Source organism: Bosea sp. NBC_00550, from assembly GCF_026020075.1.
Classification (GTDB): domain Bacteria; phylum Pseudomonadota; class Alphaproteobacteria; order Rhizobiales; family Beijerinckiaceae; genus Allobosea.
Genome location: NZ_CP102772.1, coordinates 3,012,501 through 3,123,543 on the forward strand (window position 1 = coordinate 3,012,501; position 111,043 = coordinate 3,123,543).

The following is a 111,043-nucleotide window of genomic DNA, read 5'->3' on the forward strand; positions in this document are numbered from 1 at the left end:
GAAGCCGAACTCGTCGGCCCCGAGCAGCGCGCCGATGATGACGTCGCGCCCGGTGCGCAGGCCGCCATCGACCTGCAATGCCACGCGCCCGCGCAGATGGTTCAGCACCAGCGTCTGCTGCGTCTCGGCCAGCCCGATCTCCCAGGGCGAGCCGGCATGCTTCAGCGAGGTCAGCGGGCTCGCGCCCGTGCCGCCCTCGAAGCCGGAGATGGTGATGTGGTCGGCGCGCGACTTGGCGACGCCCGCCGCGACCGTGCCGACCCCGATCTCGGAGACGAGCTTCACCGAGACATCGGCCGCCGGGTTGACGTTCTTCAGGTCGAAGATCAGCTGGGCGAGATCCTCGATCGAGTAGATATCGTGATGCGGCGGCGGCGAGATCAGGCCGACCCCCGGCGTCGAATGCCGGGTCCGCGCGATCTTGGCATCGACCTTGTGGCCGGGCAGCTGGCCGCCCTCGCCGGGCTTGGCACCCTGCGCCACCTTGATCTGCATCACGTCGGAATTGACGAGGTACTCGGTCGTCACGCCGAAGCGGCCCGATGCGATCTGCTTGATCGCCGAACGCTTGGAGCGGCCGTCCGGCATCGGCTTGAAGCGGATCGATTCCTCGCCGCCCTCGCCGGTGTTCGACTTGCCGCCGATCTGGTTCATCGCGATGGCGAGCGTCTCATGCGCCTCGCGCGAGATCGAGCCGAAGGACATCGCGCCCGTGGCGAAGCGCTTGACGATGTCGGCAGCCGACTCGACGCTCTCCAGCGGCACGGGCTGGCGCCCGTCATCCTCGGCCATCTTGACCTTGAACAGGCCGCGGATGGTGCTGAGCCGCTGCGCGTCGTCGTTCACCTGCCGGGCGAAATCCTCGTAGCGGTCCTGCGCGTTGAGGCGCACCGCATGCTGCAGCGCGGCGACGACGTCCGGCTTCCAGACATGGTCCTCGCCGCGGATGCGGTAGGCGTATTCGCCGCCGATATCGAGGCTGTTGCGGTAGAGCGGCGAGTCGCCGAAGGCGTCGCGGTGGCGGCGCAGGCTCTCCTCGGCGATCTCGTCGAGGCCGACGCCCTCGATCGCCGTGCCCGTGCCGAAGAAGAACTTCTCGACGAAGCTGGTCCGGAGGCCGACCGCGTCGAAGATCTGCGCGCCGCAATAGGACTGGTAGGTCGAGATGCCCATCTTGGACATCACCTTCAGCACGCCCTTGCCGACGGACTTGATGTAGCGCTTCACCACCTCGTCGGCGTCGACCTCCTCGGGGAAGGCGCCCTGCGCGTGCTGGTCGAGCAGGGTGTCAAAGGCGAGATAGGGATTGATCGCCTCGGCGCCGTAGCCGGCGAGGCAGCAGAAATGATGGATCTCGCGCGGCTCGCCGCTCTCGACGACGAGGCCGACCGAGGTGCGCAGGCCCTTGCGGATCAGGTGATGGTGCACCGCCGCCGTCGCCAGCAGCGCCGGGATCGGGATGCGGTCGGAGCCGACCTGCCGGTCGGACAGGATGATGATGTTGTAGCCGCCATGGACCGCCGATTCGGCGCGCTCGCAGAGCCGCTCCAGCGCGCCTTCCATGCCGGCGGCGCCTTCGCGCGCCGGATAGGTGAAGTCGATCGTCTTGGTGTCGAACCGGTCCTCGTAATGGCCGATGCAGCGGATCTTCTCGAGATCGTCATTGGTTAGGATCGGCGTGCGCACTTCCAGCCGCTTGCGCCGCGACGTGCCTTCGAGGTCGAGGATATTCGGCCGCGGCCCGATGAAGGAGAGCAGGCTCATCACCAGCTCCTCGCGGATCGGATCGATCGGCGGGTTCGTAACCTGCGCGAAGTTCTGCTTGAAATAGGTGTAGAGCAGCTTCGACTTGAGCGAGAGCGCCGAGATCGGCGTGTCCGTGCCCATCGAGCCCACGGCTTCCTGCCCGGTCACCGCCATCGGCGCCATCAGCAGGCGGACATCCTCGGTGGTGTAGCCGAAGGCCTGCTGGCGATCGAGCAGCGGCACGTCGGTGCGCGAGGCCCGCGCCTCGACCGGCGGCAGATCCTCCAGCACGATCTGGGTGCGCTTCAGCCAGTCCTTGTAGGGGTTGGCGAGGCACAGGGACGTCTTGATCTCGTCGTCGCCGATGATGCGGCCCTGTTCGAGGTCGATCAGCAGCATCTTGCCGGGCTGGAGGCGCCACTTCTCGACGATCTTCTCCTCCGGGATCGGCAGAACGCCGAATTCGGAGGCCAGCACCACGAGCCCGTCATCGGTGACGAGGTAGCGCGCGGGACGCAGGCCGTTGCGGTCCAGCGTCGCGCCGATCTGGCGCCCGTCGGTGAAGGCGATGGCGGCCGGCCCGTCCCAGGGCTCCATCAGCGCGGCGTGGTATTCGTAGAAGGCGCGCCGCTCGTCGTTCATCAGCGGGTTGCCGGCCCAGGCCTCGGGCACGAGCATCATCATGGCATGGGCCAGGGAGTAGCCGCCCTGCACCAGGAATTCGAGCGCGTTGTCGAAGCAGGCCGTGTCCGACTGCCCCTCATAGGAAATCGGCCAGAGCTTCGAGATATCCGAGCCGAACAGGTCGGAATCGACGCTCGCCTGCCGCGCCGCCATCCAGTTGACGTTGCCGCGCAGCGTGTTGATCTCGCCGTTATGCGCCACCATCCGGTAGGGATGGGCGAGCCGCCAGGACGGGAAGGTGTTGGTGGCGAAGCGCTGGTGGACGAGGGCGAGCGAGCTCTCGAAACGCGCGTCCTGCAGGTCCTTGAAGTAGGAACCGAGCTGGTTCACCAGCACCATGCCCTTGTAGACGATGGTGCGGCAGGACATCGAGACGGGGTAGTATTCCGCCGTCTTGCGCTCCTGATGCTTGTAGACCTTGTTCGAGACCGACTTTCTGAGGACATAGACCTGCCGCTCGAACTCGTCCTCGTCGGTGATGTCGCCGGGGCGGCCGACGAAGAGCTGGCGATGCACCGGCTCGGTCTCCAGCACCGCCTTGCCGAGGTCGGAGTTGTCGACCGGCACGTTGCGCCAGCCGAGGAAGACGAGCCCCTCCTCCTCGACGGTCTGGGAGATGATCTCCTCGCACAGCGCGCGGATCGCCGGATCGCGCGGCATGAAGAACTGGCCGATGGCGTAGTGGCCGGGCTCCGGCAGGTCGATGCCGATCCTGGCGCATTCTTCCTGGAAGAAGCGATGCGGGATTTGGGTGAGGATGCCGCAGCCGTCGCCGAGCTTCGGATCGGCGCCGACAGCGCCGCGATGATCTATATTGTGCAGGATCTGCAGGCCCTGCTGCACGATGGCGTGGCTCTTGCGGTTCTTCATGTCGGCGATGAAGCCGACACCGCAGGAATCCTTCTCGTTGGCCGGGTCGTAGAGGCCCTGATGCGTCGGCATGGCCGGATCGCGCACGGCCGGAAAACGCTCGAAGCTCACTGCGCCGCTCGGCTTGCTGGTCGCGCTCATCGTCAAACCCCGCTTCCCAGAACCCCGCTGGCTCGCCGCCGGCGGGAGACCCGTCAGTCCACAATCCTCTCCGCTGCGGCCTCGATGCCGACTTTGCGTCAGCAGCAAGGATGAGGCCAAGGCGGATCGGCCGTCGTCTTGTCAGAGGCTGGCTTGCGCTTTGTTTCCACCGCGCCCGCGTCCTCCGCAGGCGCCTCGGGCGGCTCTCGCCCGCTCGCGCCTGTCTTCAGGCCGTCGTTTTACGGACGGCGCACGTACGGTTGGCTTTGGCATCAGCAGCCCGGCCCCTCGTCATGCTCCGCTCCATTGCGACGGCGCGACCTCCAGCCTGAAGCGGCTTTCGGTCGGCGCGGTGAAAAATGGGACAGCAACACTGTCCTATTGCGATGAACTTGCCAGAATTCCAATCTACGCACAAGCGCCTATTTCGCACCGCGGCGAAATTTTATTGCAAAATCGAATCCGCACCAGACATTTCCGGCATGAAAGCACGACTCCGGCAGCACGCTTCTTGTTTTTGCGCCTCCTGCCACGTTTCAGCCCGGCGCGCCGCGCAAGCCCCCTTTCCGCACGGTCGCTTGGCAGCACATCGCCAGCCGCCTAACGCTGCGCCATGGATTTCTTCAGCGACAACACCGCCGCCGCCAGCCCCCGCGTCATGGCCGCCCTCGCCGCCGCCAATGCGGGCTCCGCCTCCTCCTACGGCAAGGATGACTGGACCAGTCGCGTCGAGGAGCGCTTTGCCGCGATCTTCGAGCGCGAGGTCGCCGTCTTCCTCGTGCTGACCGGCACGGCCGCGAATGCGCTGGCGCTGGCCAGCATCGTCCGGCCCTGGGGGGCAGTCATCACCCATGAGGAGGCCCATGTCGTCGAGGACGAATGCGGCGCCCCCGAATTCTTCACGGACGGCGCCAAGCTCGTCGACCTGCCCGGCGTGGGCGCCAAGCTGCGGCCGGAGACCGTGACCGAGGCGCTCTCCCATCTGCGCGCCGGCGATTTCCACCAGGTCCAGGCCCAGGCGCTGACGATCACCCAGGCCACCGAATGCGGGACCGTCTACACGCCGGCCGAAGTGCGGGCGTTGAAGGAGGCGATCACGCCGCGCGGCCTCAAGCTGCATATGGATGGCGCCCGCTTCGCCAATGCGCTGGTGACCCTCGGCTGCTCGCCGGCCGAGATCACCTGGAAGGCCGGCGTCGACGTCCTCTCCTTCGGCGGCACCAAGAACGGCGCGTTCGCGGCGGAGGCCGTGATCTTCTTCGACCCGGCCCATGCCGAGGAGATGAAATGGCGCCGCAAGCGCGCCGGGCAGACCCTGTCGAAGGGCCGCTTCCTCGGCGCCCAGTTCGAGGGGCTGCTCGCCGACGACCACTGGCTCGACCTTGCCCGCCATGCCAACGCCCAGGCGAAGCGGCTGGCGGAATCGGTGGCGCAGGGCAGCGAGGCACGCCTCGCCTGGCCCTGCCAGTCGAACGAGGTGTTCCTCGTCCTGCCGCCTGCCGTCCAGGAGCGATTGAAGGCGGCCGGCATCGGCTATTACGACTGGTCGGCCCGTTCGCTGCCGCCGGAGGCGCCTCTGCAGGATGGCGAGATCGTCGGCCGCTTCGTCATGTCCTTCGCGACAGAGCCCGACCATGTCGAACGCCTGATCACCGCAATTGCCGGTTGAAGCGGCGCATTTCAGCCCCGTTTCAAACCCCATGCCCGCCGCAATCCCTAACAAGACTGCCCGCAACCAACGCAGTCGTTAAGGAAGTATGGCATGGCAAATCGTTCGTCCGCACCGGGGCGCATCGCGCTGATGGGCCTGGTCGTGGCCGGCGCTCTGGCCGGCACGGCGGGAGCCGCCGGCGCCCAATACTACTACTATGACGAGGATCCGTACCCGGCCTACGGCTACGGCTATCGCTATGATTACGGGTATGCGCCGCGCCCGCCGAGGGCTGTGCCCCGTGCACCGGCGGCCGTCTCGCCTTACACGGTCAACCGCATCGCCGCGCGCAATTACGGCCTGGTCCGGATCGATCGCTCGATCCGGCGGGACGACACTTATGTCGTCGATGGCATCACCGCCGGCGGCCAGCGCCAGCGCCTGGTACTCGACGCCTATGCCGGCGAGCTGATCCGCCGCATTCCGCTGCGCGGCCAGTCCGTGCCGGCGCCCGATGTCGCCCGCGTCGATCCGCGCGAGGAACATGTGGCGCCGCGTCCGCGCCTCGCCCCCCAGCCGCCCGAACGACCCGCCGAGCTGAAACCGCCGGCCGAGGCGAGCGCTCCCGCCACGGTTTCGCCGCCCTCCCCGGCCGCGCCGCCCGTGCCCGAGCCGGCCAAGCCGGTAGAGCGCCCACCCGCCGAAGCCAGCGCTCCCGCCACCGTTTCGCCGCCCTCCCCGGCCGCGCCTCCCGTGCCCGAGCCGGCCAAGCCGGCGGAGAAACCGCCCGCCGAGGCGAGCGCCCCGGCGACGGTGGCCCCGCCGCCGGTGGTAAGGCCCCCGCAGCCCTCGCCCGGAGCGACCAATCCGGAGACCGGCGCCGACAAGCCCAGGCTGGTCAATCCGAGCGACGTGCGCGGCACCGAGGACGGCGAGCGCAAGCCGCCGCTGTCGACCGCCGCTCCGGCGCCGGAAGCGCTGTCCATGCCGCCCGTGCAGCATGTCGACCCGACTCCGACGACGCCAAAGCCCGAAACGCCGATCGCTCCGGTGGCTCCCTTGAACTGATGGTTCTGCCCCGAAGCTCTCATTTCTGACCAACAAAAAAGGCTCCCGTTTCCGGGAGCCTTTCTCTTTCAGCCCAGCGGGCTTTTCGCGTTACGCCGCCTTGGCGACCTTGGCTTCGAGCACCTTGGCCGAACCGCCGCCGATCGGAATCTGGCGGGGCTTCTTGGCCTCGGGGATCTCGCGCACGAGGTCGATATGCAGCAGGCCGTTCTCGAGGCTGGCCCCGGTCACCTGCACATAATCGGCAAGCTGGAAGCGGCGCTCGAAGGCGCGAGCGGCGATGCCCTGATGCAGGACCTCGCGCTTCTCGGCACCCTCGCCGACCTGCTTCTCGCCCTTGACGGAAAGCGTGTTCTCCTTCGACTCGATGGCGAGGTCGCCCTCACCGAAACCCGCGACCGCGATGGTGATGCGGTAGGCGTTTTCGGCGGTCCGCTCGATATTATAGGGCGGATAGGTCGGCGCCGCGTCGTTGCTCGTCGCCTGGTCGAGCAGAGAGAACAGGCGGTCGAAGCCGACGGTCGAGCGATAGAGCGGGGAAAGATCGAAATGACGCATGGTATGTCCTCCGAGGAAGCGACAATCTGGTCAGCCCGCCTCGTCTGAGCGCGGGCCTGGTTTGAGGTTGCGCAGCCGGTTTCGGCCTGCGCAGAAGTGATCTGGGGTGGCTTTCCGGCTTTTCAAGAGCCCTCGCCCGGAGGCATAAGCGAAGCCCGAGAGCAGTTCGGCGGCTGCGTGAAGCAGCCGCGGCGACGCGGAGTGAGCCGATGGCCGAGGCCGTTCTTTTCGCCCATCCCGGCTACCCCGTGCCGGGCCATGGCAGGGTGTGGTTCGCGACGACGCGGGACGGCGCGAGCTTGCGGTTCGCGAGTTGGCGCCCGACCGTCAAGCCGGTGCGCGGCACCGTCGTGCTTATCCAGGGCCGGGCCGAATTCATCGAGCGCTATAGCGAGGCCGTCGCCGAACTGCGCCGCCGCGGCTTCCATGTCCTCACCTTCGACTGGCGCGGCCAGGGCGGCTCGCAGCGCTTCGTCCGGCGCGAGCGCAAGGGGCACATCGGGCATCTCAAGCACTACGAGGCCGACCTCGCTTTGGCGATGGCCGAAATGCAGGCGAAGTTCCCGCCGCCCTATTTCGTGCTCGCCCATTCGATGGGTGCCGCGATCTGCCTCGATGCCGCCCGCTTCGGGGCCCTGCCGGTATCTCGCATGGTCGCGCTGGCGCCGATGCTCGGGCTCACCATGATCGCGCATCCGGTCCGGGCGAGCCGCCTCGCGAGCCTGCTGTTCTGGCTCGGCTTCGGCCGCGCCTTCATTCCCGGCGGCGGCGACACTGCGATCGCGACGAAGCCCTTCGAAGGCAACCGGCTGACGAGCGACGCCATCCGCTACGCCCGTAACAGCGCGCTCTCGGCCGAGGCGCGCCATCTCAGCATCGGCGACCCGACCATTGCCTGGGTCCGGACCGCATTCCGCCTCATGGCCCGCCTCAACGCGCCTTCGGCCGCGCTGGAGGTCAAAGTGCCCACGCTGATCGTCGCCGCCGGTCAGGACCCGGTGGTCTCGACGCCGGCGATCGAGCGCTTCGCGGCGCGCCTGAAGACCGGCTCGGCATTGGTCCTGCCGACGGCGCGCCATGAGATCCTGATGGAGAACGACGCGATTCGTGCCCAGTTCTGGGCCGCCTTCGACGCCTTCATTCCCGGCGAAGACCAGGCGGCGCCCGCCTCAGCCGGCGAGCCGCGCGAGAGCAGCCTCATGCAGCGCCTTGCTGCCGGCGGCGAGGATGCGCCCGCCACTGGCGGCGCTGCCGCCATCCCATGAGGTGACGATGCCGCCCGCGCCCTCGACGATCGGGATCAGCGCGACGATGTCATAGGGCTTGAGACCGCTCTCGATCACCAGATCGACATGGCCGGCGGCCAGCATGCAATAGGCATAGCAGTCGCAGCCATAGCGAGAGAGCCTGACCCCGCTTTCGACGCGGGCGAAGGCCTTGGCCTCCTCATCCTTGAACAACGCCGGAGAGGTCGTCATCAGCGTCGCGGCGGCGAGATCGGCCACAGGCCGCGTGCGCAGCTTCTTCGGCCCGCCCGGCCCCTCGTAGCGCGCCTCGCGCCCGTCCCCGGAATAGCGCTCGCCCGAGAAGGGCTGGTGCATCATGCCGTAGACCGGGACGCCCGCGCGCGTCAGGCCGATCAACGTGCCCCAGACCGGAATCCCCGAGATGAAGGCGCGCGTCCCGTCGATCGGGTCGAGCACCCAGACATACTCGGCCTCGGTGTTTTCGCTGCCGAACTCCTCGCCGAGCACGCCATGCTCGGGGAACTGCCGCTTGATCAGATGGCGCATCACCGATTCGCCGGCGCGGTCGGCCTCGGTCACCGGGTCGAACACGCCGCCCTGCGACTTGTCCTCGGTCGCGTGATGCGCGCGGAAGAACGGCAGTATGGCCCGCCCCGACTGCGTCGCCAGTTCCGCGACGAAAGCGCCGAAATCGACTGCGCTCATGACAATGTCTCCCGTTTGCTGCCCTGCAGCATCAGTGCCCTGGAATACCGGCTCGTAAATTGTTGAATGACGCGAAAACCCGGAAAACGTCGATAATCTCAAGTTTCGCCATGCGCCATGCGCATGCCATCTCCGATTTTCGTCGATTGCGCTTGCGTTTTGCACCGCACTCTCATATTGTGCACTGCGAAGGGGAGATCACCTCAAACCTTCATTGCCCTCCTTGGGCGTTTCCTCCCTAGACTTGGGCCGCCACGCAAGTGTGCGGCCCTTTTTTCTGGTTTGGCGCCCTTTCCCGTCAGAGATGGCCGGCCTCAAGCCTATTCGGCAGCCTCGCGCCAGTCGTCGAGCCATCCGCTCCAGCGCGCGAAGCAATCGGCCATCGCGCTCGCGATCGCCTGCTCGACTGCGGCGAAGCCGGAATGCGGCTCCAGAGTCGCCTCGTTCATGTAGAGCGACCGGTTCACCTCGATCTGCAGCGCATGAACGCCAGCCGCCGGAGCCCCGTAATGCTCGGTGATGAAGCCGCCGGCATAGGGCCTGTTGCGGGTGACGCTGAAACCGAGCCGGGTGAAGGCCTGCTCGGCGATGTCGATGATGTAGCCGGCGGCGCTGGTGCCGAAGCGATCGCCTAGGATGATGTCGGATTTCGACAGCCCGTCCCGGTCGAGCCCGGCCGAGGGCATCGAATGGGCATCGACGAGGATGCAGGTGCCGAACACGCCCTGCGTGCGCTGGACCAGGCTGCGAAGCCCGGCATGATAGGGCCGGTAGAGCTCGTCGATCCGCGCGAGCCCCTCCTGAATCGGGATCCGCCCGAAATAGATCTCCTGCGCATCGCCGACGATGCGGGGGATGGTGCCGAGCCCACCCGCGACGCGCATCGAGCGCGTATTGGCGAAGGGCGGCAGACGGCCTTCGAACATGCGCGGGTCGAGCTCATAGGGCTCGCGGTTGACGTCGAGATAGGCGCGCGGGAACTCCGCCACCAGCAGCGGCGCGCCCAGCGCCACGCTCTGCCCGAACAGCCGGTCGACGAAGGCATCCTCCGAGCGCCGCAGGCTGCGCAGCGGCAGCCGCGCCGCCTCGACGAAGCTTCGCGGATAGCGGCGCCCCGCATGCGGCACGTCGACCACGACCGGCACGACCTGGAGGGCTGGCTGGTACAGGCTGAACGGCCGCTCGATCTCGGCGACGACATCGTCGGGGCCGGGCGGAAAGGGGGCGGAGGAGAAGCTCATCTCGCGCGACTGAAGCACACAAACCACGCCGTTTGAAGCGGTGTCGTGAACCCATGGAAATCCCGAATTGGATTCACGCGTTGTTTACCACGATGCTGCCTTATACAACGGCATGGTTCCAACTGCGCGGACGGGTGAGTACCCAGCCGTTCCAGACCCGGCGGCCATCCGGGCGCCAGACGCATCGAAACACAGGCCTTAGGGACGGACAGAACAGGCCCATGACGAAGATATTGCTCGCGGAAGACGACAACGACATGCGTCGCTTCCTGGTCAAGGCCCTGCAGAATGCGGGCTACGACGTCGCTTCCTTCGATAACGGCCTCTCGGCCTATAACCGGCTCCGCGAGGAGCCGTTCGAGCTGCTGTTGACCGACATCGTCATGCCCGAGATGGACGGCATCGAGCTGGCACGCCGCGCCACCGAGCTCGACCCCGACATCAAGGTGATGTTCATCACCGGCTTCGCGGCCGTCGCGCTCAACCCCGATTCGCAGACGCCGAAGGATGCGAAGGTGCTCTCCAAGCCGTTCCACCTGCGCGAGCTCGTCAACGAAGTCGAGAAGCTGTTGGCCGCCTGAGAGCCAATTTGAAAATTCGTCAGGGCGTGTCGAGAAAGGGGTTTTTCGAGCATCGGAGCGCAGCGTACGTTTGTACGTGAGCACCGAAACGCAGAAAAACATCGTTCGCAGACCGCCATGACGAATTTGCAAACGGGCTCGGAGAATTTATGCGGCAAACGCCTTGCAAGCCGCGAAGCGAGCCGCTATAGCCCCCCTCACTCGCAGCGTGATCGCGGCCCGCACGGCCCCGGACACGCTTCCGGAAGCTGCTTCTGGCGGCAAACGGGCGCGTAGCTCAGCGGGAGAGCACTACGTTGACATCGTAGGGGTCACAGGTTCGATCCCTGTCGCGCCCACCATTTGATGCCCTTGAAATACAGGGACAGAAGGCCGCCTCACCGGGCGGCCTTTTTGCTTTCCGCAGCACCCGCATCGCGCTTCAGTTCTCCTCGCTCGGCGCCAGCTGTCGTACGAAGCGGCGCAGCAGCGTCTCGAAGGCCGAGAGCGCCGGCGAGACCGAGCGCCCGCTCGGCCGGATCATGACGATGTCCCGGGCGATCGAGGGTTCTGCCAATGGCCGCGCTATGACCGTCGCCGGCGCGACGGCCCTCGCATAGGTCGGGAGCACCGCGATCCCAAGCCCGGCCTCGACGAACGCCAGCGCCGTGGTGATCTGCGCGACCTCATGGGCCGGCTTCAGGGTGATTTCGGCGCTTTCATAGCCGACCTCGACCAGCAGGCGGATGCCGCTGTCTCGAGTCAGCGTGATCAGGGGCTCGTCGGCGAGATCGCGCCAGAGCACCGATTCCCGCTCCGCGAAGCCACTGCCCCGCGCGCAGAACAGCATCAGGCTGTCGCGGGCGAGCGGCGTGCGCTCGATATTATCCTCCAGCGCGGAGAAGGTCCCGACGCCGCAATCCGCCTTCCCGAATCGCACCGCTTCGACGACGAGATCGTTGCGGGCATCGATGATCACGACCTGAAGGCCGGGGTATTTCTCCTGCAGCGCGACGATCGTCGGCGGCATGATCACGGCCGCGAGCAGCGGCGGCACCGCGACCACGATGCGCCCGCGCCGGCGCTCCGCCAGCCCGTTGGCGTTCTGCACGGCCGTGTCGAGGTCCTGCACGATCTTCAGCGCCGCGCCGTGGAATTCGCGCCCGCCCTCGGTCAGCTCGACGCGCCGGGTCGTGCGATCGAGCACGCGGATGCCCAGCTCGCGCTCGAGGTCGCGCACGAGCTGGGAAAGCGCCGGCTGGGCCATGTGCAGCCGTTCCGCCGCCTTGGTAAAGGTGCCTTGCTCGGTCACGGCGAGGAAGGCCTGAATCTGGCGCAGCGTGATCGCCATGCGGTTCCCGGATTTATAAGGACAGGTTCCGAATTCATACGAATGTTATGAGTTGCCGTATACCCCGCCTGTCATGCCATCATCCCTCATCGCCCCAATCGCATACGGGGCGACGCCTGGGCGGGAACGCAAAGGATGGCGGCATGGGGGATGGACGGCGGGGACGCCGCCTCACCGAAGGCCGCCCTCCCGCCCGGATCGTTCCGGAATGCGAGGGTGAGGGTCGATGAAATACGCGAAGAAGGACGCCAAGGCCTATGCCCGCGCCCATATGAAGGGCATCTGGGCGGCCGCGCTCACCCCCTTCACCCCCTCGCTCGCGATCGACGAGGACGGCTTCCGGGAGAACATCCGTCACTGGCTCGACGATCTGAAGATCGACGGGCTGTTCATCGCCGGCAAGCAGGGCGAGTTCTTCTCGATGTCGATCGAGGAGCGCAAGCGCAACTTCGAGCTGGCGGTGGAGGCATCGGCCGGGCGCGGCCAGACCATCATGTCCTGCTCGGACCAGAACATGGACGTGGTGATCGACCTCGCGAAACACGCCCAGAAGGTCGGCGCCGACTACATCGTCGTGCACGCGCCCATCCTGCATTTCTTCAAGGCGCAGGACGAGACGGTCTACGAGTACTACCGGACCATTGCCGAGAAGGTCGATATCGGCATCGCGCTCTGGAGCCATCCGGACTCGGGCTATCTGCTCTCGCCGCAGCTCTGCAATCGCCTCGCCGACATCGAGAACGTCGTCGCGATCAAGTACAGCGTGCCGCGCCCGATGTATGCCGAGCTCACCCGGATGGCCGGCGACCGCATCCTGGTCAGCACCGCCTCCGAGGAGGAATGGCTCGACAACATCCTCGAGCTCGGCTGGCAGCTCTATCTCTGCTCCTCGCCGCCCTACCTGATCCAGACGGCGAACGATTTGCGCATGCGCGAATACACCGATCTCGCCTTCCGCGGCGAGGCCGACAAGGCGCGCGCGCTGCGCGACAGCCTGAACCCGGTGCGCGAGGCGCTGCGCGGCACACGGCCCGCCGAGAAGCCCCATTCCCACCAGAAATACTGGCAGGAGCTGCTCGGCCAGGTCGGCGGGCGGGTCCGGCCGCCGATGCTGGAGCTGACCGAGGCCGAGAAGGCCGCGACGCGCGCCGCCTTCGAAAGCTGCGGCCTGAAGCCCGGCCGCGCCCCGCTCGCCAAGGCCAGCTGAACAAGACCTGAGACGATAACGGGAGAGGTGGAGAAATGGCGACCGAAGGACGGCTGAAGGCCTTCAACTTCAACAAGTGGATCGAGGAGCACAAGCACCTGCTCAAGCCCCCGGTCGGCAACCAGCAGGTCTGGACCGATTCCGACCTGATGGTGACCGTGGTCGGCGGCCCGAACCGGCGCACAGACTATCATGACGACCCGGTCGAAGAGTTCTTCTACCAGCTCAAGGGCGACATGATGCTGAAGGTCGTCGACGACGGGAAGCATTATGACGTGACGATCCGCGAGGGCGAGATCTTCCTGCTGCCGCCGCATGTGCGCCACTCGCCGCAGCGCCCGCAGGAAGGCTCGATCGGCCTCGTCATCGAGCCGAAGCGTCCGGAAGGCTGGCTCGACGCCTTCGAATGGTACTGCTTCGAGTGCCAGGGCCTCGTCCATCGTGTGGAGGTCGACCTCGTCAGCATCGTCGACGACCTGCCGCCGCTCTACCGTGAGTTCTATGGCAACGAGCAGGCCCGTACCTGCCCGCATTGCGGCACCCTGCATCCGGGCAAGGAGCCGCCTGCCGGCTGGGTCTGCCTCTGACGAGCGTCGCGCCGCCCCCGGGCGGCGCGCCTACGGACCGCGCAGGGCGCGGTGACGCAAAGGCGCCGTGCTGGAATGGATCGGCAGGTAGCTTGGAACGACCGGAGTTCGGAATGAAACTGCGCGGAGCGCTGCTCGGCATCGCGTTATCCCTGGTGACCGCCGGCGGTGCCCCAGCGCAAGGCGATGCTGAAGGCGGACTTCGCATCGACCCGCGGCACCTTCAAGTTCGGCGCGAACCAGCATCCGGTGCAGGACTGGTGGGCCATGGTCGTCGACAAGGACGAGGCCGGAAAGCCGAGCCTGCGCACCCGGACCAAGTTGCTGAGCGAACAGGGGGATCCCTTCGCCGCGCAGTGCAAGCTGCGGGTGCCGTGACATGGCCGAGGTGACGCGCCTGCGACTTCCCGAGCTCTCTGCCACGGCTGACCTGCTGAGCATCGGTTCGACCCGAATCTATCGGGTCGCCGACATCGAGGGCATCGGTTGGCCGGCGAAGGCGATGTTCGGCTCGCTGACGCAGGCCGATCTGGCGGCGGCCGCCGCGCGATTGCCCGAAAGCGCCGTCGATGCCGCGAACGCGACTCTCGATCTCAGCTTCAACAGCTATGTGATCGCCCGGCCGGGCCTGACCGTCCTGATCGATGCGGGCATCGGCAATGACAAGGAACGGCCCGATCGCCCGGCATGGCATCGCCGCTCCGGGCGCTTCCTCGACGTCCTGACGGCGCTGGGCTTTCCTCCCGACAGCATCGATCTCGTCGTCAATACCCATCTCCACGCCGATCATGTCGGGTGGAACACGGTCCATGACGGGCAGCGCTGGCGGCCGACATTCGCGAGGGCGCGCTATGTGGCCCCCCGCGCCGAGCTCGATCACTGGTCGGCGCTCCACGACGCCGACCCGTCCGGCGCCACCCTGCACGGAGCCTTCGCGGACAGCGTCCTGCCGCTGGTCGAGGCGGGCGTCCTCACTGCCGTCGAGACGCCGGCGGAGATCGCGCCCGGCTTGTCTCTCGAGCCCGCGCCCGGCCACTCGCCGGGAATGACCATCGTCAGACTGAAGACGGAGGAGAACGATGTTTGTTTTCTGGCCGATCTCATCCATCATCCGATCCAGCTGATCATTTCCGGGCTGAACTCGAATTTCTGCGGAAACCCCTCCGAAGCGCTGTCGATGCGTGACCGCATCCTGCGTCGTTGCGCGGGGGAACATGTGATAGTCGCGCCCTATCATTTTGCTCCGCCGTCCTTCGGCAGGGTCGAAGAGACGGGAAGCGAGGTATCGTTTCGTTACCTTCCGGTATCGCGGGATCAGGTTGTCCTCACCGTGGACAAGCCGGGGAAATTATGAATTCAACGACCAATAAACAGGGGAACCAGACAACCATGCTCAAACACACGAAGACAGGACTGGCCGCCTCGTTCGGCCTGGCATCGCTGCTGCTGGCCTCCACCGCCTTCGCCCAGCAGCCGGTCAAGATCGGCATGATCACCACGCTTTCGGGTCCCGGCGGCTATCTCGGCCAGGACATCCGCGACGCGTTCAAGCTCGCCATCGACATGGAGGGCGGCAAGCTCGGCGGCGTGCCGGTCGAGCTCGTCGTCGAGGATGACGCGCTGAAGCCCGGCCAGGGCAAGCAGATCGCCGAGAAGATGCTGAAGACCGACGGCATCAAGATCATGACCGGCATCGTCTTCTCGAACGTCGCTGGCGCGACCGTGCCCGACATCGTCGATTCCGGCGCGCTCTATGTCAGCCCCAACGCAGCGCCCTCGAACTTCGCCGGCAAGGAGTGCAACGAGAACTACTTCGTCGTCGCCTGGCAGAACGACAGCCTGCATGAGAGCGCCGGGCAATACGCCACCAATCTCGGCTACAAGAAGGCCTTCATCCTCGCCCCGAACTACCAGGCCGGCAAGGATGCGCTCACCGGCTTCAAGCGCCTGTTCAAGGGCGAGGTCGTCGGCGAGGTCTATACCCGCCTCGACCAGACCGACTTCGCACCCGAGATGGCGCAGATCCGTTCGGCCAATCCCGACGTCGTCTTCCAGTTCCATCCGGGCGGCCTCGGCATCGCCTTCCTGCGCCAGTACCAGCAGGCCGGCCTGCTCGGTAAGGTGCCGATGGTGCTGGCCGAGCCCTCGCTCGATGCCACCACGCTGAAGGCCGTCGGCGACGCCGCCGTCGGGCTCAACGTCACCGCCCACTGGAACACCGACTTCGACAACGCGGCGAACAAGAAGTTCGTGGAAGCCTGGACCAAGGCCTACAACCGCGTGCCGACCTATTATGCCAGCCAGGGCTACGACACCGCGCTCGCCATCGCCTCGGCGCTGAAGGCGACGAGCGGCAAGACCGATGTCGCGGCGCTCCGCACTGCCCTCGCCAAGGCCGATTTCCAGTCGGTGCGCGGCGCCTTCAAGTTCGGCAAGAACCAGCATCCGATCCAGAACTGGTACGCGCTTAAGGTCGAGAAGGGTGCGGACGGCACGCCGATCCTGAAGACGGTCGACAAGGTCCTGAGCGACCATGGCGACGTCTACGCCAAAGACTGCAAGCTCTGAGCCACTTTGATCCCCGGGCCGGCAACACCGCCCCGGGCGTTTAATCCAACTGATGTTGATTTGGCTCGGAACCACGCCGTCATTCCGGGGGAGGCCGAAGGCCTGAGCCCGGAACCCAGAACCGATGCCGTGCGTCGGAAGCTGTGCCGATAGCTACCCGTCTTTCGCGGGACGCGTGTCGGTTCTGGGTTCCGGGCTCTTCGCTGACGCGAAGCCCCGGAATGACGGCAGCGTTTCGATCCGCCCCAGAGGATTCTGGCTTCCACCACAATGACGCTCGTTCTCGAACAATTGCTCAACGGCCTGCAGTTCGGCGTGATGCTGTTCCTGCTCGCGGCCGGGCTGACGCTGATCTTCGGCATCATGGGCGTGATCAACCTCGCCCATGGCTCGCTTTACATGGTCGGCGCCTATGCCGCCGCCTTCGCCGCGGCGCAGACCGGCTCGTTCCTGCTCGCGGTGCTGGCCGGCCTCGCCGCCGCTGCGATCATCGGCATGGTGATGGAGGTGGTCGTGCTGCGCCGGCTCTATGCGCGGGACCATCTCGACCAGGTGCTGGCGACATTCGCGCTGATCCTGATCTTCAACCAGAGCGTGACGATCCTGTTCGGCCGCCAGCCGCTCTTCGTCTCGGTGTCCCCGGCGCTCAACGGCTCGGTCCAGCTCCTGCCCGGCCTGATCTATCCGGTCTATCGGCTGGCCATCATCGCGGTCGGCCTCCTCGTCGCGCTCGGGCTCTACCTGCTGATCAACCGCACCCGCGTCGGCATGCTCGTGCGCGCCGGCGCCACTCATCGCGAGATGGTCCGCGCGCTAGGTGTCGATATCCGCCTGCTCTACACCGCCGTCTTCGGGCTCGGCGCCCTGCTCGCCGGCCTCGCCGGGCTGATGGCGGGGCCGATCCTGGCCGTGCAGGTCGGCATGGGCGAGCAGATCCTGATCATGACCTTCGTGGTGGTGGTGATCGGCGGCGTCGGCTCGATCCGCGGCGCCTTCTTCGGCGCGCTGATCGTCGGCCTCGTCGACACCTCGCTGCGCGCTTTCATGCCGGGCCTGCTGCGCCATGTCATGGCCGGCTCGGAAGCCGACGCGCTCGGCGCCGGCCTCGCCTCAATGGGCATCTACCTGCTCATGGCGATCGTGCTGCTCGTGCGGCCCAAGGGACTGTTCCCCGCCCATGTCTGACGACGCCCTCACCCGCGCGCATGCCGCGACGCCCGCACTGGGCCGCATCATCGCGCTGCTCGCGCTCACTGTTGCGCTGATCGCCCTGCCCTTCGTCCTCAAGGCGATCGGCCAGCCGGCGCTGGTGCCGCTGGCGACCCGCGTCCTGATCTACGCCATCGCCGCCGCCAGCCTCAATCTGGCGCTCGGCTTCGGCGGGATGGTGTCCTTCGGCCACGCCGCCTTCTTCGGCATCGGCGGCTATGTCGTCGGCATCCTCTACCGAACGATGACGGACGACGCCCTCTTCCTCGGCTTCATCCCCGGCACGGACCAGCTCCTCATCACGCTGCCCGCCGCGCTCCTCGTCGCCGGCCTGTTCGCCTGCCTCATCGGCGCGCTCAGCTTACGCACCAGCGGCGTGCAGTTCATCATGATCACGCTCGCCTTCGCGCAGATGCTGTTCTTCCTCTTCGTCTCGCTCAAGGCCTATGGCGGCGATGACGGCATGACGATCCGCCGCCGCAATGCGCTCTTCGAACTCAACACCCGCGACGACACGACCTTCTATTTCATCTGCCTCGTCGTCGCCGCCCTGGTCTTCCTGGCGCTCTGGCGCATCGTCGGCTCGCGCTTCGGCATGGTGCTGGCAGGCATCCGCCAGAACGAGCGGCGCATGGCCGCGATCGGCATCGCGCCCTACCGCTACAAGCTCGCGGCCTTCGTCATCTCCGGCATGGGCGCCGGCCTCGCAGGCGCGCTGATGGCGAACTACCTGCGCTTCGTCAGCCCGGACATGCTGCACTGGACCAAATCCGGCGAGCTGATGATCATGGTCATCCTCGGCGGTGTCGGCACGCTGCTCGGGCCTCTGCTGGGCGCCGCCGCCCTCGTCATCCTCGAAACCGTGCTGACGAGCTGGACCGAGCATTGGCAGCTCGTGCTTGGGCCGATCCTGCTCCTCGTCGTGCTCTTCACCCAGGGCGGGCTGACCGGGCTCTTCAACCGCCTCGGCCTCGGCGGCAGGAGCGCGCCATGACCGACATTACCATGACGCGACCGCTCCTCTCGGTACGCGGCCTGCGCAAGCGCTTCGGCGGGCTCGTCGCCACCGACGGCGTCGATCTCGACGTACGCGACGGCGAGATCCATGCGCTGATCGGCCCGAACGGCGCCGGCAAGACCACGCTGATCACCCAGCTCTTCGGCGAATTGACCCAGGACGAGGGCGCGATCCTGCTGGAGGGCGAGGAGATCGGCGCCCTGCCGACGTCGCAGCGCGTCGGGCGCGGCCTCGCCCGCACCTTCCAGATCAACCAGCTCCTGCCCGACTTCACGATGCTCGACAATGTCGCGCTCGCCGTGCAGGCGCATGAGGGGCACAGCTTTCGCTTTTTCGCCAATGCGCGCCGCGACGAGGGCCTGCGCGGCCGCGCCCGCCAGCATCTCGCCACGGCAGGCCTGAGCCATCGCGCCGAGGTCAAGGTCGCCGATCTCTCCCATGGAGAGCAGAAGCAGCTCGAATTCGCCATAGCGCTCGCCTGCGAGCCGCGCCTGCTGCTGCTCGACGAGCCGATGGCCGGCCTCGGCCATGCCGAGAGCGAGCAGATGGTCACGATGCTCTCCGCGCTGAAGGGCCGCGTCACCATGCTCCTGGTCGAGCACGACATGGATGCGGTCTTCGCACTGGCCGACCGCATCTCCGTTCTCGTCTATGGTCGCGTCATCGCGACCGGCACCGCCAACGAGATCCGCGACAACCCGGAAGTGCGCATCGCCTATCTCGGCGAGGGAGACGCCTGATGCTGAGCGTGCGCAGCCTGCAATCCGCCTATGGCCGGAGCCAGGTGCTGTTCGATGTCGGCCTCGACATCGCCGAGGGCGAGGTTGTGACGCTGCTCGGCCGCAACGGCATGGGCAAGACCACCACGGTGCGCTCGATCATGGGCCTGCTCGCGCCGAAGGGCGGCGATATCAGCTTCGAAGGGCGCGCGGTGGCCGGCATCGCGCCGGAGAAGATCGCCCGCTGCGGCATCGGCCTCGTGCCCGAGGGGCGGCAGGTCTTCCCGACGCTGAGCGTGCGCGAAAACCTCGTCGCCACAGCCTCGAACCGGCTGAAACGCTCCTCGCCCTGGACGTTGGAGCGGGTCTACGCCCTCTTCCCTCGCCTGCAGGAACGCGCCAGCCAGTCCGCCCGCACGCTGTCGGGCGGCGAGCAGCAGATGCTCGCGGTCGGCCGCGCGCTGATGACCAACCCGAAGCTCCTGATCCTCGACGAGGCGACCGAGGGGCTGGCGCCGGTGATCCGGGCCGAGATCTGGGGCTGCATCGAAGCGCTGAAGGCGCAGGGCCAGTCGATCCTGCTGATCGACAAGAACATCAATGTGCTCAAGCGCATCGCCGACAGGCACTACATCATCGAGAAGGGCCGCACGGTCTGGTCGGGCTCAAGCAACGACCTCGCCGCCAATGCCGAGCTGGTGCATCGCTATGTCGGAGTCTGAGATCGTCGCCCACAGCGCTGAGGCCGATCCGGTCGAGGCCTTGCGGGACGCGCTGAGCGACATCCTGGCCGGGCTGATCGCCGCAGGCTGCGGCCCGCATCATCTCACCGGGATGATCTGGCAGACCGACTGTCCCGAAGCCTTCCACCTGTCGCGCCACACCATCGAGCTCGCCTGGCGCGAGGTCTTCGCCGGCTTCCGCCCAACGATCCGGCTTCAACCCAAGGCAGAGCCCGGCCTGACCATCCGCGCCCGGCACCTCGCTCCGCAGCCGCTGCCCGAGACGATCGTCGAGGGCTACACGCTGCGCGATCTCGGCCGGCAATACAGCCCGCGCCTGCAGGCCGACATGAAGGCGTTGTTCCGGCAGTGGAGCCGCGACGGCGAGGCCTTCCGCGCCAATCACGAGGGCGTCGACCTCGCCTATGGCCCCGGCCGTTTCGAGACCCTCGACCTCTATCGTCCCGCCGGGACGAGCCCTGCGCCGATCTTCGTCTTCATCCATGGCGGTTACTGGCAGGCCTCGGACAAGGTCCAGCACGCCCAGTTCGCACAGGGGCTGCTCGATGCGGGGTACGCCGTCGCCATGCCGAATTACGGGCTCGCGCCGGACACGCCGCTGGAAGCGAGCATCGCCCAGAGCGTGGCGGCGCTGAACTTCCTCGTTGATGAAGCCGATGCGCTCGGCCTCGATGCCAACAGCCTGCACATCTGCGGCCATTCCGCCGGCGCGCATCTTGCAGCCATGGCGCTTTGCGCGGCTGAAGCCCCGTCGATCGCCTCGGTCCTGCTGCTCTCCGGCCTCTTCGACCTGAAGCCGCTCGGCCGTCTTCCTCTCGGCCGCCTGCTCGGCCTCGACGATGTGGCGCGTGCGACGCGGCTCAGCCCCATCGTCCAGTCTCGCCCGCAAACAGCGCGGATCGCTTTCGCCGTCGGCGAAGGCGAGAGCGACGCCTTCAAGGCGCAATCGGCCGCTCTCGCCAAAACATGGCAGGCGCCGGCACCGCTGATCTGCCCGGGCCACCATTTCAGCATGCTCGAAGGGTTGAACGGCGGCGCGCTGCTCGACCTCGCGCTCCGCACGGCCAAGGGCTCATGACGCACCACCCTCGCAAGCCGCTGCGTTTTGCTTTGATCGGCTGGGGCGCCATCAACCGCCGCATCGTCGAATTGCTGGCGGAACGCGATGGTGGCACCGATTTCGTCGTCGCCGCGATAGGTGTCCGCAACGCCGCTGGAGCTGGTGACGTTCCGGCCGGTGCAATGGTCATCACGACGCCCGACGCACTCGAAGGCCTCGATCTCGATCTCGATCTCGTCGTCGAGGCGGCCGGGCGCGAGTCGGTCGGCATCTGGGGCGAGGCGGCGCTCCGATCCGCGCCCGCCTTCGCCGTCGCATCGACCAGCGCCTTCTGCGATACCGCGCTGCTCGACCGCTTGGTCGCCACGGCGGAGGCCCATGGCAGCCAGATCCTGATCCCGCCCGGCGCCCTCGCGGGCATCGACGCCATCGCCGCCGCCTCCGTGCTGCCGCTCGACGAAGTGGTCCATCGCATCGTCAAGCCGCCATCCGCATGGCGCGGCACACCGGTCGAAAGCCTCGTCGCGCTCGACGAACTGACCGAAGCGACATCCTTCTTCATCGGCACCGCCCGCGAAGCCGCCTCCCGCTTCCCCCAGAACGCCAATGTCGCGGTGATCTCGGCGCTGGCGGGCCTCGGGCTCGATCGCACCCGCGTCGAGCTCGTCGCCGACCCGGCCGCCGGTGGCAACGGCCACCAGCTCAGCGCGCGCGGCGACTTCGGGAAGCTGGAGATCGCCATAGAGAACCGACCGCTGGCCTCGAACCGGAAATCCTCCGAAATGACGGCGCTGGGGCTGGTCAGGCTTATCGAGAATCGCGTGCGACCGCTCGTGCGGTAGACGCACTTGCCGTCATGCCCTCGGCTTGACCCGGGCATCTCGGAAACCAGCGCCTTCTCGTCGTGAGATTCCCGGGTCGAAGCTTTGCTTCGCCCCGGAATGACGCTCGCAGCAAACCCACATTATTCATAATCAGATCAATCTGAATTTATCTGATTTATCCGACTGGATCACAGAATGAGCCCGCACCTATGGTCTCGTTGAGACTAGCGGAAACGACCCCGACAGACCGCTGAACACGCCGCCAGCCGAGGCTTTCATGACGATTTATCCCGACCTCAAGCTCTATATCGGCGGCGCCTGGCGGAAGACGGCCGAGGAGCAGCCGGTTCTGAACCCGGCCGACGAAAGCGTCATCGGTGCGGTCCCCCTCGCCTCCCATGCCGATCTCGACGATGCCCTCGCGGCCGCCGCCGAGGGCTTCAAGGTCTGGAGCCGGATGGCGCCGCGCATCCGCGCCGAGATCATGCTGAAGGCTGCCGCGCTGATGCGCGAGCGTGTCGAGGAGATCGCCTTCGCGATCACGCTGGAGCACGGCAAGCCGCTGGCGCAGGCGCGGCTTGAGGTGGTCCGCGGCTGCGAGTTCTTCGAATGGGATGCGGCCGAGGGTCAGCGCGCCTATGGCCGCGTCATACCGAGCGAGCCCGGCATCCGCTATGTCGTGATGCATCAGCCGGTCGGCACGGTGGCGGCCTTCTCGCCCTGGAACTTCCCGATGAGCCAGCCCTGCCGCAAGATCGCGGGCGCGCTCGCGGCGGGCTGCTCGATCATCATCAAGGCGGCGGAGGAGACGCCGGCCGGCGCCCTCCACATCGCCCGCGCCTTGCACGATGCCGGCGTGCCGCCCGGCGTTTTCAACCTCGTCTTCGGCGTGCCGGCCAAGATCTCGAGCTATCTGATCCCGCAGGCGCAGACCCGCCTCGTCGCCTTCACCGGCTCGACCGCCGTCGGCAAGCACCTCTCGGAGCTGGCCGCGCGCCACATGACGCCCGTGCTGATGGAGCTTGGCGGCCACGCCCCCGTCATCGTCTGCGACGATGTCGACCCCGTCGCCGCCGGCCATCTCTCAGCCACCCGCAAGGTCCGCAATGCCGGCCAGGTCTGCACCTCGCCGACGCGCTTCTTCGTGCAGGAATCGATCTACGAGCGCTTCACCAAGGCCTTCGTCGAGAAGGCGCAGGCGGTGACGGTCGGCAACGGCCTCGACTCGGAGACGCAGATGGGCCCGGTCGCCAACCACCGCCGCATCGAGGCGCTGGAAACCCTCGCCGCCGATGCCCGCGCTCGCGGCGCCCGCGTGCTCACCGGCGGCGAGCGGCTCGGCAATCGCGGCTATTTCTTCCCGCCGACGGTGATCGCCGATCTGCCGGACGATGCCCGTGCCATGCGCGAAGAGCCTTTCGGCCCGATGGCGCTGATCAACCCGGTGCGTTCGGTCGAGGAAGCCCTCGAAAAGGCGAACTCGCTGCCCTTCGGCCTCGCCGCCTACGCCTTCACGCATTCCGCCGCGCGCGCCGACCAGATCGCCGAAGGCATCGAGGCCGGCAACGTCTCGATCAACACGCTGGAAGCCTCCGTCGCGGAGGTGCCCTTCGGCGGCGTCAAGGATAGCGGCTATGGCCGCGAGGGCGGGGCCGAGGGCCTGTCGCACTACATGACGATCAAGACGCTTTCGCATCGCATGGCCATCTAGCTGCAATCTCCGCCCCTTTACTGGCAGGATTGCCATAGGGACGAAATATTGCGCATGGACGGGGTGAAAGGCTGGCGGCCTCGGGTTTTCGCGGCATTGTGGCCGCGATGATTCGCTCCGCAACCCTGCTGATGCTGGCGTTGAGTCTTGGCGCCTGTGCCGTGGGGCCGGACTACACGCCGCCCACGCTCGACATGCCGCAGCGCTGGAGCGCGACGACGAGCGGGCCGAAGGCGCCGAAGCCATCCGAATGGTGGCGCAGCCTCCGCGACCCCACGCTCAATGCGCTGATCGATCAGGCCATCGCCGGCAATCTCGATGTCGCGCAAGCCAAGGCCCGCATCCGCGATGCCCGTGCCGCGCGCGAGCAGGCGGTCGGCGCGCTCTTCCCGCAGGTCGATGGCGGCGCCACCGCCAGCCGCTCGCGCTCGGCTCTCGTGACCCGCAACAGCTTCCGCGCCGGCTTCGACGCGTCTTGGGAGATCGACCTGTTCGGCGCCCGCGACCGCGCCGTCGAGGCCGCGACATACGGCACGGACGCCGCCTTCGACGACTTGGACTCCGTCATGCTGACGCTGATCGGCGATGTCGCCTCGACCTATGTCGAGTCGCGCGGCCTGCAGGCGCGGATCGCGCTCGCCCGCAGCACGGCGCGGACCCAGCGCGAGACCGAGGCGCTCACTCGCACCCGTTTTCGGGCCGGCGACATCTCCGCCATCGACACCTCCCGCGCCACCGCCCAGGCCGCGAGCACGGAATCGCAGATTCCCCTGCTGGAAACCTCGCTCGCCCAGAACCAGCATCGGCTTGCCGTGCTGACGGGCCGCCCGCCGGCCGCGATGGCTCCTTACTTCGCCCGCCCTGCCGCGGTGCCCGCGACGCCGGCACCGCCGCGCGCCGGCATTCCCGCCGATGTGCTGCGCCGCCGCCCGGACGTCCGCTCGGCCGAGCGCCTGCTCGCACAGGCGACCGCGCGCATCGGCCAGGCGGAGGCCAACCGCTACCCGTCGGTCTCGCTGACCGGCAGCATCTCGACCTCGGCGCTGAAGCTCGGCGACCTCGCCAAGAACAGCGCCATCGGCTGGTCGATCGGCCCCAGCCTCAGCGTGCCGATCTTCAACGGCGGCGAGCTGGCGGCGGCGGTCGATGCGGCCAGGGCCCAGCGAGACCGACAGGACGCGGCGTTCAGGCTCGCCGTGCTCACCGCCTTGCAGGATGTCGAGAACGGGCTGGTCGGGCTGCGGCAGGAAAGGCTCCGGCTCGGCAGCCTGTCGGAAGCAGCCCGCGCTTCGGGCGAGGCGGCGCGGTTGTCCCGTGCGCTCTATGCCTCCGGCAATGTCAGCTTCCTCGATGTGCTCGAAGCGCAGCGCTCGGAATATGGCGCCGAGGAATCGCTGATCCAGAGTAGGGTCGCGCTCGTCACCCAGTTCATCGCTCTCAACAAGGCGCTGGGCGGCGGCTGGCTCAGGCCCGTCGCGGTCTCCGTGCCCGCCGTGATCGACGGCGAAACCGGGCCGCGCCCGCGCCTCATTCCCATAGAGGAACCGCAACCATGAGGCTGCGCCGCCTCCTTTTCCCTGCCCTGATCGTCGCGGCCGCCGGCGGCTATTATGTCTGGCAGGCTCGGCAGGCTCGGCAGGCCACGCCGGCCGAGGCCGTCAGCCTCCCGAGCGTCGAGGCGACGATGGGCAATGTCGAGGAAGCCGTGCTCGCCTCCGGCGCGCTCGAGCCGATCCGGCAGGTCAGCGTCGGCGCGCAGGCGACCGGCCGCGTCGTCTCGCTCAAGGTCAAACTCGGGGACAACGTCGCGGCGGGCGATCTGATCGCCGAGATCGACGGCGTCACCCTGCAGAACGCATTGCGCTCGGCCGAGGCCGATCTCGCCGCGCTCAAGGCGCAGCGCACGGAACGCAAGGCCAGCCTCGTCTATGCCCAGGCCGTGCTCGCCCGGCAGAAGCAGATGATCGGCCAGAACGCCGTCTCGCGCGACGCCTACGAGAACGCCGAGATGACGGTCAACACGACCGGCGCCCAGATCGAAGCGCTCGACGCGCAGATCGTCTCGAGCCAGGTCAAGGTCGAGAACGCCCGTGCCAATCTCGGCTATACCCGCATCACCGCGCCGAGCGCCGGCACCGTGCTTGCCGTCGTCGCCCAGGAAGGCCAGACGTTGAATTCCGTCCAGTCGGCGCCGACCATCGTCGTGCTCGGCGACGTCTCGACGATGACGGTGAAGGCCAAGATCTCGGAAGCCGACGTGCTCAGAGTGAAGGCCGGGCAGGAGGTCTATTTCAGCGTGCTCGGCGCGCCGGAACAGCGCTTCCCCGGCAAGATCTCCTTCGTCGAGCCAGCCCCCGACACGCTGAAGACGCAGAACGCCACGAGCTCCTCCGCCGCCAGCAGTTCCTCATCCACGAGCACCAGCGCGGTCTACTACAACGCCCTCTTCGAGGTGCCGAATCCGGACGGGCGCCTGATGACCTCGATGACCGCGCAGGTCACGGTCATCGTCGGCCGGGCGCAGAACGTCGTCACCGTGCCCTCCACGGCCATACGCCGCCGCGGACCCAATACCTTCGTCGATGTCCTCGGCCCGGACGGCAAGCCGGAGCAGCGCAAGGTCACCGTCGGGCTCGACAACAAGATCGTCGCCGAGATCAGCTCGGGGCTGAAGGCGGGCGAGCGCGTCGTCACCACCCGCAGCGCCGGCGGCCCGGACGCCACGCGCCAGACCCGGCGCCCCCGTTCGGCCTTCGGGTTCTGAGATGGGCGTGCCGCTCATCCGTCTCGCAGGCGTGCGGCGCGACTTCGGCAGCGGCGAAGCGACCGTATCCGCGCTCGACGGCGCCGATCTCGTCATCGAAGCGGGCGAGATAGTCGCGATCGTCGGCCAGTCCGGCTCCGGCAAGTCGACGCTGATGAACATCATCGGCTGCCTCGACCGGCCGACCGGCGGCACCTACGAGATCGACGGGCGCCCGACCCGCGACCTCGATCCCGACGAGCTCGCGCGGCTCAGGCGCGAATATTTCGGCTTCGTCTTCCAGCGCTACCACCTGCTCTCGGAACTGACGGCACTGGCCAATGTCGAGGTGCCCGCGATCTATGCCGGCATCACGCCCGGCCCTCGCCAGAAACGCGCCGCCATGCTGCTGGAGCGACTCGGCCTCGCCACCCGTGCGACGCACCGGCCCTCCGAACTCTCGGGCGGCCAGCAGCAGCGCGTCTCGGTCGCACGCGCGCTGATGAACGGCGCCCGCGTCCTCCTTGCCGACGAGCCGACCGGCGCGCTCGACCGCAAGAGCGGCGAGGAGATGCTCGCCTTGATCGAGGAGCTCAACCGCGAGGGCCACACCGTCATTCTCGTCACTCACGACATGAATGTCGCAGCGCGCGCCCATCGCATCATCGAGCTCAGCGACGGCCGGATCGTCGCCGACCGGCGCACGGCGCCTCAGTCCGAAGCCGCGATTCCGCCCTCCCCCGTCCCGCCGCCGGCCGGGCGCCTGCGCGCCGCCTTCGGCCGGCTGAAGGAGGCGTTCGGCATGGCGGTGCGCGCCATGGCCGCCCACAAGCTGCGCACGACCCTGACCATGCTCGGCATCGTCATCGGCATCGCGGCCGTCGTCAGCGTCGTCGCGCTCGGCGAGGGCGCCAAGCGCAACGTGCTGCAGAACATCTCCGGCCTCGGCACCAACACGCTCGAAATCTTCCCCGGCGCCGGCTTCGGCGATTTGCGCTCCGGCCGGGTCCGAACCCTGACCGTGCTCGACGCTCAGGTCCTCGCTGCCCAGCCCTATGCCGCGAGCGTGACGCCGACGGTGACGACCAGCGCGACGATCCGCTTCGGCAATATCGAGGCCACCGCGCAGGTCAACGGCGTCAGCGAACGCTATTTCGACGTGCGCGGCAGCGTCCTGGCGCGCGGCTCCTTCTTCGACGCGTCGGACGTCCGCACGCTCTCGCAGGACGTCGTCATCGACGAGAACGCGCAGGGCGTGCTCTTCCCGCAAGGTCCGGCCGATCCGATCGGCACGGTGATCCTGATCGGCTCCGTGCCCTGCCGCATCGTCGGCGTGATGCGCCAGCAGCAGGGCGGCTTCGGCGGCAGCCAGAACCCGCAGGTCTTCCTGCCCTACACCACCGTCCAGGGTCGCTTCCTCGGCGATCTCTCGCTGCGCAGCATCACCTTGCGCATCGACGACGAGACACCGATGGCGGCGGCGCAGGAGGCCGTGACGGAACTCCTGACCCATCGCCATCGCACCAAGGACTTCTTCATCCTGAACCAGGACGAGATCCGCAACACCATCACCAGCGCCACCGCGACGTTGACGCTGATGATCTCCTCGATCGCAGTGATCTCGCTCCTGGTCGGCGGCATCGGCGTGATGAACATCATGCTGGTCTCGGTCATCGAACGCACCGGCGAGATCGGCCTTCGCATGGCCGTCGGCGCGCGCCGCGGCGACATCCTCCAGCAATTCCTGATCGAGGCGTCGCTGGTCTGCTTCATCGGCGGCGCGCTCGGAATCGGGCTGGCGCTCGCCATCGGCTTTGCGTTCGAGGCGTCGGGTTCTCAGGTGAGCTTCATCTATTCGGGCGAGGCCTTCGCCGTCGCCATCACCTGCTCGACGCTGATCGGCCTGACCTTCGGCTTCCTGCCGGCCCGCAACGCCGCGAGCCTCGACCCGGTGGTCGCGCTGGCGCGGGATTAGGGCCTGCGGCTACCGAGGCATCCGGAAAGCCGTGTTCTCGCGATCAGGCCGGCTGGACGCTCGCTTCGACGACACCAGCCTTGCGCTGCGTGTAGACTCCGACGACTCGCCAAATGATCCAGGCCAGGATCGCGCCCGTATAGCCGTCGACCGCATAGTGCCAGCCGAGGACGACCGAGCCGATCATAATGATCACGGCGAAGATCCACATGAAAACCCCGACGAGCTTCCGGCGTTCGCTGTAATACAGGGCGAACAGGACCGAAGTCGCCACATGGATGGAGGGGAAGGCGCTGATCCCGAGCGCGCCCGGGCGTTCGCCCGTATAGCCTTCCCATAGCATGTCCTGGGTAGACAACGCCCAGATCGGCCAGGTTTTGGATGAGCGCGCCAGCGCATCCATGAGCGGCTTGTAGCGGTCGCCGAGGCCCAGATCCTCGAAGAAGCAGGGTCCGGCGGAAGAGAAGACGGTGGCGATGAAGAACCCCGCGACGAGCCAGATCGCCATGAACGTCATGAGATATTGTTGGCGCAGGGGCGCATCTTCGCGAGCGGCGACGGTGATCAGAATGGTTCCGATCATGATGAAGAACCACAGATTATAGAAGAGATTGACGATGCAAATGCCCACCGGCCATTCGATCAGCCACCAGAAGTATTCATGCGGCAACCGGCCGAAATGCAGCCCGCGATCGATATCGGAGAATGCGACGTCCCATTTGAATGGGTTCAGCAAGGCGATCGCGCCCTTGAGGACGCCGAACCCCGCAACGAAGGCCGTAATGGCCGCCATTCCCACGACAAAATTGGCCATGCGCGGGCCATCCAGGAGGAAGCTCTTGCACGGCTTCAGGAATGTCCTGAGTGGCGAAGGATCGCGCGCGACGAGGGCGAGCCACACCAGCCGATGCGCCGCATAGAGGCTGGCGAGACACCAGATCGCAATTCCAAGATAGCCGGCGAATATCCTGACGCCGTCCATGTCGAGGCTGTTCTTCGTCTCGTCGCTGACGAGCATGGCGATACCGAGCGTGAATATAGCGACGATGATGAGGCCGATGTGGCGGCGCAAACTCTCAGCGAACATCAGCACGACAGGCATCGGTTCCTCCCCCGAATGAACCTCCGTATTCGCTACCACGAAGTTCCTTTCGTGTTTGACAACGGCGGAGCGATATCCGTTCCGAACCACGATGCTTCCGACGTGAGGAGCCTCGCTGAAGATGCGCCTCGCTGGACGCAGAGCATGCGTAGCTAGACCTTCCTGCCGCGCCGCGTCGGCACTGAAGGAAGGAGGCGCCCCGCACCCGACAGGATGCTGGCAGCGAGCGCCCGCGCCGCCTCTTGACGCGATTGTCCGCCGATGACGACGAATTCGATCGTCCCGAGCGTCGGCAGCGCCTCGCGCGGCTCGACCTCGGCCAGTCCCGGCGGAATCAGCCGGGCCGAATGGGCGGTGATGCCGAGCCCCGCCACCGTCGCCGCGCGCAGGCCCGCGAGGCTACCACTGGTGCAGGCAACGCGCCAGGCGCACCCGGCCTGCTCCAGCGTCTCGATCGCATGGACGCGCGTAATGCTCGGCGGCGGATAGAGCACCAGCGGCACCTCGCGCTGCTCGACCAATCTTGCACCCGGCCGCCCGATCCAGACGAGGCGTTCCTGCCAAGCGACTTCCCCGCGCTCGTCGCCCTTGCGGCGCTTGGCGAAGATCAGGTCGAGATCGCCGGCGTCGTATTGCTCGTAGAGCAGGCCGCTGAGGCCGACCGTCAGTTCGAGATCGACGGCATGATGCTGCATGGCGAATTCGGCCAGGATGTCCGGCAGCGCCGTATAGGCGAAGTCTTCGGAGACTCCGAGCCGGAGCCGCCCGCGCAGCGTCGAGCCCTTGAGATAGCGCTCGATCCGGCTGCCGGCCTCCAGAACCTCCCGCGCGAAGGGCAGGATGGCGTCGCCATCCGGCGTCGGGCGCACTACATGGGTGTCGCGCGCCAATAGCCGCCGCCCGACCCTCTTCTCCAGTCGCGCGACATGCTGGCTGACCGAGGACTGGCGGAGACCGAGCTGGCGCGCGGCCTCGGTGAAGCTCAGCGTCTCGCAGACCTTGAGGAAGCTCTGTAACAGGACGGGATCGAGCGGCTTCATGTCATCATGATTCATGATGAGCGATATCATGTCCAGTCCGGATCAAAATAAAGCCAGAAAGGATTAGAAAGCGACACCTCACCTGAAGGACCGCAGATGATCCGCCGCACCCTCGCCCGCTTCGGCATAGACCCTTATCTGATTGCGCTGATGGCGACCGTCGCGGTCGCCGCCATCCTGCCGGCGCGCGGGATCGGTGCCGAGATCTCCAACGATGCCGTCACAGTGGCGGTCGCCCTGCTGTTCTTCCTCTACGGGGCGCGCCTCTCGCCGCTGGCCGTTTGGGAGGGGCTGCTGCACTGGCGGCTGCAATCGCTGGTCTTCGCCAGCACCTATGTGCTCTTCCCGCTGCTCGGCCTCCTGCTGACGCGCCTCTTCGGTGGCTGGCTGCCGTCGGAGCTCGTGGCCGGGCTGATCTTCGTCTGCATCCTGCCCTCGACCGTGCAGTCCTCGATCGCCTTCACCTCGATCGCGCGGGGCAATGTCGCTGCGGCGCTGTGCAGCGCCTCGGTTTCCAACCTCTTCGGCATCGTGCTGACGCCCCTGCTTGTCGTCGCGCTGCTCGACTCGCATGGCAGCGGCTTCAGCACGAAGGCGGTCGAGAGCATCGCGCTGCAGATCCTCCTGCCCTTCGTCGCCGGCCAGCTGCTGCGCCGTTGGGTGGGGCCCTTCCTTCAGCGCCACAAGGCGCCGATCTCTATCGTCGACCGCGGCTCGATCCTTCTCGTCGTCTACGCCGCCTTCAGCGAGGGCATGGTTGCCGGCATCTGGTCGCGGGTCACGCTCGGCGATCTCGGCCTCATCCTCCTGCTCGACATGGTCCTGCTCGCGGTGGTGCTGGCGATCACGACCATCGTCAGCCGTCGCCTCGGCTTCTCGAAGGAAGACGAGATCGCCATCGTCTTCTGCGGCTCGAAGAAGAGCATGGCGAGCGGCATCCCGATGGCCAACATCCTCTTCCCCGGCCAGGCGCTTGGCCTCATCGTGCTGCCGCTGATGCTCTTCCACCAGGCGCAGCTCTTCGCCTGCGCCGTGCTGGCACAGCGCTATGCGCGCCGCCCCGCTCAGCCGAAAGCGGAGCCGTCCGCCGACGCCGCACTGACCCCGGCCAAGGCCTGAGACCTGGCCCCGCCGCCGCTCCTCAATCTGAGGTCGGCGACGGAACAGCGCGCGCCCCATGCCGTTGATCTCCTGCACGGCAGGACCGTTGCACTCCCTGAGGCCAAAATCCCCCGCCGCGCGACGGGGAACGGTCATGGAGACGACCCATGCAGGACGAACAACGCGAGATCAGGAAGATCGCCTACGGCTTGTGGATGAAGGACGGCCAACCCGAAGGCCGCGACCGCGAGCATTGGGAAGCGGCCAAGGAAATATGGGCCTACCGCAGCCACAACCATGTGCTCGACGACGAGAACACATCGTCGCCGTCACGCCAGCAGGCCGCCGAAACGGCGGCAGCAGACGGCAAGGCATCGCAGCAGCACAGAGGCTGACTCGGCGCCGCATTCGAGCGGTGCATTGCGATCAAGCGCCCAAGGCGAAAGGATCATTCCCGGCCGCCGTGGCCTGACTTACGCGATCACGGGCAGAGATATCCGCCTTGGTCGGGCAGGCAACGTGCGCCTGTCGGCAGGATGAGCGCGCCGCCGGGATCGCGCTTGACGTAATCACCGTTGGGCAGTTCGAAGCCGCCGGTCGAGTCCGGGTTCACGCGCGTGCCGTCCGGCAGGATCAGCTGGAAGCTGTCTCGAACGATCCGCTTGGACGAGGCAGCCGGCGCGCCCGAGACCGGTCGCGGCGGGGACGAGACGCAGCCTGCCACGAGGATGGCAACGGCGCTTGCAGCTATCGATATCCTGATCATCCGCCATTGTTGCCGCGCCCGGCGCGGCGGCGCAAGCCCGCGGCGGAAATGCCGCGCCCATGGCGAGGATAGCAGAATCGGTATCCCTCAAGGCTTTGTACTTGAACGCCCCGGGCCGCCCTGCATCGCCTGCAGTCTCATCGACCGTTCTTGCATGGCGATTTGGCTCGCGTGCGATCCTTGATTTGTCGGCCTGACGTCTTCTCAACAGGTGTTTTCAAAGTGCGGGCGCCCGGAAGCGACCACTTTATCAATCCATGCGGCTGGTCGGCGGGCCGTCATCATCGGACGAAAGCGCCTCTCCGCACCGCCTGATCGCCATGGCATCGCGCCCTGGACGCTCCGTCCGGCAAAGATCCAAGGTTGGAATAATCTCGCGAATCATCTGTATTGCGGTCGGGGGTTCGAGCCTGACGGTCGTATTGCGGTCACACGGTCGAAGGTAACGGCGCGTTAACCTGTATTAACCAGTGGTCAAGACATGACGATGCCGAGCAGACATCGACCGGCTCGCCGATGAGTGTTTCGAGGCCGCCTCAGCCCAGGCGATGCCCGGCGCCTAGGCGCATGGCGATATACACAGCAGCAGCCTGCCTGGGTCTGGCTGGAGCCGGCTGCGGCGAGCAGAAGCTCTCCACTTCCGAGCTGATGAGCGCGTCGCGAGCCGTCACCGTCGATGTCGGCAGGGCGCTGGCCCTGCCTCCGCCCGGCAGCCTCCCCGTGACCGGGGTGACGCAGCGCAGCTACGACAACGCCGTTTCGCAGGTGGTTTCCCTGGCGACGCGCGGGCGCACGCCTGGCGAGAACGCGATCCACGTCGCCTTCCTGACCGCCGCCGATCTCCCGGACAGCATGGGTGTCGAGGGCAATCTGCTGAGGGAACCCAGCATCGACGATTTCGCCATCGCACAGGAGATGGAAGAGCGCCTGCCCGGCGTCGCCATGGCCCCGGCAGCCGTCTTCGTCCAGAACAAGTTCGGCCCCTTCGGCTACGCCTTCGGACGTGGAGCGGGCGGCGAGGCCTGCCTCTATGCCTGGCAGCGCATGGCGAACGGAGACAGCATATTCCTGCCGAGATCGGGCGTGATCTCGGTCCGCATCCGCGTCTGCGACCCCGTCGCCACGGAAGCGAGCCTGCTGCGCCTCGCCTACAGCTATTCGATCAACGCCTCGCTGCGGCGGCCGGGCTGGAACCCGATCGGTGACGCGCCTGCGCCCGCGCCGGAGCTCGGAAGGGCCGGCGCACCGATCTATCCGGTGCCGCAGGCCTCCGCCGCGGATGCCTTCGAGCAGCAGCCCGTCGCACGGCCGCGCCCCGCACGGGCGCCGCGCGCCGAGCGCCGCATAGAGGAAGCCCCCGAGCCCATCCCGGACAAGCCTCTCGAAGGATATCCGACCGTTCCACCGCCGCCCGCGCCCTGAGCGTAACCCCAGATTGCCGGACGCCTGATGCGAACAGCCAGCTACGTCATCTTCTGGGCCATCACCGCGATCGTGGTCGTGGTGCTCATCACGCTGCCGATCAGCCTGCAGGCGCATCTGATCGCCGGCGCGATCGTCGTCGCCGCGATGATCATCCTCAAATTCCTGAGGCCTTACGGCGTCTGGCGGCTGATCGCGCTGGGCCTCGGGACCGCCATCGTGCTGCGCTACATCTATTGGCGCACCACCAGCACCCTGCCGCCGGTCAACCAGCTCGAGGATTTCATCCCCGGCCTGATCGTCTATCTCGCCGAGCTCTACAATATCGGCATGCTCTTCCTCAGCCTGTTCGTCGTCGCGATGCCGCTGCCCAAGCGCAAGACGCCGCCGATCGACCCGGAGAACGCGCCGACGGTCGATGTCTTCGTTCCCTCCTACAATGAGGATGCGGAGCTTCTGGCGACGACGCTCTCGGCGGCACTGGCGATGGACTACCCGGCAGGCCGCCTGAAGGTGTTTCTGCTCGACGACGGCGGCACCGACGAGAAATGCAATGCCGACAACTTCGTCGGGGCCAGCGCCGCGCGGGAGCGGCGCGCGACGTTGCAGACGCTGTGCGAAGGCCTCGGCGTCACCTATCTGACGCGCGAGCGCAACATCAGCGCCAAGGCCGGCAATCTCAACAACGGCATCGCCAACTCGCAAGGCGAGCTGATCGTCGTCTTCGACGCCGACCATGCCCCGGCGCGCAGCTTCCTGACCGAGACGGTCGGCTATTTCGGGCAGGACCCGAAGCTCTTCCTCGTCCAGACCCCGCACTTCTTCATCAATCCCGACCCGCTCGAGCGCAATCTCAAGACCTTCAAGATGATGCCCTCCGAGAACGAGATGTTCTACGGCATCATCCAGCGCGGCCTCGACAAATGGGATGCCTCGTTCTTCTGCGGCTCGGCCGCGGTCCTGCGCCGCACCGCGCTGGAGACGACGAACGGCTTCTCCGGGCGCAGCATCACGGAAGATGCCGAGACGGCGATCACCCTGCATGCCACCGGCTGGCACAGCGTCTATGTCGACAAGCCGCTCATCGCGGGGCTTCAGCCGGCGACCTTCACCAGCTTCATCGGCCAGCGCTCGCGCTGGGCCCAGGGCATGATGCAGATCCTGCTGTTCCACCGCCCGATGTTCAAGAGCGGCCTCTCCCTGCCGCAGCGCCTCTGCTACTCGTCTTCGGCCCTGTTCTGGCTGTTCCCCTTCGCGCGGCTGACCTTCCTGATCGCGCCGCTGTTCTATCTGTTCTTCGGCCTGGAGATCTTCACTGCCTCGGGCGCCGAGTTCATCGCCTATGTGCTCAGCTACATGGTGGTGAACCTGATGATGCAGAACTATCTCTACGGCCGCTATCGCTGGCCGTGGATCTCCGAGCTCTACGAGTTCATCCAGTCGGTCTACCTGCTGCCGGCGGTGATCTCGGTGCTGCTGAGGCCGACCAAGCCGACCTTCAAGGTCACGGCGAAGAACGAGTCGCTCGAAAGCAGGCGCGTTTCCGAGCTCGGCAAACCGTTCTTCATCATCTTCGCCGTGCTGTTTCTCGGCGTCATCGCCACCTACTGGCGCACGGTGGCGGAGCCGTACAATGCCGACACGACCCTGGTCGTGGGGCTGTGGAACATCCTCAACCTGCTGATGGCGGGCTGTGCGCTCGGCGTCGTCTCCGAGCGGCCGGAAGGGCGCGCCGCGCGTCGCTTTGCCGTGAAGCGCCGCGGCGAGATCACCATCGACGGCCGCACTGCCCCGGTCGTCACGGAGAACGTCTCGGTCGACGGCATCGCCATCCGCGTGATGTCGAAGGATTTCGACAAGGTGCCGGTCGGCACCGTCGGGCAGGTTTCGTTCGAGACGACGATCGACATGCCGCGCGGCTCGCTGCCCGTACGCGTCATGCGCCTTGCTCCCGACGACAAGGGGCTGATGCTGGGTTGCAGCTACGAGCCGAGCGAACCGCTGCACAGCCGGATCATCGCCGACCTCGCATTCTCCGACGCCGATAACTGGAGCCAGTTCCAGAAGGCGCGGCGCCAGAACATGGGCGTGATCTACGGCACGCTGCGCTTCCTGCGGATGGCGGTCTTCCAGACCAGCCGCGGCCTGTCCTATTTCTTCGGTCTCTACCGGTTTTCCCGTTCTCCCTCGCGGCCGGGAGCGGCGGAATGAAGCGGTTCGGGATACCCCTTCTCGCGGCTGCGATCGCTCCGCTGGCGCTGGGGCTGATCCCGCATCTTTCGGCACAGGAGGCGCCGTCGCCTGCTCCCGCCCCGGCGCCCTTCATGATCGCCCCGCCGAGCCAGCAGCCGGCCGCGCCGCCGCCTGCGGCCCCTGCCCCCGCTCCATCGCGGGAGGCGGCGCCGCCCCCGGCTCCGGCTTTCGCGTTCAAGCCGTTGCTGCCTGCGTCGCGTGTCACGCTCGAAGGCGAAAGCGACACGCGCAGCTGGGCCTTTTACCTGTCTCAGGACGAAGCCGGAACCGATCTGAGCCTCGACGTCGCCTTCCAGAACGCGCTCGTGGTGATGCCGGAGGTTTCGCGGCTAGCCGTTCGCCTCAATGGCGAGCGGATCATCGAGGTGCCCATCGCCTCGTCCGATCGCCTCAAGCATAGCTCCACCGCGGTTCGCAAGGGCCTGCTCCGGCCGGGGCAGAACACGATCAGCTTCGAAGTCCTGCAGCGGCATCGGACGGACTGCACGGTCGCCTCGACCTATGAGTTGTGGACCCGGATCGACGGCGCGGGCACCCGGCTGACGTTCAAGGGCCCGAACGCGCAGCAGTTCCGCCTGCGCGGCATCGACGATCTGCCGGCCATCGGCGCCGACGAGGGCGGCCAGACCACGATCGTCATCGTCGCGCCCGGCGCCTCGCGCGCCATTTCGGCGAACAGCATCTTCGCCGTCGCACAGGCACTCGCCTTGCGCGGCCGCTATGGCCAGGTGGCGGTGAAAGTCTCCGAACAAATGCCGGACCGTGTCCGCCCGGGGACGCTGACCGTCGCACTCGGCACGAACGAAGAGATACGCGCCCTGCTGGGAGCGCTGCCCGCCGAAGCCGGTGGCCGCAGCTTCCTCGGCTTCGTGCCGAGCCCGAAGAAGGGCGCCGACATGTTGCTTGTCACCGGCGAAAGCTGGCCGGATCTCGACGCGATCGTCGGCAAGATCCTGACCGCGCCGGTTTCCCGGCCCGCCAACATCAACCGCAAGACCATGGATACCGCAAGCTGGCACGTGCCCGATGCGCCCTTCATCTCCGACCGGCAGGTGGTGCGGTTCTCCGAGCTCGGCATCGCCACCCAGGAATCGTCCGGGCGCCGCATGCGCGTGCGTGCGGTCGTCGCGATGCCCGGCGACTTCTATGCCAACGCCTATGGCGAGGCGACGCTTTATCTGGATGGTGCCTACTCGAACGAGGTCCTTCCAGGCGACAGCCATATCGAGATCTTCGTCAACGGCAACGTCGCCGCGACCGTGCCGCTCAATGCCGCAACGGGCGGTCTCTTCCAGCAGTTTCCGATCACCGTGCCGCTTCGGCATTTCCGCCCAGGCGTCAACGAAGTCTGGTTCGAGACCGTCACCGTGACGAAATCGGACCTGGCCTGCGGGCCGGGGGCGACACTGCCCGGCAAGAGCCGCTTCGCGCTGTTCGACACGACCGCGCTTGCCATCCCCGACTTCGCCAAGATCGGCGTGAGCCCCAATCTCGCGGCGGTCGCCGGCACCGGCTTCCCCTATTCGGTCGCATCGCGGGTCGCGCTGATCATGGGCCGGCAGGACCCCGCCAATCTCAGCGCCGCGACGACATTGCTGGCGCACATCGCCCAGCGCGCCAGCCGGCCGCTCGCCGTCGATGTGCTGGCGGGCACCGCGGCCGTTGGGGACCGGCCCGTCCTGATCGTCGGCGCCGCCGGACAGCTGCCGGCCGGCCTGCTCCCGCGCGTAGGCATCGCCGACAACGTCCGTGCGACCTGGCCGTTGCGCGCCGATGCCGTGGTGGTGACGCCGGATGCGGAAGGCGCCGCCGTCTTCGATGCGGTGATCAACCGGCTGCAGGGCCGGCAAGCGACGCCGGAAGCGTCCGGCGGCGCGGCACCGACCACGGAAGGCGTCCGCGAGCGCTGGCGCGGTTCGCTGGGCGGCCCGCTCGCACGCTATTTCATCGCCTTCGACCAATGGCTCCAGCGAACCTTCGACCTGTCCTTCGCGCAGCTGCGTACCCCCTCGCGCGCGCCCACGCTCTACGAGCCGGCTGAGGGCACCGATCTCATCGCCGTCCAGGCGGCCGACCCGGATACGAGGCAGGTCTGGACCGCCTTCATCGCCCGCCGCGAGGAGGCGCTGGAAAGCACGGTGGACAGGATCGTCTCGCCCGGTAATTGGGCGGGCATGGCCGGCAAGATCACTGCCTTTCGCGGTGCCCAGGAAGCCCACATCATCTCCGCGGACAGCACCTCCTTCGTCATGACCAGGCCTTTCAGCCTGGCGAATATGCGGCTGGTCTTCGCCAACTGGATGTCGAGCAATATCGGGATCTACGCATTGGCCCTCCTCACGGCCTGCATCGGGCTGGGCATTGGAACCTCGCTCATGCTCGGACGGTTGGGGCGTCGATCATGAAACGTTTTCTCGCCGTGCTGGCCGCAACCTTCTTCGGCTTCCTCTCCAACGCGCAGGCGACCGTGCCTGCCGATGCCTGGGCGCTGTACCGGCAGAAATTCGTCACGGCCGAGGGCCGCGTCATCGACGATGCGAATGGCGGGATCAGCCATAGCGAGAGCCAGGGCTACGGGCTCCTGCTGGCATGCCTGGCGGGGGACCGCAGCACCTTCGCCAGCATCTTCGCCTTCACCCGCACCGAACTCCTCATCCGGGACGACGGGCTTGCGGCGTGGCGCTGGGATCCGAAGGCAACCCCACGCGTCAGCGACATCAACAACGCCAGCGACGGCGATCTGCTGATCGCCCACGCCCTCGCCTGCGCCGGCAGCCGCTGGACCATGCCGGCCTATACCGCCGCCGCGCGCCAGATCGCCCGCTCGCTGGCGAAGGTGGCGCTCATGAAGCGCGGCAGCGATGTCCGGCTGATGCCGGCCGCAGTCGGCTTTTCGGAAAAGGATCGCGCCGACGGCCCCGTGATCAACCCGTCCTATTGGGTGTTCGAGGCCCTCCCGGTCATGGCCCAGCTGACCGGCGAGCCCGTCTGGATGCAGCTCCAGGCAAGCGGGCTCAAGCTGCTCGACGATCTGGCGAAGCGAAAGATGCTGGCGCCCGAATGGCTGTCGATCAGGGCCGAGCCAAAGCCGGCCGAAGGTTTCCCCGCACAGTTCGGCTACAACGCGATCCGCATCCCGCTTTATCTGCTGCGCGCGGGGCTGGGCGAGAAGGCACGCCTCGCGCCGTTCCGGCAGGCCTGGGCCGACGGCACCGCGGTCATCGATGTGCGCAGCGGCAAGCCGGTCGAGCCGCTGGCCGATGCCGGCTATCGCATTCTGGCCGCCGCCATGGCCTGCGCGCTCGACGGCACCCCGATTCCGGAGGAGCTGAAAACCTTCCAGCCGACGCTCTACTATCCGTCGACCCTGCACCTTCTCTCCCTCTCCATGCTGAGCGAGAGGTATCCGCAATGCATGTGAAATCGACCCTGATCCTCGTCGCGGCATCGAGCGTCGCGTTTTATGCCTTCGGTCGCTACGGCCAGGACGTAAAGCCGTCGCAATCCATGATTCGGTCCGCGCAGGCTGAGGGACAGGCGCAATCGGCCACGCCGGGCTCGGAAACAGCTATCGAACTGGCGCAGGCTCCCAGCGTGCCCGGCCGGCCAGCGGCTGCGCCGCCACAGTCCCAGCCGCAACCGCAGAAGGTCGACGAAACCGCGCTGCGCTATTTCGCGGCGCAGGGCGACACCCGCCGCTTCGAAGCCGAGCTCGCCAGGCTGCGCGCGCTCTATCCCGAGTGGAGGCCACCGACCGACCTGACATCGCAGGGCCAGGTCGGAGACCCCGAACTCGAACGGATGTGGAAGCTCTTCGCCGACGGCAAATACGGCGAGGTGCGCGCCGCGATAGCGCAGCGCAGCAGCGCCGATCCGAACTGGCGTGCGCCGGCCGATCTCGTCGCGCAGCTCGATCTGACCGAGGCCCGCCAGCGCCTCGTCAACGCATCGAACGCCCGGCAGTGGGAACAGGTCATCCGCCTCGGCACCGAGACGCCGGCCCTGCTGACCTGCGCCAATGTCGATGCGCTCTGGCGCGTCGGCGAGGCTTTCGTCCAGACCGGCAAGCCGGAACGCGCGCGCGACGCCTACGCCTATGTTCTCGCCAACTGCACCAACCCGGCCGAGCGGATCGGCACGATGCAGAAGGTGATCACCACGCTGCCGGAGAATTTCGTCGACCCGCTCCTCGCACAGGAGCGGCAGAACGAATTCGCGAGCATCCGCGACGAACTCGCGCGACGCCATATCGGCAAGGCGGCCGACGACCCGGCCCAGACCGCAACGCAAGAGGATATCCGCCGCATCGAGGCGCTCGCCAACGCTGCCGCCACGGCGGACGACCCGATACTGCTCGGCTTCTACGCCCTCCACCACAACGACCCGGCCAAGGCCGCGACATGGTTCCAGACCGCGCTCACGCGCAATGGCGGCGCCAAGGCCGCCGAAGGCGCGGTGCTCGCTCTGGGCGCGACGCGGAAATACCAGGAGGCCGAGACGCTCGGCGCGCAATGGCTGGAGGCCGGAGCCGCCAACCGCAAGGCCTATCTCGATGTCGTCACCGCGCTGCTCACTCAGGAGCCGCCGTTGCGGCTCGAGCGCAACGTGATCGAACGCATCGTCAAGACGGTCGGAACGGACCGCTACGCACCCGGAGCGGCGGCACTCGGCTGGTATGCCTACAACTCGGGACAAACCGTGCCGGCCGGCACCTGGTTTGAGACGGCTCTGTCATGGGACCGCGGCTACGAGCCGGCAGCCTATGGACTCGCGCTCGTGCGCCAGCGCCTGCGCGATCAAGGCGGGCTGCGGGCCCTCATGACCGAATGGGGCGGTCGTTCCCAGCGGATCGCCGACATTCTCAATCCCGCGCGCAGAAGGCCCTCGCCCCAGGCGGATCGACCCGTGGCTCCCGATACGCGTCCGGTTTCGCGGATAGAGCCCGCCGTCGAGCCCGTGGAACGCATATCTCGCCCCGTCAGTCCTGCGGAGCGCCCTCGTCGCGCGGTGGCACAAGACGACACGGCGGTCGTGGCGGCGTCCCCCCGACCGAGTGCGGCACGCCCGAGCAGCGGCAGTTGCGGTGCCGGCTCGTCTGGTGCGGCCGCCCTGCAGCGCGGCTGGTGCCTGCTTAACCTCAAGCGCCCGGTTGCGGCGGCGGAGGCCTTCGAGGCGGCGCGGCGCAGCGGCAGTGCCCAGGTCGCCGCCGATGCAGCCGCGGGCCTGGCTTATGCCAAGATCCAGCAGGGATTGACGACGGAGGCCAGCGCGGCGGCAAGCAGCGCAGCGCTGCCAGTCGCGCGACGCAACGAGCTCTCGGCCCTGCTCCTCTCGGAGCGCTTTTACGCGCAATACGATGCCAAGGATTTCAACGGAGCGTTGGTCACGCTTTCGGGCCGCGCGCGCTATGCCCCCGAGACCACCGACCTGATGCTGATGCGCGGGTGGTCCTATTTCAATCTCGGTCGGTTCGATGACGCCGACCAGGTCTTCCAGGCGCTCTACAAGGCGAACAAGTCACCCCAGGCGTTGTCGGGGTTGACCGCGATCCGCGATGTGACCCAGCGCAACAGATACTAGAAGAGCCCGCAGCGCCGTATGGGCATGGCGCTGCGGGCCTTCGCAGATCTTACTCGGCCGGAACCGCCAGCACCTCGCCATCCACCACCAGCGGAGAGTGCCCGCTCAGTGCCGCCTGCAGCTGGTCCTGATCGAGCTCGCCTTCCCAGCGCGCCACCACGATCGTCGCGACGGCGTTGCCGATGAAGTTGGTCACAGCCCGGCATTCCGACATGAAGCGGTCGATGCCGAGGATGAGCGCCATGCCCGCGACCGGGACGGCGGGAACCACCGAGAGCGTCGCCGCCAGCGTGATGAAGCCCGCACCGGTGATGCCGGCCGCGCCCTTCGAGCTGAGCATGGCGACGAGCAGCAGCAGAATCTGGTCGCCGAGCGGCAGATGGATGTCCATCGCCTGCGCGATGAACAGCGCAGCCAGCGTCATGTAGATGTTGGTGCCGTCGAGATTGAAGGAATAGCCGGTCGGGATGACCAGGCCGACGACGGAGCGCTTGCAGCCAGCCGCCTCCATCTTCTCCATCAGGCTCGGCAGAGCGGCTTCGGAGGAGCTGGTGCCGATGACGAGGAGGATCTCCTCCTTGATGTAGCGGATCAGCGCCAGGATCGAAAAGCCGTTGTAGCGGGCGACGGCGCCGAGCACGACAAGCACGAAGATCGCCGCCGTCAGGTAGAAGGTTGCAATCAGCATCGCGAGATTGGCGACGGAGCCGATACCGTAGCGGCCGATGGTGAAGGCCATCGCGCCGAAGGCGCCGAGCGGTGCCGCCTTCATCAGGATCGCGACCAGCTTGAAGATCGGGGTCGAGAGCGCCTGCAGGAAATCGAGCACCGGCTTGCCGCGCTCGCCGACCATCGACAGCGAGAGGCCAAATAGCACCGAGAAGAACAGCACCTGGAGGATATCGCCCGAGGCAAAGGCGCCGACGATGGTGTCGGGAATGATGTTCTGCAGGAAGCCGATGATGCTCGAGTCATGCGCCTTGGCCGCATAGCCCTGCACCGCCTTGGCATCCAGGCTGGCTGCGCCGATATGCAGCCCGGCGCCCGGCTGGACGATATTGCCGACGATGAGGCCGATGATCAGGGCGAGCGTCGAGAACGTCAGGAAATAGATCATCGCCTTACCGGCGACGCGCCCGACCTTCTGCATGTCGCTCATGCCCGCGATCCCGGTCGAGACCGTCAGGAAGATCACCGGTGCGATGATCATCTTCACCAGCTTGATGAAGGCATCGCCGAGCGGCTTCATGGCCGTGCCCTGTTCCGGCCAGAAATGGCCGAGCAGGATGCCCACCGCGATCGCGAACAGGACCTGTACATAGAGCTGCTGGTAGAATTTCTTCGGTCGCGCCGCCGGCTGGGCGTGCGCGAGATCGAGCGTAGTCGCCATGATGTGCTCCTTGGGTCTGCGGTGTTTTGCTCTTGTTCGAAACCGCTGCGCCCCTTGGGCAACCGGCGTGCCAACTGCCGGAAAATGCAAAAAATTCGACAAAACAAGATGTTAGCGGACGAGCGGTCGTTCTTCTTGAAACCATCTGGCGAGAACCCGCACGCACCCCTCTTGATTTGTGCGGAAATCCGCACAACGACAATGCATGAGCCGCCCATTGCTCGATCTGGGGAAAGGCACTGCCAGGCTGTTTTGGCTGGTCTTCGGACTGGCTGCAGCGGCGGTCGCCATCGCGTCGCTGTTCGCCGCCGGCGAGATCGGCCGCAGCCGCGCCATCGCGGGTACGCAGGCCCGCGCCGAGGATGCGGGAACGCTGGCTCTCGCCATCCTGCGCGGCGAACTCGAAAAGCAGCGCGCCCTGCCGGTCATCCTCGCCCGCGATCCGGACGTTAGGCAGGCGCTGGCCGGCGGCAGCCGGCACGGGCTCGACCTCAAGCTGGAGATCATCGCGCGCGAGGCGCGGGCCGCGGTGATCTATCTGCTCGGTCCCGATGGCGTCGCGATCGCGGCCAGCAACTGGAACGAACCGACGAGCTTCGTCGGCAGCGACTACAGTTTCCGCGATTATTTCAGGGGGGCCGTCGCCACCGGAAGCGCAGAGCAGTTCGCGCTCGGCACGGTCAGCCAGCGGCCAGGCCTCTATATCACGCGGCGGATCGAGGAGGCCGGCCAGAGCCTCGGCGTGATCGTCGTCAAGGTCGAGTTCGACCGGGTCGAGGCGGATTGGCGGGCTCTCGGCGGTGAGACCTATGTCGTCGACCGGCGCGGCGTGGTGCTGCTCGCGACGATCGAGGATTGGCGCTTCCGGGTCGAGGCTCCGCTCGACCCAGCGACGGCAGCTGCGATCCGGGATTCGCTTCAGTTCGGCGCAGCGCCGCTGACGCTGCTGCCGCTGCGGCCGCAGGGAGAGCTGGTACAGGGGCTGAGCCCGCTCGCCGGTCGCTATGTCCAGATGCGCCAGCCCGTTCCGACGACGGACTGGGCACTGGAGGTGCTGCTGCCTGTCGATGCGGTGATTACCTCCGGCCGCTCGCAATCGCAGGCGCTGGTCGCGCTCGTGCTGATGCCGGGCGCCGCGCTCGCCGCCTTCGCCCTGCGCCGCCGCCAGCACAATCTGGCACGGCGCGAGGCGGACGCCCGGGCGAAGGCCGAGTTGGAGGAACGCGTCGCCGAACGGACGGCCGAGCTCGCCGGCGCCAATCAACGCCTCGTCGCCGAGATGGCGAAGCGGACCCGGGCGCAGGAGCGCCTGTCAAACGTCAGAGAGGAGTTAGCCAAGGCCAACCGCCTCGCGACACTCGGCCAGATTACCGCCGGCGTTGCCCATGAGGTCAACCAGCCGCTGGCAGCCTTGCGCACCTATGCCGAGAATGCCCGGGCCTTCCTGAAGCGCTCCGACGCCGCCGAGGCCGACGGCGCGCTGGTGCGGATCGTCTCGCTGACGGACCGGATCGGCGCGATCACCGAGGCCCTGCGCGGCTTCGCGCGGCGCGGCAAGGGGCCGCTTGTGCCCGTTCCCGTCGCCAGTGTCATTGAAGGCGCGCTGACCCTGCTGGAAGGCCCGCTGCGTCAGGCCGGCGTGACGCCGGTCGTCACGGCCCCGCCGGAATCGGTCCTCGTCACCGCCCGGCCGATCGAGCTCGAACAGGTGCTGGTCAACCTCCTGCGCAACGCGACCGAGGCCCTGCTCGAAGGCGGCGACCGGGGCGAGCCCGCGCTCGCCATCACCGTCACCCCGCGCGGCGACCGGGTCGAGGTCACGATCACGGATCGCGGCCCCGGCCTGTCGCAGGAAGCGCTGGCGCAGCTCTTCACTCCGTTCAGCACAACGAAGCCGAAGGGGCTCGGACTTGGGCTGGTGATCTCGCAGGACATGGTCACATCGTTTGGCGGCACGCTGACCGCCAGGAGCCGGCCGGGCGACGGCGCGAGCTTCGTCATCGATCTGAAGAGGGCTGCTGCATGACCGATCCCGGCGCTCCCATCGACGCGATCGAGGTCGCCTTCGTCGACGACGATCCCGATCTGCGGGACGCCAATGTGCAGGCGTTGCGCCTGGCCGGGTTCCGGGCGATGGCGCTGCCCTCCGGCCAGGCGGCGCTGCAGCGGATCGGACCCGATTATCCGGGTATCGTCGTCACCGATATCCGCATGCCCGGCATGGATGGGATCGAGCTGTTCCGGCGCTTGCAGGCACTCGACCGTGACATCCCGGTGATCATGATCTCGGGCCATGCCGACATCGAGACGGCGGTCGGCGCGATGAACGAAGGCGCTTACGACTTCATCGCGAAACCCTATGCCGGCGAGCGCCTCGTCGAGAGCCTGCGGCGCGCGGCCGAGAAGCGCGCGCTCATCCTCGAGAACCGCCGCCTGCGGATGCTGGCTGCGCAGGGCGAGGAGGACGGCGCCCTCATCGGCGAAACGGCCGGCATCACCCGCCTGCGCCAGACCATCCGAGAGCTCGCCGATGTCGATGTCGACGTGCTGATCCTCGGCGAGACGGGCACGGGCAAGGAGGTCGTCGCGAGCCTGCTTCACCGTCTCGGCCGGCGGCGCGACAAGCCCTTCGTCGCGCTGAACTGCGGGGCGCTGCCAGACAGCGTCATCGAGAGCGAGCTCTTCGGCTACGAGCCGGGCGCCTTCACCGGCGCGCAGAAACGACGCATCGGCCGCATCGAGCATTCCAGCGGCGGCACGCTTTTCCTCGACGAGCTGGAGAGCATGCCGATCACGGCCCAGGTCAAGCTGCTGCGGGTCCTGGAGATGCGTGAGATCGCGCCGCTCGGCTCGAACGATCTGCGCCGCGTCGATCTGAGGGTCGTGGCCGCGACCAAGGTCGATCTCGGCGACCCCGCGCAACGCGGCGATTTCCGCGAGGATCTGTACTACCGCCTCAACGTGGTGACCCTGCGCATACCGCCGCTGCGCGAGCGCCGCCGCGATATCCCGCTGCTCTTCACCCGCTTCCTGGCGCGGGCCGCGGAAAAATATCGTCGGGAGGTGCCGCCATTGGACCGTGCCGTGGAGCGCCACCTCGTCGAGAACGATTGGCCGGGCAATGTGCGCGAACTCGTCCACTTCGCCGAGCGCGTCGCACTCGGCCTGCCGGACAACCTGCTGCCGGTCCGAAAGCAGGACGAAACCGAAGCGCTGAGCTTGCCCGAACGACTCAACGCCTTTGAGGCGACGCTGATCCGGGAAGCCCTGCAGGAAAACCAGGGCGATGTCCGCGCCGCGCTGGAGAAGCTCCGCATTCCCCGCAAGACGTTCTACGACAAGCTCGCGCGCCACGGCATCGACCGTATCGCCTATGAGCCCGGAACGGTCGGGCGATGAAAGCTCCGCCAATGCCGAGCATTGCGGCGTTTTACAGGCTCTCCGTGACCCCTATCTGAGCTGGCTGTCCTTGCTGCCGCGCCGGTTATAGGCGGATGATGCCGCCGGCCGATCATGGCCCGCCTGGCAATGCACGCAGAGCCGGGCGCCGGGCATGGCGCGGCGGCGCGCTTCGGGGATTTCGTCGCCACATTCCTGGCAATGAATCTCCCCCGGACCGGACGGCAGTTGCGCCCGCGCCAGCCGAACCGCGTCGTTGACGGAATCATCGATCTGATCCTGAACGGCCCCGTCAGGGGCCCAGCCGCTGGCCATCATGCACCTCCTGAGCCAGAGGATATGGGGTCCGTGGCCGAGAATCCAACGCCTGCGCGCCGCCTCCGCCGAAGCTCGTCCCTGCCTAGGAGCCGCTGGCCGCCGCCGCCTTTTCGAGCGCGTTCACGACATCATCGAGGCTCTCCTTCACCCCGAGCAGAAAGTCCTTGCGGAAAGCGATGATCGTGTCCGGTGGCTGGCCCTTGAACGTGTAGACCGCGGCGACCTGATCGGGGTTGACGTAGACGGGCTGGCCGTCCTTCGGCGAGGTGAATTTGCAAAGCTTGGGCATCTGCAGTCTCCATTCGGACCCGCCCGCTGGCGGCATCGGCTTGCCCGGGCAGCGGCGGTTTGTCCGTGGAGATTTCGCTACAAGCTCACGGCGCCTCAGTCCACGGGTGGGCCTGCACAGCCGCAGAAGAAGCATCGTATGCGGTGCGGTATTCAGCGCGTCGAGGTGAGAAACCCCGTGACATCGTCCAGGATCGGCGCCCGCCACTGCAGAAGGCTCGAAATCGCTGCCACTGTTTCGGCGTGGCCGAGCCCGGGATAGATCTTGAGAGAGACCGATCTCGCGCCGGCCCGTTGCAGCGCGACCGCGAGCCGCTCGCTGTTGCGCGGCAGCACGGTGGTATCGTCGGAGCCGGTCACCAGAAGGATCGGCGGAGCGTCGCTGCGCGCAAAGTTGATCGGCTGCGTTTGCGCAAGGTCGCGGGCGTTTCCGAATGCAGCCTTCGTGACCTCGATGTTGAGCGGCAGGAAATCATAAGGGCCCGAAAGCCCGACGGCGGAGCGGATATAACGCGAAGGCAGCCCGGCGGCGGCAAGATAGCGCCTGTCCAGCGTCAGCATCATGGCGTTGTAGGCGCCGGCCGAGTGGCCGATGACGTGAACCTGGCGCGGAGCGCCGCCGTAACGAGCGATGTTGTCACGGACGAAGCGCAGAGCGAGGGCGCCATCCTCGATGAAGACCGGAAAGCGGACCTCGGGAACGAGACGATAATCCGCGATCACGGTGACGAAGCCCCGAGCGGCGAACTCCTCTCCGACGAAGGCGTAGGTCTCCTTGCTGCCATTGGCCCACGAGCCGCCATAGATGAAGAAGACGACCGGCCTGTCGGTACCGCCACCTTGCGGGACATAGATGTCCATGCGCTGCCGGGGATGGCGGCCATAGGCGACATCGCGTGCGCGGTCGGTCAGGCCACCCGGTCGGAGCGTGGAGCAGCCTGGAAGCGCTCCCGCCGCTAGCACAGGAACGATCGCACGGCGGGAGTTTGGGTCGTCATGATCGCCATCGGCTTGAGTGCATTCGGCTTATACGCCCGGCCGGGCCGTTTGGATCCGCGGGGCCGATCATGCGAAAGCGACGCCGCTACTGAACCGGGGCCGCATGCGCGACGTATCTCCATGCACAGCCCCGGAGGTCGTCATGCGCTTCGTCGCCGCCTACATCGCCTTCCTCGTCGCCTTCGGAATCTGCGATGCCATCTGGCTCGGCACGATGACGGCGAGGCTCTATCGGCCGGCCCTCGGCGACCTGATCGTCGAGCAGGTGCGCTACTGGCCCGCGGCACTGTTCTATTTCGGCTTTCCGCTCGGTGTCGTGCACTTCGCGCTCATGCCTGCCCTGCGCGATGGAAGTGCGAGCGCCGCGCTCATCAACGGCGCCCTGATCGGCCTCCTCGCCTATGCGACCTATGACCTGACGAACTACGCCACGCTGCGCCCGTGGACGCTGACGATCACGCTGGCGGACCTCGCCTATGGCACGGTCGTGGTCGGTTTCTGCAGCTGGATCGCCTATGGCGCGGTCCGCCGCGCCATGGAATGGGGCTGGGTTTAGCCCCTGCCCGTCAGGCCGGGCGCAGGCGATAGTGATTGACGCCCCATGACGCCCCGGCCGCATGGCCGAACAGCCCGCTCGTCGCCAGAAAGAACAGGCGCCAGCGCCGACGCCAGAGCGGCGCTTCCGCACCGTAGACCTGGCGTAGAATCGGGTCGATCGTCGGCAGGTTGCGATCGAAATTCGCCAGCCAGTCCTCGGCGGTCGCCCGATAGTGCTCGCCGCTCCAGCGCCACTCCGCCTCGACGGCGAAGAGATCGGGGAACTGATGGGCCAGCGCAGCGCTCGGCATCAGCCCGCCGGTGAAGAAATGCTGCGCGATCCAGTCACCGGTATCGGCGGCATCGAAACGGTAGCAACCCTGCGCATGGGCGAAGACGTGGAAGAACAGCCGCCCGTCCGGCTTCAGCCAGCCATGGATCCGCCCGAGAAGGGCTTGCCAGTTCGCCATATGCTCGAACATCTCCACGGAGACGACGCGGTCGAAGCGCTCCTCCGAGGCGAAATCGTTCATGTCGGCCGTGACCACCCGCAGGTTGACGAGCCGGCGCCGAACGGCCTGCTCCTCGATGAAGGCGCGCTGCGAGGCCGAGTTGGAGACCGAGACGATCCGCGCCTTCGGATAGCGCTCGGCCATCCACAGCGAGAGCGAGCCCCAGCCGCAGCCGAGCTCGAGGATATCCTGCCCATCGGCGAGGTCGGCATGCTCCGCCGTCATCGTCAGCGCCGTCTCTTCCGCAGTCGCCAGGGTATCCCCGGGGTCGGCGTAGTAGCAGCAGGAATACTTCCGCCGCGCTCCGAGAACCTGATCGAAGAAGGCGGCAGGCACCTCGTAATGCTGTGTATTGGCGGTGTCGGTATGAACAGCGATCGGGAACGCCGCCATCCCGCGCGCGAATGCCGCCGCATCGGCGGATTGCGTCGCGAGCGACCGATCCGTGCGCCCGACCAGCGAGGCGATCACCATGCGGCTGACGGCGTCGGGCACGGTCAACCCCTCGCCCCAGTTCGAGAGCCTCTGCATGAAGGTCATGGCATCGCTCCTTTCGGCGGCAGCGGGATCAGCGCGCTGGTTCGGTTCTGGTAGGCCCGATAGGCCGCGCCGTGCTTGGCGAGCATGTGCTCCTCCAATGGCGGGATGCCCGAGATGCGCGTGAGCAGCAGCGTGATGCAGGCCGGCGCCAGCAGAGCGAGCCAGCCCCACGGATAGGACATGCCGGGCGCGATCACCGCGTAGGAGCACCAGAGCAGGCATTCGAAGAAGTAGTTTGGGTGTCGCGACCAGCGCCACAGGCCACGATCGCAGACGCCGCCCCGTCCGGAACGGGCGAAGGCACGCAGCTGCCCGTCCGCGACCGCACCGCCCGCCAGACCGGCGACGAAGACGATGATACCGGCGAGGTCCTGCCATCCCAGCACAGGCGCAGGGCTATGCGCCGCCAGGACGATCCCCAGCGCCAGCGGAATGCTGACCAGCGCCTGAATCTGGAGCAGCCGGACCATCTGCCTAGGGGCATCGTTACCCCAGTCGCGCTTGAGCTTCGCATAGCGCGGGTCCTCGGCGATGCCGCTGGTCCGGCGCGCGATGTGGAGCCCAAGCCGCAGCGCCCAGGCAAGCGCGAGCCCGGCCACCAGCCAGTGCCGCGACATCGGCCCCGCCCCGAACGGCAGCAACGCGCCGGCGATGCCGGTCGCGCCAAGGCCGAAGGTCCAGACCACGTCGATCCAGCCGGAATTGCCGCTGCGGCGTTCGATCAGCGTCGCCAGCGCCATGAACCCCGACATCGCCACGGCCGTGAAAACGACGGCCATGGCGAAGGAGGCGATGGTCACAGCCGCACCAGCGGTTGCAGCAGCCGGCCGAGCCAGCCCTGGAACAGCACGTTTCCGGTCATGGCGACGATGCAGGTGCAGCCCTCGACCGGGTCGACGCGCGGCGTGTGATCATGGTCGGAATCGGCTTCGTCGAAATCGCCGGCCGCATAACGCCCGTATTCGTGCTCGTAGGCGCCCGAGAGGATCGTGGTCCATTCGAGGCCGCTATGCTTGTGATGCGGCAATGCGATGCCCGGCCCGGCGCGCAGCATGAACACGCGCGCTTCCGCGCCGGGAACCTCGACGCGCCGCAGGGCGATCCGGATACCGATCGGCCGCCACGGGCCGAGGCCATAGGGACGCAGCACTCCGGGCAGCCCATGCTCGGTCGCCGGCGAAGCTTGGCCGAACCCTGCAGCATCGGGCCCGACCAGCCGCGAATACGGCGGCCCCATATCCATCGCGACGGGCTCGACCGCATCGAGGAGGGCGCCCTGCACAGCCTGCAGTTCCTGCACCCGCTTCCGGCTCTCGCGATCCGCCTCGACATGGGCGGCGACCACCAGCGCAAGGCCTTCGTCGAGTTGGCCCGCGGCGAACGTAGCCAGCATTTCATCGGATGGACGATGCGCGATGCTCATCGCAAATCCTCCAGTTTGCCGCGCAGATGCGACAGCGCCAGCCGCAGCCGCGACTTGACCGTGCCGAGCGGAATGGCGAGGCGTTGAGCAACATCCTGGTGGCTGAAGCCTTCCAGGAAGGCCAGTTCGACGACGCGATACTGATCGGCAGAAAGCTGCGTCATCGCAGCCCGCACGCGCGCCTCGCGCTCGGCTCCAGCGAGGGTCGTGTCGGGTTGTTCGGGGGCTTCTTCATCCAGGATCTCGTAAACTTGGGACAGCCGCGACCGGGTTTCCCGACGGGCGATGTCGATGCGTTGATTGCGCGCGATGGTCGCGATCCAGGTCGATGCGCTCGCTTTCGCGGGGTCGAACAGCGCCGCCTTGCGCCAGACTGTCAGCAGCGTCTCCTGCGCGACCTCCTCGGCCAGCTCCGCAGGGGTACCGCCGCGCATCAGCAGCCCCTTCACGCGCGGCGCGAAATGGTCGAACAGCGCGACGAAGGCTGCCCGGTCACCCGAGCATGCGATCGCGGCAATCAATGTGTTGGGGTCGAACAAGACGACGAAACGACCTCCTTGCGCTGCTCCCGCCTTGCGCATGCCATCGACAGTCAGGGCGAGTGCGGCAACCATATGCGAGATACGCCGGCGTCGCCGCCCCGGATCACCGGCCGATGGGCTCCGGCAGGACGAGCCGATATCATTCGGCGGCCTTCCAGTTCACGTCGCGGCAGATCAGGCGCCCGACGATGCAGCCGCGCGTGGTGAGCGCGCCGGCCGTCGCCGTGATCGTCATCGAATAGCTCCAGTCGCGCTTGGGATCGTAGGCGTTCCCGGAAAAGGTCCCGTCGGGCTGGCGCGATAGGGTCATGATGAGCTTGTCGCCGGCCGCCTCGCCCTTGCTGGTGTCGCCGATCCAGAGATTGGTGGCGCAGATCTTGTCGCCGCAGGGCGCGATGTGCACGCGCGCATTGCCGTCGTCGCGCAGCCATGTGCCGTCGAGATCGGTAGCGGCCGCGCTCGCGGCCGAAAGAGACGCGAAAGCGAGAGCGAGCGGAAAACGCCTCATGGCAATGTCCTTTCAGCGAATGCCCCTCGTCTACGCGCCACGAGCGCCGCCGGTTTCATCGGAGCGCGAAATCGTGTCGAGGCGGGCAGCGAAGAGCCAGCCGATCAGCGCGGTCAGCGAGGCCGCGCTCAGGAAATTCAGGCGCTGCAGCGCCGCATATTCGCCCTGCTCGTAGAGATGCAGCGGCGCGCCGAGCATCTCCGCAGGCAGCAGATAGGCGACGAATGCGAGCGCAGCGAAGCCCAGGGCAAACGCCCGTTCGGAGCGGCGAAACAGCAGCAGCGCGAGCACGAGGCAAGGAAACAGGAAGACTTCGACGCCTGAGCCCGGGCCGAACGCGACGCGGCACAGCAGCGTGTTGCCGATGCCAGCCATTAGCAAAAGCGAGCGCCCGAGAAGTGGGCTGCGGCGCATCGCGGCCGGCACCGCCGCGAAGAAGGGCGTCGACAGGAAGGTGACGTAGGACGGAGAGATCGTCGGCGACACCGCCCAGTAGAGATAAAGCGGATAGAAAGGCTGGTTCGAGACGATCACGAGCGCGATGGTATTGGCGATCGCCGCTCGCGGGTCGGGATGCGCGGCATAGGCGCCGATCGCCGCGATCACTCGCTTCAGGCCATTCGCACTCATCGCCCAACCCTCGCGACTCTCCGATCCCTCTTCGCTTACGCCGCAGCCCGGCCTTCGGGTCACCCGGCCAACGCGCTTTTGACGATCCGCGGCAAATCCAGAACGGAGCCCCCCGCGTATACCCCTCATGAAAAGCGGGGATGCGGAGATGGAACGGGCGCTGGACAAGCCGATGAGGATCGCTGTGATCGGTGCCGGTATCTCCGGCCTCTCCGCCGCCTGGCTGCTGGGACAGGCGCACGACGTCGTGCTGTTCGAGGCCGCCGCTCGGCTCGGCGGGCACGCCAACACGGTTCGCGTCGCCGGGGATGGCGGCGAGACGGCGGTCGATACCGGCTTCATCGTCTACAACGAGGCGACCTATCCGAATTTCATCGCGCTGATGGAGCATCTTGGCGTCGCGACGCAGCCGACCGAGATGTCCTTTGCAGTATCGCTCGACGACGGCCGCCTGGAATATAGCGGCACCAGCATCACCGGGCTGTTCGCTCAACGCAGCAACCTGTTCCGCCCGCGCTTCTGGGCGATGCTGCAGGACATCCGTCGCTTCTACCGCGCCGCATCGCGTGATGCTCTGATCGGCGTTGCGGCGGAGATTTCGCTGGGCGACTACCTCGCAGCCGGCTGTTATGGCGCCGCCTTCCGGGACGACCACCTTCTGCCGATGGCCGCGGCGATCTGGTCGGCGCCCTGCGCGGAAATCCTGTCCTATCCTGCCGCGGCCTTCCTGCGTTTCCATCACAATCACGGGCTACTCCAGCTCACCGATCGGCCGGCCTGGCGCACCGTGACCGGCGGCAGCGCCGTCTATGTCGAGAGGCTGCGCAACGCCTTTTCGGGTGAGGTCAGGACCGGCTCGCCGGTGAGGCAAGTCAGGCGCGGGCCGAACGAGGTCGTGCTCGCGGGCGACGGCTGGAGCGAGCGCTTCGACCAGGTCGTCTTCGCTGTTCATGCCGACCAGACGCTGGCCCTGCTCGCCGACCCCGGCACGGCGGAGGCCGAGGCACTCGGTGCCTTCCGCTACAGCCGCAACCGTACCGTGCTGCATGGCGACACGGCCCTGATGCCTCGGCGCCGGCGAGCCTGGGCAAGCTGGAACCATATCGGCGACCGGAGCCGGCCAGAGGCCGCCTGCGCCGTCACCTATTGGATGAACCGGCTTCAAGGCCTGCCGCAGGAGCGGCCGCTCTTCGTCACCCTCAACCCGCCGGACACGCTCCGCAAGGAGACCATCCTCCATGAGGAGATCTACGAGCACCCGCTGTTCGATGCCGCCGCGCTCGACGCGCAGACGCGGCTCTGGTCGCTGCAGGGCAGTCGGCGCAGCTGGTTCTGCGGCGCCTATTTCGGATCCGGTTTTCATGAGGACGGGCTACAGGCCGGGCTCGCGGTCGCCGAGGCGCTCGGCGGCGTGCGGCGGCCCTGGCGCGTGCGCGACGAGTCCGGCCGCATCCCGTTGCCCGCTCAGCGCGAGCAGGCGGCATGAGCTGGAACTCCGCCCTTTACGTCGGGCAGGTGCGACACCGCCGGTTCCGGCCGAAACCGCATGCCCTGGCCTATCGCGTCTTCTGGATGCTGCTCGACCTCGAGGAGATCGATGCGCTCGCCGCGAGCCTGAGAACCTTCTCGCGCAATCGCTTCAATCTCTACGCCTTTCGCGATGCCGATTACGGCGACCGTAGCGGGCGACCCTTGCGGGCGCAGATCGGCGAAGCTCTGGCGAGCGCCGATATCCCCTGGGACGATGGCCCGATCCGGCTGCTGACGATGCCGCGTATCCTCGGCTACGCCTTCAACCCGATCAGCACCTATTTCTGCCATCGCCGTGACGGCAGCCTCTGCGCCACCGTCTATGAGGTGCACAACACCTTCGGCGAGATCCACAGCTACGTCGCGCCGGCCGATGCCTCGGGAGAGCCGCTCCGGCAGGAGGCCCGCAAGCTCCTCCATGTCTCGCCCTTCATGGGTCTGGCGATGCGCTATGCCTTCCAGGTCGTACCGCCCGCAGAGAATGTCTCAATCACCATCGACGGTCACGATGCCGGGGGCCGGCTGATCGCCGCCACGATGAGCGGCAGGCGCGCGGCAGTGAGCGACGCGGCACTGCTGCGGCTGCTGGCGAGCCACCCGCTCCTGACCTTGAAAGTCACCGCCGCCATTCATTGGCATGCGCTACGTCTGCTGGCGAAGCGCATTCCCTGGCGGCCGCATCCGGCCCCACCGGAACAGCCCTTCAGCCCGGGCAACGCCGTGACGCCTCATGCGAAAGGACCGATACAGCCATGAGCCGGCCCGAGACAGAGCAGAATCTCCCCATGGTCGAGCAATCGCTTGAGCTGCCGCGCGGCATCAGCCTGTCGCGCTGGTTCCTGCGCCGCGCGCTCGCGCGCATCGCCGTCGGCCGCCTGACCGTCGTCACGCCCGAGGGCGAGCGCCTCCAGAACGGACATGGCGCACCCGGCCCTCAGGCCACGCTGATCCTGAAGAAGTGGCGCGCGATGCGGCGGCTGCTGCTCGACGGCGATATCGGACTGGCCGAGGCCTATCGCGACGGCGATCTCGATACGCCCGATCTCACCGCATTGATCGAGCTCGGCGCGCGCAACGATGCCACGCTGCGCCGGCTGACCTCCGGCGCGTGGCCGGCACGCCTGCTCAATCGCTTCCGGCATGTGCGGAATGCCAATACCCGCGCGGGCAGCCGCCGCAACATCACGGCGCATTACGACCTCGGCAACGCGTTCTACGGCCATTGGCTCGACGCCAGCATGATGTACTCCTCGGCGCTCTACGAAACGCCGACGGAAACCCTCGAAGCCGCGCAGCAGCGCAGGCTCGACAGGATCGTCGCCATGCTCGACCTTTCCGGCGGCGAGCATATCCTCGAGATCGGCTGCGGCTGGGGCGCGCTGGCGGAGCGGCTGGCCCGCGAAGGCTGCCGCGTGACCGCGATCACCCTGTCGCCTTCGCAACTCGAGGCAGCGCAGCGGCGCATTGCCGAGGCCGGCCTGGGCGAACGCGTCAGCCTGCAACTGCAGGACTACCGCGACATCTCCGGCCAGTTCGACCGCATCGTCTCGATCGAGATGATCGAGGCGGTCGGGCGGGGATATTGGCCGTCCTACTTCGCCACCTTGCGCCGCTCGCTACGGCCCGGCGGCCGGGTCGTCCTGCAGGCGATCACGATCGACGAACATATGTTCGAGGACTATCAGCAGGGCACCGATTTCATCCAGCGCTACATCTTCCCCGGCGGCTGCCTGCCATCCGTCCCTGCGGTGAAGAGCAAGGCGGAAGCAGCCGGTCTCTCCGTCACCGAGCAACTCGACTTCGGCGAGAGCTACGCCTTGACGCTCAAGGAGTGGCGCCGGCGTTTTCTGGAGCGCTGGTCCGAGATCGCACCGCTCGGCTTCGACGAGCCTTTTCGCCGGTTGTGGGAGTTCTACCTCTGCTATTGCGAAGCCGGCTTCAGGGCACGAACCATCGACGTCAACCTGATCGCGTTGCGGGGCAGCTGATCCACGCGCAGCCCGCTTATCCCGAAGCGAGCGAGATGCTTCCCTGCAGGGTTGAACCGATTTCGGTAGCGGGCGATGCGCCCACTACCGAGCGGTTGACATGGCGATGACGACGAAGCTGCCATCGCCATCGCGCAACAGATCGTCAATCCAGGAAGCTGCGTATTTGCACCGACTAGGCGATACTGAGGAAAAGCTCTTCGGGCGCCGGTCGTGTGGGGATGAGCCCGTCTGCAAACGACCATTCGATCATCCGTGAGATAACCTCCCGGTTTTTCTCGAGGCCCGACGGCCAATAGTCGCGCCCCATGATCTCGGTGGTGCGTCGCAGTTCCTCCCCTACCCAGGGCAGGCTGATCTTGAGGTGTTTAGTCCCGGCATTTGGTGGATTGGATCGAGGGTGAATCGTTTCCGGCTCTGAAGTCCAGCGCTTGCAGGTGAACTCGTAGGGCGTGAGGCCTTTGAGGGTCTTCAGGCGCCGGCCGAAATTGTAAGCTGAGACGAAGTCCTGGAGGTGACGATCGAGCTGGTCGTGGCTGTCGTAGTGATAGCGTTTGACGGTCGCGTCTTTGATCGTCCGGTTCATTCGCTCGACCTGCCCATTGGTCCAGGGATGGTTGATCTTGGTGAAGCGGTGCTCGATGCCATTCTCGCGGCAGCGCATCGCGAACATGTGGGTGATGTAACGGGCCGTGGGACCGTTGGCGTAGCGCGGCGGGAAGCGGAATTGGATGCCGTTGTCGGTCAGGATCGTATGGACCCTGTAGGGAACGGCTGCGATCAGGGCGACGAGGAAAGCTGAGGCCGTCACCCGGTTGGCGCTCTCCACCGGTTGCACGAAGGCGAATTTGCTCGTCCGATCGATCGCGACAAACAGATAGAGCTTTCCTTCGGCGGTCTGGACCTCGGCGATGTCGATGTGGAAGAAGCCGATCGGATAGGACTTGAACCGCTTCTTCGGCTCCTTGTCGCCCTCGATCTCCGGTAGCCGGCTGATGCCGTGCCGTTGCAGGCAGCGATGCAACGACGAACGGGTCAGATGCGGGATCGTGGCCTGAAGCGCGTAGAGGCAGTCATCCAAAGGCAGCAGGGTATGTCGTCGAAAGGCGACGATGATCGCCTCTTCCTCGGCTGACAGAACCGTCGAAGCCGGCTGCTGCGGGCCCGTCGGCAGATCAGCCACCGAGGCCCGCTTCTTCCACTTCGCGACGGTCTTCTGGTTGAGGCCGTAGCGCTTTGCCAGAGCCCTCAGGCTCGCTTGACTATGCTGTATCGCTCGACGGATCGCCTCCGTCGTTGTGGCGCTCCCGTGCAGAACCTGGCCCATAGTGCCTCCTTCCATCCGATGGAAAAGATCGCACCATCAAAACCTGGGATCAAACACCTAGATACGAATGGAAATCGTAATGTTCGAACTTTCAAAGCAGCGCTTAACGGCCGACAACCAATTTTCGAAGATCCAAACCCGCTCGCTCTCTCACGCAAGGATTGTTTCCGAAACGGAGAAGCTGATCCAGCATCGCGAGGACAACATGCTCAAACTGCGCGGGCTTCGTCTGGCGAAAGAAGCCAATGTTAAACAGGCTGGCCTAGCAGCACAGATCAAAACGAAGTCGCGGCGCCGTCCGGGCTTCAAATAGCCCAGGAGCCGAACTCTTTCAGTCTTGGCAGTATGTGGCAGCCCATTCAGCTTCCGTTAGGATTGGGCTCAATGGCCTTCATGCCGCGAAGTCTTCCGCAGCAAAGCGTCGGATCACGATAAACAGGTCATTCTGTCGCGCGGCGCCGGAAGCAATTAGCTCGGCCTCCTTGCACTTCGCATCTTCCGATCGGGCCTCAATGAGATGCTGTCGCGCGGCGCCGGCATCCCTGACACTCTCCAGCTTGGCGACGCGCTGCCTGATACCTGCTGTGCTCATTGCGGGGCTCCTCATAGATCGTCACGAACATCACGAACTCGTCACGCTCGGCAGCCGTGCCGGCTCGGATCATGGCCGTTCGCTGGGCTTGCACGTCCTCATGGCTGCGGCCGAATATGATGCTTCCAGGGGCGCGGCATCGCGAGAGCCATTGTGTACCACCCGTGTGTACCACTCGGGCGGCTGCAAGCCACTGATTTTTCAGAACTCTTTTTGGATCAAACCCTTAGCGGGATGATGGCGGACAGGGAGTCCGTGTAATTGAACTGCCATGACGTGCTTCAAGGTGAACGCAGTAGGGGAGTCTCACGAACATAACCGGAAAATTGTTGCCGGTCTGTGCCTTTCTGTGTCATGAAATGACAGTCGCCTGGTGGGGTGAAAGGTGGGGTAGCGGTGGGGCGCCAAGTCAACAAACTCACAGCACGAGGCGTCGCCACATTGACGGCGCCGGGGCGGCACAGCGATGGCGGCGGCCTTTATCTGTGGGTCGATGCCAGCGGCGCGAAGCGCTGGCTTTTCTTGTTCCGGTGGGGAACTGTCCGAAAGGAGATGGGTCTCGGCGGGCTCGATGCCGTTACGCTGGCGGAGGCTCGGGCGAAGGCATCCGCCGCCCGGAAACTCCTCGATGCAGGCAGCGATCCAATCCAAGCTCGAAAAGATGCCATCGCAGCGGCAGAGGCTGGCCCAAATGCGACGCCTACTTTTGGCGAGTTCGCCGAGACACTGATCGAAGACATCAAATCCGGTTTTCGGAACGCGAAGCATCAGGCGCAATGGTCGTCATCGCTTAAGACGCATGCCGGTTCGCTCTGGCCTCTCCGAATAGACGAAGTTGGGACCGAGCATGTGCTCGATGTGCTCAAGCCGATCTGGAGGACCAAGGCGGAAACAGCATCGCGCGTGCGCGGTCGCATCGAACGCATCCTCGATGCCGCCAAGGCCAAGGGCAAACGTATCGGGGAGAACCCAGCGCGATGGCGCGGCCACCTCGACAAGTTGCTTCCGCAGAGGTCGAGGCTCGCGCGCGGCCATCACGCCGCCATGGCTTACGATGATGTGCCCGCCTTCGTCCAAAGCCTCCGCGAGCGTGAAGCCACTGCGGCGCGCGCCCTTGAGTTTCTGATCCTGACCGCCTCGCGCACTGGAGAGATCCGGGGTGCGAAATGGAACGAATTCGACTTCGAGCGCGGCGTCTGGACCGTTGCTGCCGATAGGATGAAAGCCGGGCGGGTTCACCGCGTTCCGCTAGCCGAACGCCCGCTCGATATCGCGCGGTCTCTTCAACAGAGCAACACCAGCGAGTTTGTATTTGCCGGCTCTCGCAAAGACCGGCCGCTATCATCTCACGCCATTCTGATGCTGATGCGCCGCATGCAGATGGAGCAATATACGCCGCACGGCTTTCGATCGAGTTTTCGAGACTGGTGCGGCGAGCAAACCGCATTTCCGCGCGAGATTGCCGAGGCCGCACTTGCGCACGTCGTCGGCGATGAGACTGAGCGAGCCTATCGCCGTCGCGACGCGCTGGAGAAGCGCCGCAAGCTCATGGACGCCTGGGCGCGTTTCGTCGATACGCCCAAGTCAAAGGGAACCAACATCACTCCTATCGGCGCCAAACGCGCCGGGTAGTTAACGAGACAGAGGCGGATAGCATGGCCAGGCGACGAGTGGGGAAGCACCGCCCCGCCGCCCCTATGATCCCAACGGTGCGTCGAGGGGTGCGGCGAGTGAGTATTACGAAGGGCATTCCGGAAGGCGAAAGAATCAGCCTCCAGAAAGCGGTGACCTGGGCCTTCTATGGCTGGAGCTTGGCGGGTGATCTATCCCGAAAAGAAATAGAAGAATTGGATCGACTCGCCGACTATCCGGCTCCCGGCTCAATCTACCACTCATTGCCGGAACTTCGTCAGGACAGCAAAAAAGGATTTCTGGCTGAAGTTCGAACATCTTTTCAATGAAGCATGCGCCGAACGTCTTCTGCCGCTGACCGGCAGAAAGACTGGCGAGACACTGTCCATCTCGATACCGCATAAGTATTTCGACAGGCAACCCGGCGAGAAACGTGGTCTGGATGTCTGGGGCGATAAATCGGCCATCATGAGCATGCCTTCCAATTCTTCCTTAGACCTGATTTTGAGAAAGCGTCACGATGGCGACGTCTCATGGGAAGACGTTTGGGTTGATATCGCTAAGTTCACTGCTTGGTTTGACAAGGCTAAAGCCCTGCTCCTAGGGCTGCCGCCGACGCCCCTAGATGCCGAAGGCGATCTAGCGGGCAATGTTCCGAGCCAGGACAGTGCCCCTACGGTTTCCGAAATTGGCCTCACACGGAAGGACATCAACGAGGTTCGCCAGATTCGCCGCGTCCTCACGATTCACGACCGCTTCGGCGCGCCTCTCAAGGGAAAGCAGCTTGTTGTGGCGATAGCCCTCCGAGATTGTTTCGGATCTGACGCGGGCCGCGGCAAAAATATAGCAACGCGCGTTGAAGCCGTCCGGGAGTGGCACGAGCGCGTTGAGAAGGCGCAGGACGAGCAACTGCCGGCGTTGCCTACCCAAACAAAGGATATTTCCCGACTGATCCACCATGTGGACAAAAAATTATTCACGAGCTAACCCATTGATATCATTTCTTTCCGTCGCGCAAAATCGCTGGCGCATTTCTGCGCCGTTCCGCGCATTTCTGCGCTGTTGCGGCGCATTTTTGCGCCTTCAACCTCCATCCACGCCACGACGCGCAACGGCATGAAGCCGGCGCCGGATGGCGGGATTGGAGACCCCCAACGTGGAACCCGTCGCCCTCACTCTCGATGACGTAGCGCTTCAGGCTCGCATGAGCCGGCGCAAGGTCTATCGGCTGCTGAAGACCGGCGAGCTTAAGGCTCGCAAGAACGGCCGACAGACGCTGATCCTGGCCGAAGACTTCAAGGCCTGGCTTGCCTCGCTCCCCTCCGCCGATCTGGAGGTCGCCTGAGCCATGCTGAAGACGAAAAACCCCACGGCGCCGTTTACGGCGACCGCAGGGTCGGAACTGCTTCGCTGGGGAGCTAGCAATTTCGACCTTAACACACAGCGACTTGCTCTCAACAGCATTCTGCGCCGCGTCGCTGTCTCCGAGCCTCTCGCGCTCGTCATCGCCACTCATGCCGGCCTCCTTCGGGGGGCCCGCTGATGGCTGGTCTCCCTCCCGACAGCGCCGCCGCCTCGGCAATCGACATCGAGCCCGCCCTTTTCGAGCAACTCGGCTTCGTGAGCATCTATGCCGGCATCGCACAATCGCACATGGAAACCCGCGATTTCGCGGGCCTTGCGTATTCGGTGCGTCAGCTCGTCGCCCGCACCCGCTTTGTGGCGGGCGTCCTGAACGATCTCGGCAAGAGCGCCGATTCCAAATCGGAGACGCGCTGATGGCCTTTGACAAGATTGATCTCTCCGACCTCGACATCAAGCCGGCGCCTTTCGCGCCGGCCCTCCTCCTCAGCCAGACCAGCGATGCCCGACGCCAGGATTCTGACCGGGCCGACGGCGAATGGCCACGTCCCGAGCCGATCGTCACGGCGCTCCCTCCGGTTGCAGGCTTCGCCGCCGATCTGCTCCCGAACCGGCTGCGCGGTTACGTTTTCGATGTTGCGGAACGCCAGCAAAGCCCGCGCGATTTCGTGGCCGTCGCGCTTCTCTGCGGCATCGCTGCCGTTGTCGGAAACCAGGTTCGCGTCAGTCCCAAGCAGCATGACGACTGGACCGTCGTGCCCAACCTCTGGGGTGTCGAGATCGGCCCGCCCTCGGCGATGAAATCTCCGGCGATGCGGGCGGCGCTGGCGCCGATTTACAAGCTCGAGGACGAAATGCGGGATCTTTGGGAGCAGCGTTGCGCCGCGATTGCCGAGGACGAGGCGCTTGCCGAACTCAGCGCCAAGGCAGCGAAGAGCAAGGCGGCCAAGGCGATGAAGGCCGGCGATCGAGAGGACGCCCGCAGGCTCCTGAAGGAATCGCAGGATGACGGTGAGGAGCCGCCACCTTGCCCCCGCCTCATCGTCAACGACGCGACAGTTGAGAAGCTCGGCGAGCTGCTCAACGAAAACCCCAACGGGCTCCTGCTCATCCGCGACGAGTTGCCCGGCTTCCTGGCCCGGATGGAGGACGAGGACTGCCAGGGCGAACGTGCCTTCTATCTGGAGGCGTATAACGGCGATGGCTCGTTCACCTTCGACCGGATTGGGCGGGGGGCACCAAACACATCCCGTCCTGCACGCTCTCCATCATCGGCGGCGTCCAGCCCTCCCGCATCATCCCGTTGGTCAGAGGCGCGGTCTCGGGCTCCAGCAATGACGGCCTGCTCCAGCGCCTCCAGATGACTGTCTGGCCCGATCCCAGCGCGTCGTGGAAATGGGTGGACCGATCGCCGGATGCCTCGGCCCGGATCGCCGTGGATCGGATCTTCCGCGACATGCGGGACATGCCGGCGACGCCTGACGGGGAGCCCCGCATCATGCGGTTCGAACCGGCGGCGCAGGATGCTTTCCGCGAGTGGATGGAAGGCATTCAGATTGAGGCCCGCTCCGGCGCCCTGCCCTCGGCGCTGGAGAGCCATCTCCTCAAGATGCCGAAGACGGTCGCCAGCCTTGCGCTCATCTTCGACCTGATCGAGGGCGACGGCGACGACCTGATCGGCGTAGATTCCCTCCTGCGGGCTCTCGGCTGGGCAGACTATCTGCGCACCCATGCGAACCGCCTCTATGCCTCTGGCCAGACAATGGCGGAGGAAGGCGCTCGTCTGATCGTCGAGCGGCGCGGGCTGCTTCCGAAAACCTTTACCGTCCGAGACGTGCACAAGAAGGACTGGACCGGCCTGACCGACAAAGATGCGGTCCAATCGGCCATCGAAGTGCTGCTGGGAACCTGCCACTGCCGCGAGGCCCGTCGGGGTCATGTCGGGGCGGGCAGGCCAACGGTCGCCTACGAGTGGAACCCCAACATCCTGGTGGAGGGCTGACGATGGGCAAGTGGCTGGAGCGCCGTCGTGAGCATGAAAAAAAGCGGCGGATGGCCGGAAGTGAAACCCCCAAAACCCACAAAATACCCGAGCCACCTATTTTGGGGGTTTTGTCGGTTCGCTCCGGGCGGGAATCCGTGAATTTTTCACCTCGCTCGACGACGACGCGATGGCGGCATTCGAGGAGCGCGCCGTGGACTGCCCCGCTCAGAAGCCGAGCGGCTGGCGCGTCTCCAGCCCCCCACGAGACACTGAGGCCGGCCCATGAGCCGGAGCGCCGCACCAACCGCGCCCGGCCGGATGCCGGGTCAACCGAGAGAGCGGAACCGCGCCATGGCTGAGCCAAGTCTGCCGATCGGACGCAGGGAAGGCGACGCCATGTGGGCGGGATTCTCGAGACGCGCTTGCCGGGCTAATTCGCCACGGCGTAGATGCGCGGTGCTACGGGCGAGAGGTGGCCACCTGCACGAATGCAGCCGAGCTCGACGTTGGAAGCGAAATGATGAGCCAAAGCTGGGCAGTCCCATACTGGCGCTATGGCGGAGCCCGCTATTCCAAGGCGTATGTCGAAGTATTGTCAGCCCATGTCGGCATGCATGCCGGGACGTTCATCGAGCCCGAGCGCTGGCGTCGGGGCGAGCGTCGGTGATGTCGGTGGTCGCGTCACCTCGCACGCGCCCAACGGCGGCGCCTAAACCGGATCAGCAGCGCCGCTAGGCTGATAAGCCCTGCCAGGCCCGTCCCAACTCCGATCAAAAACTGCCCGGAGTACGGATTCGGGTATGGGGGATGGCTGTACGGTGAACTCGCCGAAGAGACGCGTGCACGGGGCCGCCTGCTGATGAAATACGCGGTTACTCCACAGCCAATCGCAACACCGAGAAACACGGCAGCGACGATCAAGCTGGCGGTTACCAGCCCGAACCGAAGCGCGAGCACAGTGTGGCCCGCGTCAATCGCATATCCGAGCGCAAAAATGGTGATGAGTGCCGCGACAGCGAGCAGTCCATGGCTAAGGGCTACGCGCTTAATCGCCGCCGTGGCGTGAGCGGTGAAGTAGGCGAGCAACGCGCCCACAAGCTATCGAGCCGCCCAGAAGCCGAGCACGACGCCTGCTGCCGCTGCCCACCCCAGCGCCCGCAACGGCCGAGCCTGGATTTCATCGATGAGCAGCTGCTGAAATTCACTGACGCTTTCCGAGGCTGCATCAGTGACTTCTTCGATTACTTCTACCGCTTCGCTCTGGCCCTGAGCGGCGAGCTCATCGGCACTTCGAGACATAGCCTTGAAGCCATCTTCCATGACGGGGTCTCCTAGAGGTGCATGAGCGGCAGCGGCGGGCGGCAGGTTTGAAGGCAACGGCGCGCGGCCTTCGCTGTTCCGAACTCAGAACCGATTATCCCCGGAATAGTTGCGTGCCCGCATCTCGACGCTGCCGTGTCGCGAAGCTTGTGGCCGCGTCGGGAACCTTGTGGGAACCAACCGAGCGCCTATCTCGTTGTCAGCGCGGCATCCTCGGATGCCTGCCGCCGATCCTGCTGCAGAATCCGGGAGCACCCAACTCCCCGCCGTGATCGAACGCCGGAAACTCCAACTCCGGCGGTCCACCAAATCCTCTCGGGTCAGCTGTTGTAGCTGTTTGTGGCAAGAAACCAAGCAAAGGAGCGCTGCCGATGGGCATGAAGACGAGCTTGACTTTGGGCTCCCTCGCTGTCGCCGCACTCTTAGTCGCCGGTATAGCTTACCGGGAGTTCCACGAAAGCTCGCACACCGCTGCTCTGTCGGGTACGACTGGCGCAATCCCAGCGGCACCTCATGCCAGTACTCCGCCTCCCGCGCCCGCGCCTCAGGCCAGTGCTCCGCCTCCGGCGCCTGCGCCTCAGGCCAGTACTCCGCCTTCAGCGTCTGCACCTGAGGGCAGTGCCCCCCCTCCAGCGCCTTCGCTTCAAGCCAGTGCTCCGCCTCCAGCGCCTGCGCCTGCGCTTAGACCGTCCTCCACCCCACCTGTGAGCGCACAGTCCAACGAGCCCGCGGCATCCCCGGCCACGCCGCCAAGCCCACCCGCGACAGCGGAGCGAGTGCAGGCAACAAAACCTCCCTCGGCAACGCCTTCGGCCTCAACGGCAACCCTGCCTGCTGAGGGCCAAATGTCTGAATCGGACCGACGACAGGTCCAGCAATTATTACAGCGCCTGGACTACTACCAAGGACCCGTTGATGGAAAATTCGGTCGGTCGACCCGTGCCGCCATCCGTCGTTTCCAGGCCAGCATTGGCGTCAAAAGTACCGGCTACTTGACCGCCGCGGAGGCTACTCGCCTGAAGGGGTCTGTACCCAGATAAATGATTGAATAGTTGGGCAACACGACCAGCGACCGCGACGGCTCGACCATTCTCCTCACGCCGGCATAAAGTCTGGCTCCTATCCCCAACTCTAGAGCTGGCTGGGGAAAACTGGACGTCCGGATAAGGGGAACTTTGTAGGTTTTGCGCGGAGCGGGCGTTAACGGGCTTCTCGTTCACGGCAAAAAGCGGCCTGCCATTCAGCTTCCGTCATCGGGCTCTGGCCATCCGTCTCGTCGAACGCGATATCGGCTCCAGCCTCGACGCCGTCCCTTTCTGCATCGCTCAGCGGGTGGGCGCTGATATCGTAGCGCACACCACCGCTGACACGTGTCTCCAGTTTCGCGATGCGCTGTGACAATCGCATCATGGCGCCGGCCTCGCTGCGCTCGCAATGATGGCGGCATTCAACGCGGCGTCGGACATCAGCCCCACAGCGCGGCTGCCCCGCGTTTGATCGAGCCGGTCACAAGGCTCGGCATCTGAAAAGAGCGCCATCAGCTCAGTGTCGGAAAGCCCCGGAACATCGCTCCACCGTGCTTCCGGCAACTCAGCAGGCCCGGGCATCACGCCCATGATGATCGGATCGCCCCGCCTTACGGCTCCAGCCGCGAGCGCGTGCTCGTAGGCCTGCTGGAGAGCCTCCGCCGACCGCTCCCAGAGCACGAAGGCGACGGCTGTCCGATTGTCGCCGGCATACCTCCGCTCCAGCTCCCTGAGGCGGCGTTGGAGGGCCGTCATGTATCCGCCCTCATCGCGGCGCGGACTGCTGCAACGGCGCGAGGGGCGTAGCCAGGCTGCCCGATTAGCTCGGCACTGATCTGCTCCGCCCATTCGGGGTCAGCCAACACAGCGGCCACGCGAGCGTCGCGCGCGGCCTTCGACCGGTGATCCGATACGGGACGGCGCCGGGCCTCCAGCCTGGTGAGGCGACGGTGGACGGCGTTCATCATGCTCGCCCTCCTTCCAGTACCTCAAGCCTGCGGTGCAGATCGGTGACCTCGATGGCCTTGGCATGGGCATCGACCAGCCGGCCGAGTTCGGCGGCTTCGGACGGCGTCAGCTCGCCCGCCGCGACCGCCTCCAGGATGGCCTGCGTCGCCTTGGGCAGATCGGCCACCGTCTCGATCCTGGGAAGGTCGAAGGTGACGGGTCGGTCGCGACGGGCAGGCGCCAGTCGATCCATACACAGCCGCAGCGCCGTCATGTCGCCGGCGAGCCCGAGTTCGATCGCCTTGCGTGTGAGGGCGCCGGCCTCGCCTTCCAGCAAAGCCTCGATGGCGAGCGTAACCTTGTGGCGAGTGCCCTTTGCCTTGCCAGCCGGGTTGCCCGACCGCCCTGGCCTGAACTTGCCGCCGCCCTGTTTCCCTTCTGCATTTGCAGGCATCACAGCAAACCTCTAGCGACAGCCTAACCCTCTCCGGCGGGATTTTTCCGCCGGGCCTGGCTCAGTCGATCCGGTTCCAGGTCGCGTCCGAACCCCCAGCCGAATTGGCAAATTTGCAATCAAACAGATCAGAAGGCGCCTTCGATTTTGCAAGAATGCCATGGAGAATAACATCCGTGACTGCGCGGCGCTAGCTTAGGGGAGGTTATGCCCTCAGGCCTGGGAGCCCGCTGGCTGGGCGACAAACCAATACGGTGTGTGAACGTTGGTCGTTATTGCCGGGTGTTTCTGCTCCGGTGATCGGCCGGATAGACCCGGCCGCGGTGCGCAACTTGGCGCGATATCGGCTCGCGAGCCGGGCCATTCTCCTCGAGCCAAATCAACGAGCCGCTGCGAAGCAAATGCTCGTGGACTTACGCTCGCCCGCGACACTTCATTGGCACCGGTTCGAACGGACAGCTCAAGGAGCGGCAATGAAACGAGCCACTTCCTCGTCGCTGTTCGGTGTCAAAGGCAGGTCGAAGGCCTCGCGCAGGCGACCCACAAGCGACTGTGCCCATAGTGCATTCACTACAAGGCCACCGTGATGATCAGCCACTTCCACATTATTCGGCTCATCACCGACTGTGTTGGTGACGCGCAGCTTTCCGTCGATGGTGACTGACCTGAAGACTGGCGTTGCGTCGGACCCGCGTGGGCCCCAACGGTCTCGAAACCAGTCTCCGAGGTCGAAGAAGGCGGTTCGTGCGTCGGCACTGGTTAGCTCACGCATCTGAGCGTTGAAACCATCGAAGGCCGTTTGAATGTTGCCAAGCGTCGGGCGGTATCTGTCGAAGACCTCAGGGTCATTCACCTGATTATCCACGCCGACCAGTAAGATGCGGGTCTCTGGATGGGCGGCATGGATGAGGCGGATGGCAGCAGCGATTTGTTCCACGCAATAGGCCGCCGCAGCGCGGACCTTAGGTGCCTTAGGATCGCGTGCCTGATCATCGAGCACGGCCGACCAATCATTGTTGCCTATCCGAATGACGACGACGCCGTTGCGCCAACGCCCTGGGGCATGGTCCATCAGCTCTACCAGCCGCGGCGCCTGAGGATAACGCTGTAGCGGTCCGCCCATCAAATTCTTGCAGGTGGCGCCGGAATTCGCGAAATTGTAAAGGTAATCCTCCTTCCTTGGCGTTCGACCGGCGTGTAGCCCGACTAAGTCGCGCAACCAAGTCATTTGGTTAGAACGTCCCCATCGCACCCACGGCCCAAGATTGAGCTCGTTGCCACGCAGGCGCGCCAGCACTTCGGTCCACTGGAAGGTGCGGGCACGAAATGCACCGCCGCGGTCAGCGGAACCCGGCGGGAAGCTCAGACTATCCTGATAGGAATGGCTGCTGGAATCCCCCAGAACGGCCAGTGCAATTGTAGTCGGCTGAGAACTGTCGGTGGGGGTGCCGCCATCCCACAAGACCAAGCTGGCCAGGCCGAGGGCAACGAGCCCAGCCATCGCGCCAAGCGCGTACCTCATCTCGGCGCATCGACGAAAAAAGTTCCGCCCGAGGCCATGATGGGCAGACTTGCCGCGAGAATTACAAGCGCTGCGCTGCCTCGGTAAGACGACCTTCCCGCAGATGAGAAAGTCGCGCCGCGACTCTCTTGGTCTTGGCTGTTCGGCAAAGCCCCTGCGGGATTCCGTTCGTCCATGGCAGACTGTAGGAGACTGCCGTCCGCAAGACACAACCGCGCAAAGTGGGTAGCTCCGACGAGCAGCAGACCCCACCTTTCAACTTCGGCATCGGAAGCCTGACAGGGCTCGGCATTCGAACGGGGCATAGTTTAGCGGTGCGGCCACATCAATTGGCCCAGGGTTTCAATCCAAGGGTCAGGCGCACGAATGTCAACGTGAACTGCCCGCTGGCTTCTGCCGGCGGGATTTTTTGTCTCAGATCAATGCGCCGGTGATGCAACTGCCTAAATTTTCGGGCGCCGACCCACGGCGTAGGAAGGAGCCATGCCATATTCATCGTTGAGTGACCCGGTCGACCTTGCTCGGGCACAGGCAGTTTTGAAGGCCGTATGGGACGAAGTCGTGTCAAGCACTCCTGATGGGTTTGAGCAACGGCAACGCACACGGTTAGCCTATATTGTGGCTGCGCTGGTGGCCGTCGCGGACGATGACGATGATCTGAAGCGGAAGGTACTCGATCTCTACCGGCAATCGGCCCTGAGCTGAGCCCGGAAGAGAAGTGGCACAGTTCACCAAGCGAGCCGGCAGCGCCCGATCGGCTGGTAGGACAGCGAAATCAGTAGCGGCCGTTCGCCTGCGCGCGACGACGGTCATCGGCCCGGCCCTCCGAAAGGAGGCCGGGCCTTTTTGTGCAGGGCGAGTGCCCAAGACGGTTGGTAAGCGGACCTCGGCTCATCGCCCGGAAACGGACATTCGGATAGTTCGGCTCCAGACTTGGAGTGAAATGAGGGGTCATGGCTTCAGCGCGTAAGCAGTGACCGGCCGTCGGGAAATCTGCTGCGTTATAGCCTTTCAAATATAGGGTGATTCCCAACGCACCGTTTCTGAACGGATGTTCAGCAAGCATCTGAATGTTTATTCAGAATTCGCGTGGATAGGCGGTAAAATCCAAAAAAATCAGGAAGTATAGGGAACCGTTTACAGGAGTTCTAAGTTGCGGCCTGCGTCTGGGGAAAATTCAGGAGATCGACTGATGAAGAAGATCATTCTCGCTGCATCTATCGCGATGCTTCCGATGGTCGCGTTGGCACAGAACCCCGAAGGTGCGCGCGGTGGCGCGGCCGCTGGCGCTGCAACGGGCGCTGTCGGCGGCGCGATCGTGGGCGGGCCCGTCGGGGCGGTCGTCGGCGGTGTCGGGGGGGCCGTCGTCGGTGGCATCGCGGGCGACGCCACGCCGCGCTTCAAGACCTATGTCCAGGCGCATGAAGTCCCTTCCTATAGGTATCGCGAGGACGTTCGCGTCGGCGCCGTGCTGCCGGAGAGCGGCGTGACCTATCGGGAGGTGCCGGCCGAGTTCGGCACGAAGGGCTATCGCTACACTGTCGTCAACGACCGGACCGTGATCGTGGAGCCTAAGACCCGCAAGATCATCCAGGTGATCGAGTAACGCATCTATGACCGCCAGCCTTCCGCAGAAGGCTGGCGGTCATCTCCCGGTTCGCTGGAAAGGCTTCTTCAGATGCCAATCTCGCAGATCAATCGGATGACCGCGTCCAGGCGCGTAAAGGCCCGCCCGGCCCCACCGACGCGCGAGCTTTTCCGAGAGCGCTACTGCGATGAAGATGGGAACGTCTTCACGGTCGTCGTGTGGCAAGGTTACTCAGGGCCGAAGCGGAGGTTCTACACCCTCGAAGATGGGACGCAGGTTCAAAGCCATAGCAGCGCCGCGCTCCGGATTACCACCACCGGACAGATTATCGTTCCCTGTGAGGATTAGGCACTCGCGGACGAAAGGGGCATTCCGCCCGGAAAAGGGCTTTATATTCGGCGCGCGTCCTTATCATAGCGGCCCGTCAGTCCTTCGGGGTTGGCGAACGTCTGGATTTTTCGTGTGTGTCGCCCTGCGTAGCGCGAAGTTCAACGTAGCGAAGTCGAGTCCTGGCCGTATTCGGCAAGCCAGTCTCGGCCAGCCAGGCGAGAAACGCGGCGGGGCGGATGGTGACCATCTCAATCGCACGCCCCATCGCGAGCAGTTCGTTCATCACTAATAGGGCGCGTTCAAGCCAATTCATAGTCGCTCGTCATCAGATCGCGGTCTTGCGCCAGCGCCCAAAGCTGCGCAAAATACTCGGGCTCGTACCACGGCATGGCGATCGTGTACGCCTCGACCGTCGGGTTCACGGAGTGCCGACCCGTCCGCGCGCGGCGCGGAAGCTGGGGATACCAACCGCCTAAATAGGAGGCAGTTGGCTTGCCTCGCAGTACGCGCTTCAGCTCAGTTGGAGTCAAACAGCAAGGCCGGCGTGTTAAGGGCCGTTTCAGCGCAGCGTTGCGATCAATGTCCGCTCGCAGCCGGATGACCTGCGCCTCTCCAAGAATGCCTTTGAGGATTAATTTCGAGCACGCGTGGAGCGGAGCGCGTCCCAGTCGTCCGAGTCGATGGAGGGCCTAGCGCACTGCCTTATTGAACCGGCTGGTGCTTCGCCTGCTCCTGGCTGGCCTTTGCGAGCATGGCCTCCAACGCGATGAGTGCCGTCATCGGCAATACCAGGAGAATGTCGGCATTGCCCACAGTTTCGAACTGGATGGTGGCGTCACCGCGCGGATCGCTACTCACTTCGATCATGGTCGGTTTGACGACGGTGACCTCGACTGTCGGCTTCTCGGGCATGGCTCACACGTTGCCAGTTGGAATCGTTGTTCAGTCGTCGCACCGCGTGAGCATCCTGCCGCTTGGAAGCGCGAAGTAGCATTTATCCTCGTAGTGCAGGGGCGTCCCGTCATCGAGGGTGTAGGAGACTGTCGAGAGCCCCGGCTTGTTCTGCCAGACGATGACCGTGTAGCGGTTGCCTTCCTCATCCTGGCAGTCCTCTCGATACAGCTCCCGTTTGCTCGTCGACGAACGGCGGACGCGGACGTCTGGGGCTTGCAACGCGACCATTGGAGCACCTCACCACAACGTGCTGATGAGCGCTCAACGGACGGCCTTCGACCGCGGTTCCGCAACGGAACGAATCATTCCGCCGCTCGTTTGCGACTCGGTTCATTGCGGGAGTGAGTTTAATGGGTACGCGTCCGGTTCTCAGGGCCGGGCTGGGCGGGGATGCCATCAAGGGTCCGCTCGCCCGGCGGCGACGTGGCGACTGGCTCAAGATCAAGCGCGTCCAGGCAGAGCGTTTCGTGATTATCGGCTATGAGGCCTCGACAACAGCACCAGGCGGGATCGGCCGGCTGCTGCTTGCGGCCTGCCAGCGGAATCACCTGGTCTATGTAGGCAGCGTCGGTACGGGCTTCACCCAAGCCGGCGCGACAGCGCTGCGCAAGCAGATGGACGAACTCATCATCCTGAAGCCGGCGCTCTGCATGAAGGGGTGCCGACAGGACTATCGCTGGCTCACGCCGGCGTTGGTCGCAGAGGTGGAGTTTCTGGCCTGGACTCATGACGGAAAGCTGCAACAGGCGTCGTACAAGGGGTTGCTCGTGGATGCCGATGCCGCTGAGGTCTTCGCGCTGCGCTGAAGCGTGATGTGGCTCTCGCGCGTCCTTAGCGTGTAAAGGCCTATTTCTGCGGAGGTACCGGCCCGTCAGCCAACGTGCCTTCGCCAAAACCGTTCGACCGCGCGTCGTCGATTTCGCATCGGCCAATCACATGGTGCGCGGCGTCCGGGCCGCGCACGCGGTAATGCTGCTCACCATTACAGTTCGGCAAAAGCTGGATGATCTCGAAAGGGCCAGGGCGGAGCGCACCGGCAAAATTGCGCTGGAGATCGACAAAATCCCCCAGTTGGTACTCCGCCCCCATCACGATTTTTCGCGCTGTGGCCTCAGACTTAGTCGGACGCACTCCGGCCCGGCGCCGATTCACGGAGGGGCCATCGCCACGCATCATGACGTGTCCTCAAAGACCTTCACGGCGTCAGCGATGATGCAAGCTCGCGCTCCTCGTCGCTGGTGCAGCCCTGAGATCCTGGGCTTGCTCAATGGCGGCGCTGAGTTCATCTTCATTGCGGATCACGAGGCGGCCCATTCCGGAATAACCTGGCGCTTGCCAGTTCGTTCCGGCCCGATCAGGCGGGCCAAGGCCTTTTTCGTTTTGGGCCTCGGTCTAGCCAATCCGCTTCTTCGATTCCCAGACCTCGACGGCGAGCTGCAAGTTGATCAGCTCATGCTCCTCCGGTGTATCCTCGGCGCAGCCGGCAAGCTCGACAATGCGCTTCTTGGCGGCCTCGTATTCGGTCTTTGTCGTGATCGTCACGGCGCGGCCCTCGATTCCGCGATCGCGGCGAGCTCGCGTTTCTCGTCGCTGTGGTTGGTGAGCAGCGCTCAGATCGTCTTCGTTGCGGACACCCATCCGGCTCACGGGCGCTTAACGGGCTCAGTAGCGCTTCGTTCCCAGCCCCTACCGGTACAACCGTCGCGCAGATGGTACGCCTTATCTACATTTTGTAGACGGCGACGTTTGCCCGGCCTAACCTCGATTTGCCGAGACTCGGCAGGAACGCCACCGCTGCACAGCCTCCCAGCCAAGCCTCAGCGGTGGCGTTTTGCTGTGTGCCTCCCGCCGCATGGGAGCCACCGCCAAGCGCCTTTAGAACATGATCGGCATTCTTGAGCCGACCGCGCAATTGCAGCGCAATCCGCGCTGCATTGGTATGCAGTCTTCTCTCGCACCGCTCCGCCCCGCTGCATGCTCCGCACACGAGTGTCAGATCCGGGATTCGCGCAACAGATGGTATGGAACGTGCCGAGGGCGCAGACTTGGCTTTTGTGCAGCACTCATTCAATGGTTGCGTGATCCATCATTGAATGATCGGAGCCGCAATGCCGAGTTTCGACCAGATCCCCGAAATGATCGATAGCCGTGCCGTGCGCAATCTGGTCGCGGCACAGGCGGTTCAGGGGGCGACCGTGCTCGGCCGACCGGGGGGCTGGGCCGTGCTGGTGCGCTATGGCGCGCTTGAGCGGGCGGTGGCCTCGACGCGCCGGCAGTTGCGGATCTGGCGCCACCTCCACAGCGCCGCCGCCTTCGTCCAGCAGGAACTCGGCCTTGCCCACTTCGACGTCGATGCCAGCGGCCACGACCCGGCGGGTGGCTACCGTCGACCCGATCAGGCCGAGCGCCTGAGGCACCAGCGCGCGGTGGCCGAGCGTGCGCTCTGGTTTTGGGCTTCCTCCGGGTGACCTCCGGCCTTAGTCCGGGTGGTCGGTCAGAGGCTGGGTCGGCCCAGGCGATGAGCGTCCATTTTGGACAGCGGCCGGCCGGGGTTCAATTGGAGAAAGTTGTGACCTTCACGACCTTGCCGATGGCGTCGTAGGTGGTCCATTCCCCGACCTGTTTTCCGCTCTTGAAGTGGCCTGAGCGCAATTTGCTACCATCCAGCCTGAACCACTCCCAGTACCCTTCAAGCTTACCGTCCATCATGTGGCCCTTGGCTTTGACGCTCCCGTCCTTGTGGCGGTCAATTCTTTCTCGCATGCCTTCCCGCCTCCGATAGCAAACAGCCCGGCCGATGCGCCGGGCTGTTTTGTATTCATTCGCCTCCCGAATTGAAGGCCGAACTTCGGCGCCAGGCGCTGGGCCACAGGTCGTGACAGGATTAAACTCGAAAGCTGCCGACAGCAGTTCAGACGTTTGTGCTCACCCTAATCAATCAAGTCATCATCCCATGGCGTTTGCCCATGGCAAGCTCGCCGGCTTTCTCTGAAATCGCACCGACGCGGTCGGCGACCGCGAGTCCAACCTGACGCTGAGCCAGAAGCTGGCCGATGCGGTTTGCGACGCTCTGATCACCACACTCGGCATCGCCCCGCCGGGATTGTCTAGTCGGCCTCGGCGAAGAGCAGGGGAACCAAAAAGGGGTAGGGGTGTTGCGCATCCGCACTAGTGGTCAAACTTCTTTCACCCATAGTTAGGGGATCCCAACGAGGGGCGAGGACAAATCAATGAAAAAGTTTCTGGTGTTGACCGTATCTGTTGCGCTGATGGGCGTCGGAGGATGTGCTGCGATCGGCAAGGGCAAAGGCAAAGCCCCACCGCCGGTTTCTGCTCCGATCGTTACGAAGGGGTAGCCATCTCGATAGAAAACGGCCGATCAAATCGGCCGTTTTCTTACTCTGAATTGAGTTCCTCTGGTACTTCAAAGACACGGCTGCCGCGATAGCGCCTTTGAGCTTTCTTGCGGAAGCGGGAGTTAAGCGATGTGGTGTGGTCTGAACCATCGAGCGCCCTCTTGGGCTTTCATAGTTTGCGCTGTGGGACTTTTTTGCGGGTTTGGGCCGCGACCAACCCATGCACGAGATCGTGCTGCGCTCTCTCCCGGCCACGAGGTGGCCGCCGCGCTGAACTCAGCCGGCAAGGGACAACATCACACATCTCGACGAGAAGCTGACCAGCGAGCCGGGCAGTATTTCGTGGAGTTCCGGTCGCGCTACGCCCTCAGCTATGGCCATACCTTTCTTGTCCATGGCCGGTTGAACGCCAGAGGCGAGGTAGGTCAGGTCACGGCGGACCAGGTCGCCGGATTACACCCGGCAGGAGAAGGTCCGCAACTTTGGTCCGTCGGGCATGTTGTTCCTGTTCCATCTGAAACGGGCCCCAGCGACGGCGACCTGGAAGATGAATACATCTCGGCGCGCTTCAGGGTCGTCATGGACGAGGCTCAGTACCGTCGCGTTGCAGCGTATATTAGAGACAAGCAAGAGACCTCCCCGATGTGGCATGCCGTTCTCAATAACTGCAACAGGTGGGTCGGGGAGGTCGCGCAGTTCATGGGACTGGAGGCGCCTAGCAACACGCTGCTCTATCCGGCCGACTACATCGCCAGTCTTCGGGCTCTCAACAATGGAAAGGTCAAGGAGGTCGAATTCACCTCCGACCGCGTTCAATAACGAGAGCCTTTTTCGCTTTCACGCGCTTGCTGGGTCGTCCCCGACGGGCGGCTAGCAAACCGAGCTCACCAGCATTCAGCGCAGAACGAGAACTGGGGTTCCGACCGCAACGCGGTCGAAAAGGTCGACGATATCTTCGTTCAACATCCGAATGCACCCATAGGACGCGAATGTGCCGACGGAATCGGGCCGATTGGTGCCGTGAATTGCATATTGGCCGCCCCCAGAGAGCGTAAGCGCGCGCGCGCCCATCGGGTTTCGTGGCGATCCACCGGGAATAACGTCCGGAAGCATTGGGTTATCGCGCTTGATCTCGTCAGGCGGCGACCAGGCCGGCTCGACATGCTTGCCCTCGACCAGCACTTCGCCGAGCCATTGCTTGGAGGCCTTCCCAACGGCCACGCGATACCGGATCGCAGAGCCATTGCCTTGCACCAAATACAGGCTCCGCTCCTTCGTCCTGATAACGATCGCGCCTGGCACCGCGTCGCCCTTATAAGCCACGATTTCGCGTGCCCGAACCGCTCCCGCAATCGCAAACGACACCAATAAGATGCCCGCCCGAAGCATTACCCGAAAGATCAGCATTTCTATGACGCCCACATTATCGCAATCGCAGTAGCGGATGAGCCTAACAACTGCCTGACGTGCCGGAAAACTGATGACGGGCTCGTGCGTTCCGCACTAACCGCGAATTTCCACCTGGCCAATCTCGATTGGGTTCCGGCGAACCACCTTCAAGCGGAAGGTCGCGTCGCATGGGTTAACCGAGCGAGTCACCGTTGAATATATGCTCGCGGACTGCACCTCGATGTGTTTATCCCCGATCTCCTTGAATGGCTTTCGACAACCAGGGCAAGGTCAGGGTCGAGATCAGGCGGCTCGCGGCCGAGGGGACTCGGCGCGCTCTTCACCACTCACGATCCCAACCAGACGCTGCGCTATGCCGACCATCGATGGATGTCGAGCGCGTGCGCCACCATCACGGCCTAGATTGCCGCTGGATCTCTAGAGTGAAAGGCGAGAGCATGCCTATCGCATCGGGAGCGCCGCATAATAGGCAGAGAGCGCAGCGATTTCCGCTGTAGACATCGCACGTGCCATATAACGCATCTCCTTGTGCTGACGCTTCCCCGACCGAAATGCCATCATCTGGTTGAAGAGGTAACGTTCGTTCTGGCCGGCCAGATGAGGCACTTCGGTATCTCGGGCGATACCATCTTCGCCATGACAAGCGGCGCATTGCTCCACGGTGGAGTGCCTCGGTTCGGCGAGTGCTGGAGCGGCAATCAGCACCATCGCCAAGGTTAGTCGAAGCATCATCCTGATTTCTCCCCGCTTGTTCCATCCGCCGAACCGGCCGCGATGAGATGCTCGGCCGTCGCAATCGCGCGCGCCTTGGCCTCAGGCGTCATCATCGCCGCAAGGAGCGCCGGCACCCAAGGTGGCACCGGCAACTCATCATTCAGCCATTCGTGGACGCGGCCGGTCCGACCGTTGCAGAACAGCCCAGCGAACCGCTCCGGGCTCAGATCAACCTCTTTCAGCCCGTACCCGAACTGAGCCCCGTCGATATGTGCAGCCTTGGTTTTGGAGGGCTGGATTTGCAGCTTGCGCGCCATGTCACTTCCTCGAGCCTGTGCGACGCCGATTAGAGGGCAGCGACGCCATCTTGAACGATGCGACGGTTGGCCAAGCTCGCAGCTGAGAAACAAACTGTCCCATCAAGTTGCGTCGGCGTGACTTTCCCAATCCGTTATGGTTGCTGGTTCAATCCGTTAGTCGGATTGACTTCTCGCTGCACAGATCGATGAGGTCACTATCGCTCTCGACCTCGTCGCTGAACTTGGCAAGGACAGAGTAGCTGCAGCCCGTGGGCTTGTTCAGCTTCAGGGCAATGCTCTTGCCGGGCCCGAGCGGCTTGGCGAGCTTGGCGATCAGGCGCGGCTGCTCGCCCGAGGTCGTGATTTCCAGCGAAGCCAGTGGCGCGGTACGCGCGTTCGTCACCTTGACTTGAGCCGGCGGCTTGGGAGATTGGGCGACCGCGGGAGCAGTCGCGAAGCAACCGAATAGACCGACGCCGAACAGGCGGACAGAGATAACGGGCTTAAATTTCATCGTTGTTTCGTTCCCCGAATAGCGAGCTTAAACGCTCTCGCACATCTCACAACGGCATTTTGGGGAAAACAAGCAAGCAAAAGAGGCTTGGAGTGCCGGTCGCAGGTTAGGCACGGCAGCCGAGTACCGTTCGAAGCATGGATGAGTGGAGCGGCCGGCAAGGACCCTACTCCGTCAGAAGCCACCCCACCTTCGGGAGTGGACCGTTTCGACGCAGATCAACAAGACTGACAAGGGCGATGATAATCCGAGGACGGTCGAGCCAGTCACGAAGGCGCTGCTTTAGAAAAAGCCTGGAGGCAAATCCGTCCAAACCGGTTAATCGTTTGATAACCAATAGCAGCCAGCTTGGACTTTCCCTTCGCGTGAAAGCAAAACCGATGGCGCAAATTTTCCATCCCGGCGAAAAGGTGATGCTGTTCTACGGGTACGGCGATCGAGGCGGTACCAGTATCTATGAGGTTGTGCGCGCTCTACCCGCCTCGGCAGAAGATGAGCGACAGTACCAAGTCCGTGGCCCGCAAGGATACCATCGCGTAATTGGTGAAGGGCAGATCCGCTTCCGGCTCCATGAGGCTGACGCTCTCGCGGCGGGAGCAGTTGGGAACCAAAGGCGGCGGGAGCCTGGCCCGGCCCAGGGGGGGGCTACGCGGACTGCGGCGGTAACTCTTGCCGGCGCCAAAGGCTTCGCCCCCCTGCGTACCGCTGGTTAAGGACGGCGTCTCTGATGTCGCCAGAGACGCCTTTAATACCGAGTCCCGGAGATTGTGACTCGGGCCGTCTTTTCAACTCAGCATCGGCCTGATTCAACATGGCGAACGAGGGAGGTTCGCCATGGCTATTCCGCTACGGACTGATTTCGATGCACAGATGACGAGGGGCGCGGCCAAGCGGTCGAGGGACGGGTCGCAGGCGCGCCGCCTTTTGGCTTTGGCGGCGATCTATGATGGGGCGACGCGGACGGATGAGGCCCGGATTGGCGGCGTGACGCTGCAGATCGTGCGCCGACTGGGTCATGAAGTTCAACGCGCTCGGGCCAGATGGCTTTATAGACCGCAAGGCGCCTGAACAGTCGCCCCGGCTCAAGGTCGTATAATCGGCAGCCCTGGCTGCGATGATAGAGAGCGGTCCGACGCCGGCGATCCACGGCTTCGTGCGGTGGCGGATCATCGACCTATGTCAGTGGCTGTACGAGGAGTTCAAGGTCACCGTTGCCAAGCAGACCCTGAGCCGGGAACTTCGGGCCATGGGCTATCGCAAGCTCTCGGCCCGCCCTCGTCATCATGGGCAGGTCGATGGTGGCAGTAGGTAAGGCCAGGACTTTCACCCGGTGGGGTAAATGGTGGGGTAACGACCGGCCGCTGAAAAATCTAGGCTGCATTTTCAATGGGTTAGATGGCGGGAGTGGCGGACAGGGAGGGATTTGAACCCCCGATACCCTTGCAGGTATGCCGCATTTCGAGTGCGGTGCATTCAACCACTCTGCCACCTGTCCGCGGTCGCCTTCGGTCAAAGCGGGGTGGTTACTACACAAGCCAAGGCCGGGGGGCAAGCCTTCGCCGCGGCAGAAATCCACCTTATCCCTTCCGCTTTCGCTTGACGTTCCGGGCGAGCGCGACTATCGAGCACCGTCCGGCGTGGGGAAACCCGCGCCTGATCTCTTTTGGCCTGCGCGATGCGTCGCAAGCCGGCAAGAGCAAACCTGACCACGCAATCGACTGCCAAAAAGCCGTCCCGCGTGCGCTTCCGGACCGGAGGCCATGACAGGGCGGGGCCGAACATGGAGGACAAAATGTTCGCAGTCATCAAGACCGGCGGGAAGCAGTTCCGCGTCGCCGCCAACGACAAGATCACCGTTGCCAAGATCGAGGGCAACCCGGGCGACACCGTCGCCTTCGGCTCCGTGCTGATGCTCACCGAAGGTGAGAAGACCACGCTCGACACCAAGGCCCTCTCCGAGATCACGGTCGCGGCCGAGATCGTCGAACAGGCCCGCGGCGAGAAGGTCATCGCCTTCAAGAAGCGCCGCCGCCAGAACTCCAAGCGCAAGCGCGGTTTCCGCGCCGAGCTGACCATCATCCGCATCACCGACATCCTCACCGGCGGCAAGAAGCCGGAGATGAAGAAGGGCGATGCTTCCGCCGTCGCGCTGAAGGCCGCTTCGCCCGCCACCAAGGGCAAGGCTGCGCCGAAGGCCGACAAGTCCGCGGCCAAGGGCGAGGCGCTCGACGCTTCGAACCTCTCGCTGATCTCGGGCGTCGGCCCGACCATCGAGAAGAAGCTGCGCGCCGCCGGCATCACCTCCTGGAACGACATCGCCGCCTGGACCGAGGCCGACGTCGCCAAGTGGGACGAGGAGCTGAAGCTGCGTGGCCGCGCCACCCGCGAGGAGTGGGTCGAGCAGGCCAAGGAGCTGCTCGCCGGCAAGCCCCCGCGGGCCAAGGCGGACCAGGAAGAACTCGCCTCGGGCGAGGACTACTGACGGTACACGTCAGCGCAGATTGATCGTCGCGCCCGAACCGGCTGGCTTTCGCCGCCGATTCGGGTTAGAGAGACAGCACAAGTTTTGAGGTAGGGCGTTATGGCTCACAAAAAGGCAGGCGGCTCGTCGCGTAACGGCCGTGATTCTGAAAGCAAGCGCCTCGGCGTGAAGAAGTTCGGCGACCAGGCGGTCGTTTCCGGCAACATCATTATTCGTCAGCGCGGCACCAAGTGGCATGCCGGCGCCAACGTTGGCATGGGCAAAGACCATACCCTCTTTGCGACGACGAATGGCCGCGTCCGATTCACGACGAAACTCGGCCGAGCTTTCGTGAACGTAGTCCCGGCCCAAGAGGCCGCAGAATAAACGGCGGATAGGGAATTTCCTCGATCCGCCGGTTCCATCGAACCGGATCGGATCAAGGGTCTAAACCCTCAGCGGGTTTCCCGAAGGTCAAGGAAAAGGGAGATGGGACCAAAATCCCAGCTCCCTTTTTCGTTTGCGCCGACGGAGAGACCGATGTTCCCCGAACTGACCCGCGACGATGTCTTCCGGCTCGAAACCCGGCGTCTCTGGCTGCGCTGGCCGCGCATGGCCGATGCCGCCGCCATCCTTCGCCAGGCCGGCGAGAAGGCTGTGGCGGAGATGACGGCTTCCATTCCCCACCCCTATCCGCCGGACGCGGTCGAGCCCTTCGTCTTTGCCATGCGCAAGGGCAACGCGCTTGGCGAGCACCTCGTGCTGGCGATCACGCCGCGTTCGAAGCCGAACGAGCTGATCGGCATGATCGGCGCCCACAGGCAGGCTTCGGGCGTGCCCTTCATCGGCTACTGGCTCGGCACCCAGCACTGGAACAAGGGCTATGCCACCGAGGCCGTGCAGGGGCTGATCGACACGATGTTCTCGCTCGTCGACGTGCCGGCGATCGACGCCGATACCCGCGTCATCAACCCGGCCTCGCGGCGGGTGCTGGAGAAGTCCGGCTTCCGGGCGGAGGGCTCCTTCCTGAAGTCGCTGCCGGCCCGCGGCGGGCTGTTCCCTTGCGAGCAGTTCCGGCTCGACCGCTCGACCTGGGCGGCGCTGAAGAGCTGGAGCGCCAGCGGCTGGACGCCGCAGCATGAGCTAGACGATGCCGAGCCCGCGCTGCCGGAAACGGAGTCGTCGATCCGTGCCCAGCAGTCGCAGGGCGAGCCCTGCCCTGCCTGACTCGGTCCCGTCGGAGCCAGCTGGGTCTCGGACGGCGAATCATGATGCAGAATCCAATCGAAGGGGCGGCTTCCCCAAGTGCCGCCCCTTCTTTTTGGTGCAGGATAGAGTTGGTTGGTTGACGCGCGGAGGCTGGCGACTCGTTAAAAATCGAGGCAAATCGCTTACCGTCCATGAGAGCCGCGCCTGCTAGCCCTGACGCACTCTGAACGAGCGGAGTGTGTCTGTGAAAAGTAAGATTTCGAATATTAGAGCATATCTCAGGTCGTCTCTGCTGGCCCAGGCTTTTGCCGGCTGCTTTGTTGCCACGCATGTGCCGATCATTTCTATCGTTGCCTATGTCGCGTCCGGCGCGAACGTCAGCGCGCGGGCCATTCTGGCTATAACCCTGCTAGCAACGCTGGCCGGCACCGCCTTTGCCTTCGTTGTGATGCGCCATCTTCTGCTGCCTGTCGGCGAGATCGCCCGCAATCTGCGTTCCTATCGGCTCGAGGGCCGGATCCCGCGTCTGATCAAGGCGCGCGACGACGATGTCGGGCGGCTGACCGACGAGGTCCGGGCGCTGATCAACGCCCTCGAAGACAAGATGACCCGCCTGAAGCGACAGGCTTTCTCCGACATGCTCACCGGCCTCGGAAACCGCCGCTGGCTCGCGGAAGCCGTGAGCGTCGAGATCGCACGGGCCCGCCGCGAACAGCGCCCCCTGTCGGTCATCGTGTTCGATCTCGATCACTTCAAGCGCATCAACGACGATTTCGGCCATGATGTCGGCGATGAGGTTTTGCTCGCCGTGGCCGAGACCTCGAAACGCGTCCTCCGGCCCTATGATCTGGTCGCACGCCTCGGCGGTGAGGAGTTCTGCGCATTCCTGCCGGCCACCAGCCTCAAGGAGGCCCTTCCGATCGCGGAAAGGCTGCGCGAAGGCATTGCCTCGCTGCAGATCGACTCCCTGCAGGGCCGGCGGGTCACCGCGAGCTTCGGCGTTCACGAAGCGGATGTGGTGCGCGAACAGTTCAAGGACATGCTGCGCACGGCCGACCAGTATCTCTACCAGGCCAAGGGCGCCGGGCGAAACCAGGTCCAGGCCCTGGAAGCGCGCCGCGCAGTGGTGCAGACCGGAGCGGCCAACCAGGCCGAGCCCTGAAGCTCATAACCCGACGAGAACGCGGCGGCCGGGGGCGGAAGCCCCATGGCCGCCGCTCTGTTTCCGGCACTACTTGACGAAGGTGCCGTGCAACTCGTCGTCGATATGGACGCGGATGATTTCCTCGAAGCTCGACTCCGCCTTGAAGCCGAGCGCCGGCGCCCGCTGCGGGTTGAAGTTGCGCGGCCAGCCGGCGACGATTCCGTCGATCACCGGATCCTGTACCCGCTTGATCCGGGCGACGACATTTTCGCCCGCGACCTTGCGCAGCGCCTCGATCTGCTCGGCGACGGTGCAGGAATAGCCCGGCATGGTCAGCGCTCGGCGGGGGCCGATCGCGGCCGTTTCCATCGTCGCGGCGTGGATCAGGAAGCCGACGGCCGAGCGTGGCGAGGCATGCCAATGGCGAACCTGGTCCGAGACCGGCAGCACCGCCTCCTCGCCGTTCAGCGGCTCACGGATGATGTTGGAGAAGAAGCCCGACGCCGCCTTGTTCGGCTTGCCGGGCCGCACGCAGATCGTCGGCAGGCGAATGCCGACGCCGTCGAAGAAGCCGCGCCGCGTGTAGTCGCTGAGCAGCAACTCGCCGATCGCCTTCTGCGTGCCGTAGCTCGTCAGCGGGGTGGTGAAGAACTCGTCCTCGATCTTGTCGTGGAAGGGGGCGCCGAAGACCGCGATCGAGGAGGTGAAGATCAGGCGCGGCTTGTACCCGTCGCCGGTCTTGCGGATCGCATCGAAGAGATAACGCGTGCCGTCGAGATTGATCCGGTAGCCCTTGTCGAAATCGGCCTCGGCCTCGCCCGAGACTATCGCCGCGAGATGGACGATCAACTCGGGGCGGGTCGCGATCAGCTTCTCCGCCTCGCCCTCGATCGAAAGGTCGGACACGACAGCCTCGAAATCGAAGGGTGCGGCCGGCGGCGCCGCTGCGACCACCACGTCCTGCGCCGTCACGCGCGTCACCGGCTTGCCGCCGAGGCCGCCATCGCCAGCCAGGCGCTCGATGAATTTGCGCCCGACCATGCCGGCGCCGCCGAGAACGAGGATATGCATCGGTTCTGTCCTGAAGGTTTGCTGAAATTTGGCTTCTGTCAGTGCGGAAGATGGCCGCCGAGATCGTCCTCGATATGGACGCGGATGATCTCGTCGAAATCACGTTCGGCCTTGAAGCCGAGCGCCAACGCGCGCTTCGCGTCGAAGCGGGTCGGCCAGCCGGCGACGATGGCCGCGGAGGCCTCGTCGGGAGCGCGCTTGATCAGCTTCACCGCCTTGTCGCCGGCGATCCGGCGCAACGCCTCGATCTGTTCGCCGACGGTGACACAGACGCCCGGCATCGTCAGGTTGACGCGCGGGCCCAGCGCCTCGCGCGACAGCCCGGCGGCATGGATCAGGAAGCCGACGGCCGAGCGCGGGCTGGCGTGGGTGAAGAGCACCTCGTCGCCGACCGGCAGCAACGCCTCCTGCCCTTGCAGCGGCTCGCGGATGATGCCGGAGAAGAAACCGCCGGCCGAGGCATTGGGCTTGCCCGGCCGGACCACGATCGAAGGAAAGCGGATGCCGACGCCGTCAATCAGCCCGCGCCTGGAGTAGTCGGCCAGCAGCAACTCGCCGATCGCCTTCTGCGTGCCGTAGCTGGTCAGCGGCGTGACATGGAACTCGTCGGAGATCGCGGGTGGGAACGGCGCGCCGAAGATCCCACTCGAGCTGGTGAAGATGAGCTTGGGCACGTAAGCCGCGCCGCCCTCATGCCGGATCGCTTCCAGCAGGTGGCGCATGCCGTCGAGATTGATGCGGTAGCCCTTGTCGAAATCGCGCTCGGCCTCGCCCGAGATGATCGCGGCAAGGTGGAAGATCAGGTCCGGCCGCAGCGCGGCGAGTTCCCTGGCGACGGCCGCATCGGTCGCATCCTCGACGCGGATCGTCGCCCGGTCCGCAAGCTCGGCCGGCAGCGAAGCCGCCACGACATCGGTCAGGGTCAGCGTGCTGATCGCCTTGCCGGCGCAGCGCCCTTCGCGCGCCAGACGCTCCGCCAGCCTGCTGCCGACCATGCCGGCCGCGCCCGTGATCAGGACATGCATGGGCTCTCCCTATCCGTTTTGTGCCGGGCCGCTTCTTGGTTCGCGACCTTTCGGAAGAACGGCGAGCAGCAGGGCCGCTCGCCATCCGCGTCTGCGCTCAGAGCGCGAAGCCGCCATCCGCCAGATGGATCTGGCCGGTGGTGTAGCTCGACTCGTCGGCGGCGAGATAAACCGCAAGCCAGGCGATCTCCTCGGCAGTGCCGAGCCGGCCCATCGGCTGGCGGTCGACGAAGGCCTGGCGAGCCGCGGCTTCGGTCGTGCCGGTCGAGGCGGCGAGGTCCTTGATGCGCTGGTCGAGCGACGGGGACTGGATCGTGCCCGGGCAGATCGCGTTGGAGCGAACGCCCTTCTTGATGTAGTCGGCCGCGACGGCCTTGGTCAGGCCGATCACCGCCGCCTTGGTCGCTCCATAGGCGTAGCGGTTCGGCAGGCCGCGCACCGAGCCTGCGCCCGAGGCGATGTTGATGATCGAGCCCGAGCTCTTCTCCAGCATCCCCGGCACGAAGGCCTGGATCGTGCGGTGCATCGACTTGACGTTGAGGTCGAAGGAGAAGTCCCAGGCCTTGTCGTCGGTCGTCAGCACCGTGCCGTGATGGACGAAGCCGGCGGCGTTCACGAGGATGTCGATCGGCCCGACCTTCTCGGCGAAGGCATTGACCGCCTTGCTCGAGAGCACGTCGAGTTTGCGCTTCTTCGCCTTAGGAATGCCTTCCAGCAGCGCGACATCCTTGTCGGTCGCCCAGACGGTGGCTCCCTCAGCCACGAAGGCCTCGGCGATGGCCCGGCCGATCCCCTGCCCTGCGGCGGTGACGACCGCGACCTTGCCCTTCAAACGTCCTGCCATGCTCGATTCCTTTTATTAGCCGGCTTTTGCAAAGGTCTTGCGCATATGGGTCAGCCGCCGGTCGGCCATGTCCTCATGATGCGTGATGGCGAAGCCGAGGCGCTCGTACCAGCCGATACGTTCGGTCAATTTCGCATGGGTGTAGAGATGGACGGATCCGTAGCCGAGCGCCCGCGCCCGCTCGTCCGCGAAGGACATCAAGCTGGCGCCCAGCTTGCGGCCGCCCGCCTCCGGCGCGACCGCGACGCTCCAGATCGTGAAATCCTGCGGCTCGATATCGAGCACCAGCGCGGCTTCGAGACCGCTTTCGCCATCGACCAGCCAGACCTCGTGCTCGGCGACGACCTGCGTGTAGTCCGCGATGCGCGGCAGCGAGGGCACGCCGATGATGCTCTCGTTCGGCGTATAGGCAGCGTTCTTGAGCGAGAGGATCGCCGGGATGTCGGCAAACCCCGCCCGACGCAGCGTCACCTTGCCGGCTTCGCCCTGAATCTGGTTGAAAGCGCCTAGCGAGAGCTTCTGGACGCCCTGCGCGTCGAAATTCTCCGGAGCCAGCCAGCGGCGGAAGGCCTGCGCGCGCACCGGCCACTCGCCGTCGAGGATCGAGAACCAGGCAGTGTCGCGGTTGGCGCCCTTGACCACCATGTGCTGGCGGAACAACCCTTCATACTGGAAGCCGAAGCGCAGGGCCGCGCGCTTGGAGGGTTCGTTGAGATTGTTGCACTTCCACTCGTAGCGGCGATAGCCGAGCGAGAAGCCGTAATCGCCGACGAGATAGATCGCCTCGGTCGCCGCCCGCGTGCGCTGCAGCGCCGGTGCATAGGTGATCCAACCGACCTCGAAGACCCCGTGCTCGGGCCTGATCTCCATGATCCAGAGATGGCCCTTGGCCTTGCCGTCAGCCTTGTCGATCACCGCGAGCGGGACGATGCCTGCCTTGGCCACCATGGAATCGAGCAGGGCGCGGTATTCGCCCTTGCTTTGCGGCGGTGCAGCCGGAAGCCAGTCCCAGACATGGGTCTGGCCGGCATTCCCCGCCCAGATGTCGTCGAGATGGCGATCGACGTCGAGCGGCTCGAGCCGGCAATACTGGCCTTCCAGCACCTTCGCGGGCGGGAATGGCGACGCCTTCCAGTCGAACGTCATGACTTCGTTTTCCCCCGCCAGCCCGTGAAATCGTACCGGATCTCCCAGCCCGCGCCGAGTTCGGCCGCGATGGCATGGGCAAGCGCATGGCCCTCGGCCTCCCAGGCCAGGCGCTCGACCTCGTCGGTGAAATCCGAAGCGGCCTCGTCGTCCTCGTCATAGATCGCGTCGAAGGCATCGACCCAGGCTTCGAGCCGGTCGCCGATTTCATCGGAAAGCCCGATATCCTCGGCATCGACCGCCCGGCGCTTGCCCTTGGCGTCGACCTGCCAGAGACCGCTCTGCCCGAGCCATTCCGGCGCGATCAGGAGCGTGCCGCTCATGAACGCGCCTCGAGATCCTCATGGAAGAACGGGTTGAGCGGCGAGGACGGGCCGTTGCCGGCAAAGCCCTTGAAGCTGCCCTCTTCCGCGATCAACCGCGTCGCCTCGATGAAGGCGGCCCAGGCGGCACGCGCCAAAGCCCCGCCGATGGAGATGCGCCGCGCGCCCGCTGCCGCGATCTCGTCGACGCTCAACCCGAAATCGCCATAGACCAGGGCGTTGACCGGCTTGCCGCCCGCCGCCGACACGATGGTGGCGATATCGTCGGCCGTCTTCGGGCCGGGCGCGTAGAGCACATCCGCCCCGGCGGCCGCATAGGCCTCGATCCGGCGCGCCGCTTCCTTCAGCGGCTCGGCATGTCCGGTCAGGAAGCATTCCGCCCGCGCGGTCAGCACGACGCCCGAGCCGGTCTCGTCGATCGCCTTGCGCGCCGCCTTGATGCGGTCGACGGCCAGATCGAACGCATAAAGCGGCTCGCTCTCGCGCCCGGTCGCATCCTCGATCGAGAGGCCGGCGACGCCGGTCGCAATGCAGAGCTTGACGTTGGCCGCGACACCATCGGGCGTATCGGCATAGCCGTTCTCGAAATCGGCGTTCACCGGCAGGTCAGGCACCGCCTTCACCATGTCGGCGATATGCGCGAGCATCATGTCGCGCGGCACGTCCTGGTCGGCGCGCGCCTGCGTGAAGGCGAAGCCCGCGCTCGTCGTCGCCAGCGCCTTGAAGCCCTGCCCGCGCAGCCAGCGGGCCGAGCCGAGATCCCATGGATTGGGCATCACGAAGCAGCCGGCCTCATGCAGCTTGCGGAACGCTTCGACTTGCGGGCTGCGGGCCATTTTTCAATCGTTTCAAATGGGAGCGGAAAGAACGGCTGCCATAGTGTCGAGGGTCAGGTCGTTTGTCAGCCCCGAAGCCGCGCGTCGCGCAGCGAGCGCCGATGCGCGGACGGAATGGCGTGGGCATCCCGCACGCGCTGCGGCACGAAGTCCTGCTGCGCAGATGCAGGACCGCGTGAAGAAAGGGCGCGCTCATCGGGTGACGGTCCCGTGTCTGCGCCGCGACATTCACATGCCGCAGCGCGCACGGGATGACGTCAGTCCCGCTCAGTGATTGTCGCGCGGAACGCCGAACTTCTTGTGGATCTTCTGGTACTTGACCGCCGGCTTGAGAACCATGCCTTCCGACAATTCGTCGACGATCTTGCGCTGGATCTCCTGCCAGGGCGTCTGGCTCTTCGGGTACTTGTAGCCACCCGCCGCCTTGAACGCGGCCCTGCGCTCGGCCAGCTCATCGTCCGAGATCAGGATGTTGGCAGTGCGCTTCTTGAGGTCGATGCGGACCTTGTCGCCGGTCTTGAGCAGCGCGAGCCCGCCGCCGGTCGCCGCTTCCGGCGAGGCGTTGAGGATCGACGGCGATCCCGAGGTGCCGGACTGGCGCCCGTCGCCGACGCAGGCGAGCGCGGTGACGCCCTTCTTGATCAGGTAATCCGGCGGCCGCATGTTCACGACTTCCGCCGCGCCGGGATAGCCGATCGGGCCGACGCCGCGGATGAACAGGATGCAGTGCTCGTCGATGGCGAGCGCGGGGTCGTCGATGCGGTGGTGGTAATCTTCCGGTCCGTCGAAGACGATGGCACGGCCCTCGAAGGCCATCGGATCCCCAGGGTTCTCCAGATAGCGCTGGCGGAACTCCGGCGTGATCACGCTGGTCTTCATGATCGCGGAATCGAACAGGTTGCCCGACAGATTGAGGAAGCCGGACTGCGCCTTCATCGGCTCGTCATAGGTCTTGATGACCTCGCGGGCGATGGAGAAGGCCCCCTTGCAGTTCTCTTCCAGCGTCTGGCCGTTGGCGGTGATGGCAGGCTTGATCTTGCCCTTCTCGACCAGCTCCGCGATCACGGCGGGCAGGCCACCGGCCCGGTAATAATCCTCGCCGAGATACTCGCCGGCAGGCTGCATGTTGACCAGCAGCGGGATCTCGTAGCCGATCTTCGTCCAGTCCTCGTTGTCGAGCTTGACGCCGATATGCTTGGCGATGGCGTTGACGTGAACAGGCGCATTGGTCGAGCCGCCGATCGCCGAATTGATGACGATGGTATTCTCGAAGGCTTCGCGCGTCAGGATCTTCGACGGGACCAGGTCCTCCCAAACCATCTCGACGATGCGGCGACCGGTCAGATACGCCATCTCGTAGCGATCGCGATAGGGCGCGGGGATCGCGGCGGCGCCGGGCAGCGTCATGCCCATCGCTTCCGCCAGCGAGTTCATCGTCGAGGCCGTGCCCATCGTGTTGCAGTGGCCGGCCGAAGGCGCCGAGGAAGCGACGAGGTCGACGAAGCCTTTGTAGTCGATCTCGCCGGCCGCCATCATCTGGCGCGCCTTCCAGACGATGGTGCCCGAGCCGGTGCGCTCGCCGCGGAAGGAGCCGTTCAGCATCGGGCCGCCGGGCAGCGCGATCGCCGGGATGTCGACCGTCGCGGCCGCCATGATCTGCGCCGGAGTGGTCTTGTCGCAGCCCGTCGTCAGCACGACGCCGTCGAGCGGATAGCCGTAGAGAATCTCGACCAGCGAGAGATACTGCAGGTTGCGGTCGAGCGAGGCGGTCGGCCGCTTGCAGGTTTCCTGGATCGGATGGATCGGGAACTCGAAGGGCACGCCGCCCATCTCGCGGATGCCGTCGCGGATGCGCGGCGCCAGCTCGAGGTGGTGGCGGTTGCAGGGCGCGATATCAGAGCCCGTCTGCGCGATGCCGATGATCGGCCGGCCCGACTGCAGCTCTTCCCGCGAAAGACCGAAGTTCATCGTGCGCTCGATATAGAGCGCGGTCATGTCGGCATTAGCCGGATTGTCGAACCAGGCCTTCGAGCGCAGCTGCGCCGGCTTGATGCGGCGTGGAGCCTTCTTGCGTGTCAGCGCGACCGGTCGGTCCTCGCGCGGAACATTGCTTTCGGGAGCTTTGGCCATCCTCGTTTCCTCTCGCTCGGCACGGCGCTGACGGCCGTTTGCCGATCTCACATTCGAACGATTTGAGACAAGCCATCATGCCCATAGCCCGCGGCTGGGCAAGGCCCAATCTGGCTGATAGTCATACTATTTATTCATGCTGTATGCAGCATGCAACAAGGCGCGATGCGTGGCAGGCGCTTGCCAGCCCCGCCTCTTTGGCGCCAGAAAAGGCTGCTCCGACAGGAACTGTTCTTCAACCCTTCGAAACCCGGCCGAGAAACGCGTCATGACCCTTCACGTCGTCCCGTCCTTCGCCCGCATCGGCGAGGAGAACGCCTTTGCCGTGCTGGCGCGCGCGACCGAGCTGCAGCGGCAGGGCAAGGACATCGTCAATCTCGGCATCGGCCAGCCCGATTTCGCCACGCCCGAGCACATCGTCGAAGCCGCCGTGAAGGCGCTGCGCGACGGCCATCACGGCTACACCCCTGCGAACGGCATCCTGCCGCTGCGCGAGGCGGTCGCCGCCGATCTGCACAAGCGGTTCAAGGTCGAGGTTTCGCCGGAGAACGTGATGATCGTGCCCGGCGGCAAGGTCACCATGTTCATGGCGATCCTGATGTTCGGCGAACCCGGCGCCGAAATCCTCTACCCGGACCCCGGGTTCCCGATCTACCGCTCGATGATCGAATATACCGGTGCAACGCCGGTGCCCGTGCCGATCCGCGAGGAGAACGGCTTCGCCTTCTCGGCCGAGGAGACGCTCTCGCTGATCACGCCGAAGACGCGGCTGCTGATCATCAACTCGCCGGCCAACCCGACCGGCGGCGTCACGCCGAAGGCGGAGATCGACAAGCTCGTCGCGGGGCTGGCTGATTTCCCCGACGTCGCGCTGATGTCGGACGAGATCTACGACCAGATGGTCTATGACGGCGAGGAGCATGTCTGCCTGCTGAGCTATCCCGAGATCCGCGACCGGCTGATCTTGCTCAACGGCTGGTCCAAGACCTATGCGATGACCGGCTGGCGCATGGGCTGGTCGGTCTGGCCGAAGCCGCTCTACGACAACGCCCGCAAGCTCGCGGTGAACTCGCATTCCTGCGTCAACGCTCCCGCGCAATGGGCGGGGCTCGCCGCGCTCACCGGCCCGCAGGACGCGGTGCACGCCATGGTCGCGGAGTTCGACAGGCGCCGGAAGGCGGTGGTCGCGGGGCTGAACGGGCTGCCGAACGTCTCCTGCATTACGCCGAAAGGCGCCTTCTACGCCTTCCCCAACGTCTCGCAGACCGGCTGGAAGGCGAAGAAGCTCGCTTCCGCTCTGCTGGAGGAAGCCGGCGTCGCGACGATCGGCGGGCCCGATTTCGGTGTCCATGGCGAGGGCTATATTCGCCTCTCCTATGCCAACTCGCTTGAGAACATCGAGAAGGCGCTGGAGCGCATGAAGACCTTCCTCACCAACGCAAGGGCTGCCTGACCATGGTCACCTGCTATCTGCGCTATGTCGTCGACCCTCACAAGCTCGACGCCTTCGAGGCCTATGGCAGGCTCTGGATCCGGCTCGTCGAGAAGTTCGGCGGCAAGCACCACGGCTATTTCATGCCCTCCGAGGGCACGTCCAACGTAGCGCTCGCCTTCTTCAGCTTCCCGTCGCTGGCGGCCTATGAGGAGTACCGCACGCGCTCGTTCGACGATCCCGAATGCCGGGCGGCGATCGCGATGAACGAGAAGGATCGTTTCATCGTCAGCTATGAGCGGTCCTTCTTCCGGCCCGTCTTCGAGGATGATCAGGGCGTCAAGCGCGCACCGTGATTCATGGCGTCGCCGGCCTGCTGATGCACGACGTGAAAGCTGGGTCATCCCGGGCTTGACCCGGGATCCATGCCAGAGCGCGGCCGATCAAGCTTCAGGCATGGATCCCGGCTCTCCGCTTCGCTGCGGCCGGGATGACCCGTGCTTCCATGAAAGGCAGTGCTACCCGGCCTCTTTTAGCGCGAAGCGCTCGCGGTCACGCCCGGATCGACCTTGAAGCTCGAAGCTTCGATCACGGCCGTACCGATCATCGTCTTCACGGAGATGCGGACCGGCACCATCATGTCGGTGCCGGCGACCGGCGCGAGCCAGGCCGTGATGTCGCGATTCTCGGCCATGAACTTCGTGCTGGGCCTGAGCGCGCGGTGGCCGGCGATCGGCACATAGCGCGCCTGGCAGATCGAGACCGGGCCGCTATAGCCCTCCAGCTTGACGGTGCGGGTGCCGGCGCTGCTCAGCTTGATGTCATAGCGCGCCGCGCCGTCGAAGATCGGCAGCGTGCGGTTGCAGGCGCCATCCCTGCCCTTGCCGTTGACCGGCATCAGGAAGGCGCTGAGCGGATCCAAGACGTTGCGCTTATGGCTCTCGTTGAGCGGCACGCGGTCAGGCTTCTCGTCGATCGGCGGCTCGATATCCACTCCGGCGACGCTGCCTTCCGCCAGCGCCATGCGCACGGTGCGGCTCTCGTTGGAGTTGGCCGAGCTGACGGCGAAGGTCTTCGGCGCCAGCCGGCCGCCCGCGAGCGCGCCGGTCGCGGCACCTGAACCGCGCCCGCCCGTGACACCACCCACGATGCCCGTCAGCTTGGCCGCCATGTCGAGCTTGTAGCTCGATGCGTCGATACCGCCGGTCAGGCTCGCCGTGCCCAGCGTGATGCCGAGGAGCGATACGTCGTAGCGCGCGTCGAGCGAGGCCGCGCCCGCAGCCTCGGCCAGACAGGCTGCGAGAACCAGCCCTGCGATGGTCGATGCGACGGCGGATTTCATCCATTGCCTCCGGAACGGCGCGATCCTGCGCGGCATGCACTCTGAATCGGTCCGAATCGTGACCGGTTTCCCTCGCGGCGAAGCGACGGCCGTCCGAAGCATCGGACCCTGATCTTTACACCCCGTTAACGCTGAAGGCCATGTGAACAAGCTGCGGGAGTTTTCCTTGACGCGGCCGGCGGCCTTGGCTATGGAACCCCGACTTCAATTTGACTTCCGGTGCTCGCCGGCACGTCGCGTGTCGGTTTTTTTGTTTGAGCGATCCGGGGATGCAAGGAACGATTGCCATGGCCCGCCGTTGCGAACTGACCGGGAAAGCCACCCAGACCGGCCACCTCGTCAGCCACTCGAACCGCAAGACGAAGACGGTCTTCCGTCCGAATCTCGTCAACGTCACGCTGCAGTCGGACGCGCTCGGCCGTTCGGTGCGCCTGCGCGTTTCGGCCAACGCCCTGCGTTCGGTCGAGCATCGCGGCGGCCTCGACGCTTTCCTGCTCAAGGCTGCGGCCGGCGACCTCTCGGTCGGCGCGCTCGGCCTGAAGCGCGACCTCGAGAAGAAGCTCGCCGCCAACTGAGCGGGTTTTCCTTTCGGGTTTGAACGAAGCGGCCGAAAGGCCGCTTTTTTCGTTTGGGCATACGACACGTCATTCTCGGGCGAAGCGAAGCGCAGACCCGAGAATCTCAGGCCGAGGGAGGCTCCAGCATCCATTGGGCATGAGATGCTCGGGTCAAGCCCGGGCATAACGCTCTCTATGGAAGCAGCTCGAACTCCAGCAGCAGCGTCCGCTGCAGGAACGAGAAATTGTCGTCCGAGATCAGCGTCAGCACCGTGCGCCCGCTCTCCAGATGGACCGACAGCCCCTCCATATTGTCGATCTCGTAGCCGAGATCGGCCTCGATCAGGCGGGGGTCGTCGAGGAGCGCGCCGGGCCGGATGTCCCGCCCGGCGATTCGGCGGATGCGCATGCCGACACCACGCAAGGGCTGATACCAGCGTTCCAGCAGCAGCATGTCGCCGGACGGCAGGAAGGCGAGATCGGTGATGTCGTAGCCGTCATGCCGGGCGACCTGGAACAGACCCGGCTGGGGGCCGCCGAGAAGGACGCCGAGCGTCGGCTCGTCCTCCTTGCCAGATCGCTCGGCAATCGCGACGAGCGCGCCCTTGAGCGGTCCATACGGCACGACGCCGATCGCCTCCAGCCCGCGATTGCGCGGCAGGCGCTTGACCTCGGGCGGCACCGGCACCGAACGCGCGCGGGCCTCGACACCCTGCCCGGCCCAGTCGAAACGCACGATCTCATGCCGGCGCTCGATGCCGACATAGGCGACGCCGTCGGCAATGCACAGGCTTTCCGTATCGTAGAGACCCGAGCGCGAGAGCGGCCGCCCGGATGCGCCGAGGATGGCCGCCATTTCGGCATCGTCCAGCCCGGCGAGCTTGCCTGCCTGCGAGGTGATTCTCGCCGTCAGCCAGTAGCCGCGATCGCTCACTGCGACGAGATCGCGCCCGTCGTTGAGCCGCGCCAGGCCCGAGAAACCGCCGAAGCGCGGATGGCCGGATGACAGGACGAGCCCGCTGCGGAACTGCAGCGCACCGAACCGGCGCCGATCCGGATTGCGTGGCTCGAAGGCCGTGATGGCCCGCACGGAGACCCCGACCGGAAAGCGTGTCTGCTCGACGCCCTCAACGGCGCCCGGCACTGCGCACGCGCCGAGGCCTGCGAGCGCGGCACGACGCGTGAGGCGCATCAGTGCAGGCGGCGCGAGGTGGAACCGGAGCCCGTGGGCCCGTCCTCTTCGAACAGCTCAGCGAGCTTCTCGGTCATCACGCCACCCAGTTCCTCGGCATCGACGATGGTGACGGCGCGGCGATAATAGCGCGTCACGTCGTGGCCGATGCCGATGGCGATGAGCTCGACCGGCGAGCGTGTCTCGATCTCGGCGATGATGTGCCGCAGATGCCGCTCCAGATAATTGCCGGCATTCACAGACAGCGTCGAATCGTCGACCGGCGCGCCGTCCGAGATCACCATCAGGATCTTGCGCTGCTCGGGCCGCCCGAGCAGGCGCTTATGCGCCCAATCCAGCGCCTCGCCGTCGATGTTTTCCTTGAGCAGCCCCTCGCGCATCATCAGCCCGAGATTCTTGCGCGCGCGCCGCCAGGGCGCGTCGGCGGCCTTGTAGATGATGTGTCGGAGGTCGTTCAGGCGGCCGGGATTGGCCGGCTTGCCCGATTGCAGCCAGGCCTCGCGCGAGAGCCCGCCCTTCCAGGCGCGGGTGGTGAAGCCGAGCAGCTCGACCTTGACGCCGCAGCGCTCCAGCGTCCGGGCCAGAATGTCGGCGCAGGTCGCGGCCACCGTGATCGGCCGGCCGCGCATCGAGCCGGAATTGTCGATCAGCAGCGTCACAACCGTATCGCGGAAATTGACGTCGGATTCCTGTCGGAAGGAGAGCGGCTGGAACGGGTCGATGATAATGCGCGGCAGGCGGGCCGGATCGAGCGCGCCCTCCTCCAGGTCGAACTGCCAGGAGCGGTTCTGCTGCGCCATCAGGCGGCGCTGCAGCCGGTTGGCGAGGCGCGCGACGACGCCCTGCAGATGCGCGAGCTGCTTGTCGAGATAGGCACGTAAGCGCGTCAGTTCCTCGGCGTCGCAGAGTTCCTCGGCCGTGACGATCTCGTCGAACTTGACCGTATAGGCCTTGTAGTCGGTCTGCGGACGCTCGTTGCCGCGGCTCTCGCGCGGGCGCGGTGCCTCCCCGGCCTCCTCGGATTCGGAGCTGTCATCCTCCTCGTCCCAGTCGCCGGCCGGCGCATCGCTCGCCTCGGAAGCGCCCTCCTGCAATTCCTCGGTCGCATCCTCGCTGACCTCGACCTCGGAGCGATCAGCGCCGCTCTCCTGCTCGGATTCGCCTTCCTGCTGCTGCTGGTCCTCGGAGGACTGGTCCTGATTGTCCTCGTCCTCCTCGGACTCGTCGCCCTGCGCGGTCTGGTCGGCCATGTCGAGCGCCGCCAGCATGTCGCGCACCGTGCGGGCGAAGCCGCGCTGATCCTCGACCGTCTTCGCGAGCCGGTCGAGATCGCTGCCGGCCTTGGCCTCGATCTGCTCGCGCCAGAGCTCGACGATCTTCTCCGCCGCCTTCGGCGGCTTCAGTCCGGTCAGGCGCTCGCGCACCATCAGTGCCAGCGCGTCCTCGAGCGGCGCATCGGCCCGGTCAGTGATCTCCTCGTAGCGCCCGCCGCGATGATAGCGGTCCTCCAGCATCGCGGTGATGTTACCGGCCATGCCGGACATCCGCCGCGCACCGATCGATTCGACGCGCGCCTGCTCGACGGCATCGAAGACCGCGCGGGCAGCATCGCCCTCGGGCGCGGCGCGCCGGTGGATCGCGACGTCATGGCAGGCGAGGCGGAGCGCCATCGAATCGGCATGGCCGCGCAGGATCGAGACGTCGGCTGGCGTGAGCTTGCGCGGCGGCTCGGGCAGGCGCGCCCGCTCGCCGACCAGCGACGGCTTGTCGGCAGCGAAGACGATTTCCATCTCCGGCTTGCGTGCGATCGCCTTCATGGCGCCCGAGATCGCCCGCTTCAGCGGCTCGGCCGGGGCTTCCTTCGGCGTTCCGGGCTTGCGGTTCGAGATGCTCATAGCGCCTTCGTGAAGTGATGCAGCGTTTGACCCGCCACCGGATAGTTCTCCATCCGGCCGCATTCGCGATAGCCGAGCCTCGGATAGAATCCCGGGGCCTGGATGCTCATCGTCCCGAGAAAGACACCTTTGGCGCCGTGCTCGCGAGCCTCGTCTTCAGCCCGCGCGACCAGCGCCTCGCCCAATCCCGCGCCGCGATGGGCCTCGTCGATCCAGAGCAGATCGACATAGAGCCATTCCCATTTAAGCTCCCCGACAAGGCCACCGACGATATCGCCGTTCTCGTCGCGCAGGCTGATGGCCAGCGGCCTGGTGTTTCGGGGACCGACCTTCGACTGGTTATGCGCGCTCAACCCGCGCACGACGGCGGCGCGCGTCTCGGCTTGCTCGGGCTCGACCGTAACCGCGACCATCGCTCCCCCTAGCGCGAGCGCCCGTCGTACTGCGTCGGCGAGAGATCGCCCGGCTCGACGCCAACGAGGCAGCGCACATTGACCGCGACCATCGGCGTGCCGTCGGGTCCGGTCGCCTTGGCGAAGGATTCGATGCCGCAGGTCTCGCAGAACAGGTGCTGGATCTTCTGCGTGTTGAAGCGGTACTCGGTCAGCGCATCCTCGCCCTTGGTGAGGGTGAAGACGCTGGCCGGCGAGAAGGCGAGAATCGAGCCGCGGCGCTGGCAGTAGGAACAGTTGCAGGTGATCGTCTGCCCGAGATCGGCCTCGACCTCATAGGCAACACGTCCGCAATGGCAGCTGCCCTGATACTGCGCCATGGCTCGTTTCCTCCGTTAGCTCAGCACCACGTTCGCGGCGCTCTCCGGCAGTTCCTTGCCGAAGGAGCGCTGGTAGAACTCGGCCACCAGTGTGCGCTCCATCTCGTCGCATTTGTTGAGGAACGTCACCCGGAAGGCGAAGCCGATATCGCCGAAGATGGCGGCATTCTCGGCCCAGGTGATGACCGTACGCGGGCTCATCACGGTCGAGAGATCGCCGTTCATGAAGGCGTTGCGGGTGAGATCGGCGACGCGGACCATCTTGTTGACGATGTCCTTGCCATCAGGCGTCTTCTGGTAGTGCTTCGACTTCGCCAGGACGATCGCGACCTCGTTGTCATGCGGCAGATAGTTCAGCGTCGTCACGATCGACCAGCGGTCCATCTGGCCCTGGTTGATCTGCTGCGTGCCGTGATAGAGGCCCGAGGTGTCGCCGAGGCCGACCGTATTGGCGGTGGCGAACATGCGGAAGGCGGGGTGCGGGCGAATGACGCGCTTCTGGTCGAGCAGCGTCAGCTTGCCGGACTGCTCCAGCACGCGCTGGATCACGAACATCACGTCCGGACGGCCCGCGTCGTATTCGTCGAAGACAAGCGCGATGTTGTTCTGCAGGGCCCAGGGCAGGATGCCATCCTGGAATTCCGTGACCTGCTTGCCTTCCTTCAGCACGATCGCGTCCTTGCCGACGAGGTCGAGCCGCGAGACGTGGCTGTCGAGGTTGACGCGCACGCAGGGCCAGTTCAGCCGCGCGGCGACCTGCTCGATATGGGTCGACTTGCCGGTGCCGTGATAGCCCGAGATCATGACGCGTCGGTTATGCGCGAAGCCGGCGAGGATCGCGATCGTGGTGTCGCGGTCGAAACGGTAATCCGGGTCGAAATCGGGGACATGCGGATCGGCTGCCGAATAGGCGGGCACCTCGAGGTCCGTGTCGATCCCGAAAGTCTGCCGAACCGACAGCTTCATGTCGGGCAATCCGGGCGCGGTCGTCGTCGTCATCATCTTGTCTCCGGGCGCAGGGCCGTGGCCGGTTTATCGCCGGTTACCCAGTGCCGACCGAGGAGGGAGGCGGATCATCCCTCATTAGAGCGAAAGACTGGAAGCGGCAATTCGCAAAGCTGCATCCCGGCCCTCGCAAAGGGCATGCCGGCTCACTGCCCCGCTGCTTCAAACGCGCTGCGCCAGAAGCTGTTTCACGATTGCGGCCGCATTGCGCGCTCCATCCAGTGCAAGGCCGATTGCCGGCGGCACGGCGCCGATGCCGGCTTCGACCGCCACCGCCAGATCATCCGGCGTCAGGGCCCCTTCCCCCGAAAGGCGCAGACGGCGTGCAAGCCCGGCCTTTTCCATTGCCGCGGCCCGGATGGCCTGCTCCGTCTCCCCGCCGGCATCGAACGGCACCACGATCGCAGGGCGACGCGCGGCGACGAGATCAAGCACCGTATTGTAGCCAGCCTGACTGATCGAAATCGCACAGCCGGCGAGAAGAGCCGGAAAATCGGGCCTCACCCGCTCGATCACGACATGGGCCGGCGCCTCCGCCCGAAGCCGGCCGAAGACATCCTCACTCACCGCTCGTCCGACCAGGATTCGCCAGCGCCGCTGCGGCGAACCGAGCCTGGCCGCCGCGATGGCCAGTTCGAACAAGGGCACGGCCGCCGCGGAGCCCCCGCCCGATACCAGCACTTCGCCGTTCCCGATCGGCGCGGCGACGGCCGGCGCCTCCGCCATGTAGCCGGTGTAGAGCAGTTTGGCCGCCAGCCTTGCATCGACCGGCCATGACCGATCGAGCGGCAGGAAATCCGCATCGCCATGGATCAGCACGGCATCGAACAGCGCGGCGAGCCGCTGCTGCGCCTCCGCGATACGGTCGGGGCGCGGCGTCACCAGCACATCCCGGACGGAGGACAGCACGAGCGCCTTCGGATTGGCCGCTCGCGCCGCGGCGATCAGGGCGAGGAACTCTGCGGCCAATTGTCGGCGGCCGAACGGAAAATGCTCGGTGATCACGACATCGGGCCGCAGCCCGGCCGCCACCGCCTTCAGAAGCGCGATGCGTTCCGCCCCACGCTCCGGTGCGACCGGCTGACCCGCCTCGTCGAGCAGCGTGCGGAAGTCGACACCCTCCGTCCGCACCGGAGGCAACTGCACGAAAGCGAAGGGCTCCCGCTCCATCGCCCGCAGCGGCATGCCGCCACTGGCGAGCGTGACCGCGAACCCCTCTCCGGCCAGCGCCCGCGCCAGATTGGCCGCGCGCACCAGATGGCCCGAGCCGAGCAGATGCGTCACCGCGATGAGAATTGTAGCGCTCACCGCGATTCGCCAGCCGAAGCGCGCAGCCGGGCGGCGATCCTGTCGAGGCCCGCCGCCGCAGAGAAGGAGCCGGTCAGGCGCGCAAAGGCCCCGTTCCCCAGCACCGCGCGCCGCTGCGGCGAGCCGGCCAGCTCCATAAGCGCTCCGGCCAGCCCGTCGATATCGCCGGGCGGCACCAGAAGCCCCTCGATACCCGGCCGGACGAACTCCGGGATGCCGGCGAAATCGGTCGCGATTATCGGCAAGCCCTGGCTCGCCGCCTCCATCACGACATTGGGCAGGCCGTCGCGATCGCCATCCCCCGCCTGCTTCGAGGGCAGGACGAAGAGATCGGCGTCGCGCAGCGCGGCGATGACCTCGTCCTGCGCCTTGGCACCTGCCCAGACGATCCTGTCGGCGACGCCGAGCGAGCGCGCCCTTTCCTGCAGCGCCTTCAGCATCTCGCCACCGCCGATATGGGTCAGCCGCCAGTGCAGCGGGCCGGGAAGCCGCGACAGCGCCTCGAGCAGATCGTCGAAGCCCTTCTTCGCCACGGCCCGCCCTATCGTAACGAAGCGCACCGGATCGGCCGGATCGGAACCATCGCGCGGGGATCGCGGTCCCGGCGCCGGAAAGCGCGCGATGTCGAGGCCGTGATAGACGAGCGCGACCTTGTCCGGCTGGTCGGAGAGCCGCTTCAGCTCGCGGAAGCCGTCTTGCGTGCAGGTCACGCCCCAGGCGGCGTTCGCGATCTTCTCGCGCTTCTCCCAGTCCGGCGTCGTCCAGATATCCTTGGCATGGGCGGAGAAGGACCAGCCCAGACCGCGCAGCAGCGCGGCATAGCGGATCACCGAGGCCGGCGTGTGCAGATAATGCACATGCAGATGCCGGATATCCGGTGGTAGCTCGCGCGCCATCACGCAGGCTTGGCCGAAGCGGCGCAGGCGATTGCGCGTCCTGTCGCGCGCGAGATCGCGCAGGAAGGCCGGCAACAACCGCAGGAAGCCAGGACGCGAGACGGCATTGAGAATGCCGCGCGCCACGCGCCCCGGCTCTTCATGCAGATACTCCGGCAGATAGCGCACCGGAGCGGCGATCTGGCCGTGCATCAGATGCTTGGCGGCGTCTGTCGGATGCCGCAGCGACCAGATCTCGAAGGCGAGGCCGCGCTGCTGCAGCCCGAGCAATTCCTGCGCGATGAACGTTTCGGAGAGCCGGGGATAGCCCTTCATCGCCACCGCGACACGCGGTACAGCGCCCGTGCTCATCGCCGGCCGATCAGCATGAAACGCGTGTAGTTCTTCGTCGGCCGCGCCCCGGCGAACCAGATCTCCGCAAGCCCCGCCTGCTCGCGAAAGGCATCGAGCGAGGGCACGCAGCTACGGTGATCGGGCTCGCGATAATAGTCATTCGATTGCAGTACGAGCGGCAACCCGGCCGGCAGCGTCGCGACCCAGCCAGGCACATCCGCGAGATGCTCGCAGCTCGTATTGACGACGAGCCCCGGCGCCGGGGACTGCGCCCCGAAATCCATCGTCATCATGTCGGCCGTCACGGCCCGGAAGCGTCCGGAACCGACGTGCCGATGGTTCAGGGTCTTCGCCACCTCGGCACAGCTCGGATCGACATCGAGGCTCACCACCTGATCGATGGCGAGCCTGGGATCGTCGAGCAGCATCGCGCCGAGCACGCCATACCAGGCCCCGAGCACCCAGATCGGGCCGGCAGGCTTCGGATAATGCTCGGCCAGTGCTTCGACCAGCCATTGCTTCGACGCGATCTGCTTGTGATTGCAAGCGATCGAAAGATCGGGCGGCGCACCCTTGCCGTACAGGCGCGCGATATCGGCGACGATGCGGTTGCCGGACAGCGCAGCCATACCGCGCAGCAGGTCGTGGAAGGCCTCGCAAGGCGGTTCGGGCTTCATGGTTCCGTCGTTGTCGGCAAAGCTCGGCGGGACCATAGGCAGCAGCTTCGGCAAAGGCCAGCCTCGCATACCCGCTCAATCGCGCGGAGTTGCCTCCGGCTCGGTCGCCACTTCCGCCACCTCCACGGCCTCGGTCGCCTCATCCGCGGGCTTCGCAGCGGCCAGCATCGGCATCGCGGCGTTCGCAGCGTCATCGCGCTTGCGGCGCGCGACTTCAGGCGCGCTGGCGAAGCCATAGGCGGTGAGCGATTTCTCGCGTCCCTTGATCGCGATCTTGAGCGGCACCGTGCCGGCATAGCTGCGCCCGGTGGTCCGGATCGTATCCTCCGAGACCACGACATCCGCCAGCACCCGCCGCGTGGCCGATTCGAGCTGGCTCGCGATCATCACCGTCTCGCCGACCGTGATCTCGCGCCGGCCGAGATTGTCGTTCTCGACCGCGCCTGTGATGGCATCGCCGGTGTGGATGCCGATGCCGATCCTGAGCGGCAGGGGCAGCGCCGCCCCGAACTCGCGGTTGAGCGCCTCAACAGCCCGCACGATGTCCGCCGCGGCATTGATCGCCGCCTGTGCGCCGCGCGCCTGCGATCCTTCCAGCCCGAACACCGCCATGAAGCCGTCGCCATAGAAAGCGTCGATGCGTCCGTCATGGGCTGTGATGGCCTGGCTCATCTCGTCGAAGAACCGGTTCAGCAGGCCGATGAGCTCGCGCGGCAATTGCCGCTCCGAGAGCGCCGAGAAGGCCCTGAGATCGGCGACCACGACCGTCAGGCCGCGCTTGTTGATGGCGTCGTCGGGCTGCAGCGGCCGCGCCCCGGTGGCGTTCAGCCGAGATGCGAGCAGGATCTGCACCTGCAGATCGTCATGCGGCCTGATCTGGCAGGCGAGCCTGACGCCTTCAGGCGCAGAGATGCGCCGCAGCAGCCGGGCCTCGTTCATCCCCGGCGCAGGCAGCCTTTCGTTGCCGTCCATCACCAGCACGCGGCAGGTGGCGCAACGCGCCCGTCCGCCACAGAGCGCCGCATGCGGAATGCCGAAACGGCGGAACATCTCGAGCACCGTCGGCCCCGGCGCCAGCCGGCGCGTGCCATGGCCGACGAAGCGCACGGTGATCTGGCGCGTCGTCCGCACCCGGATCTCACGAATGCCGACGAACAGCACGAAGGCGCAGACCAGCCCGTAGAAGCCCCCCTTGCCCCACATCACGTCACGGTCGAACATCATCCGCTGCGCGTCCGTGACGAATTCCGGCGGCAGCGCCATCCGCTCGGCCTCTCGCGCCGCGACCATGAATCCGATCAATGCGAGGATCGGTATCAGGATCGAGACCAGCAGAAACGGATCACGCCAGTGGTGGTAGGCGTCGCGCGAGCGCAGCATGAAGTGGATGCCGATCATGCCGTGCGTCCAGACCAGCAGCAGCAGCAGCGACTGCAGCACGGCACGATCGGGCCAGAGCCGGCGCAGCACGGCGTGGTAGGTCTCATCGACACCGAAATAGATGCCCATCACGCGCGTGCTGATGATGTGGTCGACGAGCAGGAGCGGGATGGCGAGGCCGAGCGCGATCTGCAGCATCTCGCGCACCGGCATCTTGAAGGTGCGGCGCTGGACCACGCGCAGCAGCGCGAAGAGCGGGTGGACCACGAGCGCACCGTAGAGCAGGACCGAGCCCAGCCACGAGTGCCACAGGCCGTAGCGCCAGTCCTGCACGCGCTCCATGGCCCCGACCCCGAGGATGCCCACGGCATGGTTCAGGAAATGCGTCGTCGCGAAGGCGAGCAGGATCAGGCCCGAAATCAGCCGGATGTCCCGGCTCCAGGACGAGACCTGGTCCATGCTTGCGCCCATGCCGCTCCGGGCCGTGCCCGTGCGCTGCGTACCGGCGGCTGTTGGCCGATTCATGCGACGCCCGACCTCATCAAACGGTTTCGTGCTCGCGGAGCAGCACGCTGGCGAGGCGATGGACGCGCTCGGCCAGGTCGCGACAGACCGCGAGGCTGAATTCCGGCACGGTGTGGAGCAGTTCGAAGAACAGATCCTTCGGAATCCTCAGCGCCAGAACCGGCGTCCGCGCACTGACCGTGCCGATGAAGGGCTGGCCGCTGAGCAGCGACACGTCGCCGGTGATGCTGCCGGCGTCCTTCTGGAACCGCCGCCCCTCGCCATCCTCGCGCGGCTGCGAGAATTCGACCTCGCCCTCGAGAATGACGTAGACGCCGTCCAGCCGATCCTTCTGGCTGATCAGCGTCGCGCCCGCCTCGAAATGCAGTCTTTCGCCCATCAGCGCGACGAGCTTGAGCCGCGAAGCGGGCATGTCGCGAAACAGCGGCAGGCCGCGCAGGCAGCTGAGATCGGTTTCCAGACTCATGATCGCGCCTCCATTCGCCGGGCATCCGCGAAGCGCGATGCCAGGTCGTCGGCATCGTTGGCAGCCTCGGGCGCCCCACCCGCTTCGACCGTGCCGGTCGCGCCGTGGAACACGACCTGCATCGGAACATCCTCGACGAGAGTAGCATCTCCCAACAGAAGAAACAGCGTCATTCCAGCGCAATAGCTCCGCAGCCGGGCGACGATCTTCTCCGGCTCGTCGGAGATCGCCAGCAGGGCCGAGATGTCGAGAACGGCGATCTGCGGCGCCTTGACCAGGGCCTGAACCAGGGGAATGGCGTGCAGCAGCCGCGTCGGCAGATAACGCCCGCGGATGCCGCTCTCGGTATCCAGCCCGAGACGATAGAGCGCCTCCCCGAGCCCCGAGCGCTCCAGCGCCTGCAGCACGATCTCCGCCACCTTGCGGCCGGCATCGGGAATGCCGTAGCCGATGCGGCCGAACATCAGGTTGTCGCGGACGCTCGCGCCGAGCATGACCTTGTCCGGAGCATAGAAATCCACATCGGCAGCGGCATCCGCCGGCAGATGCTTGCGGAAGCTTTCGCGCGCCCTGAGGATGCGGCGCTCGAGCCGTTCGTCGATCTGGTTCAACCGGTGCTTCGGCTCGATATAGCCGAGCGCCAGCGCCACCAGGTCACGCTCCGTCTCCTGGTCAAGCGGGCTCCGCATATCGTGCTTGGCCAGGATATCCGCCAATTCGTTCAGGCGCTCGAAATCGAAGTTCTCCCCAAAGGAATAGCGTTCGAACAGCGCATGGCCCTGGGGCAGGCCGGCAAAGATCTCGACGACCGTGGCGACGATCCGCCCGCCCATTTCGGCCAACGGCTCGACGAGGGCCTCCGCCTTGAGGATCGAGTGGGCATAGGGTTCGAAAAGCAGCGTCGCATTGTCGAACCGGGCGCTGGTCCGCGTTCCGAAGATCAGGTTCTCGGCGATCGAGGCGTTCCGGTTGTAGCGATCGAGCACGAAGGGCTCGATCAGCCCGCCGAGCTTGATGCGCTCCAGCTCCGCCGCGACGACGCGCCGGGCGGTGATGATGCGCTCGGTCGCCTGCTCGCTCACCGGCGGCATCACCTTGCCTCCCAGGCCGAGCTCGAACACGTCCCGTGTGCAGCCGAACACGTCGAGCAGCTCGCGCACCCGCGCCGCGAGCTCGGCTGCATCGGCGACCCCGACGCCCTCATAATCCGTCCAGTCCGCCTCGAACGGAAACGGCGAGTTGCCCGAGCGAACCGCCTCGACGAAACGGCGATGCTCCTCGGTCGAGACGGGCCCTTCGGATTTGAGGTTCGGCCGGCGCCGCCTCAACGGCAACAGGATGTTGTCGCGCATCGTCCCGGCGATGACCTCGGCCTCGTCGCCCGAATAGCCGATGAGATGGCTGGCCCGCTCGACCGACATGTCGGCGAGCAATTCGCCGTCTATGACGACGCGACCGGTATAGTTCGTCGCCTGCCGTCCGAGGATACGGCCGAGCATGTCCCGGCCGCCGCCATGCGGCCCGATGACCGCGACGATGCCCGGGCGCTGCAGGCTGAACGAAAGCGGCGTGAGCAGCGGCTGGCTGCGATTGTCCAGCATCTGCACGGCTTCCAGCCGGATCTCGCCCTTGGGCGGCAGGGGCGAGCAGCCATTTGCCTCGTCGAGGACGAGCGTGTCGTCACTGTTGAACTGGGAGATGACCTGATCGTACTTGATCGTCACGTCGTTGCGCTGCTGGTCCCAGTCGATCAGCTCCTTGATCGGCGGCGGCAGGTCCCGATAGGCCGCGATCACCGCCACGAGCTGGCCGATGTCGAGGCGCCCCTGCAGCGCGAAATAGCCGCCGATCGCATAGAAGAAGAACGGCGTGACCTGAGCCAGCAGATTGTTCAGGAACTTGACCGCGAATTTGCGCTTGTAGAGCGCGTAGCGGATGTCGAAGAGGCGCCCAAGCCGCCCCGCGATGTCGGACTGGACATAGGCTGTCGCGCCATGCCCCTGGATCATCGGCCCGGCATCGACGATCTCGCCGATCCTGCCTGCGAGCTGGCGCGAGGCGATCTGGCGCTCGCGGCCCAGCCGTAGCTGCTCCCGGCGCAGAATCGGGATGATGATCGCCTGCGCCAGCACGATCAGCAGCGCGATCGACCCCAGCCAGAAGCTCTGCGCCATGATGAAGGCAAGGGCGGTCAAGGCCTGGCTGAGCAGGAAGACCGGCTGGATGAAGGCGTCGCCGACGAAGCCGCCAATCGGCTCGACCTCGTCCTTGATCATGCTGGCGATCTCGGCCGGCTTGACGGCCCGGATCTCCTCAGGGCGGAAGCGCATCAGCTGGCTGAACAGGTCGTAGCGCATGCGCCGCAGCATGCGTTCGCCGAGGATGCCCTTGCGGACGTTGACGATGTATTTGAAGGCGCCGTTGATCAGGACCAGCAGCAGGAAATAGCTGGAGAGCCCCATGAGAAGCCCGACCTGACCGACCTGGAAGCCCTCGGATATCTTGTAGCTCGCGCCGCCCAGCCACGATGGCAGATGGAGGGTGAACTCCATGAAGGTGGCCGTCGTCTTGCCGTTCCTGAAAGCCCCGCCCTGGATGGCGTCGTTGACGATCCGCTTGGGGACGTCGAACGAGGCCCAGTTGAAGGGGATCGAGACAACGATGATCAGCAGGACGATGATCTGCTCGCCGCGACTCTTCTGCCAGATATAACGGAAGAGGTTGGATTCCAAAGGGCAATCCTGTCGCGAACGCCGGTGGCGTTGTCATGCCGGGGCCGAACCCCTGAAAGCGACCATATGTGGTGAGGTTGCGGCAGAGTGCAATGCGGGCCACCTTGGGTGGCCGCCCGGTCCGGGCGGCATCCGGGGGGAGAAGTGAGCCGTCTATCGTTCCGCGCGGCCCGTGGCTGCGCCGCCGTCATCTGCGCCGTCGCCGCGATCCTTGCCGCGCCCGCCGGCTCTGCACAGCCGGAGACCACGCCCGACAACGCCTCCATCCTGCTGCATGACGGCTTCGACCAAACCGGTTTCGCGCCCGAAGGCGGGCTTTTCTACAAGCAGAACTTCGAGCAGCGCGCGGGCCGGGTCGTTTTCGGAGATTCCGCGCCCCTTCGCGGCACGGGCGCCTTGAGTCTCACGGCGACGGGGGCTTGCCTGCCCCAGACCATTGGTTGCAGCGAGCGGGCCGAGGTCTGGGAACGCCCCGAGGTTCTGGTCCCCTATCGCAGCACGGTCTGGTACGGACTTGCGCTACGCCTCGACGACCCGCTGCCGCAGGATGATCGCAGATATGTGATCGCGCAGTGGAAGCGCGAGATCGTTCCGATGGCAGAGGGCGATTATTCGCCGTTCCTTGCGATCAGGCTCTACCGGGAGAGCCTCGGCATCACCGTCGAGACGGACCGCGTGCCCTCTTATCCGATCGGAGGCCCGGAAAGACGGGATGGCTGCCGCCACGGCGAAGCGCTCGTGCTGGACCGCCCGCAGGCCCGTCAGACACGCGCTCTGGTGGCGATAGAAGCCGGCGCGGTGCGGGAGAATTATCCCAGCTATTTCAACGCCTGCGCGCCGGACATCCAGGTCACGCACCATGCCGATCTACCTCCCGCGCAGAAGGGTTGGATCGATTTCGTCATCCGCTCGCAGCCTGGCCCTCGAGGGAATGGACATGTCGACGTCATGGCGGACGGCGTGCGGATCGTGACGATACGCGGACATATCGGCCATAGCGGCCCCGGCCTCGATACGAACCAGTACTTCAAGTTCGGTCCCTATCGTGCGCCGGCACACTTGCCTTGGAGCGTCAGCTACGACGACTTCCGTCGCGGACCCCGTTGCAGCGATGTCATCCGCCTCGGGCAATGCCCGCTCGAATGACCGGATTTGTCGAAACTCGTTGGCAAGGCGGAACTTTCGACGTCTAGTGACGTCACGTAAAAAGCGGACGGTTCCGGGGCGTCGTCAGTTCGATCATGGATATTCTGCGCATCAGTGATCTGCGTATCGGCTTCACCGTTCATGGCCTCGACCGCGAGGTGGTGAAGGGGGCGAGCCTGCGCGTGCCGGCCGGCAAGACGGTCGCGCTGGTGGGCGAGTCCGGCTCCGGCAAATCGGTGATTTCGCAGGCCATCATGGGCCTGCTGCCCCGCGCCGGCGCTGTGACTGGTGGCGAGATCCTGTTCCGCGACCCGCTGGCGCCCGAGACGGTGATCGACATCGCCGCCCTGCCCTCCGAAGGGCCGGAGATCCGGGCGCTGCGCGGTGGACGCATCGGCATGATCTTCCAGGAGCCGATGTCCTCGCTCTCGCCGGTCCACACCATCGGCAACCAGATCGAGGAGGCCCTGCAGCTGCATCGGCCGATGCCGAAGGCCGAGGCGCGCGGGCTGATCGAGGCCATGCTGAAGCGCGTCGGCTTCAAGAATCCGCACCGCGCCTACGGGCTTTATTCCTTCGAGCTGTCGGGCGGCCTGCGCCAGCGCGCCATGCTGGCCATGGCGCTGATCTGCCAGCCGGCGCTGCTGATCGCCGACGAGCCGACCACGGCGCTCGACGTCACCATCCAGGCCCAGGTGCTCGATCTGATGCGCGATCTCCAGGCCGAGATGGGCATGGCGATCCTGCTCATCACCCACGATCTCGGCGTCGTCGCCAACATGGCCGACGAGGTGGTGGTGATCTTCCACGGCGAGATCATGGAGCGCGGCCCGGTCGAGGACATCTTCCGCCGCCCGCGCCACCCCTATCTCAAGGCGCTGCTCAACGCCTCGCCGCATTTTGACATGCAGGAGGGCGAGCGCCTCGTCGCACTGCGCGAGGCCAGGGCCCGGCCCGTGGCGGCCCCTCGCCCGGAGGCTCGGCCGGCTTCCGACAGCCCCCCGCTGCTGCGCGTCCGCAATCTCCACAAGACCTATGTCACCGGCTCGCGCAGTTTCTTCGGCAAGGGCACGCTGAGCACGGTGAAGGCAGTCGACAATGTCGGCTTCGACATCCGCCGCGGCGAGTGTCTCGGGCTGGTAGGGGAAAGCGGCTGCGGCAAGACGACGGTCAGCAAGATCATCATGCGCGCGGTCACCGCCGATTCCGGCGAGGTGATCTTCGACGACGGCCAGGAAAGAGTCGACGTGCTCGGGCTCCGGGGCGAGGCGCTGCGCGACTTCCGCCCGCGCATCCAGATGATCTTCCAGGACCCGGTCTCGTCGCTTTCGCCGCGCATGACGGTGATGAACATCCTGCGCGAACCGCTGGCCATCCACGACCGGGGCGACTCGGCGGCGCAGGACGAGCGCGTCAAGTCGCTGATGCAGGATGTCGGGCTCGATGTCCGCTTCCTGAACCGCTATCCGCATTCCTTCTCCGGCGGCCAGCGCCAGCGCATCGGCATCGCCCGCGCCCTCGCGCTCGATCCGGAACTGATCATCTGCGACGAGCCCGTCTCGGCGCTCGACGTCTCCGTCCAGGCCCAGATCCTCAACCTGCTCAAGGACCTTCAGGCCGAGCGGGGGCTGACCTTCCTGTTCATCTCCCACAATCTCGCTGTGGTGAACTACATGGCGGACCGTATCGCGGTGATGGCCAATGGCCACATCGTCGAGTTGGCGCCGCGCCACACGCTTTTCACCCGCCCCGTCCACCCCTACACCAAGGCGCTGCTGCGCTCGGTGCCCTTCGCCGATCTCGACCGCAAGCTCGACTTCAAGCTCGCCGCCCCGGGCGGTGCCTCCGACGACAGCCATTGGGGCGACGCCTTCCGGGTCGGCTCCGATGCCTCTGCCTTGACACATCTGCCGCTCGGCGAGGGTCATTACGTCCTCGCGCGGCCCAATGCCGATGTCCGGGAGATGGTCCCATGACCTCGCGCCATCCGAAGACGACGCGCCGCGGCGCCTTGCTCCTGGGTACGGCCGCCCTGGCCGCGACCGCGCTGCCGCGCCGCCCGCTCGCCCAGCAGAACCCGCCCGCGCCGATCGACAGCCGCTTCTTCGCCGACAAGGTCGCGGCCGGCTCGCTGCCGCCGGTGGCGCAGCGCCTGCCCGCCCCTCCCCGCATCATCGAGCTTGAAAAGCTCGGGCGCACCCCGGGCCGCCACGGCGGCAACATCCGCATGCTGATGGGCGACCAGCGCGACGTCCGGATGATGACGCTCTACGGCTATACGCGCCTGATGGTCTACGACGACAATCTCGAGCTGGTGCCGGACGTGCTCGAGAGCTGCGAAGTCCAGGACGGCCGTATCTTCACGCTGCGCCTGCGCGCCGGGCACCGCTGGTCCGACGGCTCGCCCTTCACCACCGAGGATTTCCGCTATTGGTGGGAAGATATCGCCAACAACCAGCGCCTCTCGCCCGGCGGCCCGCCGCAGGCATTGCTCGCGGGCGGCAACGCGCCTCTCTTCGAGGTGCTGAGCCCCACCGAAGTCCGCTACAGCTGGGATGCGCCCAACCCGATCTTTCTGCCGGCCCTGGCAGGGGCACAGCCTACCTACATCTTCATGCCCTCGGCCTATCTCAAGCAGTTCCATGAGCGCCATGCGGCCAAGCACGAGCTGGCCCAGCGGATCAAGGAGAACCGCGTCCGCGACTGGGGCGCGCTGCACGAACGCCTGTCGCGCATGTATCGGCCGGAGAACCCAAAGCTGCCGACGCTGGAGCCCTGGCGCAACACCACGCCGCTGCCGGCCGAGCAGTTCGTCTTCGAGCGCAACGCCTTCTTCCATCGCGTCGACGAGAAGGGACGGCAACTGCCCTATGCCGATCAGGTCACGCTGACGATTGGGACGAGTTCGCTGATCCCGGCCAAGGCCGCCGCCGGAGAGGCCGATTTGCAGGCCCGCTATCTCCGCTTCGACAACTACACCTTCCTGAAGGAGGCCTCGAAACGGATGAACTTCGAGGTCAAGCTCTGGAAGCGGGCAGAGGGCGCCTATTTCTCCCTGATGCCGAACCTGAACGCCATCGACCCGGTCTGGCGCGACCTCAACCGCGATGTCCGCTATCGCCGCGCCATCTCGGTCGCGATCAACCGGGCGGACGTCAACAAGGTCATCTTCTTCGGGCTTGCGAGGGAGAGCGGCAACACGGCCCTGCCCGAGAGCCCGCTCTACGACGCCACTCTCGCCTCGCTCTGGACCCAGCACGATCCGGCGCTGGCAAACCGGCTTCTCGACGAGATCGGCCTGACGAAGCGCGACGACGACGGCGTGCGCCTGCTCTCGGACGGCCGCAGGCTCGAATTCACCATCGAGACGGCAGGCGAGAACACCGAGGAGACCGACATCCTCGATCTGCTCAAGCAGGACTTCTTCAATGTCGGCATGAAGATCTATCCGCGCTCCACCCAGCGCGACGTCTTCCGCCGCCGCATCGTCGCCGGCCAGACCGTGATGTCGGCCTGGGCCGGCATGGACAACGCCCTCGTCACCTCGGACATGGAGCCCGACGCGCTGGCTCCGACATCCTCGGCGCAGTTCCAGTGGCCGCGCTGGGGGCAGTTCATCGAGAGCAGCGGCCGCGAGGGCGAACGGCCGGCCGTGCCCGAAGCGAACGAGCTGGTGCGGCTCTACGAGGAATGGCGCATGAGCTCGACGCGCGACCAGCGCCGCGCGATCTGGCGCAAGATGCTGGTGATCAACGCCGAGCAGGTGTTTACCATCGGCGTCATCAACAGCACGCTGCAGCCGATCGTCGTC

At 65.7% G+C, this 111,043-nt stretch carries 110 protein-coding genes, 2 tRNA genes and 1 pseudogene (2 of these 113 only partly in view); 59 read left to right on the forward strand and 54 right to left on the reverse strand.

Annotation, left to right across the window (positions count from 1 at the left end):
- Positions 1 to 3,441 carry the 5' portion of a glutamate synthase large subunit gene (gltB, locus tag NWE53_RS14475; RefSeq protein WP_265050088.1) on the reverse strand. Its footprint begins 1,248 nt before the window's first position, so only the first 3,441 of its 4,689 coding nucleotides appear in the window; it begins with the start codon at positions 3,439 to 3,441; its stop codon lies beyond the left edge, outside the window.
- A 613-nt stretch (positions 3,442 to 4,054) separates the two neighbouring features.
- Here gltB and NWE53_RS14480 point away from each other — a divergent pair.
- Both NWE53_RS14480 and NWE53_RS14485 read left to right on the forward strand, forming a co-directional pair.
- The gene (locus NWE53_RS14480; protein WP_265050089.1) at positions 4,055 to 5,110 is read left to right on the forward strand and encodes a threonine aldolase family protein; all 1,056 of its coding nucleotides are present in this window, start codon (positions 4,055 to 4,057) and stop codon (positions 5,108 to 5,110) included.
- 93 nt (positions 5,111 to 5,203) lie between these two features.
- Positions 5,204 to 6,160: a hypothetical protein gene (locus NWE53_RS14485; RefSeq protein WP_265050090.1), complete on the forward strand. Its 957-nt coding sequence runs from the start codon at positions 5,204 to 5,206 to the stop codon at positions 6,158 to 6,160.
- A gap of 90 nt (positions 6,161 to 6,250) precedes the next feature.
- Here the strand turns inward: NWE53_RS14485 and NWE53_RS14490 are convergent, their stop codons facing one another.
- A complete protein-coding gene (locus tag NWE53_RS14490; protein WP_265050091.1) occupies positions 6,251 to 6,718 on the reverse strand; it encodes an Hsp20 family protein in 468 nt (155 codons plus the stop codon).
- A gap of 209 nt (positions 6,719 to 6,927) precedes the next feature.
- On the opposite strand from NWE53_RS14490, the gene NWE53_RS14495 reads away from it, so the two are divergent.
- Positions 6,928 to 7,983 carry an alpha/beta fold hydrolase gene (locus NWE53_RS14495; protein WP_265050092.1) on the forward strand — a complete coding sequence of 352 codons (1,056 nt, stop codon included), beginning with the start codon at positions 6,928 to 6,930 and terminating at the stop codon, positions 7,981 to 7,983.
- Here the strand turns inward: NWE53_RS14495 and hisN are convergent.
- Together hisN and NWE53_RS14505 are read right to left on the reverse strand one after the other, a co-directional pair.
- Positions 7,888 to 8,670: a histidinol-phosphatase gene (gene hisN / locus NWE53_RS14500; RefSeq protein ID WP_265050093.1), complete on the reverse strand. Its 783-nt coding sequence runs from the start codon at positions 8,668 to 8,670 to the stop codon at positions 7,888 to 7,890. The two genes, NWE53_RS14495 and hisN, sit on opposite strands and share 96 nt — an antisense overlap.
- Positions 8,671 to 8,990: 320 nt before the next feature.
- Positions 8,991 to 9,911, reverse strand: coding sequence for an N-formylglutamate amidohydrolase (locus NWE53_RS14505; RefSeq protein WP_442865034.1), 921 nt, complete (start codon positions 9,909 to 9,911; stop codon positions 8,991 to 8,993).
- A 221-nt stretch (positions 9,912 to 10,132) separates the two neighbouring features.
- On the opposite strand from NWE53_RS14505, the gene cpdR reads away from it, so the two are divergent.
- Entirely contained in the window at positions 10,133 to 10,492 is a 360-nt protein-coding gene (cpdR, locus tag NWE53_RS14510) for a cell cycle two-component system response regulator CpdR (protein WP_038363805.1), read from the forward strand.
- A 266-nt stretch (positions 10,493 to 10,758) separates the two neighbouring features.
- Positions 10,759 to 10,833, forward strand: a tRNA-Val gene (locus NWE53_RS14515).
- Between the two features lie 80 nt (positions 10,834 to 10,913).
- On the opposite strand, the gene NWE53_RS14520 is transcribed toward NWE53_RS14515, so the two are convergent.
- Positions 10,914 to 11,822 carry a LysR family transcriptional regulator gene (locus NWE53_RS14520; RefSeq protein ID WP_265050095.1) on the reverse strand — a complete coding sequence of 303 codons (909 nt, stop codon included), beginning with the start codon at positions 11,820 to 11,822 and terminating at the stop codon, positions 10,914 to 10,916.
- A gap of 226 nt (positions 11,823 to 12,048) precedes the next feature.
- On the opposite strand from NWE53_RS14520, the gene NWE53_RS14525 reads away from it, so the two are divergent.
- The 15 genes from NWE53_RS14525 (at position 12,049) to NWE53_RS14595 (ending at position 28,186) form a co-directional block, all read left to right on the forward strand.
- Complete coding sequence (locus NWE53_RS14525) at positions 12,049 to 13,029, forward strand: dihydrodipicolinate synthase family protein (RefSeq protein ID WP_265050096.1); 981 nt, start codon at positions 12,049 to 12,051, stop codon at positions 13,027 to 13,029.
- A gap of 35 nt (positions 13,030 to 13,064) precedes the next feature.
- Positions 13,065 to 13,616 carry a 3-hydroxyanthranilate 3,4-dioxygenase gene (locus NWE53_RS14530; protein WP_265050097.1) on the forward strand — a complete coding sequence of 184 codons (552 nt, stop codon included), beginning with the start codon at positions 13,065 to 13,067 and terminating at the stop codon, positions 13,614 to 13,616.
- Between the two features lie 168 nt (positions 13,617 to 13,784).
- Positions 13,785 to 13,994, forward strand: a complete 210-nt coding sequence (locus NWE53_RS14535; protein WP_265050098.1) for a hypothetical protein — start codon at positions 13,785 to 13,787, stop codon at positions 13,992 to 13,994.
- Position 13,995: 1 nt separating this feature from the next.
- Positions 13,996 to 14,970 (forward strand): MBL fold metallo-hydrolase, encoded by a 975-nt coding sequence (locus NWE53_RS14540; RefSeq protein ID WP_265050099.1) that lies wholly within the window; start codon positions 13,996 to 13,998, stop codon positions 14,968 to 14,970.
- A 35-nt stretch (positions 14,971 to 15,005) separates the two neighbouring features.
- Positions 15,006 to 16,184 (forward strand): ABC transporter substrate-binding protein, encoded by a 1,179-nt coding sequence (locus tag NWE53_RS14545; RefSeq protein ID WP_265050100.1) that lies wholly within the window; start codon positions 15,006 to 15,008, stop codon positions 16,182 to 16,184.
- Positions 16,185 to 16,454: 270 nt separating this feature from the next.
- On the forward strand, positions 16,455 to 17,369 hold the full coding sequence (locus tag NWE53_RS14550) for a branched-chain amino acid ABC transporter permease (protein WP_265050101.1): 915 nt from the start codon (positions 16,455 to 16,457) through the stop codon (positions 17,367 to 17,369).
- The gene (locus tag NWE53_RS14555; RefSeq protein ID WP_265050102.1) at positions 17,362 to 18,387 is read left to right on the forward strand and encodes a branched-chain amino acid ABC transporter permease; all 1,026 of its coding nucleotides are present in this window, start codon (positions 17,362 to 17,364) and stop codon (positions 18,385 to 18,387) included. The genes NWE53_RS14550 and NWE53_RS14555 overlap by 8 nt, the downstream gene beginning before the upstream one ends.
- An 11-nt stretch (positions 18,388 to 18,398) precedes the next feature.
- Positions 18,399 to 19,151: an ABC transporter ATP-binding protein gene (locus NWE53_RS14560; protein ID WP_265054914.1), complete on the forward strand. Its 753-nt coding sequence runs from the start codon at positions 18,399 to 18,401 to the stop codon at positions 19,149 to 19,151.
- A complete protein-coding gene (locus tag NWE53_RS14565) occupies positions 19,151 to 19,852 on the forward strand; it encodes an ABC transporter ATP-binding protein (protein WP_265050103.1) in 702 nt (233 codons plus the stop codon). The genes NWE53_RS14560 and NWE53_RS14565 overlap by 1 nt, the downstream gene beginning before the upstream one ends.
- Complete coding sequence (locus tag NWE53_RS14570) at positions 19,839 to 20,951, forward strand: alpha/beta hydrolase (protein ID WP_265050104.1); 1,113 nt, start codon at positions 19,839 to 19,841, stop codon at positions 20,949 to 20,951. The genes NWE53_RS14565 and NWE53_RS14570 overlap by 14 nt, the downstream gene beginning before the upstream one ends.
- Positions 20,948 to 21,775: an aspartate dehydrogenase gene (locus NWE53_RS14575; protein ID WP_265050105.1), complete on the forward strand. Its 828-nt coding sequence runs from the start codon at positions 20,948 to 20,950 to the stop codon at positions 21,773 to 21,775. Before NWE53_RS14570 ends, NWE53_RS14575 begins: the two co-directional genes overlap by 4 nt.
- A gap of 259 nt (positions 21,776 to 22,034) precedes the next feature.
- On the forward strand, positions 22,035 to 23,468 hold the full coding sequence (locus NWE53_RS14580) for an NAD-dependent succinate-semialdehyde dehydrogenase (protein WP_265050106.1): 1,434 nt from the start codon (positions 22,035 to 22,037) through the stop codon (positions 23,466 to 23,468).
- A gap of 107 nt (positions 23,469 to 23,575) precedes the next feature.
- Positions 23,576 to 25,024 carry an efflux transporter outer membrane subunit gene (locus NWE53_RS14585; RefSeq protein ID WP_265050107.1) on the forward strand — a complete coding sequence of 483 codons (1,449 nt, stop codon included), beginning with the start codon at positions 23,576 to 23,578 and terminating at the stop codon, positions 25,022 to 25,024.
- Positions 25,021 to 26,232, forward strand: coding sequence for an efflux RND transporter periplasmic adaptor subunit (locus NWE53_RS14590; RefSeq protein WP_265050108.1), 1,212 nt, complete (start codon positions 25,021 to 25,023; stop codon positions 26,230 to 26,232). The genes NWE53_RS14585 and NWE53_RS14590 overlap by 4 nt, the downstream gene beginning before the upstream one ends.
- A gap of 1 nt (position 26,233) precedes the next feature.
- The gene (locus NWE53_RS14595; RefSeq protein WP_265050109.1) at positions 26,234 to 28,186 is read left to right on the forward strand and encodes a MacB family efflux pump subunit; all 1,953 of its coding nucleotides are present in this window, start codon (positions 26,234 to 26,236) and stop codon (positions 28,184 to 28,186) included.
- Between the two features lie 43 nt (positions 28,187 to 28,229).
- On the opposite strand, the gene NWE53_RS14600 is transcribed toward NWE53_RS14595, so the two are convergent.
- Both NWE53_RS14600 and NWE53_RS14605 read right to left on the reverse strand, forming a co-directional pair.
- On the reverse strand, positions 28,230 to 29,288 hold the full coding sequence (locus NWE53_RS14600) for a phosphatase PAP2 family protein (protein ID WP_265050110.1): 1,059 nt from the start codon (positions 29,286 to 29,288) through the stop codon (positions 28,230 to 28,232).
- A 152-nt stretch (positions 29,289 to 29,440) separates the two neighbouring features.
- Positions 29,441 to 30,328: a LysR family transcriptional regulator gene (locus NWE53_RS14605; protein WP_442865035.1), complete on the reverse strand. Its 888-nt coding sequence runs from the start codon at positions 30,326 to 30,328 to the stop codon at positions 29,441 to 29,443.
- 96 nt (positions 30,329 to 30,424) lie between these two features.
- Between NWE53_RS14605 and NWE53_RS14610 the strand changes: the two genes are divergently transcribed.
- Positions 30,425 to 31,447, forward strand: a complete 1,023-nt coding sequence (locus NWE53_RS14610; protein ID WP_265050112.1) for a bile acid:sodium symporter family protein — start codon at positions 30,425 to 30,427, stop codon at positions 31,445 to 31,447.
- 149 nt (positions 31,448 to 31,596) lie between these two features.
- Complete coding sequence (locus NWE53_RS14615) at positions 31,597 to 31,824, forward strand: DUF2934 domain-containing protein (protein WP_265050113.1); 228 nt, start codon at positions 31,597 to 31,599, stop codon at positions 31,822 to 31,824.
- A gap of 86 nt (positions 31,825 to 31,910) precedes the next feature.
- On the opposite strand, the gene NWE53_RS14620 is transcribed toward NWE53_RS14615, so the two are convergent.
- Positions 31,911 to 32,195 carry a hypothetical protein gene (locus NWE53_RS14620; protein WP_265050114.1) on the reverse strand — a complete coding sequence of 95 codons (285 nt, stop codon included), beginning with the start codon at positions 32,193 to 32,195 and terminating at the stop codon, positions 31,911 to 31,913.
- A 567-nt stretch (positions 32,196 to 32,762) separates the two neighbouring features.
- Here NWE53_RS14620 and bcsN point away from each other — a divergent pair.
- The 5 genes from bcsN to NWE53_RS14645 are packed head-to-tail and all read left to right on the forward strand — an operon-like array spanning position 32,763 to position 41,450.
- Entirely contained in the window at positions 32,763 to 33,617 is an 855-nt protein-coding gene (bcsN, locus tag NWE53_RS14625; protein WP_265050115.1) for a cellulose biosynthesis protein BcsN, read from the forward strand.
- A gap of 27 nt (positions 33,618 to 33,644) precedes the next feature.
- Entirely contained in the window at positions 33,645 to 35,828 is a 2,184-nt protein-coding gene (gene bcsA / locus NWE53_RS14630; RefSeq protein WP_265050116.1) for a UDP-forming cellulose synthase catalytic subunit, read from the forward strand.
- Complete coding sequence (locus NWE53_RS14635; protein WP_265050117.1) at positions 35,825 to 38,275, forward strand: cellulose biosynthesis cyclic di-GMP-binding regulatory protein BcsB; 2,451 nt, start codon at positions 35,825 to 35,827, stop codon at positions 38,273 to 38,275. The genes bcsA and NWE53_RS14635 overlap by 4 nt, the downstream gene beginning before the upstream one ends.
- Positions 38,272 to 39,291, forward strand: coding sequence for a family 8 glycosyl hydrolase (locus NWE53_RS14640; RefSeq protein ID WP_265050118.1), 1,020 nt, complete (start codon positions 38,272 to 38,274; stop codon positions 39,289 to 39,291). Before NWE53_RS14635 ends, NWE53_RS14640 begins: the two co-directional genes overlap by 4 nt.
- A complete protein-coding gene (locus NWE53_RS14645) occupies positions 39,282 to 41,450 on the forward strand; it encodes a tetratricopeptide repeat protein (RefSeq protein WP_265050119.1) in 2,169 nt (722 codons plus the stop codon). The genes NWE53_RS14640 and NWE53_RS14645 overlap by 10 nt, the downstream gene beginning before the upstream one ends.
- A gap of 49 nt (positions 41,451 to 41,499) precedes the next feature.
- Here the strand turns inward: NWE53_RS14645 and NWE53_RS14650 are convergent, their stop codons facing one another.
- Positions 41,500 to 42,840, reverse strand: coding sequence for a dicarboxylate/amino acid:cation symporter (locus NWE53_RS14650; protein ID WP_265050120.1), 1,341 nt, complete (start codon positions 42,838 to 42,840; stop codon positions 41,500 to 41,502).
- 205 nt (positions 42,841 to 43,045) lie between these two features.
- Between NWE53_RS14650 and NWE53_RS14655 the strand changes: the two genes are divergently transcribed.
- Both NWE53_RS14655 and NWE53_RS14660 read left to right on the forward strand, forming a co-directional pair.
- On the forward strand, positions 43,046 to 44,866 hold the full coding sequence (locus NWE53_RS14655) for a sensor histidine kinase (RefSeq protein WP_265050121.1): 1,821 nt from the start codon (positions 43,046 to 43,048) through the stop codon (positions 44,864 to 44,866).
- Positions 44,863 to 46,239, forward strand: coding sequence for a sigma-54-dependent transcriptional regulator (locus tag NWE53_RS14660; RefSeq protein WP_265050122.1), 1,377 nt, complete (start codon positions 44,863 to 44,865; stop codon positions 46,237 to 46,239). Before NWE53_RS14655 ends, NWE53_RS14660 begins: the two co-directional genes overlap by 4 nt.
- A gap of 51 nt (positions 46,240 to 46,290) precedes the next feature.
- Here the strand turns inward: NWE53_RS14660 and NWE53_RS14665 are convergent, their stop codons facing one another.
- The 3 genes from NWE53_RS14665 to NWE53_RS14675 form a co-directional block, all read right to left on the reverse strand.
- A complete protein-coding gene (locus NWE53_RS14665) occupies positions 46,291 to 46,554 on the reverse strand; it encodes a DksA/TraR family C4-type zinc finger protein (protein ID WP_265050123.1) in 264 nt (87 codons plus the stop codon).
- 85 nt (positions 46,555 to 46,639) lie between these two features.
- Positions 46,640 to 46,846 (reverse strand): hypothetical protein, encoded by a 207-nt coding sequence (locus tag NWE53_RS14670; protein ID WP_265050124.1) that lies wholly within the window; start codon positions 46,844 to 46,846, stop codon positions 46,640 to 46,642.
- A gap of 152 nt (positions 46,847 to 46,998) precedes the next feature.
- Complete coding sequence (locus NWE53_RS14675) at positions 46,999 to 47,706, reverse strand: alpha/beta hydrolase (protein ID WP_265050125.1); 708 nt, start codon at positions 47,704 to 47,706, stop codon at positions 46,999 to 47,001.
- A 280-nt stretch (positions 47,707 to 47,986) separates the two neighbouring features.
- On the opposite strand from NWE53_RS14675, the gene NWE53_RS14680 reads away from it, so the two are divergent.
- On the forward strand, positions 47,987 to 48,400 hold the full coding sequence (locus NWE53_RS14680) for a DUF2177 family protein (protein WP_265050126.1): 414 nt from the start codon (positions 47,987 to 47,989) through the stop codon (positions 48,398 to 48,400).
- 10 nt (positions 48,401 to 48,410) lie between these two features.
- On the opposite strand, the gene NWE53_RS14685 is transcribed toward NWE53_RS14680, so the two are convergent.
- The 6 genes from NWE53_RS14685 to NWE53_RS14710 form a co-directional block, all read right to left on the reverse strand.
- The gene (locus tag NWE53_RS14685; protein WP_265050127.1) at positions 48,411 to 49,433 is read right to left on the reverse strand and encodes an SAM-dependent methyltransferase; all 1,023 of its coding nucleotides are present in this window, start codon (positions 49,431 to 49,433) and stop codon (positions 48,411 to 48,413) included.
- Positions 49,430 to 50,233 carry a DUF1295 domain-containing protein gene (locus NWE53_RS14690; protein ID WP_265050128.1) on the reverse strand — a complete coding sequence of 268 codons (804 nt, stop codon included), beginning with the start codon at positions 50,231 to 50,233 and terminating at the stop codon, positions 49,430 to 49,432. The genes NWE53_RS14685 and NWE53_RS14690 overlap by 4 nt, the downstream gene beginning before the upstream one ends.
- The gene (locus NWE53_RS14695) at positions 50,230 to 50,856 is read right to left on the reverse strand and encodes a ChrR family anti-sigma-E factor (protein ID WP_265050129.1); all 627 of its coding nucleotides are present in this window, start codon (positions 50,854 to 50,856) and stop codon (positions 50,230 to 50,232) included. Before NWE53_RS14695 ends, NWE53_RS14690 begins: the two co-directional genes overlap by 4 nt.
- A complete protein-coding gene (locus NWE53_RS14700) occupies positions 50,853 to 51,470 on the reverse strand; it encodes a sigma-70 family RNA polymerase sigma factor (protein WP_265050130.1) in 618 nt (205 codons plus the stop codon). The genes NWE53_RS14695 and NWE53_RS14700 overlap by 4 nt, the downstream gene beginning before the upstream one ends.
- A 67-nt stretch (positions 51,471 to 51,537) precedes the next feature.
- Complete coding sequence (locus NWE53_RS14705; RefSeq protein ID WP_265050131.1) at positions 51,538 to 51,906, reverse strand: DUF2147 domain-containing protein; 369 nt, start codon at positions 51,904 to 51,906, stop codon at positions 51,538 to 51,540.
- 30 nt (positions 51,907 to 51,936) lie between these two features.
- Positions 51,937 to 52,536 (reverse strand): hypothetical protein, encoded by a 600-nt coding sequence (locus NWE53_RS14710; protein ID WP_265050132.1) that lies wholly within the window; start codon positions 52,534 to 52,536, stop codon positions 51,937 to 51,939.
- A 148-nt stretch (positions 52,537 to 52,684) separates the two neighbouring features.
- Between NWE53_RS14710 and NWE53_RS14715 the strand changes: the two genes are divergently transcribed.
- The 3 genes from NWE53_RS14715 to NWE53_RS14725 are packed head-to-tail and all read left to right on the forward strand — an operon-like array spanning position 52,685 to position 56,054.
- On the forward strand, positions 52,685 to 54,022 hold the full coding sequence (locus NWE53_RS14715; RefSeq protein WP_265050133.1) for an NAD(P)/FAD-dependent oxidoreductase: 1,338 nt from the start codon (positions 52,685 to 52,687) through the stop codon (positions 54,020 to 54,022).
- Positions 54,019 to 54,822, forward strand: a complete 804-nt coding sequence (locus tag NWE53_RS14720; RefSeq protein ID WP_265050134.1) for a DUF1365 domain-containing protein — start codon at positions 54,019 to 54,021, stop codon at positions 54,820 to 54,822. Before NWE53_RS14715 ends, NWE53_RS14720 begins: the two co-directional genes overlap by 4 nt.
- On the forward strand, positions 54,819 to 56,054 hold the full coding sequence (locus NWE53_RS14725) for an SAM-dependent methyltransferase (RefSeq protein ID WP_265050135.1): 1,236 nt from the start codon (positions 54,819 to 54,821) through the stop codon (positions 56,052 to 56,054). The genes NWE53_RS14720 and NWE53_RS14725 overlap by 4 nt, the downstream gene beginning before the upstream one ends.
- Before the next feature lie 339 nt (positions 56,055 to 56,393).
- Here the strand turns inward: NWE53_RS14725 and NWE53_RS14730 are convergent.
- Positions 56,394 to 57,381, reverse strand: a pseudogene (locus NWE53_RS14730) (IS481 family transposase).
- A 79-nt stretch (positions 57,382 to 57,460) separates the two neighbouring features.
- Here NWE53_RS14730 and NWE53_RS14735 point away from each other — a divergent pair.
- The gene (locus NWE53_RS14735) at positions 57,461 to 57,694 is read left to right on the forward strand and encodes a hypothetical protein (RefSeq protein WP_265050136.1); all 234 of its coding nucleotides are present in this window, start codon (positions 57,461 to 57,463) and stop codon (positions 57,692 to 57,694) included.
- A gap of 78 nt (positions 57,695 to 57,772) precedes the next feature.
- On the opposite strand, the gene NWE53_RS14740 is transcribed toward NWE53_RS14735, so the two are convergent.
- Positions 57,773 to 57,973 carry a hypothetical protein gene (locus NWE53_RS14740; RefSeq protein WP_265050137.1) on the reverse strand — a complete coding sequence of 67 codons (201 nt, stop codon included), beginning with the start codon at positions 57,971 to 57,973 and terminating at the stop codon, positions 57,773 to 57,775.
- A 396-nt stretch (positions 57,974 to 58,369) separates the two neighbouring features.
- Here NWE53_RS14740 and NWE53_RS14745 point away from each other — a divergent pair, with 396 nt between their 5' ends.
- From NWE53_RS14745 to NWE53_RS30040, 9 genes are all read left to right on the forward strand, one after another.
- Positions 58,370 to 59,605, forward strand: a complete 1,236-nt coding sequence (locus tag NWE53_RS14745; protein WP_265050138.1) for a tyrosine-type recombinase/integrase — start codon at positions 58,370 to 58,372, stop codon at positions 59,603 to 59,605.
- Between the two features lie 98 nt (positions 59,606 to 59,703).
- Positions 59,704 to 59,934 (forward strand): hypothetical protein, encoded by a 231-nt coding sequence (locus NWE53_RS14750; RefSeq protein WP_265050139.1) that lies wholly within the window; start codon positions 59,704 to 59,706, stop codon positions 59,932 to 59,934.
- Positions 59,935 to 60,073: 139 nt separating this feature from the next.
- Positions 60,074 to 60,592, forward strand: a complete 519-nt coding sequence (locus NWE53_RS14755) for a hypothetical protein (RefSeq protein ID WP_265050140.1) — start codon at positions 60,074 to 60,076, stop codon at positions 60,590 to 60,592.
- Between the two features lie 169 nt (positions 60,593 to 60,761).
- Complete coding sequence (locus tag NWE53_RS14760; RefSeq protein ID WP_265050141.1) at positions 60,762 to 60,950, forward strand: helix-turn-helix domain-containing protein; 189 nt, start codon at positions 60,762 to 60,764, stop codon at positions 60,948 to 60,950.
- A 197-nt stretch (positions 60,951 to 61,147) separates the two neighbouring features.
- The gene (locus NWE53_RS14765; protein ID WP_265050142.1) at positions 61,148 to 61,384 is read left to right on the forward strand and encodes a hypothetical protein; all 237 of its coding nucleotides are present in this window, start codon (positions 61,148 to 61,150) and stop codon (positions 61,382 to 61,384) included.
- On the forward strand, positions 61,384 to 62,331 hold the full coding sequence (locus NWE53_RS14770; protein ID WP_265050143.1) for a YfjI family protein: 948 nt from the start codon (positions 61,384 to 61,386) through the stop codon (positions 62,329 to 62,331). Before NWE53_RS14765 ends, NWE53_RS14770 begins: the two co-directional genes overlap by 1 nt.
- Complete coding sequence (locus NWE53_RS14775) at positions 62,238 to 62,969, forward strand: DUF3987 domain-containing protein (protein ID WP_331489881.1); 732 nt, start codon at positions 62,238 to 62,240, stop codon at positions 62,967 to 62,969. The genes NWE53_RS14770 and NWE53_RS14775 overlap by 94 nt, the downstream gene beginning before the upstream one ends.
- Before the next feature lie 942 nt (positions 62,970 to 63,911).
- Entirely contained in the window at positions 63,912 to 64,286 is a 375-nt protein-coding gene (locus NWE53_RS14780; RefSeq protein WP_265050144.1) for a hypothetical protein, read from the forward strand.
- 830 nt (positions 64,287 to 65,116) lie between these two features.
- The gene (locus NWE53_RS30040) at positions 65,117 to 65,311 is read left to right on the forward strand and encodes a peptidoglycan-binding domain-containing protein (protein WP_442864834.1); all 195 of its coding nucleotides are present in this window, start codon (positions 65,117 to 65,119) and stop codon (positions 65,309 to 65,311) included.
- Between the two features lie 160 nt (positions 65,312 to 65,471).
- Here NWE53_RS30040 and NWE53_RS14785 read toward each other — a convergent pair whose 3' ends face one another.
- The 4 genes from NWE53_RS14785 to NWE53_RS14800 all read right to left on the reverse strand — a co-directional run bounded on the left by NWE53_RS14785 (position 65,472) and on the right by NWE53_RS14800 (position 68,220).
- Positions 65,472 to 65,681, reverse strand: a complete 210-nt coding sequence (locus NWE53_RS14785) for a hypothetical protein (protein ID WP_265050145.1) — start codon at positions 65,679 to 65,681, stop codon at positions 65,472 to 65,474.
- Positions 65,678 to 66,052 (reverse strand): hypothetical protein, encoded by a 375-nt coding sequence (locus tag NWE53_RS14790; protein ID WP_265050146.1) that lies wholly within the window; start codon positions 66,050 to 66,052, stop codon positions 65,678 to 65,680. Before NWE53_RS14790 ends, NWE53_RS14785 begins: the two co-directional genes overlap by 4 nt.
- A gap of 208 nt (positions 66,053 to 66,260) precedes the next feature.
- On the reverse strand, positions 66,261 to 66,698 hold the full coding sequence (locus tag NWE53_RS14795; protein ID WP_265050147.1) for a DUF5681 domain-containing protein: 438 nt from the start codon (positions 66,696 to 66,698) through the stop codon (positions 66,261 to 66,263).
- Between the two features lie 460 nt (positions 66,699 to 67,158).
- Entirely contained in the window at positions 67,159 to 68,220 is a 1,062-nt protein-coding gene (locus tag NWE53_RS14800; protein ID WP_265050148.1) for an SGNH/GDSL hydrolase family protein, read from the reverse strand.
- 1,189 nt (positions 68,221 to 69,409) lie between these two features.
- On the opposite strand from NWE53_RS14800, the gene NWE53_RS14805 reads away from it, so the two are divergent.
- Positions 69,410 to 69,826, forward strand: coding sequence for a DUF1236 domain-containing protein (locus tag NWE53_RS14805; RefSeq protein ID WP_265054916.1), 417 nt, complete (start codon positions 69,410 to 69,412; stop codon positions 69,824 to 69,826).
- Positions 69,827 to 70,437: 611 nt separating this feature from the next.
- On the opposite strand, the gene NWE53_RS14810 is transcribed toward NWE53_RS14805, so the two are convergent.
- The 3 genes from NWE53_RS14810 to NWE53_RS14820 form a co-directional block, all read right to left on the reverse strand.
- Positions 70,438 to 70,560 (reverse strand): hypothetical protein, encoded by a 123-nt coding sequence (locus NWE53_RS14810; RefSeq protein WP_265050149.1) that lies wholly within the window; start codon positions 70,558 to 70,560, stop codon positions 70,438 to 70,440.
- Between the two features lie 280 nt (positions 70,561 to 70,840).
- On the reverse strand, positions 70,841 to 71,050 hold the full coding sequence (locus tag NWE53_RS14815) for a hypothetical protein (RefSeq protein ID WP_265050150.1): 210 nt from the start codon (positions 71,048 to 71,050) through the stop codon (positions 70,841 to 70,843).
- A gap of 30 nt (positions 71,051 to 71,080) precedes the next feature.
- Complete coding sequence (locus tag NWE53_RS14820) at positions 71,081 to 71,320, reverse strand: hypothetical protein (RefSeq protein WP_265050151.1); 240 nt, start codon at positions 71,318 to 71,320, stop codon at positions 71,081 to 71,083.
- Between the two features lie 122 nt (positions 71,321 to 71,442).
- Here NWE53_RS14820 and NWE53_RS14825 point away from each other — a divergent pair, with 122 nt between their 5' ends.
- The gene (locus NWE53_RS14825) at positions 71,443 to 71,898 is read left to right on the forward strand and encodes an ATP dependent DNA ligase (protein ID WP_265050152.1); all 456 of its coding nucleotides are present in this window, start codon (positions 71,443 to 71,445) and stop codon (positions 71,896 to 71,898) included.
- Positions 71,899 to 71,938: 40 nt separating this feature from the next.
- Here NWE53_RS14825 and NWE53_RS14830 read toward each other — a convergent pair whose 3' ends face one another.
- Together NWE53_RS14830 and NWE53_RS14835 are read right to left on the reverse strand one after the other, a co-directional pair.
- On the reverse strand, positions 71,939 to 72,268 hold the full coding sequence (locus NWE53_RS14830) for a hypothetical protein (protein ID WP_265050153.1): 330 nt from the start codon (positions 72,266 to 72,268) through the stop codon (positions 71,939 to 71,941).
- 216 nt (positions 72,269 to 72,484) lie between these two features.
- A complete protein-coding gene (locus NWE53_RS14835) occupies positions 72,485 to 72,634 on the reverse strand; it encodes a hypothetical protein (protein ID WP_265050154.1) in 150 nt (49 codons plus the stop codon).
- 551 nt (positions 72,635 to 73,185) lie between these two features.
- Here NWE53_RS14835 and NWE53_RS14840 point away from each other — a divergent pair.
- Entirely contained in the window at positions 73,186 to 73,560 is a 375-nt protein-coding gene (locus NWE53_RS14840) for a hypothetical protein (RefSeq protein ID WP_265050155.1), read from the forward strand.
- 85 nt (positions 73,561 to 73,645) lie between these two features.
- Here NWE53_RS14840 and NWE53_RS14845 read toward each other — a convergent pair whose 3' ends face one another.
- The gene (locus NWE53_RS14845) at positions 73,646 to 73,855 is read right to left on the reverse strand and encodes a toxin-antitoxin system YwqK family antitoxin (protein WP_265050156.1); all 210 of its coding nucleotides are present in this window, start codon (positions 73,853 to 73,855) and stop codon (positions 73,646 to 73,648) included.
- Between the two features lie 467 nt (positions 73,856 to 74,322).
- Here NWE53_RS14845 and NWE53_RS14850 point away from each other — a divergent pair, with 467 nt between their 5' ends.
- Both NWE53_RS14850 and NWE53_RS14855 read left to right on the forward strand, forming a co-directional pair.
- Positions 74,323 to 74,448: an ABC transporter gene (locus NWE53_RS14850; protein ID WP_265050157.1), complete on the forward strand. Its 126-nt coding sequence runs from the start codon at positions 74,323 to 74,325 to the stop codon at positions 74,446 to 74,448.
- A 258-nt stretch (positions 74,449 to 74,706) separates the two neighbouring features.
- Positions 74,707 to 75,267 carry a hypothetical protein gene (locus NWE53_RS14855; protein WP_265050158.1) on the forward strand — a complete coding sequence of 187 codons (561 nt, stop codon included), beginning with the start codon at positions 74,707 to 74,709 and terminating at the stop codon, positions 75,265 to 75,267.
- A 75-nt stretch (positions 75,268 to 75,342) separates the two neighbouring features.
- Here NWE53_RS14855 and NWE53_RS14860 read toward each other — a convergent pair whose 3' ends face one another.
- The 4 genes from NWE53_RS14860 to NWE53_RS14875 form a co-directional block, all read right to left on the reverse strand.
- Positions 75,343 to 75,855, reverse strand: a complete 513-nt coding sequence (locus NWE53_RS14860; RefSeq protein ID WP_442864835.1) for a L,D-transpeptidase — start codon at positions 75,853 to 75,855, stop codon at positions 75,343 to 75,345.
- Positions 75,856 to 76,299: 444 nt separating this feature from the next.
- Positions 76,300 to 76,590, reverse strand: a complete 291-nt coding sequence (locus tag NWE53_RS14865) for a c-type cytochrome (RefSeq protein WP_265050159.1) — start codon at positions 76,588 to 76,590, stop codon at positions 76,300 to 76,302.
- Positions 76,587 to 76,889, reverse strand: a complete 303-nt coding sequence (locus NWE53_RS14870; RefSeq protein WP_265050160.1) for a hypothetical protein — start codon at positions 76,887 to 76,889, stop codon at positions 76,587 to 76,589. Before NWE53_RS14870 ends, NWE53_RS14865 begins: the two co-directional genes overlap by 4 nt.
- Positions 76,890 to 77,037: 148 nt before the next feature.
- A complete protein-coding gene (locus NWE53_RS14875) occupies positions 77,038 to 77,385 on the reverse strand; it encodes a hypothetical protein (protein WP_265050161.1) in 348 nt (115 codons plus the stop codon).
- Positions 77,386 to 78,499: 1,114 nt separating this feature from the next.
- Between NWE53_RS14875 and NWE53_RS30045 the strand changes: the two genes are divergently transcribed.
- Positions 78,500 to 78,697 carry a helix-turn-helix domain-containing protein gene (locus NWE53_RS30045; protein WP_442864836.1) on the forward strand — a complete coding sequence of 66 codons (198 nt, stop codon included), beginning with the start codon at positions 78,500 to 78,502 and terminating at the stop codon, positions 78,695 to 78,697.
- Positions 78,698 to 78,790: 93 nt separating this feature from the next.
- Here the strand turns inward: NWE53_RS30045 and NWE53_RS14880 are convergent.
- Positions 78,791 to 78,880, reverse strand: a tRNA-Ser gene (locus NWE53_RS14880).
- Between the two features lie 297 nt (positions 78,881 to 79,177).
- Here NWE53_RS14880 and rplU point away from each other — a divergent pair.
- From rplU to NWE53_RS14900, 4 genes are all read left to right on the forward strand, one after another.
- Complete coding sequence (gene rplU / locus NWE53_RS14885) at positions 79,178 to 79,867, forward strand: 50S ribosomal protein L21 (protein ID WP_265050162.1); 690 nt, start codon at positions 79,178 to 79,180, stop codon at positions 79,865 to 79,867.
- A gap of 99 nt (positions 79,868 to 79,966) precedes the next feature.
- Positions 79,967 to 80,233, forward strand: coding sequence for a 50S ribosomal protein L27 (gene rpmA, locus NWE53_RS14890; RefSeq protein ID WP_199085184.1), 267 nt, complete (start codon positions 79,967 to 79,969; stop codon positions 80,231 to 80,233).
- Positions 80,234 to 80,386: 153 nt separating this feature from the next.
- Complete coding sequence (locus NWE53_RS14895; RefSeq protein WP_265050163.1) at positions 80,387 to 81,073, forward strand: GNAT family N-acetyltransferase; 687 nt, start codon at positions 80,387 to 80,389, stop codon at positions 81,071 to 81,073.
- Positions 81,074 to 81,386: 313 nt separating this feature from the next.
- Complete coding sequence (locus NWE53_RS14900) at positions 81,387 to 82,217, forward strand: GGDEF domain-containing protein (protein ID WP_265050164.1); 831 nt, start codon at positions 81,387 to 81,389, stop codon at positions 82,215 to 82,217.
- Between the two features lie 69 nt (positions 82,218 to 82,286).
- Here NWE53_RS14900 and denD (NWE53_RS14905) read toward each other — a convergent pair whose 3' ends face one another.
- The 7 genes from denD (NWE53_RS14905) to NWE53_RS14935 all read right to left on the reverse strand — a co-directional run bounded on the left by denD (NWE53_RS14905) (position 82,287) and on the right by NWE53_RS14935 (position 89,574).
- Positions 82,287 to 83,270 carry a D-erythronate dehydrogenase gene (gene denD, locus NWE53_RS14905; protein WP_265050165.1) on the reverse strand — a complete coding sequence of 328 codons (984 nt, stop codon included), beginning with the start codon at positions 83,268 to 83,270 and terminating at the stop codon, positions 82,287 to 82,289.
- A 38-nt stretch (positions 83,271 to 83,308) separates the two neighbouring features.
- The gene (gene denD / locus NWE53_RS14910) at positions 83,309 to 84,295 is read right to left on the reverse strand and encodes a D-erythronate dehydrogenase (RefSeq protein WP_265050166.1); all 987 of its coding nucleotides are present in this window, start codon (positions 84,293 to 84,295) and stop codon (positions 83,309 to 83,311) included.
- Between the two features lie 97 nt (positions 84,296 to 84,392).
- Positions 84,393 to 85,139 (reverse strand): SDR family oxidoreductase, encoded by a 747-nt coding sequence (locus NWE53_RS14915; protein ID WP_265050167.1) that lies wholly within the window; start codon positions 85,137 to 85,139, stop codon positions 84,393 to 84,395.
- Positions 85,140 to 85,154: 15 nt separating this feature from the next.
- Positions 85,155 to 86,285: a GNAT family N-acetyltransferase gene (locus NWE53_RS14920; RefSeq protein ID WP_265050168.1), complete on the reverse strand. Its 1,131-nt coding sequence runs from the start codon at positions 86,283 to 86,285 to the stop codon at positions 85,155 to 85,157.
- Positions 86,282 to 86,608, reverse strand: coding sequence for a hypothetical protein (locus NWE53_RS14925; RefSeq protein WP_265050169.1), 327 nt, complete (start codon positions 86,606 to 86,608; stop codon positions 86,282 to 86,284). The genes NWE53_RS14920 and NWE53_RS14925 overlap by 4 nt, the downstream gene beginning before the upstream one ends.
- Positions 86,605 to 87,444 carry an isocitrate lyase/PEP mutase family protein gene (locus NWE53_RS14930; RefSeq protein ID WP_265050170.1) on the reverse strand — a complete coding sequence of 280 codons (840 nt, stop codon included), beginning with the start codon at positions 87,442 to 87,444 and terminating at the stop codon, positions 86,605 to 86,607. Before NWE53_RS14930 ends, NWE53_RS14925 begins: the two co-directional genes overlap by 4 nt.
- Positions 87,445 to 87,711: 267 nt before the next feature.
- Positions 87,712 to 89,574: an IlvD/Edd family dehydratase gene (locus tag NWE53_RS14935; RefSeq protein WP_265050171.1), complete on the reverse strand. Its 1,863-nt coding sequence runs from the start codon at positions 89,572 to 89,574 to the stop codon at positions 87,712 to 87,714.
- A 268-nt stretch (positions 89,575 to 89,842) separates the two neighbouring features.
- Between NWE53_RS14935 and NWE53_RS14940 the strand changes: the two genes are divergently transcribed.
- On the forward strand, positions 89,843 to 91,027 hold the full coding sequence (locus tag NWE53_RS14940; protein WP_265050172.1) for a pyridoxal phosphate-dependent aminotransferase: 1,185 nt from the start codon (positions 89,843 to 89,845) through the stop codon (positions 91,025 to 91,027).
- A 2-nt stretch (positions 91,028 to 91,029) separates the two neighbouring features.
- Positions 91,030 to 91,362, forward strand: coding sequence for an NIPSNAP family protein (locus NWE53_RS14945; RefSeq protein WP_265050173.1), 333 nt, complete (start codon positions 91,030 to 91,032; stop codon positions 91,360 to 91,362).
- Positions 91,363 to 91,538: 176 nt separating this feature from the next.
- On the opposite strand, the gene NWE53_RS14950 is transcribed toward NWE53_RS14945, so the two are convergent.
- A complete protein-coding gene (locus NWE53_RS14950; protein WP_265050174.1) occupies positions 91,539 to 92,348 on the reverse strand; it encodes a DUF3108 domain-containing protein in 810 nt (269 codons plus the stop codon).
- Between the two features lie 287 nt (positions 92,349 to 92,635).
- Between NWE53_RS14950 and rpmB the strand changes: the two genes are divergently transcribed.
- Positions 92,636 to 92,923 carry a 50S ribosomal protein L28 gene (gene rpmB, locus NWE53_RS14955; RefSeq protein WP_265050175.1) on the forward strand — a complete coding sequence of 96 codons (288 nt, stop codon included), beginning with the start codon at positions 92,636 to 92,638 and terminating at the stop codon, positions 92,921 to 92,923.
- A gap of 175 nt (positions 92,924 to 93,098) precedes the next feature.
- On the opposite strand, the gene NWE53_RS14960 is transcribed toward rpmB, so the two are convergent.
- From NWE53_RS14960 to NWE53_RS15010, 11 genes are all read right to left on the reverse strand, one after another.
- Positions 93,099 to 94,049, reverse strand: a complete 951-nt coding sequence (locus NWE53_RS14960; protein ID WP_265050176.1) for an esterase-like activity of phytase family protein — start codon at positions 94,047 to 94,049, stop codon at positions 93,099 to 93,101.
- A gap of 47 nt (positions 94,050 to 94,096) precedes the next feature.
- On the reverse strand, positions 94,097 to 95,992 hold the full coding sequence (cobT, locus tag NWE53_RS14965) for a cobaltochelatase subunit CobT (RefSeq protein ID WP_265050177.1): 1,896 nt from the start codon (positions 95,990 to 95,992) through the stop codon (positions 94,097 to 94,099).
- Entirely contained in the window at positions 95,989 to 96,405 is a 417-nt protein-coding gene (locus NWE53_RS14970; RefSeq protein ID WP_265050178.1) for a GNAT family N-acetyltransferase, read from the reverse strand. Before NWE53_RS14970 ends, cobT begins: the two co-directional genes overlap by 4 nt.
- Before the next feature lie 8 nt (positions 96,406 to 96,413).
- Entirely contained in the window at positions 96,414 to 96,764 is a 351-nt protein-coding gene (locus NWE53_RS14975) for a GFA family protein (protein ID WP_265050179.1), read from the reverse strand.
- A gap of 15 nt (positions 96,765 to 96,779) precedes the next feature.
- Complete coding sequence (gene cobS, locus NWE53_RS14980; protein WP_265050180.1) at positions 96,780 to 97,763, reverse strand: cobaltochelatase subunit CobS; 984 nt, start codon at positions 97,761 to 97,763, stop codon at positions 96,780 to 96,782.
- Positions 97,764 to 97,931: 168 nt separating this feature from the next.
- Positions 97,932 to 99,077, reverse strand: a complete 1,146-nt coding sequence (locus NWE53_RS14985) for a glycosyltransferase family protein (RefSeq protein ID WP_265050181.1) — start codon at positions 99,075 to 99,077, stop codon at positions 97,932 to 97,934.
- Positions 99,074 to 100,324: a glycosyltransferase gene (locus tag NWE53_RS14990; protein WP_265050182.1), complete on the reverse strand. Its 1,251-nt coding sequence runs from the start codon at positions 100,322 to 100,324 to the stop codon at positions 99,074 to 99,076. Before NWE53_RS14990 ends, NWE53_RS14985 begins: the two co-directional genes overlap by 4 nt.
- On the reverse strand, positions 100,321 to 100,983 hold the full coding sequence (locus NWE53_RS14995; RefSeq protein ID WP_265050183.1) for a class I SAM-dependent methyltransferase: 663 nt from the start codon (positions 100,981 to 100,983) through the stop codon (positions 100,321 to 100,323). Before NWE53_RS14995 ends, NWE53_RS14990 begins: the two co-directional genes overlap by 4 nt.
- 75 nt (positions 100,984 to 101,058) lie before the next feature.
- A complete protein-coding gene (locus NWE53_RS15000) occupies positions 101,059 to 102,888 on the reverse strand; it encodes an adenylate/guanylate cyclase domain-containing protein (protein ID WP_265050184.1) in 1,830 nt (609 codons plus the stop codon).
- A 16-nt stretch (positions 102,889 to 102,904) separates the two neighbouring features.
- Positions 102,905 to 103,354: a Crp/Fnr family transcriptional regulator gene (locus NWE53_RS15005; protein ID WP_265050185.1), complete on the reverse strand. Its 450-nt coding sequence runs from the start codon at positions 103,352 to 103,354 to the stop codon at positions 102,905 to 102,907.
- Positions 103,351 to 106,086, reverse strand: a complete 2,736-nt coding sequence (locus NWE53_RS15010) for an ABC transporter transmembrane domain-containing protein (protein ID WP_265050186.1) — start codon at positions 106,084 to 106,086, stop codon at positions 103,351 to 103,353. The genes NWE53_RS15005 and NWE53_RS15010 overlap by 4 nt, the downstream gene beginning before the upstream one ends.
- Before the next feature lie 144 nt (positions 106,087 to 106,230).
- On the opposite strand from NWE53_RS15010, the gene NWE53_RS15015 reads away from it, so the two are divergent.
- The 3 genes from NWE53_RS15015 to NWE53_RS15025 form a co-directional block, all read left to right on the forward strand.
- Positions 106,231 to 107,232: a polysaccharide lyase family 20 protein gene (locus tag NWE53_RS15015; RefSeq protein ID WP_265050187.1), complete on the forward strand. Its 1,002-nt coding sequence runs from the start codon at positions 106,231 to 106,233 to the stop codon at positions 107,230 to 107,232.
- Positions 107,233 to 107,327: 95 nt separating this feature from the next.
- On the forward strand, positions 107,328 to 109,208 hold the full coding sequence (locus NWE53_RS15020; RefSeq protein ID WP_265050188.1) for an ABC transporter ATP-binding protein: 1,881 nt from the start codon (positions 107,328 to 107,330) through the stop codon (positions 109,206 to 109,208).
- Positions 109,205 to 111,043: the 5' portion of an ABC transporter substrate-binding protein gene (locus NWE53_RS15025; RefSeq protein ID WP_265050189.1), read on the forward strand. It continues 132 nt past the right edge of the window; only the first 1,839 of its 1,971 coding nucleotides appear in the window; its start codon is at positions 109,205 to 109,207; the stop codon falls past the right edge of the window. Before NWE53_RS15020 ends, NWE53_RS15025 begins: the two co-directional genes overlap by 4 nt.

Bases quoted from the DNA above. Each gene is read 5' to 3' on its own strand.
- NWE53_RS14790 (WP_265050146.1), bottom strand. From the start codon at position 66,052: ATGACGGCCCTCCAACGCCGCCTCAGGGAGCTGGAGCGGAGGTATGCC.
- cpdR (WP_038363805.1), top strand. From the start codon at position 10,133: ATGACGAAGATATTGCTCGCGGAAGACGACAACGACATGCGTCGCTTC.
- NWE53_RS14770 (WP_265050143.1), top strand. From the start codon at position 61,384: ATGGCCTTTGACAAGATTGATCTCTCCGACCTCGACATCAAGCCGGCG.
- NWE53_RS14575 (WP_265050105.1), top strand. From the start codon at position 20,948: ATGACGCACCACCCTCGCAAGCCGCTGCGTTTTGCTTTGATCGGCTGG.
- NWE53_RS14735 (WP_265050136.1), top strand. From the start codon at position 57,461: ATGTTCGAACTTTCAAAGCAGCGCTTAACGGCCGACAACCAATTTTCG.
- bcsN (WP_265050115.1), top strand. From the start codon at position 32,763: ATGGCGATATACACAGCAGCAGCCTGCCTGGGTCTGGCTGGAGCCGGC.
- NWE53_RS14520 (WP_265050095.1), bottom strand. From the start codon at position 11,822: ATGGCGATCACGCTGCGCCAGATTCAGGCCTTCCTCGCCGTGACCGAG.
- NWE53_RS14860 (WP_442864835.1), bottom strand. From the start codon at position 75,855: ATGCTGATCTTTCGGGTAATGCTTCGGGCGGGCATCTTATTGGTGTCG.
- NWE53_RS14640 (WP_265050118.1), top strand. From the start codon at position 38,272: ATGAAACGTTTTCTCGCCGTGCTGGCCGCAACCTTCTTCGGCTTCCTC.
- NWE53_RS14915 (WP_265050167.1), bottom strand. From the start codon at position 85,139: ATGGCAGGACGTTTGAAGGGCAAGGTCGCGGTCGTCACCGCCGCAGGG.
- NWE53_RS14800 (WP_265050148.1), bottom strand. From the start codon at position 68,220: ATGAGGTACGCGCTTGGCGCGATGGCTGGGCTCGTTGCCCTCGGCCTG.
- NWE53_RS14870 (WP_265050160.1), bottom strand. From the start codon at position 76,889: ATGGCGCGCAAGCTGCAAATCCAGCCCTCCAAAACCAAGGCTGCACAT.
- NWE53_RS14680 (WP_265050126.1), top strand. From the start codon at position 47,987: ATGCGCTTCGTCGCCGCCTACATCGCCTTCCTCGTCGCCTTCGGAATC.
- NWE53_RS14555 (WP_265050102.1), top strand. From the start codon at position 17,362: ATGTCTGACGACGCCCTCACCCGCGCGCATGCCGCGACGCCCGCACTG.
- denD (WP_265050165.1), bottom strand. From the start codon at position 83,270: ATGCATATCCTCGTTCTCGGCGGCGCCGGCATGGTCGGGCGCAAATTC.
- NWE53_RS14825 (WP_265050152.1), top strand. From the start codon at position 71,443: ATGGGTACGCGTCCGGTTCTCAGGGCCGGGCTGGGCGGGGATGCCATC.
- NWE53_RS14585 (WP_265050107.1), top strand. From the start codon at position 23,576: ATGATTCGCTCCGCAACCCTGCTGATGCTGGCGTTGAGTCTTGGCGCC.
- rplU (WP_265050162.1), top strand. From the start codon at position 79,178: ATGTTCGCAGTCATCAAGACCGGCGGGAAGCAGTTCCGCGTCGCCGCC.
- NWE53_RS14570 (WP_265050104.1), top strand. From the start codon at position 19,839: ATGTCGGAGTCTGAGATCGTCGCCCACAGCGCTGAGGCCGATCCGGTC.
- NWE53_RS14925 (WP_265050169.1), bottom strand. From the start codon at position 86,608: ATGAGCGGCACGCTCCTGATCGCGCCGGAATGGCTCGGGCAGAGCGGT.
- NWE53_RS30040 (WP_442864834.1), top strand. From the start codon at position 65,117: ATGTCTGAATCGGACCGACGACAGGTCCAGCAATTATTACAGCGCCTG.
- NWE53_RS14865 (WP_265050159.1), bottom strand. From the start codon at position 76,590: ATGATGCTTCGACTAACCTTGGCGATGGTGCTGATTGCCGCTCCAGCA.
- NWE53_RS15000 (WP_265050184.1), bottom strand. From the start codon at position 102,888: ATGAATCGGCCAACAGCCGCCGGTACGCAGCGCACGGGCACGGCCCGG.
- NWE53_RS14565 (WP_265050103.1), top strand. From the start codon at position 19,151: ATGCTGAGCGTGCGCAGCCTGCAATCCGCCTATGGCCGGAGCCAGGTG.
- NWE53_RS14695 (WP_265050129.1), bottom strand. From the start codon at position 50,856: ATGAGCATCGCGCATCGTCCATCCGATGAAATGCTGGCTACGTTCGCC.
- NWE53_RS14525 (WP_265050096.1), top strand. From the start codon at position 12,049: ATGAAATACGCGAAGAAGGACGCCAAGGCCTATGCCCGCGCCCATATG.
- NWE53_RS14990 (WP_265050182.1), bottom strand. From the start codon at position 100,324: ATGAGCACGGGCGCTGTACCGCGTGTCGCGGTGGCGATGAAGGGCTAT.
- NWE53_RS14895 (WP_265050163.1), top strand. From the start codon at position 80,387: ATGTTCCCCGAACTGACCCGCGACGATGTCTTCCGGCTCGAAACCCGG.
- NWE53_RS14725 (WP_265050135.1), top strand. From the start codon at position 54,819: ATGAGCCGGCCCGAGACAGAGCAGAATCTCCCCATGGTCGAGCAATCG.
- hisN (WP_265050093.1), bottom strand. From the start codon at position 8,670: ATGAGCGCAGTCGATTTCGGCGCTTTCGTCGCGGAACTGGCGACGCAG.
- NWE53_RS30045 (WP_442864836.1), top strand. From the start codon at position 78,500: ATGATAGAGAGCGGTCCGACGCCGGCGATCCACGGCTTCGTGCGGTGG.
- NWE53_RS14875 (WP_265050161.1), bottom strand. From the start codon at position 77,385: ATGAAATTTAAGCCCGTTATCTCTGTCCGCCTGTTCGGCGTCGGTCTA.
- rpmB (WP_265050175.1), top strand. From the start codon at position 92,636: ATGGCCCGCCGTTGCGAACTGACCGGGAAAGCCACCCAGACCGGCCAC.
- NWE53_RS14785 (WP_265050145.1), bottom strand. From the start codon at position 65,681: ATGATGCGATTGTCACAGCGCATCGCGAAACTGGAGACACGTGTCAGC.
- NWE53_RS14995 (WP_265050183.1), bottom strand. From the start codon at position 100,983: ATGAAGCCCGAACCGCCTTGCGAGGCCTTCCACGACCTGCTGCGCGGT.
- NWE53_RS14600 (WP_265050110.1), bottom strand. From the start codon at position 29,288: ATGCCTGTCGTGCTGATGTTCGCTGAGAGTTTGCGCCGCCACATCGGC.
- NWE53_RS14820 (WP_265050151.1), bottom strand. From the start codon at position 71,320: ATGGTCGCGTTGCAAGCCCCAGACGTCCGCGTCCGCCGTTCGTCGACG.
- NWE53_RS14675 (WP_265050125.1), bottom strand. From the start codon at position 47,706: ATGGACATCTATGTCCCGCAAGGTGGCGGTACCGACAGGCCGGTCGTC.
- NWE53_RS14930 (WP_265050170.1), bottom strand. From the start codon at position 87,444: ATGGCCCGCAGCCCGCAAGTCGAAGCGTTCCGCAAGCTGCATGAGGCC.
- bcsA (WP_265050116.1), top strand. From the start codon at position 33,645: ATGCGAACAGCCAGCTACGTCATCTTCTGGGCCATCACCGCGATCGTG.
- NWE53_RS14705 (WP_265050131.1), bottom strand. From the start codon at position 51,906: ATGAGGCGTTTTCCGCTCGCTCTCGCTTTCGCGTCTCTTTCGGCCGCG.
- NWE53_RS14645 (WP_265050119.1), top strand. From the start codon at position 39,282: ATGCATGTGAAATCGACCCTGATCCTCGTCGCGGCATCGAGCGTCGCG.
- NWE53_RS14620 (WP_265050114.1), bottom strand. From the start codon at position 32,195: ATGATCAGGATATCGATAGCTGCAAGCGCCGTTGCCATCCTCGTGGCA.
- NWE53_RS14840 (WP_265050155.1), top strand. From the start codon at position 73,186: ATGATCGGAGCCGCAATGCCGAGTTTCGACCAGATCCCCGAAATGATC.
- NWE53_RS14495 (WP_265050092.1), top strand. From the start codon at position 6,928: ATGGCCGAGGCCGTTCTTTTCGCCCATCCCGGCTACCCCGTGCCGGGC.
- NWE53_RS14950 (WP_265050174.1), bottom strand. From the start codon at position 92,348: ATGAAATCCGCCGTCGCATCGACCATCGCAGGGCTGGTTCTCGCAGCC.
- NWE53_RS14715 (WP_265050133.1), top strand. From the start codon at position 52,685: ATGGAACGGGCGCTGGACAAGCCGATGAGGATCGCTGTGATCGGTGCC.
- NWE53_RS14670 (WP_265050124.1), bottom strand. From the start codon at position 46,846: ATGCCCAAGCTTTGCAAATTCACCTCGCCGAAGGACGGCCAGCCCGTC.
- NWE53_RS14660 (WP_265050122.1), top strand. From the start codon at position 44,863: ATGACCGATCCCGGCGCTCCCATCGACGCGATCGAGGTCGCCTTCGTC.
- NWE53_RS15005 (WP_265050185.1), bottom strand. From the start codon at position 103,354: ATGAGTCTGGAAACCGATCTCAGCTGCCTGCGCGGCCTGCCGCTGTTT.
- NWE53_RS14650 (WP_265050120.1), bottom strand. From the start codon at position 42,840: ATGGCGACTACGCTCGATCTCGCGCACGCCCAGCCGGCGGCGCGACCG.
- NWE53_RS14580 (WP_265050106.1), top strand. From the start codon at position 22,035: ATGACGATTTATCCCGACCTCAAGCTCTATATCGGCGGCGCCTGGCGG.
- NWE53_RS14815 (WP_265050150.1), bottom strand. From the start codon at position 71,050: ATGCCCGAGAAGCCGACAGTCGAGGTCACCGTCGTCAAACCGACCATG.
- NWE53_RS14560 (WP_265054914.1), top strand. From the start codon at position 18,399: ATGACGCGACCGCTCCTCTCGGTACGCGGCCTGCGCAAGCGCTTCGGC.
- NWE53_RS14685 (WP_265050127.1), bottom strand. From the start codon at position 49,433: ATGACCTTCATGCAGAGGCTCTCGAACTGGGGCGAGGGGTTGACCGTG.
- NWE53_RS14655 (WP_265050121.1), top strand. From the start codon at position 43,046: ATGAGCCGCCCATTGCTCGATCTGGGGAAAGGCACTGCCAGGCTGTTT.
- NWE53_RS14975 (WP_265050179.1), bottom strand. From the start codon at position 96,764: ATGGCGCAGTATCAGGGCAGCTGCCATTGCGGACGTGTTGCCTATGAG.
- NWE53_RS14545 (WP_265050100.1), top strand. From the start codon at position 15,006: ATGCTCAAACACACGAAGACAGGACTGGCCGCCTCGTTCGGCCTGGCA.
- NWE53_RS14485 (WP_265050090.1), top strand. From the start codon at position 5,204: ATGGCAAATCGTTCGTCCGCACCGGGGCGCATCGCGCTGATGGGCCTG.
- NWE53_RS14480 (WP_265050089.1), top strand. From the start codon at position 4,055: ATGGATTTCTTCAGCGACAACACCGCCGCCGCCAGCCCCCGCGTCATG.
- cobS (WP_265050180.1), bottom strand. From the start codon at position 97,763: ATGACGACGACGACCGCGCCCGGATTGCCCGACATGAAGCTGTCGGTT.
- NWE53_RS14755 (WP_265050140.1), top strand. From the start codon at position 60,074: ATGAGCATGCCTTCCAATTCTTCCTTAGACCTGATTTTGAGAAAGCGT.
- NWE53_RS14970 (WP_265050178.1), bottom strand. From the start codon at position 96,405: ATGGTCGCGGTTACGGTCGAGCCCGAGCAAGCCGAGACGCGCGCCGCC.
- NWE53_RS14830 (WP_265050153.1), bottom strand. From the start codon at position 72,268: ATGATGCGTGGCGATGGCCCCTCCGTGAATCGGCGCCGGGCCGGAGTG.
- NWE53_RS14550 (WP_265050101.1), top strand. From the start codon at position 16,455: ATGACGCTCGTTCTCGAACAATTGCTCAACGGCCTGCAGTTCGGCGTG.
- NWE53_RS14700 (WP_265050130.1), bottom strand. From the start codon at position 51,470: ATGGTTGCCGCACTCGCCCTGACTGTCGATGGCATGCGCAAGGCGGGA.
- NWE53_RS14610 (WP_265050112.1), top strand. From the start codon at position 30,425: ATGATCCGCCGCACCCTCGCCCGCTTCGGCATAGACCCTTATCTGATT.
- NWE53_RS14740 (WP_265050137.1), bottom strand. From the start codon at position 57,973: ATGAGCACAGCAGGTATCAGGCAGCGCGTCGCCAAGCTGGAGAGTGTC.
- NWE53_RS15020 (WP_265050188.1), top strand. From the start codon at position 107,328: ATGGATATTCTGCGCATCAGTGATCTGCGTATCGGCTTCACCGTTCAT.
- cobT (WP_265050177.1), bottom strand. From the start codon at position 95,992: ATGAGCATCTCGAACCGCAAGCCCGGAACGCCGAAGGAAGCCCCGGCC.
- NWE53_RS14920 (WP_265050168.1), bottom strand. From the start codon at position 86,285: ATGACGTTCGACTGGAAGGCGTCGCCATTCCCGCCCGCGAAGGTGCTG.
- NWE53_RS14540 (WP_265050099.1), top strand. From the start codon at position 13,996: ATGGCCGAGGTGACGCGCCTGCGACTTCCCGAGCTCTCTGCCACGGCT.
- rpmA (WP_199085184.1), top strand. From the start codon at position 79,967: ATGGCTCACAAAAAGGCAGGCGGCTCGTCGCGTAACGGCCGTGATTCT.
- NWE53_RS14490 (WP_265050091.1), bottom strand. From the start codon at position 6,718: ATGCGTCATTTCGATCTTTCCCCGCTCTATCGCTCGACCGTCGGCTTC.
- NWE53_RS14720 (WP_265050134.1), top strand. From the start codon at position 54,019: ATGAGCTGGAACTCCGCCCTTTACGTCGGGCAGGTGCGACACCGCCGG.
- NWE53_RS14945 (WP_265050173.1), top strand. From the start codon at position 91,030: ATGGTCACCTGCTATCTGCGCTATGTCGTCGACCCTCACAAGCTCGAC.
- NWE53_RS14665 (WP_265050123.1), bottom strand. From the start codon at position 46,554: ATGGCCAGCGGCTGGGCCCCTGACGGGGCCGTTCAGGATCAGATCGAT.
- NWE53_RS14940 (WP_265050172.1), top strand. From the start codon at position 89,843: ATGACCCTTCACGTCGTCCCGTCCTTCGCCCGCATCGGCGAGGAGAAC.
- NWE53_RS14590 (WP_265050108.1), top strand. From the start codon at position 25,021: ATGAGGCTGCGCCGCCTCCTTTTCCCTGCCCTGATCGTCGCGGCCGCC.
- NWE53_RS14505 (WP_442865034.1), bottom strand. From the start codon at position 9,911: ATGAGCTTCTCCTCCGCCCCCTTTCCGCCCGGCCCCGACGATGTCGTC.
- NWE53_RS14635 (WP_265050117.1), top strand. From the start codon at position 35,825: ATGAAGCGGTTCGGGATACCCCTTCTCGCGGCTGCGATCGCTCCGCTG.
- NWE53_RS14595 (WP_265050109.1), top strand. From the start codon at position 26,234: ATGGGCGTGCCGCTCATCCGTCTCGCAGGCGTGCGGCGCGACTTCGGC.
- NWE53_RS14710 (WP_265050132.1), bottom strand. From the start codon at position 52,536: ATGAGTGCGAATGGCCTGAAGCGAGTGATCGCGGCGATCGGCGCCTAT.
- NWE53_RS14615 (WP_265050113.1), top strand. From the start codon at position 31,597: ATGCAGGACGAACAACGCGAGATCAGGAAGATCGCCTACGGCTTGTGG.
- NWE53_RS14765 (WP_265050142.1), top strand. From the start codon at position 61,148: ATGGCTGGTCTCCCTCCCGACAGCGCCGCCGCCTCGGCAATCGACATC.
- denD (WP_265050166.1), bottom strand. From the start codon at position 84,295: ATGCATGTCCTGATCACGGGCGCGGCCGGCATGGTCGGCAGCAGGCTG.
- NWE53_RS14605 (WP_442865035.1), bottom strand. From the start codon at position 30,328: ATGAAGCCGCTCGATCCCGTCCTGTTACAGAGCTTCCTCAAGGTCTGC.
- NWE53_RS14935 (WP_265050171.1), bottom strand. From the start codon at position 89,574: ATGGCCAAAGCTCCCGAAAGCAATGTTCCGCGCGAGGACCGACCGGTC.
- NWE53_RS14845 (WP_265050156.1), bottom strand. From the start codon at position 73,855: ATGCGAGAAAGAATTGACCGCCACAAGGACGGGAGCGTCAAAGCCAAG.
- NWE53_RS14795 (WP_265050147.1), bottom strand. From the start codon at position 66,698: ATGCCTGCAAATGCAGAAGGGAAACAGGGCGGCGGCAAGTTCAGGCCA.
- NWE53_RS14530 (WP_265050097.1), top strand. From the start codon at position 13,065: ATGGCGACCGAAGGACGGCTGAAGGCCTTCAACTTCAACAAGTGGATC.
- NWE53_RS14850 (WP_265050157.1), top strand. From the start codon at position 74,323: ATGAAAAAGTTTCTGGTGTTGACCGTATCTGTTGCGCTGATGGGCGTC.